Source organism: Paraburkholderia phenazinium (assembly GCF_900142845.1).
Taxonomy (GTDB): domain Bacteria; phylum Pseudomonadota; class Gammaproteobacteria; order Burkholderiales; family Burkholderiaceae; genus Paraburkholderia; species Paraburkholderia phenazinium_A.
Window position 1 is genome coordinate 570,939 of record NZ_FSRU01000002.1, and the last position, 112,263, is coordinate 683,201.

113 protein-coding genes, 1 tRNA gene and 1 other RNA gene (2 of these 115 running past the window's edge) are annotated in these 112,263 nt (G+C 63.7%); 73 read left to right on the forward strand and 42 right to left on the reverse strand.

Features of this window, described 5'->3' with window-relative positions; all coding sequences use genetic code 11:
* From thrC to moaE, 4 genes are all read left to right on the forward strand, one after another.
* A protein-coding gene (gene thrC / locus BUS12_RS19675) for a threonine synthase (RefSeq protein WP_074298481.1) crosses the window boundary here: on the forward strand, positions 1–282 show its end. The gene continues 1,170 nt to the left of window position 1, outside the view; the window shows 282 of its 1,452 coding nt (coding positions 1,171–1,452); its start codon lies beyond the left edge, outside the window; its stop codon occupies positions 280–282.
* A 126-nt stretch (positions 283–408) separates the two neighbouring features.
* The gene (locus tag BUS12_RS19680) at positions 409–1,674 is read left to right on the forward strand and encodes a molybdopterin molybdotransferase MoeA (RefSeq protein WP_074298483.1); all 1,266 of its coding nucleotides are present in this window, start codon (positions 409–411) and stop codon (positions 1,672–1,674) included.
* A gap of 27 nt (positions 1,675–1,701) precedes the next feature.
* The gene (moaD, locus tag BUS12_RS19685) at positions 1,702–1,959 is read left to right on the forward strand and encodes a molybdopterin converting factor subunit 1 (protein WP_074298485.1); all 258 of its coding nucleotides are present in this window, start codon (positions 1,702–1,704) and stop codon (positions 1,957–1,959) included.
* A gap of 10 nt (positions 1,960–1,969) precedes the next feature.
* A complete protein-coding gene (gene moaE / locus BUS12_RS19690) occupies positions 1,970–2,446 on the forward strand; it encodes a molybdopterin synthase catalytic subunit MoaE (RefSeq protein WP_074298487.1) in 477 nt (158 codons plus the stop codon).
* Positions 2,447–2,507: 61 nt separating this feature from the next.
* Here the strand turns inward: moaE and BUS12_RS19695 are convergent, their stop codons facing one another.
* A complete protein-coding gene (locus BUS12_RS19695; protein WP_074298488.1) occupies positions 2,508–3,053 on the reverse strand; it encodes a group III truncated hemoglobin in 546 nt (181 codons plus the stop codon).
* A gap of 243 nt (positions 3,054–3,296) precedes the next feature.
* Between BUS12_RS19695 and BUS12_RS19700 the strand changes: the two genes are divergently transcribed.
* The gene (locus BUS12_RS19700; protein WP_074301591.1) at positions 3,297–3,797 is read left to right on the forward strand and encodes an Rrf2 family transcriptional regulator; all 501 of its coding nucleotides are present in this window, start codon (positions 3,297–3,299) and stop codon (positions 3,795–3,797) included.
* A 118-nt stretch (positions 3,798–3,915) separates the two neighbouring features.
* Positions 3,916–6,513 carry an ATP-dependent chaperone ClpB gene (gene clpB / locus BUS12_RS19705; RefSeq protein ID WP_074298489.1) on the forward strand — a complete coding sequence of 866 codons (2,598 nt, stop codon included), beginning with the start codon at positions 3,916–3,918 and terminating at the stop codon, positions 6,511–6,513.
* Between the two features lie 160 nt (positions 6,514–6,673).
* Here the strand turns inward: clpB and BUS12_RS19710 are convergent, their stop codons facing one another.
* The 4 genes from BUS12_RS19710 to BUS12_RS19725 all read right to left on the reverse strand — a co-directional run bounded on the left by BUS12_RS19710 (position 6,674) and on the right by BUS12_RS19725 (position 16,504).
* Complete coding sequence (locus BUS12_RS19710) at positions 6,674–7,105, reverse strand: YidB family protein (protein WP_074298491.1); 432 nt, start codon at positions 7,103–7,105, stop codon at positions 6,674–6,676.
* A gap of 177 nt (positions 7,106–7,282) precedes the next feature.
* Entirely contained in the window at positions 7,283–7,906 is a 624-nt protein-coding gene (locus BUS12_RS19715) for a ComEA family DNA-binding protein (protein WP_074298494.1), read from the reverse strand.
* A 175-nt stretch (positions 7,907–8,081) separates the two neighbouring features.
* Entirely contained in the window at positions 8,082–10,331 is a 2,250-nt protein-coding gene (gene pbpC / locus BUS12_RS19720) for a penicillin-binding protein 1C (protein ID WP_253190256.1), read from the reverse strand.
* A 38-nt stretch (positions 10,332–10,369) separates the two neighbouring features.
* The gene (locus tag BUS12_RS19725) at positions 10,370–16,504 is read right to left on the reverse strand and encodes an Ig-like domain-containing alpha-2-macroglobulin family protein (protein WP_074298497.1); all 6,135 of its coding nucleotides are present in this window, start codon (positions 16,502–16,504) and stop codon (positions 10,370–10,372) included.
* A 155-nt stretch (positions 16,505–16,659) separates the two neighbouring features.
* On the opposite strand from BUS12_RS19725, the gene BUS12_RS19730 reads away from it, so the two are divergent.
* Entirely contained in the window at positions 16,660–17,118 is a 459-nt protein-coding gene (locus BUS12_RS19730) for a MerR family transcriptional regulator (protein WP_074298499.1), read from the forward strand.
* Positions 17,070–17,492 (forward strand): carboxymuconolactone decarboxylase family protein, encoded by a 423-nt coding sequence (locus BUS12_RS19735; protein ID WP_074298501.1) that lies wholly within the window; start codon positions 17,070–17,072, stop codon positions 17,490–17,492. The genes BUS12_RS19730 and BUS12_RS19735 overlap by 49 nt, the downstream gene beginning before the upstream one ends.
* Positions 17,493–17,641: 149 nt before the next feature.
* Here the strand turns inward: BUS12_RS19735 and BUS12_RS19740 are convergent, their stop codons facing one another.
* The 7 genes from BUS12_RS19740 to BUS12_RS39430 all read right to left on the reverse strand — a co-directional run bounded on the left by BUS12_RS19740 (position 17,642) and on the right by BUS12_RS39430 (position 25,613).
* Positions 17,642–19,021, reverse strand: a complete 1,380-nt coding sequence (locus tag BUS12_RS19740; protein ID WP_074298502.1) for an MATE family efflux transporter — start codon at positions 19,019–19,021, stop codon at positions 17,642–17,644.
* Positions 19,022–19,023: 2 nt separating this feature from the next.
* On the reverse strand, positions 19,024–20,796 hold the full coding sequence (locus BUS12_RS19745) for an ArnT family glycosyltransferase (RefSeq protein ID WP_074298503.1): 1,773 nt from the start codon (positions 20,794–20,796) through the stop codon (positions 19,024–19,026).
* A gap of 295 nt (positions 20,797–21,091) precedes the next feature.
* Positions 21,092–21,355, reverse strand: a complete 264-nt coding sequence (locus BUS12_RS19750) for a type B 50S ribosomal protein L31 (protein ID WP_074298505.1) — start codon at positions 21,353–21,355, stop codon at positions 21,092–21,094.
* A 245-nt stretch (positions 21,356–21,600) separates the two neighbouring features.
* Positions 21,601–22,428, reverse strand: a complete 828-nt coding sequence (locus tag BUS12_RS19755; RefSeq protein ID WP_074298507.1) for a M90 family metallopeptidase — start codon at positions 22,426–22,428, stop codon at positions 21,601–21,603.
* Positions 22,429–22,431: 3 nt separating this feature from the next.
* Positions 22,432–23,988 (reverse strand): MFS transporter, encoded by a 1,557-nt coding sequence (locus BUS12_RS19760; RefSeq protein WP_074298508.1) that lies wholly within the window; start codon positions 23,986–23,988, stop codon positions 22,432–22,434.
* A complete protein-coding gene (locus BUS12_RS19765) occupies positions 23,985–24,497 on the reverse strand; it encodes a MerR family transcriptional regulator (protein ID WP_074298509.1) in 513 nt (170 codons plus the stop codon). The genes BUS12_RS19760 and BUS12_RS19765 overlap by 4 nt, the downstream gene beginning before the upstream one ends.
* A gap of 873 nt (positions 24,498–25,370) precedes the next feature.
* Positions 25,371–25,613 (reverse strand): hypothetical protein, encoded by a 243-nt coding sequence (locus BUS12_RS39430; protein WP_253190168.1) that lies wholly within the window; start codon positions 25,611–25,613, stop codon positions 25,371–25,373.
* A gap of 25 nt (positions 25,614–25,638) precedes the next feature.
* Here BUS12_RS39430 and BUS12_RS39435 point away from each other — a divergent pair, with 25 nt between their 5' ends.
* Positions 25,639–25,875: a hypothetical protein gene (locus BUS12_RS39435; protein ID WP_074298515.1), complete on the forward strand. Its 237-nt coding sequence runs from the start codon at positions 25,639–25,641 to the stop codon at positions 25,873–25,875.
* Positions 25,876–25,975: 100 nt separating this feature from the next.
* On the opposite strand, the gene rho is transcribed toward BUS12_RS39435, so the two are convergent.
* Together rho and trxA are read right to left on the reverse strand one after the other, a co-directional pair.
* Positions 25,976–27,244, reverse strand: coding sequence for a transcription termination factor Rho (rho, locus tag BUS12_RS19785; RefSeq protein ID WP_074298516.1), 1,269 nt, complete (start codon positions 27,242–27,244; stop codon positions 25,976–25,978).
* A gap of 230 nt (positions 27,245–27,474) precedes the next feature.
* On the reverse strand, positions 27,475–27,801 hold the full coding sequence (trxA, locus tag BUS12_RS19790) for a thioredoxin TrxA (protein WP_006048864.1): 327 nt from the start codon (positions 27,799–27,801) through the stop codon (positions 27,475–27,477).
* A gap of 375 nt (positions 27,802–28,176) precedes the next feature.
* On the opposite strand from trxA, the gene ffs reads away from it, so the two are divergent.
* The 5 genes from ffs to BUS12_RS19815 all read left to right on the forward strand — a co-directional run bounded on the left by ffs (position 28,177) and on the right by BUS12_RS19815 (position 33,803).
* Positions 28,177–28,275, forward strand: an RNA gene (gene ffs, locus BUS12_RS19795) — signal recognition particle sRNA small type.
* 277 nt (positions 28,276–28,552) lie between these two features.
* Positions 28,553–31,333, forward strand: a complete 2,781-nt coding sequence (dnaX, locus tag BUS12_RS19800) for a DNA polymerase III subunit gamma/tau (RefSeq protein WP_074298517.1) — start codon at positions 28,553–28,555, stop codon at positions 31,331–31,333.
* A gap of 60 nt (positions 31,334–31,393) precedes the next feature.
* Complete coding sequence (locus BUS12_RS19805; protein ID WP_074298518.1) at positions 31,394–31,720, forward strand: YbaB/EbfC family nucleoid-associated protein; 327 nt, start codon at positions 31,394–31,396, stop codon at positions 31,718–31,720.
* A gap of 201 nt (positions 31,721–31,921) precedes the next feature.
* Positions 31,922–32,518 carry a recombination mediator RecR gene (gene recR, locus BUS12_RS19810; RefSeq protein WP_074298519.1) on the forward strand — a complete coding sequence of 199 codons (597 nt, stop codon included), beginning with the start codon at positions 31,922–31,924 and terminating at the stop codon, positions 32,516–32,518.
* Between the two features lie 61 nt (positions 32,519–32,579).
* Positions 32,580–33,803, forward strand: a complete 1,224-nt coding sequence (locus tag BUS12_RS19815) for a CaiB/BaiF CoA transferase family protein (RefSeq protein WP_074298520.1) — start codon at positions 32,580–32,582, stop codon at positions 33,801–33,803.
* A gap of 214 nt (positions 33,804–34,017) precedes the next feature.
* On the opposite strand, the gene BUS12_RS19820 is transcribed toward BUS12_RS19815, so the two are convergent.
* On the reverse strand, positions 34,018–34,992 hold the full coding sequence (locus tag BUS12_RS19820; RefSeq protein ID WP_074298522.1) for an NADPH:quinone oxidoreductase family protein: 975 nt from the start codon (positions 34,990–34,992) through the stop codon (positions 34,018–34,020).
* 148 nt (positions 34,993–35,140) lie between these two features.
* Between BUS12_RS19820 and surE the strand changes: the two genes are divergently transcribed.
* From surE to rlmD, 6 genes are all read left to right on the forward strand, one after another.
* Positions 35,141–35,899 carry a 5'/3'-nucleotidase SurE gene (gene surE / locus BUS12_RS19825; RefSeq protein ID WP_074298523.1) on the forward strand — a complete coding sequence of 253 codons (759 nt, stop codon included), beginning with the start codon at positions 35,141–35,143 and terminating at the stop codon, positions 35,897–35,899.
* Positions 35,896–36,975, forward strand: a complete 1,080-nt coding sequence (locus BUS12_RS19830; protein ID WP_074298524.1) for a protein-L-isoaspartate(D-aspartate) O-methyltransferase — start codon at positions 35,896–35,898, stop codon at positions 36,973–36,975. The genes surE and BUS12_RS19830 overlap by 4 nt, the downstream gene beginning before the upstream one ends.
* An 11-nt stretch (positions 36,976–36,986) precedes the next feature.
* Positions 36,987–37,919 (forward strand): peptidoglycan DD-metalloendopeptidase family protein, encoded by a 933-nt coding sequence (locus BUS12_RS19835; RefSeq protein ID WP_367117686.1) that lies wholly within the window; start codon positions 36,987–36,989, stop codon positions 37,917–37,919.
* An 11-nt stretch (positions 37,920–37,930) separates the two neighbouring features.
* Positions 37,931–39,025: an RNA polymerase sigma factor RpoS gene (gene rpoS, locus BUS12_RS19840; RefSeq protein ID WP_074298526.1), complete on the forward strand. Its 1,095-nt coding sequence runs from the start codon at positions 37,931–37,933 to the stop codon at positions 39,023–39,025.
* Between the two features lie 4 nt (positions 39,026–39,029).
* Complete coding sequence (locus tag BUS12_RS19845; protein WP_074298527.1) at positions 39,030–39,806, forward strand: 3'-5' exonuclease; 777 nt, start codon at positions 39,030–39,032, stop codon at positions 39,804–39,806.
* 307 nt (positions 39,807–40,113) lie between these two features.
* Positions 40,114–41,418: a 23S rRNA (uracil(1939)-C(5))-methyltransferase RlmD gene (rlmD, locus tag BUS12_RS19850; protein ID WP_253190257.1), complete on the forward strand. Its 1,305-nt coding sequence runs from the start codon at positions 40,114–40,116 to the stop codon at positions 41,416–41,418.
* Between the two features lie 131 nt (positions 41,419–41,549).
* On the opposite strand, the gene BUS12_RS19855 is transcribed toward rlmD, so the two are convergent.
* Complete coding sequence (locus tag BUS12_RS19855; protein WP_074298529.1) at positions 41,550–42,446, reverse strand: outer membrane protein assembly factor BamD; 897 nt, start codon at positions 42,444–42,446, stop codon at positions 41,550–41,552.
* 38 nt (positions 42,447–42,484) lie between these two features.
* On the opposite strand from BUS12_RS19855, the gene BUS12_RS19860 reads away from it, so the two are divergent.
* The 11 genes from BUS12_RS19860 to BUS12_RS19910 all read left to right on the forward strand — a co-directional run bounded on the left by BUS12_RS19860 (position 42,485) and on the right by BUS12_RS19910 (position 55,718).
* Positions 42,485–43,726 (forward strand): RluA family pseudouridine synthase, encoded by a 1,242-nt coding sequence (locus BUS12_RS19860; RefSeq protein ID WP_074298532.1) that lies wholly within the window; start codon positions 42,485–42,487, stop codon positions 43,724–43,726.
* Positions 43,723–44,589: a peptidoglycan editing factor PgeF gene (gene pgeF / locus BUS12_RS19865; protein WP_074298534.1), complete on the forward strand. Its 867-nt coding sequence runs from the start codon at positions 43,723–43,725 to the stop codon at positions 44,587–44,589. The genes BUS12_RS19860 and pgeF overlap by 4 nt, the downstream gene beginning before the upstream one ends.
* Positions 44,590–45,028: 439 nt before the next feature.
* On the forward strand, positions 45,029–46,879 hold the full coding sequence (phaC, locus tag BUS12_RS19870) for a class I poly(R)-hydroxyalkanoic acid synthase (RefSeq protein ID WP_083640524.1): 1,851 nt from the start codon (positions 45,029–45,031) through the stop codon (positions 46,877–46,879).
* Positions 46,880–47,044: 165 nt separating this feature from the next.
* A complete protein-coding gene (locus BUS12_RS19875) occupies positions 47,045–48,226 on the forward strand; it encodes an acetyl-CoA C-acetyltransferase (RefSeq protein ID WP_074298535.1) in 1,182 nt (393 codons plus the stop codon).
* A 183-nt stretch (positions 48,227–48,409) separates the two neighbouring features.
* Positions 48,410–49,150, forward strand: a complete 741-nt coding sequence (locus BUS12_RS19880; RefSeq protein WP_074298537.1) for a 3-ketoacyl-ACP reductase — start codon at positions 48,410–48,412, stop codon at positions 49,148–49,150.
* Between the two features lie 138 nt (positions 49,151–49,288).
* The gene (gene phaR / locus BUS12_RS19885; RefSeq protein WP_074264803.1) at positions 49,289–49,867 is read left to right on the forward strand and encodes a polyhydroxyalkanoate synthesis repressor PhaR; all 579 of its coding nucleotides are present in this window, start codon (positions 49,289–49,291) and stop codon (positions 49,865–49,867) included.
* Positions 49,868–50,135: 268 nt separating this feature from the next.
* A complete protein-coding gene (gene rimO / locus BUS12_RS19890; RefSeq protein ID WP_074298539.1) occupies positions 50,136–51,527 on the forward strand; it encodes a 30S ribosomal protein S12 methylthiotransferase RimO in 1,392 nt (463 codons plus the stop codon).
* A gap of 3 nt (positions 51,528–51,530) precedes the next feature.
* Positions 51,531–52,460 carry a sugar kinase gene (locus tag BUS12_RS19895; protein WP_074298543.1) on the forward strand — a complete coding sequence of 310 codons (930 nt, stop codon included), beginning with the start codon at positions 51,531–51,533 and terminating at the stop codon, positions 52,458–52,460.
* A 144-nt stretch (positions 52,461–52,604) separates the two neighbouring features.
* A complete protein-coding gene (gene bktB, locus BUS12_RS19900) occupies positions 52,605–53,789 on the forward strand; it encodes a beta-ketothiolase BktB (RefSeq protein WP_074298544.1) in 1,185 nt (394 codons plus the stop codon).
* Positions 53,790–53,834: 45 nt separating this feature from the next.
* Positions 53,835–54,458, forward strand: a complete 624-nt coding sequence (locus BUS12_RS19905) for a hypothetical protein (RefSeq protein ID WP_074298546.1) — start codon at positions 53,835–53,837, stop codon at positions 54,456–54,458.
* A 75-nt stretch (positions 54,459–54,533) separates the two neighbouring features.
* Complete coding sequence (locus tag BUS12_RS19910; RefSeq protein WP_074298549.1) at positions 54,534–55,718, forward strand: cystathionine beta-lyase; 1,185 nt, start codon at positions 54,534–54,536, stop codon at positions 55,716–55,718.
* 95 nt (positions 55,719–55,813) lie between these two features.
* On the opposite strand, the gene serB is transcribed toward BUS12_RS19910, so the two are convergent.
* Positions 55,814–56,653: a phosphoserine phosphatase SerB gene (serB, locus tag BUS12_RS19915; protein WP_074298551.1), complete on the reverse strand. Its 840-nt coding sequence runs from the start codon at positions 56,651–56,653 to the stop codon at positions 55,814–55,816.
* Positions 56,654–56,862: 209 nt separating this feature from the next.
* Between serB and BUS12_RS19920 the strand changes: the two genes are divergently transcribed.
* The 3 genes from BUS12_RS19920 (at position 56,863) to ligD (ending at position 62,123) form a co-directional block, all read left to right on the forward strand.
* Positions 56,863–58,098 carry a cytochrome P450 gene (locus BUS12_RS19920; RefSeq protein WP_074298553.1) on the forward strand — a complete coding sequence of 412 codons (1,236 nt, stop codon included), beginning with the start codon at positions 56,863–56,865 and terminating at the stop codon, positions 58,096–58,098.
* 152 nt (positions 58,099–58,250) lie between these two features.
* Positions 58,251–59,219 (forward strand): non-homologous end joining protein Ku, encoded by a 969-nt coding sequence (locus BUS12_RS19925; RefSeq protein ID WP_074298555.1) that lies wholly within the window; start codon positions 58,251–58,253, stop codon positions 59,217–59,219.
* Positions 59,220–59,240: 21 nt separating this feature from the next.
* A complete protein-coding gene (gene ligD / locus BUS12_RS19930; protein ID WP_074298557.1) occupies positions 59,241–62,123 on the forward strand; it encodes a DNA ligase D in 2,883 nt (960 codons plus the stop codon).
* A 104-nt stretch (positions 62,124–62,227) separates the two neighbouring features.
* On the opposite strand, the gene BUS12_RS19935 is transcribed toward ligD, so the two are convergent.
* The gene (locus tag BUS12_RS19935) at positions 62,228–63,190 is read right to left on the reverse strand and encodes a LysR family transcriptional regulator (protein ID WP_074298559.1); all 963 of its coding nucleotides are present in this window, start codon (positions 63,188–63,190) and stop codon (positions 62,228–62,230) included.
* Between the two features lie 166 nt (positions 63,191–63,356).
* Here BUS12_RS19935 and BUS12_RS19940 point away from each other — a divergent pair, with 166 nt between their 5' ends.
* The gene (locus tag BUS12_RS19940) at positions 63,357–64,373 is read left to right on the forward strand and encodes a zinc-binding alcohol dehydrogenase family protein (protein ID WP_074298561.1); all 1,017 of its coding nucleotides are present in this window, start codon (positions 63,357–63,359) and stop codon (positions 64,371–64,373) included.
* Between the two features lie 152 nt (positions 64,374–64,525).
* Positions 64,526–65,086 carry a DUF6013 family protein gene (locus BUS12_RS19945; protein WP_074298562.1) on the forward strand — a complete coding sequence of 187 codons (561 nt, stop codon included), beginning with the start codon at positions 64,526–64,528 and terminating at the stop codon, positions 65,084–65,086.
* Between the two features lie 36 nt (positions 65,087–65,122).
* Here BUS12_RS19945 and BUS12_RS19950 read toward each other — a convergent pair whose 3' ends face one another.
* Together BUS12_RS19950 and BUS12_RS19955 are read right to left on the reverse strand one after the other, a co-directional pair.
* A complete protein-coding gene (locus BUS12_RS19950; protein WP_074298564.1) occupies positions 65,123–65,929 on the reverse strand; it encodes an ABC transporter permease in 807 nt (268 codons plus the stop codon).
* Positions 65,926–66,654 carry an ABC transporter ATP-binding protein gene (locus BUS12_RS19955; protein WP_074298565.1) on the reverse strand — a complete coding sequence of 243 codons (729 nt, stop codon included), beginning with the start codon at positions 66,652–66,654 and terminating at the stop codon, positions 65,926–65,928. Before BUS12_RS19955 ends, BUS12_RS19950 begins: the two co-directional genes overlap by 4 nt.
* 121 nt (positions 66,655–66,775) lie before the next feature.
* Here BUS12_RS19955 and BUS12_RS19960 point away from each other — a divergent pair, with 121 nt between their 5' ends.
* Positions 66,776–69,307 carry an AsmA family protein gene (locus BUS12_RS19960; protein WP_074298568.1) on the forward strand — a complete coding sequence of 844 codons (2,532 nt, stop codon included), beginning with the start codon at positions 66,776–66,778 and terminating at the stop codon, positions 69,305–69,307.
* An 18-nt stretch (positions 69,308–69,325) separates the two neighbouring features.
* Here the strand turns inward: BUS12_RS19960 and BUS12_RS19965 are convergent, their stop codons facing one another.
* Positions 69,326–69,823: a hypothetical protein gene (locus BUS12_RS19965; RefSeq protein WP_074298569.1), complete on the reverse strand. Its 498-nt coding sequence runs from the start codon at positions 69,821–69,823 to the stop codon at positions 69,326–69,328.
* 390 nt (positions 69,824–70,213) lie between these two features.
* Here BUS12_RS19965 and BUS12_RS19970 point away from each other — a divergent pair, with 390 nt between their 5' ends.
* From BUS12_RS19970 to BUS12_RS19980, 3 genes are all read left to right on the forward strand, one after another.
* Positions 70,214–71,824, forward strand: a complete 1,611-nt coding sequence (locus BUS12_RS19970) for a sensor histidine kinase (protein ID WP_074298571.1) — start codon at positions 70,214–70,216, stop codon at positions 71,822–71,824.
* 120 nt (positions 71,825–71,944) lie between these two features.
* A complete protein-coding gene (locus BUS12_RS19975) occupies positions 71,945–72,424 on the forward strand; it encodes a response regulator (protein ID WP_074298573.1) in 480 nt (159 codons plus the stop codon).
* Positions 72,425–72,478: 54 nt separating this feature from the next.
* Positions 72,479–74,467 (forward strand): hybrid sensor histidine kinase/response regulator, encoded by a 1,989-nt coding sequence (locus tag BUS12_RS19980; protein WP_074298575.1) that lies wholly within the window; start codon positions 72,479–72,481, stop codon positions 74,465–74,467.
* 196 nt (positions 74,468–74,663) lie between these two features.
* Here the strand turns inward: BUS12_RS19980 and mscL are convergent, their stop codons facing one another.
* The 4 genes from mscL to mfd form a co-directional block, all read right to left on the reverse strand.
* Positions 74,664–75,110, reverse strand: coding sequence for a large conductance mechanosensitive channel protein MscL (gene mscL / locus BUS12_RS19985; RefSeq protein ID WP_074298576.1), 447 nt, complete (start codon positions 75,108–75,110; stop codon positions 74,664–74,666).
* Between the two features lie 90 nt (positions 75,111–75,200).
* Positions 75,201–76,223 (reverse strand): threonine/serine dehydratase family protein, encoded by a 1,023-nt coding sequence (locus tag BUS12_RS19990; RefSeq protein WP_074298578.1) that lies wholly within the window; start codon positions 76,221–76,223, stop codon positions 75,201–75,203.
* Positions 76,224–76,334: 111 nt separating this feature from the next.
* Positions 76,335–77,585, reverse strand: coding sequence for an acetylornithine deacetylase (argE, locus tag BUS12_RS19995; RefSeq protein WP_074298580.1), 1,251 nt, complete (start codon positions 77,583–77,585; stop codon positions 76,335–76,337).
* Between the two features lie 119 nt (positions 77,586–77,704).
* Positions 77,705–81,187, reverse strand: coding sequence for a transcription-repair coupling factor (gene mfd / locus BUS12_RS20000; RefSeq protein WP_074298582.1), 3,483 nt, complete (start codon positions 81,185–81,187; stop codon positions 77,705–77,707).
* Positions 81,188–81,308: 121 nt separating this feature from the next.
* On the opposite strand from mfd, the gene ispD reads away from it, so the two are divergent.
* On the forward strand, positions 81,309–82,019 hold the full coding sequence (ispD, locus tag BUS12_RS20005; RefSeq protein WP_074298584.1) for a 2-C-methyl-D-erythritol 4-phosphate cytidylyltransferase: 711 nt from the start codon (positions 81,309–81,311) through the stop codon (positions 82,017–82,019).
* Positions 82,020–82,052: 33 nt separating this feature from the next.
* A complete protein-coding gene (gene ispF, locus BUS12_RS20010) occupies positions 82,053–82,532 on the forward strand; it encodes a 2-C-methyl-D-erythritol 2,4-cyclodiphosphate synthase (RefSeq protein WP_074298586.1) in 480 nt (159 codons plus the stop codon).
* 723 nt (positions 82,533–83,255) lie between these two features.
* Here the strand turns inward: ispF and BUS12_RS20015 are convergent.
* The 4 genes from BUS12_RS20015 to ompR all read right to left on the reverse strand — a co-directional run bounded on the left by BUS12_RS20015 (position 83,256) and on the right by ompR (position 86,818).
* The gene (locus tag BUS12_RS20015; RefSeq protein WP_074298588.1) at positions 83,256–83,780 is read right to left on the reverse strand and encodes a carboxymuconolactone decarboxylase family protein; all 525 of its coding nucleotides are present in this window, start codon (positions 83,778–83,780) and stop codon (positions 83,256–83,258) included.
* Positions 83,781–83,855: 75 nt separating this feature from the next.
* Positions 83,856–84,404: a peroxiredoxin gene (locus BUS12_RS20020; protein ID WP_074298591.1), complete on the reverse strand. Its 549-nt coding sequence runs from the start codon at positions 84,402–84,404 to the stop codon at positions 83,856–83,858.
* Between the two features lie 285 nt (positions 84,405–84,689).
* Positions 84,690–86,039: an ATP-binding protein gene (locus tag BUS12_RS20025; RefSeq protein ID WP_074298593.1), complete on the reverse strand. Its 1,350-nt coding sequence runs from the start codon at positions 86,037–86,039 to the stop codon at positions 84,690–84,692.
* 44 nt (positions 86,040–86,083) lie between these two features.
* Positions 86,084–86,818, reverse strand: a complete 735-nt coding sequence (ompR, locus tag BUS12_RS20030; RefSeq protein WP_006048917.1) for an osmolarity response regulator transcription factor OmpR — start codon at positions 86,816–86,818, stop codon at positions 86,084–86,086.
* A gap of 229 nt (positions 86,819–87,047) precedes the next feature.
* Here ompR and BUS12_RS20035 point away from each other — a divergent pair, with 229 nt between their 5' ends.
* The 3 genes from BUS12_RS20035 (at position 87,048) to BUS12_RS20045 (ending at position 90,461) form a co-directional block, all read left to right on the forward strand.
* Positions 87,048–87,380, forward strand: a complete 333-nt coding sequence (locus BUS12_RS20035) for a hypothetical protein (protein WP_074298595.1) — start codon at positions 87,048–87,050, stop codon at positions 87,378–87,380.
* 271 nt (positions 87,381–87,651) lie between these two features.
* The gene (locus tag BUS12_RS20040) at positions 87,652–89,151 is read left to right on the forward strand and encodes a DUF1800 domain-containing protein (protein ID WP_437123885.1); all 1,500 of its coding nucleotides are present in this window, start codon (positions 87,652–87,654) and stop codon (positions 89,149–89,151) included.
* A gap of 77 nt (positions 89,152–89,228) precedes the next feature.
* A complete protein-coding gene (locus BUS12_RS20045; RefSeq protein ID WP_074298598.1) occupies positions 89,229–90,461 on the forward strand; it encodes a DUF1501 domain-containing protein in 1,233 nt (410 codons plus the stop codon).
* Positions 90,462–90,522: 61 nt separating this feature from the next.
* Here BUS12_RS20045 and BUS12_RS20050 read toward each other — a convergent pair whose 3' ends face one another.
* Positions 90,523–91,359, reverse strand: a complete 837-nt coding sequence (locus BUS12_RS20050; RefSeq protein ID WP_074298600.1) for a squalene/phytoene synthase family protein — start codon at positions 91,357–91,359, stop codon at positions 90,523–90,525.
* Positions 91,360–91,592: 233 nt separating this feature from the next.
* Here BUS12_RS20050 and BUS12_RS20055 point away from each other — a divergent pair.
* Positions 91,593–91,679, forward strand: a tRNA-Leu gene (locus tag BUS12_RS20055).
* A 288-nt stretch (positions 91,680–91,967) separates the two neighbouring features.
* Here the strand turns inward: BUS12_RS20055 and BUS12_RS20060 are convergent.
* The 12 genes from BUS12_RS20060 to BUS12_RS20120 form a co-directional block, all read right to left on the reverse strand.
* On the reverse strand, positions 91,968–93,164 hold the full coding sequence (locus tag BUS12_RS20060; RefSeq protein ID WP_074298602.1) for a site-specific integrase: 1,197 nt from the start codon (positions 93,162–93,164) through the stop codon (positions 91,968–91,970).
* Positions 93,165–93,332: 168 nt separating this feature from the next.
* Positions 93,333–93,590 carry a hypothetical protein gene (locus tag BUS12_RS20070; protein ID WP_074298606.1) on the reverse strand — a complete coding sequence of 86 codons (258 nt, stop codon included), beginning with the start codon at positions 93,588–93,590 and terminating at the stop codon, positions 93,333–93,335.
* Positions 93,587–93,823: a hypothetical protein gene (locus tag BUS12_RS20075; protein WP_074298609.1), complete on the reverse strand. Its 237-nt coding sequence runs from the start codon at positions 93,821–93,823 to the stop codon at positions 93,587–93,589. Before BUS12_RS20075 ends, BUS12_RS20070 begins: the two co-directional genes overlap by 4 nt.
* Positions 93,820–94,056, reverse strand: coding sequence for a hypothetical protein (locus BUS12_RS20080; RefSeq protein ID WP_074298611.1), 237 nt, complete (start codon positions 94,054–94,056; stop codon positions 93,820–93,822). Before BUS12_RS20080 ends, BUS12_RS20075 begins: the two co-directional genes overlap by 4 nt.
* The gene (locus tag BUS12_RS39440; protein WP_074298613.1) at positions 94,053–95,069 is read right to left on the reverse strand and encodes a hypothetical protein; all 1,017 of its coding nucleotides are present in this window, start codon (positions 95,067–95,069) and stop codon (positions 94,053–94,055) included. Before BUS12_RS39440 ends, BUS12_RS20080 begins: the two co-directional genes overlap by 4 nt.
* A gap of 566 nt (positions 95,070–95,635) precedes the next feature.
* Positions 95,636–95,878 (reverse strand): hypothetical protein, encoded by a 243-nt coding sequence (locus BUS12_RS20100; RefSeq protein WP_143788410.1) that lies wholly within the window; start codon positions 95,876–95,878, stop codon positions 95,636–95,638.
* A 140-nt stretch (positions 95,879–96,018) separates the two neighbouring features.
* Positions 96,019–96,186, reverse strand: coding sequence for a hypothetical protein (locus BUS12_RS38835; RefSeq protein WP_171991687.1), 168 nt, complete (start codon positions 96,184–96,186; stop codon positions 96,019–96,021).
* A 143-nt stretch (positions 96,187–96,329) separates the two neighbouring features.
* Complete coding sequence (locus BUS12_RS38840; RefSeq protein ID WP_171991688.1) at positions 96,330–96,479, reverse strand: hypothetical protein; 150 nt, start codon at positions 96,477–96,479, stop codon at positions 96,330–96,332.
* A 1-nt stretch (position 96,480) separates the two neighbouring features.
* Positions 96,481–97,203 (reverse strand): hypothetical protein, encoded by a 723-nt coding sequence (locus BUS12_RS38845; RefSeq protein ID WP_074298623.1) that lies wholly within the window; start codon positions 97,201–97,203, stop codon positions 96,481–96,483.
* Position 97,204: 1 nt separating this feature from the next.
* Positions 97,205–97,969 carry a hypothetical protein gene (locus BUS12_RS38850; protein WP_074298625.1) on the reverse strand — a complete coding sequence of 255 codons (765 nt, stop codon included), beginning with the start codon at positions 97,967–97,969 and terminating at the stop codon, positions 97,205–97,207.
* 27 nt (positions 97,970–97,996) lie between these two features.
* Positions 97,997–98,455 carry a hypothetical protein gene (locus BUS12_RS20115; RefSeq protein WP_074298629.1) on the reverse strand — a complete coding sequence of 153 codons (459 nt, stop codon included), beginning with the start codon at positions 98,453–98,455 and terminating at the stop codon, positions 97,997–97,999.
* Between the two features lie 287 nt (positions 98,456–98,742).
* On the reverse strand, positions 98,743–99,216 hold the full coding sequence (locus BUS12_RS20120) for a helix-turn-helix domain-containing protein (protein ID WP_074298632.1): 474 nt from the start codon (positions 99,214–99,216) through the stop codon (positions 98,743–98,745).
* A gap of 69 nt (positions 99,217–99,285) precedes the next feature.
* Between BUS12_RS20120 and BUS12_RS20125 the strand changes: the two genes are divergently transcribed.
* From BUS12_RS20125 to BUS12_RS20250, 27 genes are all read left to right on the forward strand, one after another.
* Positions 99,286–99,561, forward strand: a complete 276-nt coding sequence (locus tag BUS12_RS20125) for a helix-turn-helix domain-containing protein (protein WP_074298635.1) — start codon at positions 99,286–99,288, stop codon at positions 99,559–99,561.
* A 75-nt stretch (positions 99,562–99,636) separates the two neighbouring features.
* Positions 99,637–99,912 carry a DNA-binding protein gene (locus tag BUS12_RS20130; RefSeq protein WP_074298637.1) on the forward strand — a complete coding sequence of 92 codons (276 nt, stop codon included), beginning with the start codon at positions 99,637–99,639 and terminating at the stop codon, positions 99,910–99,912.
* On the forward strand, positions 99,905–100,135 hold the full coding sequence (locus tag BUS12_RS20135; RefSeq protein WP_253190169.1) for a hypothetical protein: 231 nt from the start codon (positions 99,905–99,907) through the stop codon (positions 100,133–100,135). The genes BUS12_RS20130 and BUS12_RS20135 overlap by 8 nt, the downstream gene beginning before the upstream one ends.
* Positions 100,132–100,362, forward strand: a complete 231-nt coding sequence (locus tag BUS12_RS20140; protein WP_074298642.1) for a DUF7303 family protein — start codon at positions 100,132–100,134, stop codon at positions 100,360–100,362. The genes BUS12_RS20135 and BUS12_RS20140 overlap by 4 nt, the downstream gene beginning before the upstream one ends.
* On the forward strand, positions 100,359–100,619 hold the full coding sequence (locus BUS12_RS20145) for a helix-turn-helix domain-containing protein (RefSeq protein ID WP_074298644.1): 261 nt from the start codon (positions 100,359–100,361) through the stop codon (positions 100,617–100,619). Before BUS12_RS20140 ends, BUS12_RS20145 begins: the two co-directional genes overlap by 4 nt.
* Positions 100,616–100,795 (forward strand): hypothetical protein, encoded by a 180-nt coding sequence (locus BUS12_RS20150; protein WP_074298646.1) that lies wholly within the window; start codon positions 100,616–100,618, stop codon positions 100,793–100,795. Before BUS12_RS20145 ends, BUS12_RS20150 begins: the two co-directional genes overlap by 4 nt.
* The gene (locus tag BUS12_RS20155) at positions 100,792–101,766 is read left to right on the forward strand and encodes a helix-turn-helix domain-containing protein (RefSeq protein WP_074298649.1); all 975 of its coding nucleotides are present in this window, start codon (positions 100,792–100,794) and stop codon (positions 101,764–101,766) included. Before BUS12_RS20150 ends, BUS12_RS20155 begins: the two co-directional genes overlap by 4 nt.
* Positions 101,763–102,200 carry a DUF1064 domain-containing protein gene (locus BUS12_RS20160; protein WP_143788411.1) on the forward strand — a complete coding sequence of 146 codons (438 nt, stop codon included), beginning with the start codon at positions 101,763–101,765 and terminating at the stop codon, positions 102,198–102,200. Before BUS12_RS20155 ends, BUS12_RS20160 begins: the two co-directional genes overlap by 4 nt.
* A gap of 1 nt (position 102,201) precedes the next feature.
* Positions 102,202–102,858 (forward strand): hypothetical protein, encoded by a 657-nt coding sequence (locus BUS12_RS20165; protein WP_074298651.1) that lies wholly within the window; start codon positions 102,202–102,204, stop codon positions 102,856–102,858.
* Positions 102,855–103,268, forward strand: a complete 414-nt coding sequence (locus BUS12_RS20170; protein WP_074298653.1) for a nuclease domain-containing protein — start codon at positions 102,855–102,857, stop codon at positions 103,266–103,268. The genes BUS12_RS20165 and BUS12_RS20170 overlap by 4 nt, the downstream gene beginning before the upstream one ends.
* Positions 103,259–103,570, forward strand: coding sequence for a hypothetical protein (locus tag BUS12_RS20175; protein ID WP_083640526.1), 312 nt, complete (start codon positions 103,259–103,261; stop codon positions 103,568–103,570). Before BUS12_RS20170 ends, BUS12_RS20175 begins: the two co-directional genes overlap by 10 nt.
* A gap of 2 nt (positions 103,571–103,572) precedes the next feature.
* Positions 103,573–103,947: a DUF2591 family protein gene (locus tag BUS12_RS20180; RefSeq protein WP_074298656.1), complete on the forward strand. Its 375-nt coding sequence runs from the start codon at positions 103,573–103,575 to the stop codon at positions 103,945–103,947.
* Positions 103,948–103,957: 10 nt separating this feature from the next.
* The gene (locus tag BUS12_RS20185) at positions 103,958–104,161 is read left to right on the forward strand and encodes a hypothetical protein (RefSeq protein WP_074298658.1); all 204 of its coding nucleotides are present in this window, start codon (positions 103,958–103,960) and stop codon (positions 104,159–104,161) included.
* A gap of 269 nt (positions 104,162–104,430) precedes the next feature.
* A complete protein-coding gene (locus tag BUS12_RS20190; RefSeq protein ID WP_074298660.1) occupies positions 104,431–104,661 on the forward strand; it encodes a hypothetical protein in 231 nt (76 codons plus the stop codon).
* Positions 104,662–104,844: 183 nt separating this feature from the next.
* Complete coding sequence (locus BUS12_RS20195) at positions 104,845–105,489, forward strand: hypothetical protein (RefSeq protein WP_074298662.1); 645 nt, start codon at positions 104,845–104,847, stop codon at positions 105,487–105,489.
* Positions 105,489–107,009: a phage terminase large subunit family protein gene (locus BUS12_RS20200; protein WP_074298664.1), complete on the forward strand. Its 1,521-nt coding sequence runs from the start codon at positions 105,489–105,491 to the stop codon at positions 107,007–107,009. The genes BUS12_RS20195 and BUS12_RS20200 overlap by 1 nt, the downstream gene beginning before the upstream one ends.
* 217 nt (positions 107,010–107,226) lie before the next feature.
* Positions 107,227–107,610, forward strand: a complete 384-nt coding sequence (locus BUS12_RS20205; RefSeq protein ID WP_074298666.1) for a hypothetical protein — start codon at positions 107,227–107,229, stop codon at positions 107,608–107,610.
* Positions 107,611–107,613: 3 nt separating this feature from the next.
* Positions 107,614–109,335, forward strand: a complete 1,722-nt coding sequence (locus BUS12_RS20210; protein ID WP_083640527.1) for a portal protein — start codon at positions 107,614–107,616, stop codon at positions 109,333–109,335.
* Between the two features lie 14 nt (positions 109,336–109,349).
* Positions 109,350–109,550 (forward strand): hypothetical protein, encoded by a 201-nt coding sequence (locus BUS12_RS20215; RefSeq protein WP_171991689.1) that lies wholly within the window; start codon positions 109,350–109,352, stop codon positions 109,548–109,550.
* Complete coding sequence (locus BUS12_RS20220) at positions 109,547–109,924, forward strand: hypothetical protein (protein WP_074298670.1); 378 nt, start codon at positions 109,547–109,549, stop codon at positions 109,922–109,924. Before BUS12_RS20215 ends, BUS12_RS20220 begins: the two co-directional genes overlap by 4 nt.
* Positions 109,924–110,091, forward strand: a complete 168-nt coding sequence (locus tag BUS12_RS38855; protein WP_171991690.1) for a hypothetical protein — start codon at positions 109,924–109,926, stop codon at positions 110,089–110,091. Before BUS12_RS20220 ends, BUS12_RS38855 begins: the two co-directional genes overlap by 1 nt.
* Positions 110,092–110,093: 2 nt before the next feature.
* A complete protein-coding gene (locus BUS12_RS20225) occupies positions 110,094–110,327 on the forward strand; it encodes a hypothetical protein (protein WP_074298672.1) in 234 nt (77 codons plus the stop codon).
* Complete coding sequence (locus BUS12_RS20230) at positions 110,324–110,797, forward strand: hypothetical protein (RefSeq protein WP_074298674.1); 474 nt, start codon at positions 110,324–110,326, stop codon at positions 110,795–110,797. The genes BUS12_RS20225 and BUS12_RS20230 overlap by 4 nt, the downstream gene beginning before the upstream one ends.
* A complete protein-coding gene (locus BUS12_RS20235; protein ID WP_074298676.1) occupies positions 110,794–111,030 on the forward strand; it encodes a hypothetical protein in 237 nt (78 codons plus the stop codon). Before BUS12_RS20230 ends, BUS12_RS20235 begins: the two co-directional genes overlap by 4 nt.
* Entirely contained in the window at positions 111,027–111,758 is a 732-nt protein-coding gene (locus BUS12_RS20240; RefSeq protein ID WP_083640528.1) for a glycosyltransferase family protein, read from the forward strand. The genes BUS12_RS20235 and BUS12_RS20240 overlap by 4 nt, the downstream gene beginning before the upstream one ends.
* On the forward strand, positions 111,742–112,059 hold the full coding sequence (locus BUS12_RS20245; protein WP_074298677.1) for a Bbp19 family protein: 318 nt from the start codon (positions 111,742–111,744) through the stop codon (positions 112,057–112,059). The genes BUS12_RS20240 and BUS12_RS20245 overlap by 17 nt, the downstream gene beginning before the upstream one ends.
* Positions 112,052–112,263, forward strand: partial view of a hypothetical protein gene (locus tag BUS12_RS20250; protein ID WP_074298679.1) — the 5' end (the start) only. 511 nt of this gene lie beyond the right edge of the window; 212 of the gene's 723 nt are visible here — the first part of the coding sequence; it begins with the start codon at positions 112,052–112,054; the stop codon falls past the right edge of the window. The genes BUS12_RS20245 and BUS12_RS20250 overlap by 8 nt, the downstream gene beginning before the upstream one ends.

A 112,263-nucleotide genomic window follows, 5' to 3' on the forward strand; every position in this document is an offset into this window, starting at 1 on the left:
GCGATCCGCGACGTGTTCGAACGCTACGACACGATGATCGACACCCACACGGCTGACGGCCTGAAGGTGGCGCGCGAGCATCTGCAAGCGGGTATCCCGATGATCGTGCTGGAAACCGCCCAGCCGATCAAGTTCGGCGAGACGATCCGCGAAGCGCTGCTGCGCGAGCCGGAGCGGCCGGCGGCGTTTTCCGGGCTCGAGTCGCTGCCGCAGCGCTTCGAGGTGCTGCCGGCGGACGTGCAGCGTGTGAAGGACTTCGTTGTCGCGCATGCGGGCGACTGAGGGGGATTCGGGTTATTGACGGGCCGGGTCGCCCCGGCGAAAGCCGCGGACCGCTACAATATTCCTTTCAGTTCAGCGCGTCCCCAACCGATGTCCACGCCTACATCTCCCGCGCCTCGCGCCCCGATGCTTTCGACGGCCGACGCCCTTGCAACGCTGCTCGGCGCCGCCGGCGCCGTGCTCGGCAAGGAAACGCTGCCCACGCTCGAGGCGCTGAACCGCGTGCTGGCCGTCGACGTCGTGTCGCCGCTCGACGTACCGCCCATGCACACCAGCGCCATGGACGGCTACGCGGTGCGGATCGCCGATCTCACCCAGGGCGAGCGCCGCCTGCCGGTCTCGCAGCGCATCCCGGCGGGCCATGCGCCGCAGCCGCTTGCGGCCGGCACGGCGGCGCGCATTTTCACCGGCGCGACAGTGCCGCCCGGCGCCGATGCCATCGTCATGCAGGAGCAGACCGAAGCCGCCGGCGACGCGGTCACGATCCTGCACATGCCGAAAGCGGGCGAGTGGATCACGGCGCAGGGCGCGGACATCCGCAGCGGCGCGGTGATCTTGCCGGCCGGCACACGCCTCACCCCGCAGGCGCTGGGGCTGGCTGCCTCGGTGGGTTGTGCGGAGCTGTCGGTGGTGCGGCGTGTCAAGGTGGCGGTGTTCTTTACCGGCGACGAGCTGACCATGCCGGGCGAGCCGCTCAAGCCCGGCGCCATCTACAACTCGAATCGCTTCACGCTGCGCGGGCTGCTGGAAAAGCTCGGCTGCGAGGTGAGCGACTACGGCATCGTCGCCGACCGGCTCGATGCGACCCGTGCGACCCTGCGCGAGGCGGCGCACGGCCACGACCTGATTCTGACCTGCGGTGGGGTCTCGGTGGGCGAGGAAGACCATGTGAAGCCGGCGGTGGAGGCGGAAGGGCGTCTGTCGATGTGGCAGATCGCCATGAAGCCGGGCAAGCCGCTGGCGTTCGGCGCGGTGCGGCGTGGTGCGGTGGGTGACGTGAGCGACGTGGGTGCTGGCGCAGCGGATACCTCGACCCCCAACACCCCCGCCGAAACCTTCTTCATCGGCCTGCCCGGCAACCCCGTATCCACCTTCGTCACCTTCCTGCTATTCGTCCGTCCATTCCTGCTGCGTCTCGCGGGCGTGCGGACCGTGACGCCGCGTGCGCTGTCGTTGCGCGCCGACTTCACCCAGTCCAAAGGCGACCGGCGCAACGAGTTCCTGCGCGCCCGGGTCAATCCGGCGGGCGGCCTGGATTTGTTCCCGAACCAGAGCTCGGCGGTGCTGACTTCGACGGTATGGGGCGACGGCCTGATCGACAACCCGCCCAATCATGTGATCAGCGCCGGCGAGACCGTGCGCTTCATTCCCTTTTCCGAATTGTTGAACTGACGCCGGCGGCGTCCGGTGGCGACCCAGATGAAGATTCAGCTGAAATATTTTGCGAGCGTGCGTGAAGCACTTGGTACCGCCGACGAAACGGTGGACGTGCCCGACAGCGTGGCCACGGTGGGCGACGTGCGGGTGTGGCTGCGGGTGCGCGGCGGCATCTGGGCGGAGACGCTGGCCGAGGGGCGCGCGCTGCGCATGGCCTGCAACCACGTGATGACCGATGCCGGCACGCGCATCACCGAAGGCTGCGAGGTCGCGTTCTTTCCGCCCGTGACGGGCGGGTGAGGGAGCGGGCATGACGGTTCGCGTCCAGACAGAAGACTTCGACCTCACCGCCGAGGTGGCCGCCTTGCGAGCGCAGAATCCCAAGGTCGGCGCGGTGGCCTGCTTTGTCGGCACCGTGCGCGATCTGAACGACGGCAGCATGGTCGAAACCATGGAGCTCGAGCACTATCCGGGCATGACGGAGAAATCGCTCGCGGCGATCGTCGAGGTTGCGCGCGGACGCTGGCCGGGCATCGAGGTGCTGGTCATCCACCGCGTGGGCAAGCTGTATCCGCTCGACCAGATTGTGCTGGTGGCCACCACCGCGGCGCATCGCGGCGACGCGTTTGCGTCGTGCGAGTTCGTGATGGACTACCTGAAAACCGAGGCGCCGTTCTGGAAAAAGGAAAAGACCGACCAGGGCGAGCGTTGGGTCGATGCACGTGTGACCGACGACGCCGCGCTCGCGCGCTGGGGGATCGGCTCGATTAATACGAAGTCCGAATAAAGCGCCGTGCTTCTTCGGCTAGACGTCGCAGGTATCGCGGCGTTTTAGCCGCGCCGAACCTTCATGGCTCGCTCGAGCGCCCAATGATCTTCGCCGGAAACGGCTCGCCGCGCGCGGCATCGTGCGCCTGCGGATCGCGTTCGCCGCGCTCGCGCCGCGCGGGTGCGATACGGTCGAGCAAATCTCGCTGTTCGGCGGGAATCGTGTAATCCCACCCAAAACGGCTCAATTGCAGACTTTGCGCAATGCGCAAAGCCGGCTCCATGAAGCGGACCGCCGCCGCAGGCTCATAGCGCGACTCCACCGTATCGAGAAAGAGGTAAAGCCAGTGGCTGAAGTGCCTCGGTTCGAGACCCGGCAGCGGCTGATGCGCCTGCTGCACATTGCCGCGATACTGCTTCGCGCCCAGCACGAGACTCGCCCAGAACAGGCACATCTTCGGCAGATGTTCGTCCCAGCGGCCGCCGAGCGTCTGCTCGAAGACAGGACCGAGGATGGCATCGGCTCGCACGCGCTCATAAAACGCATAAACGAGCTCGCGGATATTGGCTTCGGTCGGTTCTGCGTGTCGCGCCGCCGCAGCGGGGGTGGGAGAGAATGGATTCATGCTGTGATCAGGGGCAAATTCAAAGTCGCTAAGTACTGCGAGAAATAATGGCTCACAATCACGTTATTCAGAAAAACAACGCTGTGGTCAGACGATACCATTCAGAATGACGCATATTGACAGAAAGCCCCGAATAACATGCGCCGGCCCCGCATGTTATTGCGAAGAGGCCGGATGGACAACCCTCGCGCCGACACGGTCTTTCAGCGGATCGCCGCCGTCGCTCATTGTGACTTTGCGCTTATGAGACTGACTGACTACACGGATTATTCACTACGCGTCATGCTGTACCTCGCGGTTCGCGACGAGGGGCTGGCGACGATCCAGGATATCTCGGACGCCTACGGTATTTCGAAGAACCACTTGATGAAGGTCGTCCAGCGGCTCGGCGAACTGGGCTGGGTCGAGACGGTGCGCGGCCGCAACGGCGGGCTGCGGCTTTTCGAGCACTCGGGCTCGCTCACGGTCGGCGAAGTGGTGCGCGCCACCGAAAGCGACTTCGCGCTGGTCGGATGCTTTCCGGATGAACGGGGCGCCAACCGGCACTGCGTGATCCAGTCCCAATGCCGCCTGAAAAATGTGCTGGAAGCGGCGCGCCACGCGTTTCTGTCGGAGCTGGATCGCCACACCATCGGCGAGCTGGCCGAACCTCACGGGCCGCTCGCGGCGTTGCTCGGCATGCGGCAGGTGATCCCGATTGCATTGGAGACGTCCGGCGACGGCGGAGCGGCGCCCGTCGATTGACCGAATCAAACCGCTTGTTCGCGTCAATTGTTAAATACTTGCTCCCGCGTGCAAAAAAGCGCTTGAAACCCGCAAAAAACGCCTCATTTTGGTGGTATTCGAAATTGGAGGTCTCTTGATGAGAGTCGACAAACTCACCACTAAATTCCAGGAAGCGTTGGCCGATGCGCAGAGTCTCGCCGTCGGTCGTGACAATCAATACATTGAACCCGTTCACCTGCTCGCGGCGCTCGTCGCGCAACAGGACGGCTCCGCACGCTCGCTGCTGTCGCGCGCCGGCGTGCACGTGCAGGCGCTGCAAACCGCGCTGAACGACGCCATCACCCGTCTGCCGCAGGTCCAGGGCACGGACGGCAACGTCCAGATCGGCCGCGAACTGACCGGCCTGCTGAACCAGGCGGACAAGGAAGCGCAGAAGCTCAACGACACGTTTATCGCGAGCGAGATGTTCCTGCTCGCGGTCGCCGACGACAAGGGCGAAGCCGGGCGCCTCGCGCGCCAGCACGGCCTGTCGCGCAAGTCGCTCGAAGCGGCCATCGCCGCGGTGCGCGGCGGCTCGCAGGTGCATAGCCAGGACGCCGAAAGCCAGCGCGAAGCGCTGAAGAAATACACCGTCGATCTGACCGAGCGCGCGCGCGCGGGCAAGCTCGACCCGGTGATCGGCCGCGACGACGAGATCCGCCGGTCCATCCAGATCCTGCAGCGCCGCACCAAGAACAACCCGGTGTTGATCGGCGAGCCGGGCGTGGGCAAGACGGCCATCGTCGAAGGGCTCGCGCAGCGCATCGTCAACGGCGAAGTGCCGGAGACGCTCAAGGGCAAGCGCGTGCTGTCGCTCGATATGGCGGCGCTGCTGGCCGGCGCCAAGTACCGCGGCGAGTTCGAAGAGCGCCTGAAGGCCGTGCTGAGCGACATCGCCAAGGACGAAGGCCAGACCATCGTCTTTATCGACGAAATTCACACCATGGTCGGCGCGGGCAAGGCCGAAGGGGCGATGGACGCGGGCAACATGCTCAAGCCGGCGCTTTCGCGCGGCGAGCTGCACTGCGTCGGCGCAACCACGCTGGACGAATATCGCAAGTACATCGAAAAGGACGCTGCGCTCGAACGCCGCTTCCAGAAGGTGCTGGTGGACGAGCCGTCGGTCGAGGCGACCATCGCCATCCTGCGCGGCCTGCAGGAAAAATATGAGCTGCATCACGGCGTGGACATCACCGACCCGGCCATCGTCGCGGCGGCGGAACTGTCGCATCGCTACATCACGGACCGTTTCCTGCCGGACAAGGCCATCGACCTGATCGACGAAGCGGCTTCGAAGATCAAGATGGAAATCGATTCGAAGCCCGAAGAGATGGACCGGCTCGATCGCCGCCTGATCCAGTTGAAGATCGAGCGCGAAGCCGTCAAGAAGGAAAAGGACGAAGCGTCGCAGAAGCGCCTGCAATTGATCGAGGAAGAAATCGAACGGCTGAACCGCGAATATTCGGACCTCGAAGAAATCTGGACCGCGGAAAAAGCCGCGGTGCAGGGCAGCGCGCAACTGAAGGAAGAGATCGAGAAGACTCGCGCCGAAATCGTCCGGCTGCAACGCGAAGGCAAGCTGGAGAAGGTCGCGGAGCTGCAGTACGGCAAGCTGCCGGGACTCGAAGCGCAACTGAAGGAAGTGACGAAGGCCGAAGCGAAGGAGCAGAACAATCCGACCCGCCCGCGTCTGTTGCGCACGCAGGTGGGCGCAGAGGAAATCGCCGAAGTCGTGTCGCGTGCCACCGGCATTCCGGTCTCGCGCATGATGCAGGGCGAGCGTGAAAAGCTGCTGCAGATCGAAGACAAGCTGCACGACCGCGTGGTCGGCCAGGACGAAGCGATCGCCGCGGTGGCCGATGCGATCCGCCGCTCGCGCGCGGGGCTGTCGGACCCGAATCGTCCGTATGGCTCGTTCCTGTTCCTCGGCCCGACGGGCGTGGGCAAGACCGAACTGTGCAAGGCGCTGGCGTCGTTCCTGTTCGATTCGGAAGATCATCTGATCCGCATCGACATGAGCGAGTTCATGGAGAAGCACAGCGTCGCGCGGCTGATCGGCGCGCCGCCGGGCTACGTCGGCTATGAGGAAGGCGGTTACCTGACCGAGGCGGTGCGTCGCAAGCCGTACAGCGTGATCCTGCTCGACGAGATCGAGAAGGCCCACCCGGACGTGTTCAACGTGCTGCTGCAGGTGCTCGACGACGGCCGCATGACCGATGGCCAGGGGCGCACCGTGGACTTCAAGAACACGGTGATCGTCATGACCTCGAATCTCGGGTCGCAGGTGATCCAGGCGATGGTCGGCGAACCGCAGGACGCGATCAAGGATGCGGTGTGGGAAGAAGTGAAGCTGCATTTCCGCCCGGAATTCCTCAACCGGATCGACGATGTCGTCGTGTTCCATGCGCTCGATCGCTCGAACATCCAGTCGATTGCGAAGATCCAGCTGCAACGGCTGCATGAGCGGCTGGCGAAGCTCGACATGCAACTGGTCGTCTCGGACGACGCGCTGGAGTTGATCGGCAAGGTCGGCTATGACCCGCTGTTCGGTGCGCGGCCGTTGAAGCGCGCGATCCAGCAGGAGATCGAGAACCCGGTCGCGAAGCTGATCCTGGCCGGCAAGTTCGGTCCGAAGGATGTGATTCCCGTCGAAGTGGAAGACGGCAAGCTGGTGTTCGACCGCGTGGTGCATTAAGCGGTACGGTCTGCAAGGCCGCGGCGGTTGAGCCGCGAACTTGCCCGCCATGCAAAAGGGCAACGAATTTCGATTCGTTGCCCTTTTTATTTGCCTCGGCGTAGGGTGTGGGTCCCGCGGCGTGACTGAAACGGCCGCGCGCGGGACCCACGTTCAAACGTTACGCTTTGCCCTTGCCGAACAGCGACTCCAGACCACCGAGCGCACCGAGCACGCTCGTCGCGTTCAGTTGGCCTTCGGCGGGGACTTCACCGGTGGGCGTGGCGGCATTGACGACATGCGGCAGGATCTGCGACAGCAGTCCCGTGATCTGGTCAGGCTGTACACCGGCCTTGGCCGCGAGGTTGGTGACGGTGTCCGAGCCGAGCACGCTATGCAGCGCGTCCGCCGAGATAGGCTGATTCTCGCCGTTGCTGACCCACGAACTGATGATGTCGCCGGCCCCTTTGTCCTTGAACTGCTGGATCAGGCCGTTCAGGCCGCCCGGCTGGTTGTTGACGAATTCAAGCGCGGTGCTGATCAGGGCTTGCTGGCCGCCGCCGCCTTCAGGCGACTGGCCGAGCAGGGAACCGAAGGTGTCGAGTAGGCTCATGACGGTCTCTCTTGAATGCCGACGTTCCGTAGAGACGCCGGCGGGTGAAAACGCCGCGCGGTTGCGCGGCACCGGTTGGATGGAAAGCAGGGCGTGGCCGATACCGGATGCGCTCGGGTGAAACACGTTAGATGAATCACGTCAGGCGAACAGCTTACCCCGTTCGCCTGACGACAATCAGGCGCCCGAAGCGGCGGCAGCCGATGCCGCCTTGCTCTTCTTCGCCTTTTTCGATTTCGAGGCTTTGCCGCCCGAGGCTTCCGCGGGCGCGCTTGCCGCCGCTGCGGCCGGGGCGGAGGCAGCGGCTGCTTCGGATGCCGCCGCCTTGCTCTTCTTCTTCGACTTCGAAGCCTTGCCGCCCGATGCGGCCGCAGGCGCACTCGCGGCGGCGGTCGCCGGTGCGGGTGTCGCGGCCGGCGTCGTGGTGGCCGCCGTCGTATTCGTCGACGTGGCGACCTGGGTCTTCGTTGCCGGTGTGCTGGTGGCCGTCGTGCTCGACTTCGTGGCCGCCTTGGCGCCGGTCGGCGGGGTAGACGCGCCGTTGATCGTGAGACCGGCTGCTTCGAGGTTCGTCACCGACTTCGTGCCGATGCCTTTCACGCGTGCGGCGAGATCGTCCGCATCCTTGAACGGGCCGTTCTTGGTGCGTTCGTCGATAATCGCTTTCGCATGAACCGGGCCGATGCCCTTGACGGTTTCAAGCGTCGCCTGATCGGCGGAATTGACTTCCACCGCAGAGGCGAAGGTGGCTGACAGCGACAGGGCCAAGGCAACGCAAAGCATAAGCAGCTTCTTCAGCATGGCAAGCACTCCATTGAGGGCACAAAAAGTTAGCCGGGAACGGACGACGCATTCGGTCAGCACGCGCTGCGCTTAAGCATAGGATAAATCGCGCGGCCTTCTGATGAAAACCGCCGATTTATACCGATCGATTCGTGACAAGTAAATCATCGTGGATACTATTTAAAGCTTTTGCCTATTTCGTAGGCCTTTGTGAGGCGATCGGTGCTGCGATGGTGCCAGTGCCAGTGCCAGTGCCAGTGCCGGGCGTGCGGGCTACCGCGCCGCGCACTTCGAAGTGCACTGCATCGGCAACGCTGCCGTCGGCATCCACCAGTTCCAGCAGATGGTGCCCGGGCCACGGCAACCAGGGCACGCGCGACGCGTGGCCGAGCGTCTTGCCGTCTAGACGCCATGTGCTCAAGGTCGACGTTTCGCTCGCGCGTTCGAATGAAATCCGCTGTCGCGAGGCAGGGATGTCGGGGTCGAGCGCGAAGATCGTGCCGTCGGTGGGCGCGCCGATATGCACCGCGCCGCGCGTCGAAACCCGTTGCACGGCCGCGCCGGCATCCGCTGCGAGCGCGACGAGCGGGGTTTGCGTGCCGCGCAGGAACCAGTCGTCACGGGCGGGTTCGATGCCGTTTTCAAACGTGACGCGTGTTTGCATCACACCCGGTGGCGCGGCCGGCGGCGCGCTCGGCAAACGACGGTGCAGATAGCCGACTATCGCAGCCCACACCGGTGCCGCGCCGCTCACGCCGGACACGTCCCACATCGGCGTGCCGTCCGCATTGCCGACCCACACGCCCACCGTATAACGCGAGGTGAAGCCGACCGTCCAGTTATCGCGCATATCTTTGCTGGTGCCCGTTTTGACCGCGGAGAAGAAGGGTGTGGCGAGCGGGCTATCGAAGCCGAAGGTGCGGGTACGCGCGTTGTTGTCCGACAGCACGCTGGTGATGATGAAGCTGACGTCGGCGTTGAAGACGCGCTGCGCCGCCCGGGTTGCGGTGTCGCCGGGTGCCGCCTGGCGACGCGGCAGATCGGCCGTGGATCCGGCGACCCCGCCATTGGCCAGCGCGCGATAGGCGTTAGTCAGCGCAAGCAGGGTGACGTCCGCGCTGCCGAGCGCGAGGCTATAGCCGTAGTAATCGCCGCTTTGCGTGAGCGGCAGACCGAGCGCCGTGAGGGTCTTCGCAAAGCGGTGCGGCGTCACCATCACCAGCGTGCGCACCGCCGGCACGTTCAGCGACGAGCCGAGCGCAGTGCGGACGCTGACCCAGCCCTTGAAGTCCTTGTCGTAATTCTGCGGGATGTAGAGGCCGCCGCCGGCAGCGAGATCGAGCGGCGCGTCGTCGAGCAGGGACACCGTGGTGAGCCGCCGTTCGTCGATGGCCTGCGCATACAGGAACGGCTTGAGCGTCGAGCCGGCCTGGCGTAGCGCGAGTACCGCATCGACGTCGCGGGCGCCGGACAGCGCGCCCGACGAGCCGACCCACGCGCGCACCTCGCCGGTGGTGTTATCGAGCACTACCACGGCGCCATCCTGCACATTGCGCGGATGCGCGCGGGCATTCAGTTCAAGCAGCGTACGGGTGAGGGTGTCGCGTGCGAAACGTTGCAGCCTGGCGTCGAGCGTGGAGCGCACGCGCGTGCCGGCGACCGGATGCACTTCAGCCGCGATGCGCCGCGCGAAATGCGGCGCGAGGCCGTCGTCATCCGGCGTGAGGGAGAGGGTGGCCGGCGCAGGACGGGCGAATGCCAGTTGCACGAAACCGCCGAGGTTCGCGCATTGGCCGGCCGCTTGCATGTCGCGCAGAATCCGGCAGGCGCGTTCGCTGACTTTCGCGTAGGGCGCGTTCGGCGCGCGGATCAGCGCAGCGGCCACCGCCGCTTCGCGGTCGTTGAGTCCCGAAGGCGCCTTGCCGAACAGCGTCATCGAGATGGCCGACAAGCCGATCGTTTCGCCACGGAACGGCACGAGATTCAGATAGGCTTCGAGGATCTGGTCCTTGCGCCAGGAGCGCTCGAGCCACAATGCATTGACGGCCTGGCCGGCCTTCTGCGCGATCGAACGTTGTCCTGAACGTTGTGGGTCGTCGTCGAGCAGGCCGGTCAACTGCATGGTCACGGTCGACGCGCCGCGCGTGCGCGTATTCCACAGATTGGCCCAGGCGGCGCCCGCTGCGCCGCGCCAGTCGACTCCGCTGTGTTCGTAGAAGCGCTTGTCTTCGGAGACGACGATGGCCTGGCGCAACGCGGGCGAGACGTCGGCGAGCGCGACCCAGTCGCCGCGCCGCTCGCTGTGATCGATGCGCGTGCGCTGCAGCGGCTCGCCGTCGCGCGCGAGGAGCACCCAGTCCGAGCTGTGCCAGCGGGCGTGGACCTCGTCGAACGAGGGCAGCGCGAAGGCGCTGAGCGAGGTGCCGAGCAGGCTGATGCAGATCGTTGCGCGGGCGAGCCACGCCGGACAATCCGCACGTCTCACTTCGACACCGCCGGCACAGTACCTGCCGCGGGCACCACCACCAACGGCGCATTCGGCACCGCGCCAAAGGTCGACGGCGCGTAGAGCGCTTCGACACGCGTTGGCGGCAGACCGAACGTGCCGACGTTATTGAGCCGCACCGTGTACTCGACCGAGAATTTCCCCTTCGGCAAATAATCGTAGTAGGCCCGATAACCATCGAAACCGCGTTCGATAAATGCCGGCCACGCGCCACGGTCGGCATTGTCGCCGCTGTTTTCCCCTTGCGTGGCCGCCTCCGAGTCGCGTCCCAGACCCGAGCCGAGAATCGTCGCGCCGGCCGGCACGGGATCGTTGACGACGACCCAGGTCATGTCGGTCTGCGCGTCGATGTCCAGATGCACGCGCACCACATCGCCGCGCGTATAGACGCCTTTCACAGCCGGATCGAGCGCGGTGATCGTCTTGGTGATGCGGTAGCCCGCCGCGAACGGCGTTTTCAACGGCACGGCGGCGAGACTTTCGATGGTCGCCCACGGCTTGCCGGTGCCGTCTTGCGTGAGCGTCAACTGCGCCGCTGCGCCTTGATTCACCGGCGGCCATGGCAGGAGCTGGCTACGGGTGTCCTTCGCCGGCGTGGCGGGTGTCGCCGAACTCGCCGCAGGGGATGCGGCGGCCTGGCTCCACGAGATCGTCTTGTCGAACGTGCCGAGCTGCAGCCGGGTCTGCCCGGCGACCGGCGTGCTTTCGAACACCTGCGAGAAACGCGCGACCGCGAGCGAACCCCACACGTTAGCGGTCGTGGTCTGCCACGCGCCGTTGCGTTGCAGCGCGAGCAGGCCGGCGACGAGGCGTGGCATCTCGTCCTTCCACGCGGGGGCGTCGGCGAAGGTGAGGACGGTGCGAGCGGCGTTGTCTTCAGTGCTGGTCATCAACCACCACAGATCGTCGTCGGCCTCGGTCGAGAACGTGAGGCGCGTGCCCTGATACGTGAGCCGTGCCCGCAGGATCTGTTCGAGCTGCGCGCGCTTGTCGTCGCGCTGCGGGATATCCGCCACGCGCGACAGGATCGCGTAGTAGTCGAGCACGGCCGAAGTCGGCCACTGGTTCGGCGCGATCTCGATCGACTCGAGCATGCCCGGCTGCACCATCCCAAACCGCGACAGCGCCTCGAGCGCTTCGAGCTTGCGCAGATCGAGATCCTTGCGCGGCGCCCAGACATCGCGCTGGATCTTGCCTTGCACAAAGCTCACGAGGCCGGCTTCGAGTTTGCCGCGCACGTCGTCGGGCAGCGCGAAACGCGGATCGAGCTTCGCGGTTTCGTCGCTGGCGGCGAGCAGATACGCGCTCAGTGTCGGGCTGCCGTGACTGCCGCTGTCGTCGCTCGGCGGGAAGTAGTTGGCGAGGCCGTCGCGGTCGAGATAGACCGGCATCTTCGCCACCACCGCCTGCCATTGCGCGGGGTCGTGCAGACCGATCGCCCGCGAGGTTTGCTGTTCGAGGCAGTTGTACGGATAGCGTTCGAACCAGCGACGCACACCGGGCATGCCGTCGGAGAGCTTCGACTGCAACGACACCGCAATGCCGCCGCGCAGCACGCCGGCTTGCGTCGTACTCGCGTCCGGCGGCGCGGCCACCGGCAACGACAGCGTGCCGTCGACCTGTTCAAGCGTGGCCTGTTGCACGGTCACGGGCAGCGCGGCGGTGACGCGCTGGGCGATCTTCAGGGCGTCGCTGGCGTGCGGGCCGCCTTGTTCGGCGGCGGCCACGCTCCACGTGAGCGCGCCGGACGGCCCATCGGCGAGGCCGTCGGGCGTCGTTACGTTCCAGGCGACTTCGCGTGCCGAGTCGGCCGCGAGGTCCACCGTTTGCGCTGCAAGCGCGAGACCCGGCACGTTCGGCGTGACCACCACTTTCATCGCCCGGGCCGTCGTATTGCGCACCGTGAACTGGGCGCGGAAGACATCGCCTTCGCGCACGAGCGGCGGCAAGCCGGAGATCAGTTGCAGATCCTGCGTGCTGCGAATCGACGTGCTGCCGGTGCCGAAGGTGCCCGGACCGACCGCCGCAATCGCGACGATGCGAAAACTCGTCAACGCGTCGTTGAGCGGCACGTCGAGTGAGGCGTCGCCGTTGGCGTCGAGCGTGACGCGCGGATTCCAGAGCAGCAGCGTGTCGAACAGTTCGCGCGTCGCGCTGTGACCGCCGCCGCCTCCGGCCGGCACAGCCTTGCGGCCGAAGTGACGGCGCCCGACGATCTCCATTTGCGCGGTCGATGTTTCGACGCCATAAGCGCGCCGTTCCAGCATGGCGTCGAGCAGGTCCCAGCTTTCGTTCGGCATCAGTTCGAGCAGGGCCTCGTCGACGGCGGCCACGGCGATCTGCGTGCCGGCGGGCGCGGGCTTGCCGCCCGGCATCTGCACGTGCAGCTTGATGTGGGCCTTGCCGCGCACGGTGTAGGACTTCGCGTCCGGCGTGACCGTCACAGCGAGCTTGTGCGCCGCCGTGCCCACCTTGATTTCGGCCATGCCGTAGCGGAACGCCGGCTTCGACAGATCGACGAGCGGCGTGGGCGCTTCGTATTGACGTCCCTCGTACCAGAACGCGCGGGCCCACTCGAGCGGCGCCTTCCAGCCCCAGGTGAAGAACGAATACCACGGCACTTCGTGGACCCGGCCGCGCAGTGCCAGCACCGACACGTACACGTTCGGCCCCCACGCCTCGTTAACCTTCAGTTCGACGGTCGGATCCTTGCCGTCCAGCTGGACGACGTGCGTCTCGAGGATGCCTTCGCGTTCGACCGCGACCAGCGCCGTGGCGAAGCGGAACGGCATGCGCACCTGGAAGCGCGCGGTCTCGCCGGGCTCATACGCTGTCTTCTCGGGCAGCACGTCGATGCGGTCGGTGTTTTCGCCGCCGAACCACAATTCGTCTTCGCGCGTGACCCAGACCGAACTGCTCGCCGTCGACACGTTGCCGTCGCCGTCTTTGGCCGTGACCACGAGGTCGATGTTGCCCGCGTCGCGCAGCTTCGCGTCGCAGGCCAGGAGACCGTGGTCGTCGCTCTTGCCGCTGCACAGCGAGCCGAGGTCTTTGGTCTCGGTGTGGTTGTCGTAGGCATAGAAGCCGCCGACCATGCGCTTTCTCGAACTCGTCGTGATGCGCGCATAGCCGTGCACGTCGAGCGCCACGCCGGCGCGCGGCTTGCCTTGCAGGTCCACGGCAAGGGCCTTGACCGGCACCGTGTTGCCGACCGACACCCATTGCCCCGACTTGATGCCCGCGACTACCGCGGCAGGCCACAGCGTCGCGCCGCCGGAGAGCGTTTGCACCTCGCCGTTCGGATCGGCGAAGGTGGCTTCGAGCGCGAGGCGCTTGGGCGCGTCGACGTGCGGCAGGTTTTTCAGCGTCAAGGCGCCGGAGCCGTTGCGATCGAGCGTCACCGCCTGCTTGTCGGCGATCAGCTTGGCGCCGTCGTCGGCGGATTGCTGGGCGTCGCTGTCGCTGTCTTCGTCGTCCGAGGACGAGGTGTCGTCGCCGGTTTGCGGCGTATAGGGCGTGAAGCTGAAGTCCGGAAACGTGTCCGTGAAGCTGGGCGTCGTGCTCTTGAGCAAGGCGGACACCTGCACCGGCAGGTTCGAGGCCGCGCCGCCCGAGACGTAGTCGATCTGCAGCGCAAGCGGCGCTTCTTTAGCGGCCACCAGCGGATGGGTCTTCTCGTCGCGCACGGCAATCGTGCCTTTGAACACCGGCAAGCGGAATTCTTCTACACGGAAGCTACCCGACTCGTAGCTCATGGACGGCGAGCTGTTGCCGGAGGCGTTGTTGTCGCTATCGTCGGAGGCGTCACTGTCGTCGCCGTCGTTGCCATTGCTGCTACCACCGCTGCCGCTCGCCGCGCCGGAAGACGCCGTTGCGTTCGGATCGCCATCGTCTAGCGTGACGCTGTATTCGCCCAGTTTCGCCGCGACCGGAATCGTGAAGGTCGAATCGGCGCTATGGTCGGCGGCCCATTTGAGCGGCAGATGATAGGTCTGGCCACTGCCGAGATGACGAATCGTGACCCGGGTCGGATACTTTTGCGGATACGCGAAGCCGTGCAAGGTTTCGACGCGGATCAGATGCTTCATCGAGACCGTCTCGCCGGCGCGCAACAGCGTGCGGTCGAAGACGGTATGCGCGCGCACGGTTTGCTCGATGCTGGTGTCGGTGGGCACGTTGAAACGCCAGGCCTCGATGCCGCGGTTCCAGTCCGAGCGCACGAAGGCCATGTCGGAACCGGTCTTCGGATCGTCGACGCGGGCCGAGACGAAGAAGCCTTCGAAACTCCCTTCGCCGCATTCCTTCACAGGGGAGAGTGGCTTGTCGATGGTCAGCACGCCGTGCGCATCCGTTTTGCCCTCGGCGAGCGGGGCGCCGTTGCAGTCGCTCACCTGGATGGCGGCGTTCGGTACCGGCTGACCCTTGTCGAGCGAGGTCACCCACACCACGCTGTTTTCACGCCCTTGCTTGAAGTGCACACCGAGATTGGTGACGAGCACCGCAGTACGCACGTACATGGGTGCTTTCCTGCTGAGTAGCGACGCGCCGAGCGCGGGCGAGGCCAGTTCGATTACGTAGAAGCCCGGTTTCGTCACCGGCACGCCGACCACTTCGAATGGGCGCAGCGCCTTCGGATCTTCCTTCGGCAAGGCGAGGGTTTCGACGCCTCGCTGTCCCGCGAGCAGGGACAGCGAGCGGATGTCGATTTCAGGGTCTTTCTTGTTGTCGTCGCTGGATTCGTCCGGCGAACGCGGCACATACACCGGGTTCTTCGAGCGCTGCAGCAAGCCGGGCATCAGCGAGTCGATACCCGAGCGATTCATCGAATAGCCGTCGAACTGGTCGACGAGGCGCATCCACTTGCGGATGTCGGTGTCCGCATCGACGCGCAGTGTGGTGAACTGCGCGTTGCCCGCATTCAGGCCCGCCACATGCAGATCCGCTTCGACGTTGCGCAGCGTCACCGGCACGAGCGCGGGCATGTCCGGTTCCGCAAAACGTTCGATGATGCCGAACGTCCCCGACGAGAACTTGGCCAACGGCGGCATCGGCGCCGTGGTGGTCTTGAGCGGGAACAGGTCGGTGTTGGTGAGTGCGCGGCCGCTGACGTCCTTCAGGTTCGCGGGGATGTCGATGGTGAGCTCGGCGTGCTCGGGCAGCGGCGCCGCGAATTCCACCGTCGACGTTTCGGAATCCTTGTCATCGGGTTTGAAGGTAGGTGCGATCGTGCCGCCGGGGCCCTTGAGCGTGAGCTTTTCGGCGTCGGTCCGGCTGATCGGCGCGTTGAAGCGCACTTGCACCGGACGCAGCGGCGTACACGGCGCCTTGGCGTTTTCGCGCTCGCAGGAGAAGCTGGCGGCGAAGGGCTCGCGCACTGTGTAGTCGAAGCGGCGCTCGACGTCGTTGGCGAGACCGCTCGGGCCCGCCACGCCTACGCCGTAGACCAGTTGCATCTTGGTGGCGGCAGGCAACGTTTGCTGGCACTGGAGCGTCAGGATGCGAGCGGCATCTTTTTTCAGGCGGAAGTGCTTGAGCAGCGCCGCGCGTGCAGCGTCGTCGAGATTCTTGACGGGGATGCGATTGCCGAGGCCGCTCGATTCGCACCAGACATGCTCGTGCACCGAGGCGTCCGTAGCCGGTCCGTTCAACTGCAGGACGAACGCCTGGTCTTCCTCGATCTCGCCGCTGTCAGGATGAATCTCCTGGACGAATGGGCCACCCGTTTGAAACGCGTAGCGGTGCGGACCCGTGATGGCGTGGCCGGCAAACGATTTCAACCCGTCGTTGAGATCGACCGTGCAACTGAGGCCCGGCGGCAGGTCTGCGGTGAAGTCCCAGGCCCAGGTCTTGTCGTCGATCCAGTGCGCCTCGCCGCCGCTCGCGGCTGCGTCGTTGCAATGCACCTGGGCGGGCGCCGCGGCCGAGGCCGAGCCGAAGGCGATCATCGCTTCGTCGAACTTGACGACCACTTGCCGAACCTGCGCCACCTTGCCTTGCGGCGACACGCTGGTGATGCGTGCTGCATCGGCGCGCCACGACGAGGTAGCCAGCAGGGCGAGCGCTGCTATCGTTGCCCACATCCACGTCCATCTGAGGGTGCCGCTTCGCATCGACCGCGCTCCTGTTCGCTTACAGAATGCTGGCGATTCTACCGGACGATCATCAGTATCCCCAACCTTGTTAAACGTCGGAAAATCCCGATGGTCGATGACAATGCAAATCGCTTGACTTAGAGTGCACTCGAAGTCCTAACCTGAGTTCCGTCATGTCAAAAGCACTCACCATTGGCCAGGTCGCGGCAAGCACCGGCGTCTCTGCACACACGCTGCGCTACTACGAACAGGCCGGCCTGATTCGGGCGGTCGGTCGCACGGAGGCGGGGCATCGTCTCTATGCGCCAGGCGACCTCGACTGGCTGCAGTTCGTGATGCGTCTGAAGGCGACCGGCATGCCGATCGCCGGGATGCAGGCTTTCGCTGCGTTGCGGGCGCAAGGCGAGGCCACGATCGGCGCGCGGCGCGAGATGCTGGCGGCGCATCGCGACACGGTACTCGCGCATATCGCGGAGTTGCAGATCAACCTCGAAGCGATCGTCGACAAGATTGCCTACTACGAGGCGGCTGAGCGCACGGTGACACGACAGGTCGACCCCTCTCAATCAGACAAGGACTCACCATGGAACACGCACAAAACGACCGCTACACCCGGGGCTGGAACAAGCTGAAGGAGATCGACGGGGCCACCGGCGAGAAGGTGATCGCCGCGCTTGCGCCGATCGCCCCGGATTTCGGGCGGCTGCTGATCGAGTTCGGTTTCGGCGATATCTATAGCCGGCCGCAACTGGATCTGCGCTCGCGCGAGATTGCGACAATTGCTTCGCTGGCGACGCTAGGGTGCGCGCAGCCGCAACTGAAGGTGCATATCGAAGCGGCGTTGAATGTCGGCTGCACGCGCGACGAGATCGTCGAGGTGTTCATGCAGATGGCGCTTTACGCAGGCTTTCCGGCGGCCCTGAACGCGTTGTTTGCCGCCCGGGAGGTGTTCGAGCGGCGTGATGTGGAGGAGGCGTGCGGCGAGGCGGCGGGGGAGGCTGCCTAAGGGAGACCATGCGGCAGGAGGCGGCGGAGCAGGGGCGCGGCGAGGTTTGCAGAGCGGCTGCCTAAGACCTGAAAAGCAACTAACGGTCAAGCAGTCAAGGCGCCTCCAACAACGCCTTGACCCGCATCATCGCTTGCCGCCCACGCCGCCTACACGGCCTTATCCGCCTGCCCGTCAAAACCAGCCTGCAGATACCGCCGGCTGACCGATTGCAAGTAAAGCAATAACCCGGATCCGGCAATCGCGAGACTCGCCATATTGGCGACCCAGAACCCGCGTGCGCCGGTCAACCAGACGGGTATGGCGCCGCCGATATCGAAGCCGAGCAGATAGCCGCCGCCAAGCCCCACACCCCACAGCGCGATGGCATAGATCACCGTAGGCACGACCGCCACCTTGTAGGCGCGCAACACGAAGGCCGTCGTCACCTGCAGCGAATCGAACACGTGATAGAACACCACGATCAGAACCAGCGGCATCGCGGCCGCCGCGACCAGCGGGTTCGGCGTATAGCCTTCGATGATCAGCGGCCGCAGCGCGAGCGCAATGGCTCCATAGCAGCAGGCGATCGTCACGGCCATCAGGATGCCATGCCGCGACAGCGTGCGCGCCGCTTCGTGGCGATGCGCGCCGAGCGCCTGGGCCACCAGCGTGGAGGTGGCAATGCCGATCGACAGCGGCGTCATGTAGAGGACCGCGCCGACGTTGCCGGCAATCTGGTGTCCGGCGAGCGTCGTGGTGCCGAAGCGGGCGATGAACAGCGCCATGAAGGTGTACGAGGTAACCTCGATCAGATACGAGAGCCCCATCGGAATACCGAGGCGTAACTGGGCAACCTGACGGCGCCAGACCGGCCAGCAGAAGTGCGAGAAGATCGCGAACGGCCGGAACACGTCGAGGCGCGTCATCAACAGAATGCCGACGACGGCCAGCGTCCAGTTGATCGTCGTGCTGGCGAGCGCGCAGCCCGGGCCGCCGAGCGCCGGCATGCCAAAGCCGCCGAAGACAAACCAGCGATTGAGCGGAAACTTCATCAGCAGCGCGCCGACCTGCAGGATCATCACGAGCCGCGGCTGGCCGACCGCGTTAGTCAGCGAGCTGTAGATACGAAAGGTCAGGCCGGCCGGCAGGCCGAACGCCAGGATCTGCAGGTAAGCGACCGTGCGTTCGTGCAGCGCCGCCGGCACGCGGGCCACGCGCAGGATCGGCTCGGGGAAGTACAGGATCAGGAAGCCGATCGTCATCAGCGCCAGCGCGAGCCAGAACGACTGGCGGACTTCCTCGCCGATCTGGCTGTAGTGACGCCCGCCGTAGAGCTGGCCGGCAATCGGCTGCAGGGCGGTGAGAATGCCGGTCAGGCCGATATAGACCGAGATATAGATCGACGAGCCGAGGCCAAGCGCCGCGAGGTCGACGGCCGAATAACGCCCGACCATCGCCGTGTCGATCACGCCGAACGCGATGATCGCCAACTGGCCGATCAATACCGGCCAGGCAAGCGCGGCGATCTTCCGTACGTCAGCGAGCATGATCAGTCCGTGCTGGCCGGGGCGGCTTGCCTCGGACGCCAGGCGCGGTGTCTGGCGGGCGGCTTCGGACGGTCGATGCGCACGTACAGGCGGAAGCGCTCGTCGCGGTCGGCGACCCGGCGGCCTTCCCACACCATCTTCCAGACGAAGTCCGACATCGAACTCGGTTCGCCGTAGTCTTGCGTGTCCTGGCGCAGGATCACGTCGCAGTCTTGATCGAAAGCAAAATGCATGTGGCCGAAGTAGGCAAACGTCGCAATCTGCGCATTGCCGAGGCGCACCGGCGAAATGCAACTGTAGTCGTCCGGCAGATGGGTCGCGATCTGTTCGGCCACGTCCTTATAAGTCCGGCTGTAGTTGATGATGGGCAGCCACAGCGTCATCACCAGCACCCACATCAGCGTCGTGCCGGCGCTGGAGAGCACCACGCTGCGCCACAGCACTTTCGGATGGCGCGCGAGGCGCCAGCGGACCAGCACGAACCAGCATACCGTTACGGCGACCGCGCAGATGAACGACAGCATCTTGAACTGCGGCACGAAGCCCGGCGCATACCGGGCCATGTTGCGCGCGAGCGGCGCCGGAAAACCGGTGAGGCCTGCGATCCAGAACAGCCAGACGGTACTGCCGAGTATCGTAAAGCTGAGGAGGGCGAACCAGTCGATGGCGTTGATGGTGCCGCGATTGAGCGTGGGCAGCGCGAAGGTGGCGAGCACCGCGAGCGCCGGCAGCAGCAGCATGAAGAGCAGGTTGGTCTGATGGCTCTGCAGCACGACGAGGATCAGCAACGGCGTGATCACCGACAATGGAATCGCCACGTGCGGCGCGCGCCGCAAGCCGGACCAGCTGAACCACGACCAGATGGCCAGCGGCCAGGCGGGCCACGTGAAGAGCGGCAGGTTTTTCAGCGCATAGCGGGCCACCGAGCCGGGCGGTCCGGCAAACGTGTTGATGCTGGTGCTCACCCACTGATTGAGGTACCAGACGGCGTCGTCGGGGTAGGCGGAGAGCGCGGCGATCGGCCAGGACAGCGACACCACCAGCGCGACCGGCAAGCCGGCCAGCAGCAGCCAGCGCGTGCGCGCCGCGGGCACGATGATCGTCATGGCGAGCGTGCCGACCAGTAGCGCGGCCACCAGCACGGGGTTGCTCGCCAAGGCCACGAGGCCGAGCGCGAAGCCCCAGACGAGCGCGCCTTGCACCGGCTTGTCGATCATCCGCACAAGGCCGTACAGGAGCATCGCAACGCAGACGAACTGCGCGAGTTGCGGCGTGGTTTCGTGGCCGCGCTCGGCGAGGCCGAAGCAGGCGAGCAGAATCAGCAGTGCGCCGTCCGCGAGCGTGCGGCCGTAATCGCGCGGTTCCGGCTCGCCGCCGAAGGCGTATTTGAACGGTTGGACTTCAGGGCGCCGGCCGAGCAGATAGGCGGTGTACCAGACGAAGGCGCAGGCGCCGCAAAACAGCAGACCGGTGAAGACGCGCGAGGCATTGCTGGCGTCGACCCAGGGCGCCAGCGCACGGATCGAACTGGCGCCGAGCCAGTAGCCGAGCGGACCGTTGTCGGTCAGATATTTGCCGACCAGGTTCGGCAACAGCCAGTCGTGCGCGTTGCCCTTGGCCATGGTCCACATGACGCCGAAGCCGGCCGCATCTTCGTTCTTCCACGGGTCGCGGCCGAACAGGCCGAACGACGCGTAGACAATACTGATGGCCAGCAACAGCCAGCGCGGCAGGGCGCTCGTGGCGGAGGCAGTGAGGCGAACGACGGATCTCATGCGGATATGTTGATCTCGGATAAACGCTTCGACCGGCGCCGGGCAGGGTGCCCGGCAGCATGGCCGATTCGCAGCATCCGGCATTGTAGACGTGGCGCACTGCGCGCGTCACGGTCAGTAACAGGCGGCAACGTGGCGCACCGGCCCGTAACGGGGCGTTGAGCGGCGCGATACGGCGCAGGGAAAGCAGCGGCGCCAGGCGACAAAAAAGGGCAGCTTACGCTGCCCTCCTGTGCTGGTGCTTGAGCGCCCCGTCCGGCCTGCAGCCAGTGACGGGGCGGATACACCCTGGCTATTACTTCGCTGCCTTGCCGGTAGCGCGCGAGCCGAACTTCTTGTTGAACTTCTCGACGCGGCCTGCCGTGTCCATGATCTTTTGTTGACCGGTGTAGAACGGATGCGATTCCGACGACACTTCGATCTTGGCGAGCGGGTAGGTCTTGCCTTCGAATTCGCCGGTTTCGCGCGTCTGGATGGTCGAACGGGTCACAAACTTGAAGTCGATCGACATATCGACGAACAGAACTTCGCGGTAATTCGGGTGAATGCCTTCTTTCATGGTCTTTCCTTTAGTCTGGCGGTAGCCAACCCGCGTGCAGCCGCTTATGCGGAAGCATCTTGGCGCGAGCCACTTGCCTAAGGTCGAAAAACGGCGATTATGCCAGAAAATCAGACGGTTGACGAACTTTGCGGAGGTTTTTTCGCGGCCGGCGGGTTGACTGGTTGGTTGGCTGGCCGCCGGTTGCGGTTCCAGGCCGGGTCTCATGCCCGTGACCTCTATGCCGCCGGGTTCCATGCCGCTTCTTAGGCCTGCAGTGCGCCCACCCGCGCCGGATCCTGCCGGTAGTAGCGTGCCAGCAGCCGGTAGAGCTCCGGGTATTCGGCTTCGAACGCGTGCGGCTGGACGAACAGCGCCTCGCTGCAAACGGCAAAAAATTCCGACGGATGGTCCGCCGCGTAGGGATCGATCAGCGATTCCCGCTCGAAACGCGTCCAGCGGCGGTCCGGTACCGCATCCACCCTGGCGCAGAAGTGGTCGTAGGCGTGGTCGAATACCTGGCCCCAGGCGGTTGCATCGAGTGGCGCGTGCCAGCGGCGAAACAGCGGCGGGTGGCCATCGGCCTCGCCGCTCAGCATGTCGATCTTGTGCGCGAATTCGTGAATCACCACGTTATAGGCGTCCGTGCCGTCCGTCATCTGCGCGTCTTCCCACGACAGCACCACCGGACCGCCTTCCCAGGCCTCGCCGCTGGCGTCGTGCTCGACTTCATGGACCACGCCGTCTTCGTCCTCGACGGTTTTGCGGATCACGAATTCGCCCGGATAGACAATCACGCCGACCCAGCCGCGATAGAGATCCAACCCAAGGTTCAGCACCGGCAAGCAAGCCTGGGCGGCGATCGCCACGGTCATCGCATCGGTCAGCTCGAGTTCGTGCGCGGTGGAGAACTCCTTCTGCGCGATAAAGAGGCTGCTCAGTTCGCGCAGCCGCGCGAGGTCCGCCGCTTCGAGATGGTTGAGGAACGGCAGACCGGCAAGCGTTGCCTGCCAGAGCGCGTCGTCAATCGGATGGTTGCGCAGTGCCCGCTCGCGGCGGCGCGCATCGAACCAGTGGGTGAGTTTCGCTAGCATCGCTCAGTCGATCTGTTTTTGCCACGCGGCGAAAAGGCCGCCACACACTGCTACCCCAACGAGGTAGTAGAACCCATCGAGCGAAGTCAAAAAGCTCGCCTGTTGCGCGACCATCCGCGCGATCTGCGCCATGGCCAGGCCGTGCGCCTCGGTGAGCGAACGGCCGGTTGCGGCGAAGCCTCGCGTCAGCGTGGCAAGCGTGTTCTGGAACACCGGATTGAACGGATTCACGAACTCGGCAAGACGCGCCTGATGCAGCGCCTCGCGATGCTGCTCGATGATGATCATGGACGCGGTGGCGAACGAGATCGTCAATTGCCGCACGATGTTCTTCAACCGGTAGCCGTGCGTGAATTCCTCGATAGCGAAGATTCTAAACGTCAGATTGGCGACTGGCAGCACGATAAACAGTAACAGCAGACCGCGCAGCAGCAACGGCACGAGTAGCGCCTCCTCGCCGACGCCGGGTTCCATGCGCGTCATCCACGCCGCGGCGAACGCGGCGAGCGCAAAGCCCGGCACGATGATCCACTTCTTGCGCGGCAGCAGCTTCGAATAGCGCAGGTAGACGAACAACGCGCTGGCGGAGATAAGCGAGGTCACGCCGACGAGCCTGCCGGCGTTCTCCACCGGATAACCGAGACCGCTTTCGAGGAAACGCGAGATCAGATAACTGAAAGCGGTGGACTGGTAGTAGTAGAACATGTAGAGCACGAGGCCCACCTGGAACGTCTTCTCGCGCAGGGCGTGCAGCCGCACCAGCGGATTCGGGTGATGCCATTGCTGGTAGGCAAACCAGGCCAGTGCGCCGATGCCCAGCAGGGTCAGCAGGATCAGTCCGGGGGATCCCGTGAACAACTGGAAGCGCAGTTGCTGCATCACGATCTGCAACGCGCCTTGCGCAAACGCGAAAATCACGTAGGGCCAGAAGTGTGCGGAGCCGCGTTCTTCCGGCTGGCGATCGCCGGAATTCGGCAGGGCGAGCAAGGCCAATACGGCGAACAGGACACCCACCGGCGCGGTGCAGGCGAACAGCGCGCGCCAGTCGAAATGCGCTACGAGCTGACCGCCGACCAGCGGCGCCAGCGCGCTGCTGAGCACGATCAGAAGCAGAAACGCGCGCGTCGCGACTGGGCGCTGTTGCGTGGTGAAGCTGATCTGGATCAGGATGCGGCAGGTGCCCATCATCGGGCCGATGAAGTAACCCTGAAAGCCGCGCGCGAACGCCAGTTCGAACGAGGTTTCGCATAGCGCCGCCGCGAGTGCGCCCGCTGAATAAAGCAGCATGCAGCCGGCGACGTAGCGCCGGTAACCGAAGCGCTCCACCCACCACTGCTGTTGCAGGATGCCGAGTACGGCCGCGACGGCGTAGGCGCTCGACGACCACACCAGTTCGTCGGGCGACGCGTTGACCCCGCCGGCGATGTAGCTCGTGAAGAACGAGAAGATGGCGTTGTCGAAATAGTCGAGGCCGGTGACGACCGCCAGCACCCACGGGAAGAAGTCGCCGCGCAGTTTTTCGACGCTGAAGAGCGGCACGCGGGATGTGGCGGCGCTCATGCGGATTCGTCCCGCGCCCTGGACTTCTTCGACTTGCGTGCGGCTTGTGCTTCGCGGCGTTGCTTGAGGAGCGTATCGGCGTTTTCGCCGGCGAGACGGCGCACGACGTAGTCGAGGTCGTGACTGAGTTCGGCCTTCAGCGTTTGCGCTTCCTTCAGTTCGCGACGCATCGCTTCGATGCGCGCGTCGAGTGCGTCGACCTGTTGCGAGAGCCCGTCGCGGATCGCCTGCAGCGACTCGGTGGAAAAGCGGTTGCTGCCGGTTTCAGTGGACTCTAGCGGGCGCTTCAGCATCTCGGTGATGCCTTGCAGCGAAAAGCCGAGCGAACGCAGTCGCAGAATGCGGGCGAAACGCTCCAGGTCGTCTTCGTCGTAGAGCCGGTAGCGGCCTTCGCTGCGCGTGGGCGAGACGAGGCCGCGTTCCTCGTAGTACTTGAGCGTGCGCGGCGTGACGTTTAGACGATCGGCGGCGTCGCGTACGGTGAGCAGGGTGGGGCGGTCCTTTGACATGGGGCGTGAAGCAGTGAAAGGGAGTGGGTAGTATAGTGCAACGTGAACGTACACGTATAGGTTTGCGGGGATCAGATTGCGTGTGACGACGCGAGTCCCCGGGTTGCTGCAAGCGCGCTTGCCTCAACCTGGGCTGAAAGCTGGGATGCGCCGCCATGAAGCTAACGGCCGATCAGGATGCCATGGGATCAAACACGTTGTTGTCCTTGTAGAGCTCCGCCGAACCGGGATCGAGATCATTCGAAGGCCACAACGACCGGCCCAATCTCCTCCCCCTAGCCCAAGACGTTGCCGACGCGATCCGCGTTGTCGTTCGGGCTCACGTGGCTTTCAACACATCAGGGACATTTTGACAACGCCGCCAGCCAAGGAATAATCGAATTTGAGCAAATGAGCGATTTTATAATCGTTTTCTTGCAGATCTAATCGACCGAAAGCGCCCAACCCGAGTTATCACCGTTTTTCGCACGAGCGAAACGACCCGAACAGGATCCGGCGAGATGAACGACCTGCCTTCCGATCCCATCAGCGCGGCGTGGCTGGTGCGCCTTCGACATCATGCCCATGGGACGTCTGCCTGTACTGAGTCAGGTGGGGGGGGCGGCATGCCACGGAAACCAGCGATGGATTCCGACTGGAAACCTATCTCGAGGCTATGAGGCCAGTGCCCGAAGCGGCGGCACATCTGCAATTTCACCTGCGCCATGAAGAGCCGCATCTGGAATTCCTGGCCAGATTGTTCGCCCGGACCGGTCCTGACTTCGCCCATGCATGGGTGATGGCGGAGACAATCTGCCTGGAACACGGCATTTCTGCCCAACCGTGGTGAAGACTGAGGCTCTTAACGCGGCTGCAGATCTGGACGTGCGACGTTTATTTGGGGACCTGACCGCGGAGTTCGGCGAGGACTTGCTGATGCGTGCGGCCGCGTAGATGACGCTGCGGGAAAGCAAGGCGAGCTTCGCCATCGAGGATGAGGCCGAGCGGGCGACACGAATCCAGCGATTCGCGGATGTGATGGCCCGACGCACCGGGCAGGGCGAACCGTCGCTGACCAATACGTTCCTCGCTGAATTGCAGCGTGGGATTCTGGGCGACAGGATCACACTGGCGCATTTCGGCATCCGACAATCTCCGGCCTTTGTGGCGCTATCCCGACCTGGGCCCACATGTCGTTTTTCTTTCCGGCATCATCGGGCGCACGCTCAAGGAGCAGATGCGGGAGGAGTCGCGTTACCTCCGAAGTCACGCGCAAGCACGGCTCGCACTGAAAGAAATCGTCGAGATGCCCGATCAGCAGGCCGACAGGGTACTGCGCTCGATCGAGCAGAATCGCGGCGAACTTAGCAACGTTCTTGCCAAAGAGATGCCCGTGTGAGGGCAGGGTGCGGTCGTTGGATTCAGCGAGACAACCCGCGCAAAGGCGGGCAGTCTCTCGGCCGCCGCGAGAGCGGCGCCCTCAGTGCATACAACAGCGCTTAACTCCCCCCGCCACGCCGCATCATGTCGAAGAACTCCGAATTGCTCTTCGTCTGGCGGATCTTGTCGAGCAAAAATTCCATCGCCTCGACTTCGTCCATATCGTGAATGAACTTGCGCAGCACCCAGATCTTTTGCAGGATCTCAGGCTTGATCAGCAGCTCTTCGCGACGCGTACCGGACTTGTTAAGGTTGATCGACGGATAAACGCGCTTCTCAGCAAGACGACGCTCAAGGTGCACTTCCATATTGCCGGTGCCCTTGAACTCTTCGTAGATCACGTCGTCCATGCGGCTGCCGGTTTCGATCAGCGCCGTACCGATGATGGTGAGCGAGCCGCCTTCTTCGATGTTACGTGCGGCGCCGAAGAAGCGCTTCGGACGTTGCAGCGCGTTCGCGTCCACACCACCCGTCAGCACCTTGCCCGAAGCCGGCACCACCGTGTTGTAGGCGCGTGCGAGACGCGTGATCGAGTCCAGCAGAATCACCACGTCGTTCTTCATTTCGACGAGGCGCTTGGCTTTTTCGATCACCATTTCGGCGACCTGGACGTGACGCGCAGCCGGTTCGTCGAACGTGGACGCGATCACTTCGCCGGCCACCGAACGCTGCATTTCCGTCACTTCTTCCGGGCGCTCGTCAATCAGCAGCACGAACAGGATGACATCCGGATGGTTCTGCTTGATCGCGTGAGCGATGTGCTGAAGCATCACGGTCTTGCCGGACTTCGGCGAGGCGACCAGCAGGCCGCGCTGGCCCTTGCCGATCGGCGCGATCATGTCGATGATGCGGCCCGTGACGTTTTCTTCGCCACGCATTTCACGTTCGAGCAGCAGCACCTTGTTCGGGTGCAGCGGCGTCAAGTTCTCGAACATGATCTTGTGTTTCGAGGCTTCCGGCGGCTGGCCGTTGACCTTGTCCACCTTCACCAGCGCGAAATAACGCTCGCCGTCTTTCGGCGTACGCACTTCACCTTCGATCGTGTCGCCGGTGTGCAGATTGAAGCGGCGGATTTGCGACGGGCTGATATAAATATCGTCCGTGCTGGCCAGATACGAGGTTTCCGGCGAGCGCAGGAAGCCGAAGCCGTCAGGCAGCACCTCGAGCGTGCCGTCGCCGAAAATCGTTTCGCCAGTCTTGGCGCGCTTTTTAAGAATGGCGAACATCAATTCCTGCTTGCGCAGGCGGTTCGCACTTTCGATCTCGAGGCCATTGGCCATCTCGATCAATTCGGACACGTGCAGAGTCTTAAGCTCGGATAAATGCATACGGAGAACCCGCAGGAGAAGGTGCGACCTGAAATGAAATCTGGGAGGAGAGTGAGCGGAACCGCTCAGGGACTTAAGCGTCTTTTCGACGTTTTGCGGATTCTAGCATAGCACACGCCAATTTCAGCCAGCGTGGCGTCACAGCATCTAATTGTTGTCCGTGTTGTCGGCTGACAACACGGACAATGTGCGCGCACTGAGCGCGCAAGCGGCGCTTCGGCTACAGCGTATTACAGGTTGCCGTCGAGGAACGCGGTGAGTTGCGACTTCGACAGGGCGCCGACCTTCTGCGCCGCGACTGCGCCATTCTTGAAGAGGATCAGCGTGGGGATGCCGCGCACGCCGAACTTCACCGGCGTGGACTGATGTTCGTCCACGTTGATCTTGGCGATCTGCAGGCGGTCAGCGTAGTCCTTCGCAACCTCGTCGAGGATCGGTGCAATCATCTTGCACGGACCGCACCATTCTGCCCAGAAGTCGAGCAGCACGGGCTTGTCGGATTTCACGACGTCCTGTTCGAACGATGCGTCGCTGATATGTTTGATTTGTTCGCTCATATATGAATACCTCTCTCGGATCGAGGCCCGCCTGAATTGCTCGCCACGATACACCAAACTAAGAAAACTTCCGTTCGCGTTGCCGCAAAGGGAGCCGCACTGGAACATTCGCGGGCGATCCTCTCGAAGCGCTCCGGAATGCGCAGAATGCTCGGCTTTACGGGACATTCGTACGTCAGTTTAGCCTAAATTGCTATGCGTTGCCGGTGGTGATAGTACTCATACAGGCAGTAGGGACAAGGGCTGCCGGTAGGGTGCCAGCGTCGGTGACACACCGTATCTGGTGGTTGCGGGCGTGAACGCAAGTGGGCGTTCATCAAACTTTGTTCGCATTAGGAGTCGCGCGGCCTGTCGACCGATGGTAGAATCTTTCGTGACGGGCCTCCTCGCATGGAGGGGCGGTCAACCTGGTCAGGTCGGGAACGAAGCAGCCACAGCCGTTTTCCACCAGTGCCGAGGGTCAGGCTCGTCACCTTCCTTTTTTCATCGTTTGTTCGTTGCTCGCCGCCTGGTTGGTTCAAAGCCGGCACAACGGTTCCCCCCAGTGTTTCCCAGTCGCATTGAGTCGACTCTGCGCGGTTTTTTCGCGTATCAGTTGCTGGCCGCTCGGCTGTCCGACTTCCGGTTCGCCGCTCTCGCATCGTCCTATTTTTTTCTATCGATTCGCTTGCCATTTTCAATGAGGCGGCGACGTGTATCCGTATGCGGTCGAATCGCCTTGGCGCGCTATCGTTACTGATACAATTTCCCGATGACCTATCAAGTTCTCGCACGCAAATGGCGACCGAAGGATTTCGCTTCGCTCGTCGGACAGGAGCACGTGGTGCGCGCGCTCACGCATGCGCTCGACGGCGGGCGCCTGCACCATGCCTATCTGTTCACCGGAACCCGCGGCGTCGGCAAGACGACGCTCTCGCGCATCTTCGCCAAGGCGCTGAATTGCGAAACCGGCGTGACCTCAACACCGTGCGGCGTGTGCCGTGCGTGCCGGGAGATCGACGAGGGGCGCTTTGTCGATTACGTGGAGATGGATGCGGCAAGTAATCGCGGCGTCGACGAAATGGCCGCACTGCTGGAACGGGCGGTGTATGCGCCGGTCGATGCGCGCTTCAAGGTCTATATGATCGACGAAGTGCACATGCTGACGAACCACGCCTTCAACGCCATGTTGAAGACGCTGGAAGAACCGCCGCCGCACGTCAAGTTCATTCTGGCCACCACTGATCCACAGAAGATTCCGGTCACGGTGCTGTCACGCTGCCTGCAGTTCAATCTGAAGCAGATGCCGGCCGGCCATATCGTGTCGCATCTGGAGCACATCCTCGGTGAGGAACACGTGCCGTACGAGGCCCAGGCGCTGCGCTTGCTGGCGCGCTCGGCGGACGGCTCGATGCGCGATGCGCTGTCGCTCACGGATCAGGCGATCGCCTATTCGGCCAACCAGGTCACGGAAGAAGCGGTACGCGGCATGCTGGGTGCGCTCGACCAGAGTTACCTGATTCGCCTGCTCGATGCGCTCGCCGATGGCGATGGCCCGGCAGTGCTGGCGGTCGCTGACGAGATGTCCTTGCGCAGCCTGTCGTTTTCGACGGCGCTGCAGGATCTGGCCAGCTTGCTGCACCGGATTGCCTGGGCGCAGTTCGCGCCGTCGTCAGTGCTCGACGAGTGGCCCGAAGCGACGGATTTGCGGCGCTTTGCGGAGGCGCTGAGCGCCGAGCAGGTGCAACTGTTCTATCAGATTGCAACGATTGGCCGGAGCGAGCTCGGCCTCGCGCCGGATGAGTACGCCGGCTTTACGATGACGCTGCTGCGCATGCTGGCGTTCGAGCCGGCGCCCACCGGTGGCGGCGGAACAACGACGGCGGGGCGTCCGGCTGGAGCCTCGGGCGCCGGCGGGGTGAAGCGTAGCGGCACGCCGGCTGTAGCGGCATCGCAAGCTCAGGCGGCGCCTGTGCGGGCGGCTGTGGTGACGCCGTCGGCGGCCTCGATGAATGCTGCGCCGAGTGGCGACGATATCGGTGAGCCCGGTCCGCGCGCTCAATTCGAAACGCCTCGCGTGGAGATGGATTCGGCGGCGCGGTCGACGGTTGCACGGGACGCTGAGCGGGTCGTTGGCCAGGCGGTCGTTCAAGATGCGGCTTCGGTCGCCACGCGTTCGCATGCGGACAGCGCGCCGGCGCAAGTGGCGGTGATTGCCGCTGCGGCATCGGCGGAAGAGGGTGGCGAGCCTGCTGTTGCCGATCGCAACGCCACTCCGGCTCCTACCGCGGAGATCGCAGCGAGCCCCGTTGTTAATCCAGATGCGAGTGCCGATGTGACTCCGGTGGCGACCACGGAGACGGGTACCACCAGTCCGGCGACGGACTCGGCAGAACCGGCTTCGGTCGCGACAACGCCAGCGACAACTACGCCGGCAACGACAGCCGCCGAACCGGCTCCGGTGGCAACGCCAGTCACTGCCGCCGCAGAGGTTCCTGCTGCATCGGCAGTAACAGCCACGGCAGCGGTTCCAACGGCACCGGCAGTAACGGCCGCCGCACCGGTTTCCGCGGCTGCGACGAGCACAGCGGCCTCGACACCCAAATCCGCCGTTCAAGCCACACCCGCACCCGCACCCACCTCGACCTCGCAAGACGACGCTCAAGCCGACGACGCCGCGCCGCGTCGCGCAGGTGGCGCCAGCGCCGCGCTCGATGTGTTGCGCAGCGCCGGCCTGAAAGTGTCATCCGATCGCGGCCGCGCCGCAGCCGCCGCAGCCAGGCCCGCCCCTACAGTCCCGCAGAAACCTGCCGCCCCCCGCGTGAACGTCCCGGTGCCCACACCCGGCGCGCCGCGTCGCGCGCAGGAAGCTGCGCCTGCCCGCGCTACGGCACCGTCGGCGCCAGCAGCGCGCAACGGCGGTCAAGGCAGCCAGGGCGGCTCATCCGTGCCGCCGTGGGACGACATGCCGCCTGACGATTTCGTGCCGCTCTCGGCCGAAGACGACTACTTCGGCCCACCTGACGACGGCTACATGCCGGTCTTCGACGCCGGCCCCGACGACGTACGCATGCCCGCCGCCGCATCCGCCCCGGCACCGGTCGACACGCGCCCCTTGCCGCCCGCCGTACCGCTCGACGCCCTCGGCTTCAACGGCGATTGGCCGGCGCTGGCCGTCGGCCTGTCGCTTAAAGGCATTTCCTACCAGCTCGCCTTCAACAGCGAACTGATGGCGCTCGAAGGCGCCACGCTCAAGCTCAATGTGCCGGTGCCGCAGTACGCTGAAGCCTCGCAGGTCGCCAAGCTCAAGATCGCGCTGGCCGAACGGCTCGGCAAGGAAGTCGAGGTGCTCGTCGAAGTGGGCCCGGCCCGCCGCACTGCGGCCGCGTTCGACGCCGCCGCCCGCGCGCAGCGTCAGAAGGAAGCCGAGCGCGAGATCGGTTCGGACCCGTTCGTGCAATCGCTGATCCGCGAATTCGGCGCCAGCATCGTGCCGGGTTCCATCAAGCCGATCGCCCCGGACGCCGCCGGCAGCCCCTCGTCGACGCATTGATTTACGGCGCATCATAGCGCCATACCCCCAAATTTCACGCTATCAAGAAGGAGCACGTCCATGATGAAAGGCCAACTCGCCGGGCTGATGAAGCAGGCCCAGCAGATGCAGGAAAACATGAAGAAGATGCAGGACCAGCTCGCGCAGATCGAAGTCGAGGGGCAGTCGGGTGCGGGTCTCGTCAAGGTGACGATGACCTGCAAGAACGACGTGCGCCGCGTGTCGATCGACCCGAGCCTGCTCGCCGACGACAAGGACATGCTGGAAGACCTCGTCGCCGCTGCATTCAACGACGCCGTGCGCAAGGCCGAAGCCACCGCCCAGGAAAAGATGGGCGGCATGACCTCGGGCCTGCCGCTGCCGCCGGGCTTCAAGCTGCCGTTCTGATCGTTCGCATCGTTTAGACCCCCGGCTGGCCGAGGCGCTGCGGGCAGGCCACGGACCCTGTCCGCCAATGCTTCCCCGCAAGGCCGCAACGCTACACGGCAGAGCGGTGCAACGCGCTCGAGCGTCGCACCGCTCTGCCGGCTGCCATATGACGGCTTCCAGACCGCAACGCCCTACCCACATCGACATCGCCGATTCCGCATGAAACAACCTTCCGCCTTGTCGGCGCTCGTCGAAGCGCTGCGCGCGCTGCCCGGTGTCGGGCCGAAGTCCGCGCAACGTATGGCGTATCACCTGATGCAGCACGATCGCGAGGGCGCGGAAAAACTCGGCCGTTCGTTGCTGTTTGCCACCGAGCATCTGCAGCACTGCGAGAAGTGCAACACCTTCACCGAAGCGCAGATCTGCGAGGTGTGCAGCGACGCGGAACGCGATCCGGCGCTGCTGTGCGTCGTCGAGACACCGGCCGACCAGATCATGCTCGAGCAGACGATGACCTATCGCGGCCTGTACTTCGTGTTGATGGGCCGCCTGAGTCCGCTCGACGGCATCGGCCCGAAGGAGATCCATTTCGACCGGCTCGTCAAGCGAGCTACGGATGGCATCGTCAAGGAGGTCGTGCTGGCGACCAATTTCACCAACGAAGGCGAAGCCACCGCGCATTACCTCGGGCAGACGCTCAAGGCCCGCGGTCTGGCCGTCACGCGGCTTGCGCGCGGCGTACCGGTGGGCGGCGAGCTGGAGTATGTCGACGCCGGCACGATCGCCCGCGCGATGCTCGACCGGCGCTCGCTGTAGCGCGGTGCTTTACTTTTACCCGGGTAGCCCGGGTAGCACACGTAGCTGAGGACACGAGACCATGAGCGCAACCCCCGACGCGACGCGTCCCACCGGCCCGCTGGCAGGCGTGAAAGTGCTCGAACTCGGCACGCTGATCGCCGGCCCGTTCGCCGCGCGCTTTCTCGGCGAGTTCGGTGCGGAAGTGATCAAGATCGAAGACCCCAAGGGCGGCGATCCGCTGCGCAAATGGCGCAAGCTGTATCCGGAAGCCGGCGGCACTTCGCTGTGGTGGGCCGTCCAGGCGCGCAACAAGAAATCCGTGACGATCAACCTGAAGGCCGAGGAGGGCAAGGAGATCGTGCGGCGTCTGGCGAAAGAAGCGGACATTGTGGTCGAAAATTTCCGCCCGGGGCTGCTTGAGAAGCTTGGGCTCGGTTATGACGTGCTGTCCGCCGAGAATCCCGGTCTCGTGATGGTGCGCCTGTCCGGCTACGGCCAGACCGGACCGTATCGCGACCGGCCCGGGTTTGGCGCGATTGCCGAGTCGATGGGCGGGCTGCGGCATATCACGGGGTATCCGGATTTGCCGCCGCCGCGCATCGGCATTTCCATCGGCGACTCGATCGCCGCGCTGCACGGCGTGATCGGCGCGTTGATGGCGCTGCATCACAAGCAGGTGAATGGCGGCAAAGGGCAGGTGGTCGACGTCGCCCTCTACGAGGCGGTCTTCAACATGATGGAGAGCGTGGTGCCCGAATATGGCGTCTACGGCATGGTGCGCGAGCGCACCGGTGCGTCGCTGCCGGGCATCGTGCCGTCGAACACCTATCCGTGCCGCGACGGCAGCATCGTGATAGGCGGCAATAGCGATCCCATCTTCAAGCGCCTGATGTTCGCCATCGAACGCGCGGACCTCGCTAACGATCCTGCGCTGGCGCATAACGACGGCCGCGTGCCGCGCACTCAGGAAATCGACGGCGCGATCGCCGCGTGGCTCGCTACGCGGACCATCGACGAGGCGCTCGAGGTGCTGAACGCCGCGGATGTGCCGGTGGGTCGCATCTACAGCGTCGCGGATATGTTCACCGATCCGCAATTCATGGCGCGTCAGATGATCCAGCGCTTCAAATGGCAGGACGGCAAGGAAATCACCTTGCCTTCGGTCACGCCCAAGCTCTCGGAGACGCCTGGTGAAACGCGCTGGCTCGGTCCGGAGTTGGGCGAGCACACCGACGAAGTGTTGAGCGCGCTCGGCTACGACGCGCAGCAGATTGCCGCGTTGCATGCGCAACAGGTGGTGTGAGTGTTGAGTGCGCCTGGCCGCGTGCTCAAGCGGTGCGAGTAGCACGCAGTGGGTCGCGTGCCGTGGGCGACTCTTTCGGCGTGGGCCTGTCGAGTAGCGGACTGCTTGCCCGCCTGGACGGCCGCCTCAGGCCTCGCCGGCAGACCAATCCAAAGCGGCATGCCGTCAGGCGACGACACGCCGTTTTCCGCTCTGGCCACGCGCGCCGGCGCGCCTACGGCGTAATCACCACTTTCCCCACCACCCGCCGCTCGGCCATCTCCCGTAGCGCCCGCCCGGTTTCCTCGAGCGGATAGCGCGCCGACACATACGGCCGCAGCTTACCTTCGCCGATCCACCCCACCATCTGCTTGAATGCCGCCGCGTTGTGCTGCGGCTCGCGCTTCGCAAAGTCGCCCCAGAACACGCCGACAAGGCTGGCGCCTTTGAGCAGCGCGAGGTTGAGCGGCAATCTGGGAATCTCGCCGTTCGCAAAGCCCACTACCAGATAACGGCCGCGCCAGCCGATACTGCGGAACGCCGGTTCCGCATAAACGCCGCCGACCGGATCGTAGATCACGTCCGGCCCTTTGCCGTCGGTGAGCGCCTTGATGCGCTCGCGCAGGTCTTCGGTGCTGTAGTTGATCGTCGCATCCGCGCCGTGCTTCACGCAGATGGCGAGCTTCTCGTCCGAGGACGCCGCCGCGATCACCCGCGCGCCCAGCGCCTTGCCGATCTCCACCGCGGCGAGGCCGACGCCGCCCGCCGCACCCAGCACGAGCATCGTTTCACCCGCCTTCAAAGCCGCGCGATCGACCACCGCGTGGTGCGATGTGCCATAGGCGAGCGTGAAGGCCGCCGCCACGGCAAAGTCGATGCCGTCGGCAAGCGGCACGCAGGCGGCCGCAGGCGCCACGGCCTGCTCCGCAAAGCCGCCCTGGCCGGTGAACGCCACCACGCGCGCGCCCGGCTGAAACTGCGACACGCCGGCGCCGACCGCGCGCACAATGCCGGCCACTTCCGAGCCCGGCGTAAAGGGCAGCGGCGGCTTGAACTGGTATTTGTTCTCGATGATCAGCACGTCGGGGAAATTGACGCTGGCCGCCTTGACGTCGATCACCACCTCGCCGGCTTGCGGCGTGAGGTCGGGCAACGCTTCGACCACCAGGCTCTCCGGCGGGCCATATTGATTGCAGCGAATCGCGCGCATCGTGTCTCCATGTCGATCGGGTTCACTTCGGTATTCTGAAGTGTAAAGCAAGCCGAACGACCGTGCGTTTTTGTCGTGCCGCAGTCGCTGCATCCGCGATGCCTGGCGTGTCGTTCGCGCGTCTTCTTTCCTCGGTTACAATCGCCGCATGCGAATCCTACTCAGCAACGACGATGGTTATCTGGCGCCAGGCCTTGCTGCGCTTTACGAAGCGCTGAAGGCGTTCGCCGACGTCACTGTGATGGCGCCCGAGCAGAACTGCAGCGGCGCGTCGAACTCGTTGACGCTGTCGCGGCCGTTATCGGTGCTGCGCTCGGCGACGGGTTTCTATTACGTGAACGGCACGCCAACCGACTCCGTGCACATTGCCCTGACCGGCATGCTCGACCACACGCCCGATCTGGTGGTGTCCGGCATCAACAACGGCCAGAACATGGGCGAGGACACGCTGTATTCCGGCACGGTCGCCGCGGCGACTGAAGGCATCATGTTCGGCGTGCCCGCCATCGCGTTTTCGCTGGTCGACAAGGATTGGGTCCATCTCGACGCCGCCACGCGCGTGGCAGCGGAAATCGTCGCCCATTACCTCGAGCATCCGCTGGCCGGCAACCCGTTGCTGAACGTCAATATTCCCAACCTGCCGTACGAGCAGCTCGGCGACTGGCGCATCACCCGTCTGGGCAAGCGGCATCCGTCGCAGCCGGTGATCCGCCAGACCAACCCGCGCGGCGAACCGATCTACTGGATCGGCCCGTCGGGTAGCGCGCGCGATGCGAGCGAGGGCACCGACTTCCACGCCGTCGCCAACGGCCAGGTGTCGATCACGCCGCTGCAGCTCGATCTGACCCACACGGACATGTTGCCCGCGGCGCGCGACTGGCTGCGCGCCGGGAGCGGCGCTTCATGACCAACGAGCGCGCAAAGCGCTTTCCGCTTGGCCTCGAGGATCTGGTGCGCGAGCCACGGCGGCCCGAAGGGCGCCCCGGCGAAGTGCGCGCGGCGAACCTCGCCGCGGCGACCGAGGCCCGTGCGGCCGGCGCGCGCGCGAAGACCTCGGCACGCGGCGAGATCGCCGGCGGCCGTACCGCTAGCCAGCCGGCCAAAGCGGCGGCTTTGGTTAAACCCGCGGTTAAACCCGCAGTTAAACCGGCGCTCAAGCCCGCAGTCAAAACGGCGGCCAAACCTTCGGCATCCGTCGTCACGAAACAAAGCGCAAGCGCGACGGTGGCGAAGCCGCTGGCCAACCGGCCTGCGCCCAAGCCCGTCGCGCCGCGCCCGAGCGCCAAGCCTGCCGAACGCAGCGCCGCACCGAATGTCGCGTTGAACGGTGCACTTGCACTGACTTCGGAACGGGTTCGCGAGCGCATGGTCGAACGCCTGCGGGCAAACGGCATTACCGATCAGCGCGTGGTGCATGCGATGTCGGTGGTGCCGCGCCACATGTTCGTGGACCCGGGGCTTGCCCCCCAGGCTTACGAGGACGCGGCGCTGCCGATCGGCCATCACCAGACCATCTCCAAGCCTTCGGTGGTCGCGCGGATGATCGAGCTGGCCGCCGCCGGCCGGACCCTCACGAACGTGCTCGAAATCGGCACGGGCTGCGGTTACCAGGCGGCGGTGCTGAGCCAGGTTGCACGCGATGTTTATTCGATTGAACGCATCAAACCGCTCTACGAGCGCGCCAAGACCAACTTGCGTCCGCTACGCATTCCGAACATCCGGCTGCACTACGGTGATGGCCGCATCGGTTTGCCGGCGGTCGCGCCGTTCGACGCGATCGTGATTGCCGCGGCAGGCCTCGACGTCCCGCAGGCTTTGCTTGAGCAACTTGCGATCGGCGGTCGCCTCGTTGCGCCGGTCGGCACGCAGGATGGCCAGACGCAGCAGGTGCTCACGCTCGTCGAACGGACCGGGCCCGCGCAATGGCGCGAGTCGCGGCTTGATCGCGTTTTCTTTGTACCCTTAAAATCCGGAGTGATTTGACACCGATGAGTATGTTGCGCGCGATGCAAAAAAACAGCCTGAATGTCCATCTGACCGTAGCCCAGCGTAGCGTGTGCGTGGTCGCGCTCTCCCTGTTGGCGGCCTGTGCGACGCGGCTCGATAACGCGCCGGTAGTCGATAAATCCGGCGACCTCGGTACCCAGTCCGCGCAGCAGGCGCCGGCGGCACCCGTGCCGCTGGGTCCGCCGCCTCCGGGTTATTACCGGGTCAAACCGGGCGATACGCTCTACCGCATCGCTCTGGAAAACGGTCAGAATTATCGCGACATCGCGACGTGGAACAACCTGACCAACCCGAACCAGATCGAAGTCGATCAACTGCTGCGGGTGGCGCCGCCAGGCGCGAACGTCGCGGCGCTTACGCCTGGCGTGGCCACCTCGCCGGTGATCGGTGGCGGCGTGCAGACGGCGCCGCTGGGCGGTTCGTCAGCGCCGCCTCCGTCGCCGGGCGGAACGGCAGGCGTGGCGTCGGTGCCGCCGGTCTACGGTGCGGGTTCAAGCGCCACCACGATCCCGCCGCAAACCGGAGCGAGCGACACAGGCGCGGCTGCTGCGAGCAACGTCGCGTTCGCCTGGCCGGTGCGCGGCCCGATCCTCGGCACGTTTGACGACGCCACCAACAAGGGCGTCAATATCGGCGGGGCTGCCGGCGACCCGGTGAAAGCGGCTGCCGATGGCCGCGTCGTTTATGCGGGAAATGGGCTGCGCGGTTACGGCAATCTCATTATCATCAAGCATGATGCAACTTATCTTACGGCGTATGCACATAACCGCGCTTTGATGGTAAAAGAGGGAGACGCGGTGACCAAAGGGCAGAAGATCGCCGAAATGGGCAATAGCGATTCGGACCGTGTGATGTTGCATTTCGAAGTTCGCCGGCAGGGTAAGCCTGTCGACCCACTGAAGTATTTGCCGCCGCAATAAGCGATACGACCATGCCGAAATCGAAGCGCCGCACGCCGCAAGCCGAGTCTGAGAAGATCAGTCGCGCCACGCAAGTTACGGTGGAGGACGGCGGTGCTTCGGAGGTCGAAGACGATAGCGTTGACGATCTGGACAACGCACGCGATCTCGACGAGCGCCAAAGCGGTACGGAGGAAGCCGGCGAAACGCGCGAAAGCGCGAGCGACGCCGCGCCCGACGCCGACGATTTCCGCGCGCTGCTGCAAGCCGAACTCACGGCTGACACGATCCAGCATTACCTCAACCGGATCAGCGTGAAGCCGCTGTTGACGGTGGAGGAGGAGCAGCGCTATTCGCGGCTGGCCAAGGCCGGCGAGTTCGAAGCGCGCCAGGTGATGATCGAGCGCAATCTGCGGCTCGTCGTCAGTATCGCGAAAGGCTATCTGAACCGCGGCGTGCCGCTGCTCGATCTGATCGAAGAGGGCAACCTCGGCCTGATGCACGCCATCGAGAAGTTCGATCCCACGCGCGGCTTCCGTTTTTCCACGTATGCCACCTGGTGGATCCGTCAGAGCATCGAGCGCGCCATCATGAATCAGGCGCGTACCGTGCGTCTGCCGGTGCACGTGATTCGCGAGCTCAACCAGGTGCTGCGCGCCAAGCGCCATCTGGAGAAGAACTCCATGAATTCCGGCGACGCGGCCGACCGCCGCGACGCCAGCATCGACGACATCGCGTACCTGACCGGCAAGACCACCGACGAAGTCACCGACATCCTCGCGCTGAACGAGCACACGGCGTCGCTCGACGCGCCGCTCGATCTCGATCCGGCGAGCAGCCTGCTCGATCTGCTGTCCGACGACCAGAGCCAGTCGCCGGATGCCGAGGTGCAGCACCGCGAGCTGGAAACGTTGACGCGCGCGTGGCTCGCCCGCCTGTCCGACAAGCATCGTCACGTGATCGAGCGCCGCTTCGGGCTCAATCATATCGAGCCGGCCACGCTCGAAGAGCTGGCCGACGAAATGGGCCTCACGCGCGAGCGTGTGCGCCAGATCCAGCAGGAAGCGCTGGTTCGCCTGAAGCGCTTCTTTGCCTCCAACGGTGTACGCAAGGACGCCGTTTTATAAGCCGATGACACCGATTCTTGTTTTCGACATCGAGACGATTCCCGATGTCGCCGGCATTCGCCGCCTCGAAGATTTGCCCGCCACGCTCAGCGACGCCGAAGTCGCCGAGCATGCCTTCGCCGCGCGCCGCGAAAAAACCGGCAGCGATTTCCTGCCGCACCACCTGCAACGGATTGCGGCGATCTCCTGCGTGTTCCGCGACAACAACGGCTTTCGCGTGCGCTCGCTCGGCACGCTGGAGGATGGCGAAGCGGCGCTGGTGCAGTCGTTCTACCGGGTGATCGAGAAGTACACGCCGCAACTGGTGTCGTGGAACGGCGGCGGCTTCGATCTGCCGGTGCTGAACTACCGGGCGCTGGTCAACGGGATTCCGGCGAGCCGCTTCTGGGATCTGGGCGAGGACGACCGCGAGTTCAAGTGGAACAACTACATCAGCCGCTACCACGCGCGCCATACGGATCTGATGGACGTGCTGGCGATGTACCAGGCACGCGCCAACGCGCCGCTTGACGCGCTCGCCAAGCTATGCGGCTTCCCCGGCAAGCTCGGCATGGACGGCGGCCAGGTGTGGCACGCGTTTCAGGACGGGCAGATCGAAGAGATCCGCAATTACTGCGAGACCGACGTCGTCAACACTTACCTGCTGTACTGCCGCTTCCAGTTGATGCGCGGCGGTTTCTCGCCGGAAGAATACGCAGACGAAATCGCGCTGGTGAAAAGCGCGCTGGCGCTCGAGCCTTCGCCGCATTGGGCGGAGTATCTGGCAGCGTTCGATAAGTAGGTGGCTCCGGGGCGCGCGTCGTCGAGCGTGCGCGCGGGGGCGAGGTTGTCCGCCGCGTCGCGCCCCCGCCGGACGACGCTCCAGTTGATCCGCCGCATCGTCAAATCTCCGTCGCCGCTTGTGGTTCGTCTACAATCTCGCCTTCCCCCAACAGTCTGTCAGGAAGCCGCAGGTGTCTCAGATTGCCCCCCATCGTGCCTCGAACCGCTCGTCCAGACGCAAGAAAAAAGCGTCCGCCGAAGCGGCTACGTCAGCCGCGCCCGCCGCGTCCGTTATAGCCCCGATTCTGGAAGTCGAATCGCTCGACATGGAAGCGCGCGGCGTAGGCCGTACCGTCAACGAAGACGGCACGCCGGGCAAGGTGATTTTCGTCGAAGGCGCCTTGCCGGGTGAGCGTGTCACCTATTTGAGCTACCGTCGCAAGCCGAGTTTCGAACAGGCGGAAGTGGTCGACGTGCTGCGCGAAAGCGTGATCCGCACCAAGCCGCAGTGTCAGTTCTTCGGCACCTGCGGCGGTTGCTCGATGCAACACCTCGACGTGCGCGCGCAGATTGCCGTCAAGCAGCGTGTGCTCGAAGACAATCTTTCTCATCTGGCGAAGCTGCGGCCCGAAACCGTGTACCGGCCGATTCACGGTCCGTCATGGGGATACCGTTACCGGGCGCGCCTCACCGTGCGCCACGTGGCCAAGAAGGGCGGCGTGCTGGTGGGCTTCCACGAACGCAAGAGCAGCTTTATCGCCGATATGACCTCGTGCGAAGTGCTGCCGCCGCACGTCTCGGCGATGCTGGTGCCGCTGCGCCGGCTGGTCGAAGGCCTGTCGATTCGCGAGCGCATGCCGCAGATCGAACTCGCGGTCGGCTCGACGGTGACGGCGCTGGTGCTGCGCATTCTGGAGCCGATCAACGCGGCCGACGAGCAACTGCTGCGCGAATTCGCCGATGCCCACAACGTGCAGTTCTGGCTGCAGCCGCAGGGGCCGGATTCGGTGGCGCCGTTCTACCCGCTCGATGCCCGGCTCGACTACACGCTGCCGGAGTACAACATCCGCATGCCGTTCAAGCCGACCGACTTCACCCAGGTGAATCACCAGATCAACCGGGTGCTGGTGGGCCGCGCGCTGCGTCTGCTGGCGCCGTCGCGCGGCGATCGCGTGCTGGATCTGTTCTGCGGCATTGGCAATTTCACGCTGCCGCTTGCGCGGATATCGAAGGAAGTGGTGGGCATCGAGGGCAGCGAGGTGCTGACCACGCGGGCGCTCGCCAATGCCGCGGAGAACGGCGTGGCGGAGCACACCTCGTTCGCCTGCCGGAACCTGTTTGAGGTGACCGCCGACGACATGCGCGCGCTCGGCCACTTCGACAAGTTCCTCATCGACCCGCCGCGCGAAGGCGCGCTGGCTGTTTCGAAAGCGCTGGCCGAGATCGCCCAGAGCGGCGACGGTCCGCTGCCGAAGCGGATTGTCTACGTGTCCTGCAATCCGTCGACCCTCGCCCGCGATGCCGGTCTGCTCGTTCACGAAGCCGGCTACCGGCTCAAGGGCGCGGGCGTGGTCAACATGTTCCCGCATACGTCGCATGTGGAGTCGATCGCGCTGTTCGAGCGCGACTGACCGCGACTACGCTCAAGCACAGCGCACAAACAAAAACGCCACGACCTTAAAGTCGTGGCGTTTTTGCTTGCTCGGACGTCGATCAGGCGTTGAGCTGGATCAGCTCCAGTAACGCTCGTCCCGTGTGTGGCTTAGAACTGCCACCACGACTTCTGCTGACCGGGCCGTGCATGACCGGTGATGTAGGGGCTGTCCGGGAAGGTGCCGGCCAGCACGCGCTTCGTATCGTCGGCCAGTTGCGGTTGGTCGAGCTTCTGGTACGAGAGCATCATGATGTGCAGCGCGTCCTCAATTGCCGGCGCATTCCGGTAATCCCGGATGGCGAGCTGCGCACGGTTGATGGCGGCAACGTAAGCACCACGACGGTAGTAGTAGTCCGCTGCGTGAACTTCGTGAGACGCGAGGGCGTTCACGATATAGCGCATGCGTTGTGCGGCATCCGGTGCGTACTTGCTGTTCGGATACTTGTCGACCACCACCTTGAACGCGTCATACGACGCGCGCAGCGACTTCGGATCGCGCTCGCTCATGTCCTGGCCGGAGAAGCGGCCGAACAGACCGAGGTCGTCGTTGAAGTTGATCATGCCCTTCAGGTAGTACGCGTAGGCAATGTCGGGGTGACCCGGGTGCAGCTGGATGAAGCGGTCGATCGCCTCGTTGGCGGCGTCGTTCTCGCTGTCTTTCCAGTTGCAGTAGGCTACGTTGATCTGCGCCTGCTGGGCAAAATGGCCGAACGGATCGCGACCCTCAAGCATTTCGAAATATTTCGCGCACTTGCCCCAGTCGCCGCCGGACAGCGCGTCTTGCGCCTCCGTATATAATTTGTTGTTTGGCCATGTAGCCGTTTCATCGGTCTTTTCCGGCAGGCCATGGCAGGCTGCCACGACGGCGATAGCCGCGACGCAGGCGAAGTAACGTGCCACTCTGCTAGCCGTGCTTCGGAGTGTGGCCCGGGCTGCTGTCCGCAGTGCTGTCTTTCGGGCCACCGTCTTTTGGGCCGATTCGATAATGATGTTCAAGGCTCGCATTTTCCAGTCTAGCTTTACGTCCAGGTGACCCAGACTCAATGACCCGTTCAAATAATCCGGTTCCTTCTACAGGTGCCCGGAATAGCAACAAAGATTATAGCCCAAGCGCTGACCCCACCGACGCGTTGGGTAGGGATTCGTTAGACGACGATCTCGACAGCGACGCGCTTTTGCCCCCGCAGAGCGCGGGAGAAGTGCCTACTGTGAGCAGCAAGGCCGTGGACAACACGCCGCGCGTGGTCATCGTCCCCGACGAACTGGCCGGCGAGCGCCTCGACAAGGTACTGGCCAGAGTCTTTCCGGAGTTTTCGCGTAACCGGCTGCAAAGCTGGATCGAAGCGGAGCGCGTGCGCGTGGACGGCGTGCCCGCGAAGATCCGCCAGCCAGTGCCGCTTGGCGCGAGCATCGAGCTCGTTCCCGATCTGCTGCCGGAGCAGCTTGCCTTCACGCCCGAACCCGTGCCGCTCGACGTTGTCTACGAAGACGAGACACTCGTGGTGATCAACAAGCCCGCCGGCATGGTGGTGCATCCGGCGGCCGGCAACTGGAGCGGCACCGTACTCAACGGGCTCCTGTATCGCTATGGCGAAGCGGCGTCGGGCTTGCCGCGCGCCGGTATCGTACACCGGCTCGACAAGGAGACCTCGGGGTTGATGGTGGTGGCGCGCACGCTCGAGGCGCAGACCGATCTCGTGCGGCAATTGCAGGCGCGCACAGTTAAGCGCCGCTATCTCGCGCTGGTGTGGGGCAACATGCCGGACGAGGGCACGATCGACGCGCCGATCGGCCGCGATCCGCGCGAACGCACCCGCATGGCGGTGGTCACGAGCGCCTCGGGCAAACCCGCGCGGACTCACTTCCGCCGTGTCGACTCGGCCATCTGGCAACGGCAGCCCGTATCGGCGATCCACTGCGATCTGGAAACCGGACGCACCCACCAGATTCGCGTGCATTGCGCGCACATCGGTCATCCGCTGCTGGGCGATCCGGTCTATGGACGCGCACGCGGCAAGCGCTCGGTCACGCCGCTGCCCGACGGTTTCGCGCGCCAGGCGCTGCATGCATGGCGCCTGGGCCTGATTCACCCGCAGACCGGCCGCGAGATGCAATGGCGCGCCGAGGTGCCTGAAGACATGGCGGCGCTGTCGGCGGCGCTCGGGCTCGGCCGCGACGACGCGGGCGAGTTCGACGAGGCGTATTACGAAGATGAGGAAGGGGAAGGTTACGAAGCGTCTTTCGATGACGAGCTGGACGACGATGATGAGGACGACCACGCATGACGCAGCCCGACGCTACGCAGTCCGCCGCTACGCCGCCTGAGTTGACGCTCGCCGATGTGCTGCAACCCGCCTGGCGTGTCGCGCCGCGCGTGCGTTCGCTGGTGACCACGCGCAACGGCGGCGTGAGCCTGCCGCCGTTCGGCCGCTGGCACGACGGCGTCGAGACGCCGGGCGGCCTGAACCTCGGCCGGCTGGCGGGCGACGATCCGGCTTGCGTCGAGCAGAATCGCGCGCGTCTGATGAGCTTGACGGGTGGCGCCGAAGCGGCGTGGCTCCAGCAGGTTCACGGTGCGGATGTGGTGGATGCGCACGAGGTGCTGGCGCGGGCCCGCAAGGGCGAGCCACTCATGCGCGCCGACGCCAGCGTCACCAACCAGCCCGGCACGATTTGCGTCGTGATGATTGCCGATTGCATGCCTGTGTTGCTGTGCGACGCCGATGGCTGCGCGGTGGGTGCCGCGCATGCAGGGTGGCGCGGCCTGGCCGCGGGCGTCGTCGAGAAGACCGCGCAGCGCGTCGCCGATCTCGCGGGCACGCAGCCCGGCGCACTGCACGCGTATCTCGGACCGTCCATCGGACCTGCCACGTTCGAGGTGGGGGCAGACGTGCGCGACGCATTCATGAATGGCGCCGAGGATTCGCAACGTGAGGCGACGGCTCGTGCGTTCGTGCCGCGTCCCGAGGCGGCGGGCAAATATCTCGCCGATCTGCCCGCGCTGGCGCGTTTGCGTTTGCAACGTCTTGGCGTGACGCAGATTACCGGTGGCGACACATGCACGGTGACTCAGCGTGAACGTTTCTATTCTTACCGGCGCGATCGCGTCACAGGCCGCATGGCCGCCTTGATCTGGCTTGCCGACTGAGCGCGCACGCCTGCTTATGCCGCTGGCGGCCATAACAGGCGGGGATCGTCAGGGTTTGTTCGGGGGCGCCGCGGGCATTTTTGTTGCGCCGCCAAAGGCGAACGCGCCGGCTGCCGGGCTTGCCATAGCGCGGCTCGAAAAGCGCCGTTATTTCCCGTGTTAAATGCAAAAAAGGCCCTGCGAATATGGGCCTTTTACATTTCTTGTCCATTCGTTCTAGCGGGCCACATTAAGGCGATGAAATACATGGGGAAAACGATAATTAAAAAAATATCGCACTGCGGCAAAATCGGGAACAAGCATTGACATGCCTTGCGATGGGGAGCAAGAATGTTCCCCACACACGGGACAGGGCGTGACGAGGTCGCGAGCAATCGCCCACGTGCGTCGGAAACCTGCCTCTCAACCGTCCGTCAGGACTCACCGGTCAAAAGCAGGTATGGCAGCATCACAACATTCCTCGACTTCCTCAAGCACGGACTCCACGACGGAGCAGCAGACCAGTGCAGGTCCCGCCGGAGCGCAGCAGTTATTCGATGCCTGGATCAACGCATGGCGTTCGCTCGGCGTGCCTGCCGCGGGTGCCGGCGCGGCGTTCCAGATGCCGCAGATGCCCTCCATGCCGGCCATGCCCGACTTCAGCAACGCTGCGGCCGCGATGGCGCCGTTCGCCGGCCTGAAGGTACCCACCGCGGCGATCCCTTCTGAGCGTTTGCAGAAGCTGCAAGCCGACTACTCGCGCGAAGCGATGCAGTTGCTCCAGCAATCGGCTGAGTCGACGCCGAAGATCCCCGAACTGAAGGACCGTCGTTTCAGCGCGGAGGCATGGAGCGCCACGCCGGCGTATGCGTTTACCGCCGCATGGTATCTGCTGAACGCGCGCTATCTGCAGGAGCTGGTCGAGGCGCTCGATACCGAACCGAAGGTGCGCGAACGCATCCGCTTCGCGGTCCAGCAGTGGACGGCGGCGGCCGCGCCGAGCAACTTCCTCGCGCTCAATCCCGAAGCGCAGAAGACCTTGCTGGAGAGTCGCGGCGAGAGCCTGCGCCAGGGCGTCGCCAATCTGTTGGGCGACCTGCAGCGCGGCAAGATTTCGCAGACCGACGAATCGCGTTTTGTGGTCGGCAAGAATCTCGCAAACACCGAAGGCTCAGTGGTGTTCGAGAACGACCTGATCCAGTTGATCCAGTACAAGCCGCGCACGGCGAGCGTGCGCGAGCGGCCCTTGCTGATCGTGCCGCCTTGCATCAACAAGTTCTATATCCTCGATCTGCAACCGGAGAATTCGCTCGTCGCTCATGGGCTCGAGTCGGGGCATCAGGTGTTCCTGATTTCGTGGCGCAATGCGGATGCCTCGATTGCGCATAAGACGTGGGACGACTACACCGACGAAGGCGTGCTCACCGCGATCGAAACCGTGCGCAAGATCAGCGGGCGCGAGCAGATCAACACGCTCGGCTTCTGCGTCGGCGGCACGATGCTCGCCACGGCGCTGGCCGTTGCGGCGGCGCGCGGCGAACATCCCGCAGCTTCGATGACGCTGCTCACCGCCATGCTCGATTTTTCGGACACAGGTGTGCTCGACGTGTTCGTCGACGAAGCGCATGTGCAGATGCGCGAGCAGACCATCGGCGGCAAGAACGGCGCGAAGCCGGGACTGATGCGCGGCATCGAGTTCGCCAACGCGTTCTCGTTCCTGCGTCCGAACGATCTCGTGTGGAACTATGTCGTCGACAACTATCTAAAGGGCCGCACGCCGATGCCGTTCGACCTGCTGTACTGGAACAGCGATTCGACGAGCCTGCCCGGACCGATGTACGTGTGGTACCTGCGCAATACGTATCTGGAGAATCGTCTGCGCGAGCCGAATGCGCTGACCGTGTGCGGCGAGAAGGTGGACCTGTCGCTGATCGATGTGCCCACCTTCATCTACGGTTCACGCGAGGACCATATCGTGCCGTGGCGCACGGCCTATGCCTCGGTGCCGCTGCTGAGCGGGCCGCTGGAATTCGTGCTTGGCGCGTCGGGGCATATCGCGGGCGTGATCAATCCGCCTGCCAAGAACAAGCGCAATTACTGGGTGCTGCAGACAGAGGGCAAGCACTTGCCGGAGAGTCCGGACGACTGGTTCGAACAGGCAACGGAAGTGCCGGGAAGCTGGTGGCCCGAATGGACCCGCTGGCTCGATCAATACGGCGGCAAGAAGGTCAAGGCGCGTGCCACTGCGGGCTCGGCCGACTATCCGGCGATCGAGGCGGCGCCTGGGCGCTATGTGATGCAACGCGAGTAACGATGGCGGGTAGCGCAGACAAGGCGCGGATGAAGGTGCGGATGCGACCAGAACGATTGACGCCGGCTGTGTGAGCCGACGGCGTTGGCGGCACTGAGCAGGTGATTGGATTTTTAACTTGACGGGCGGCGGAGCGACTGGCCGCGATGCCCGGAGGAAATTGAAATGACTGATGTAGTGATCGTATCGGCCGCGCGTACGGCAGTCGGCAAATTCGGTGGGTCGCTGGCGAAAATCGCTGCACCCGATCTCGGCGCACTCGTGGTTCGCGCTGCACTCGAACGCGCGGGTGTGAAGCCCGAGCAGGTCAGCGAAGTGATCCTGGGCCAGGTCCTGACGGCAGGGTCCGGCCAGAATCCGGCGCGCCAGGCGCTGATCAAGGCGGGCCTGCCGCTGGCGGTGCCCGGCATGACCATCAACAAGGTGTGCGGCTCGGGCCTGAAGGCCGTGATGCTGGCGGCCAACGCCATCATCGCCGGCGACGCGGATATCGTGGTGGCGGGCGGCCAGGAAAACATGAGCGCGGCGCCGCACGTGCTGCCGGGCTCGCGCGACGGCTTCCGCATGGGCGACGCCAAGCTGATCGACAGCATGATCGTCGACGGCCTGTGGGACGTCTACAACCAGTACCACATGGGCGTGACGGCCGAGAACGTCGCGAAGGAATACGGCATCACGCGCGAACAGCAGGACGCGTTCGCGGCCCTTTCGCAGAATAAGGCGGAAGCCGCACAGAAGGCGGGCCGTTTCGATGATGAGATCGTGCCGGTCGAGATTCCGCAACGCAAGGGCGAGCCGCTGCGCTTCGCCACGGATGAATTCGTGCGCCACGGCGTGACGGCCGAATCGCTCGCCGGTCTGAAGCCGGCCTTCTCGAAAGAAGGCACGGTGACGGCCGCCAATGCGTCGGGCCTGAACGACGGTGCGGCTGCGGTGCTCGTGATGTCGGCCAAGAAGGCCGAAGCGCTGGGTCTCAAGCCGCTCGCGCGCATCAAGGCATACGCCAGCGCCGGTGTCGATCCGAAGGTGATGGGCATGGGCCCGGTGCCGGCTTCGCGCCGCTGTCTCGAACGCGCGGGCTGGAGCCCGGCCGATCTCGACCTGATGGAAATCAACGAGGCGTTCGCTGCGCAGGCGCTCGCCGTGCACCAGCAAATGGGCTGGGACACGTCGAAGGTCAACGTGAACGGCGGCGCGATTGCGATCGGCCACCCGATCGGCGCGTCCGGTTGCCGGATCCTCGTCACGCTGCTGCACGAAATGCAAAAGCGCGACGCGAAGAAGGGCTTGGCCTCGCTGTGTATCGGCGGCGGCATGGGCGTGGCGCTGGCTGTCGAACGCGCCTGAGTCCGAACGAATGAGTTGAGTGTTGCCGCGCGCCGCGGCGTCAGCGGTCCGGGTCGAAGCGGTGCGTGGTGTGCGGTGTAGTGGCCTCGCCAGCCGGTCGCCCGGCGGCAGCGGAGATGCAGTACAGGCGAGGGAAGGGGCTGCCGGTCGGCGCCTCGAAAAAACGATAATGGAGTGTGGTTTATGGCACAGCGAATTGCGTATGTAACGGGCGGGATGGGCGGCATCGGCACGAGCATTTGCCAACGTCTTCACAAGGAAGGCTTCAAGGTCGTCGCCGGCTGTGGCCCGAACTCCCCACGCCGCGTCAAGTGGCTCGAAGAGCAGAAGGTCCTCGGTTACGACTTCATCGCCTCGGAAGGCAATGTGGGCGACTGGGAATCGACCAAGGCGGCTTTCGACAAGGTGAAAGCCGAGGTCGGCGAGGTCGACGTTCTGGTCAACAATGCGGGCATTACGCGCGACGTCGTGTTCCGCAAGATGACCCACGAAGACTGGACGGCGGTGATCGACACCAACCTGACGAGCCTGTTCAACGTCACCAAGCAGGTGATCGACGGGATGGTCGAGCGTGGCTTCGGGCGAGTGATCAACATCTCGTCGGTGAACGGGCAGAAGGGCCAGTTCGGGCAGACGAACTACTCGACGGCGAAGGCCGGCATTCACGGCTTCACAATGTCGCTGGCTCAGGAAGTCGCCACCAAGGGCGTCACGGTGAACACCGTTTCGCCTGGCTACATTGGTACGGATATGGTCAAGTCGATCCGCCCCGATGTGCTGGAAAAGATCGTTGCGACGATTCCGGTGCGCCGTCTCGGCCAGCCGGATGAAATCGGTTCGATCGTAGCGTGGCTCGCGTCGGACGAATCGGGCTTTTCGACGGGCGCGGATTTTTCGCTGAATGGCGGTCTGCACATGGGCTGATCCGTGCAGCGTCCGGTCGCAAGACAGGGCGCTACAGGGTTCAGGTGTTTCCGGCGGCGTCTCGTACCTGCAATCGGGCCCGGTTGCGCGTGCGGCAGGACGCCGTTTCTGCGCTTCAATGGCGCTCAAAGGCGTTAAATGACCACTACTACAAAGAAAACTGCCGAACGACTCATCAAGAAATATCCGAACCGTCGGCTCTATGACACCGAGACAAGCACGTACATCACGCTGACGGACGTCAAGCAGCTCGTGCTGGACCAGGAGGATTTCAAGGTCATCGATGCGAAGAGCAACGAGGACCTGACGCGCGCCATTCTGCTGCAGATCATCCTGGAAGAAGAGAGCGGCGGTCTGCCGATGTTTTCGTCGTCGATGCTCTCGCAGATCATCCGTTTCTACGGACACGCGATGCAGGGCATGATGGGCACCTATCTCGAGAAGAACATCCAGGCGTTTATCGACATTCAGGCCAAGCTCGCCGACCAGTCGAAGAACCTGTATGAAGGCAAGGCGATGAACCCTGAGGTCTGGTCGCAGTTCATGAACATGCAGGCGCCGATGATGCAGGGCATGATGACCAGCTACATCGAGCAGTCGAAGAACATGTTCGTGCAGATGCAGGAGCAGATGCAGAACCAGGCGAAGTCGATGTTCAGCACCTTCCCGTTCACGCCTGCCAATCCGCAGACGGATCCGGAGCCGGAGAAGAAGTAAGGCGGCATGAGTGTGCGCCGTCCGGCTCAGTGTCGGACTGGCGAAACTGCTGCAAAGAGGGCGCAGCGGGCTGACCGTGGGCAGTCCGATGGGCGGGAGCAATGGATGCTCCGGTGACCGGCCGCACCTGCGCTAGCTTAGCGTAGTGAGTCTGGTCGTTTCACGCGCGCGACTTCCGGCGGACGGCCTTCGCTTTACGCGGAGGCCCAGACCGTGCCACGGGGTACAATGTGAGGTTACGTTTACCGCCATCCGCCGGACCGACCCTATGCCGCAAGCTACTTCCCCCATTTCGCCGAACACAGCCGCCCCCAAGGTCGGCTTTGTCAGCCTCGGCTGCCCCAAAGCGCTCGTCGACTCCGAGCAGATCATCACGCAACTGCGCGCCGAGGGCTACGAGATCTCCGGGACCTATGACGGCGCGGACCTCGTGGTCGTCAACACCTGCGGCTTCATCGACGAGGCCGTGCAGGAAAGCCTTGACGCGATCGGCGAGGCGCTCACTGAAAACGGCAAGGTCATCGTCACCGGCTGCCTCGGCGCGAAGAAGAGCGCGAGCGGCTCGGGCCTGATCGAAGAAGTCCATCCCAAGGTGCTGGCGGTGACCGGTCCGCATGCGCTGGGCGAAGTCATGCAGCACGTGCACATGCATCTGCCGAAGCCGCACGATCCGTTCGTCGACCTGGTGCCCGCTGCGGGCGTGAAGCTCACGCCGCGTCACTATGCCTATCTGAAGATTTCCGAGGGCTGCAACCACCGCTGCACGTTCTGCATCATCCCGTCCATGCGCGGCGACCTCGTGTCGCGTCCGGTCGCGGACGTGATGCTCGAAGCGGAAAACCTGTTCAAGTCCGGTGTAAAGGAACTGCTCGTGATTTCGCAGGACACGAGCGCGTACGGCGTGGACGTGAAGTACCGCACCGGTTTCTGGAACGGCAAGCCGATCAAGACGCGCATGACGGACCTCGTCGCCGCGCTCGGCGAACTGGCCGCGCAATACGGCGCGTGGGTGCGCCTCCATTACGTCTATCCGTACCCGAGCGTCGACGAAGTCATCCCGATGATGGCCGAAGGTCCGTTCAAGGGCCACGTGCTGCCGTATCTCGACGTACCGTTCCAGCACGCGCATCCCGAAGTGCTGAAGCGCATGAAGCGTCCGGCCAATGCCGAGAAGGTGCTCGAGCGCGTGCGCGCCTGGCGCGAGATCTGCCCGGACCTGACTATCCGCAGCACGTTCATCGCCGGCTTCCCCGGCGAGACCGAAGAGCAGTTCCAGACGCTGCTGGATTTCATTCGCGAGGCGGAACTCGATCGCGTCGGCTGCTTCGCTTACTCGCCGGTTGAAGGCGCCACCGCCAACGAACTCGACGGCGCCTTGCCCGACGAAGTGCGCGAAGAGCGCCGCGCGCGCTTCATGGAAGTGGCCGAGGAAGTGTCGGCCAAGCGTATCGCGCGCAAGGTCGGCAAGACCTTGAAGGTGCTGGTCGACGAGATCAATGACGACGGCGGCATCGGCCGCACAGCCGCAGACGCGCCGGAGATCGACGGCGTCGTGTACATCTCGCCCACCACCAAGGCGTCGAAGCGCTACAAGGTGGGCGATTTCGTGTCGGTGAAAATCACCGGCGCGGACGGCCACGATCTGTGGGGCGAGGTGTAAGCCATGTCCACGGCGGCGAGCCCGGCAATCCTCGCGCTTGGTGAGGCGATGGTCGAATTCAACCAGTCGTCGAAGGACCCGTCCAGCTACCTGCAGGGCTTCGGCGGCGACACGTCGAACTTCTGCGTCGCGGCGGCCCGTCAGGGCGCGACTGCGGGGTTTGTGTCGGCGGTCGGCGACGATCATTTCGGGCGTCTGCTGCTCGATCTGTGGCAACGCGAAACGGTGGATACGTCGACGGTGAAGGTCGACAGCCACGCGCCGACCGGCGTCTATTTCGTTTCGCACGGCGTCGACGGTCACCAGTTCGATTATCTGCGCGCTGGGTCGGCCGCTAGCCGCTATGCGCCGTACGATCTGCCGCTCGAGGCGATTGCGGCCGCGCAGGTACTGCATCTGTCCGGCGTCAGCCTCGCGATCAGCCTCAGCGCCTGCGACGCGGCCCTGGCTGCGATTGGCCACGCGCGCGCCAACGGCGTGCGGGTGAGTTTCGACACCAATCTGCGCCTCAAGCTATGGCCGCTCGCGCGGGCGCGTGCGGTGATGGTCGAAGCGATTCGCCATACCGACATCTGCCTGCCGAGCTGGGACGACGTGACCGTCTTGACGGGGCTCACAGGCCGCGACGAGATCGTCGATTACCTGCTGGCGCTGGGGCCGCGCGTCGTCGCGCTCAAGCTCGGCAAGCAGGGTGCTTATGTGGCCACGCCCGACGAGCGCCGCGAGGTGCCGGGGCACGTCATGGACGCGGTCGACGCGACCGGCGCCGGCGACTGCTTCGGTGGTGCGTTCGTCGCCCGTATCGTGGCGGGCGACGATCCGTTCGCGGCGGCGCGTTACGCGAATATGGCGGCGGCATTGTCCACGCAAGGTTTCGGGGCGGTCGCGCCGATTCCCGGGCGCAACGCGGTCGAGAAGGCGTTGGCGGCCTGAGCGGGCGAGGTTGTCGTGAGCGGCCCTGCGCCCACCCGACGGACCACACGCCTCGGCACCGGCGCACAAGGCGGCCCGCGAACCGCCGCACGGAGTGGCCGTCCAGATCGCGATCAGAGAGTCAGACAGTAAGAGGAGCGAGCGATGCAACGAGAAGTGGTGGTGGTAAGCGGCGTGCGTACGGCAATCGGCGACTTCGGCGGCAGCCTCAAAGACTTCTCGCCGACCGATCTCGGCGCCCGCGTGGTGCGCGAGGTGCTGTCGCGGGCCAAGGTGACGGGCGACGAAGTCGGCCATGTGGTGTTCGGCAATGTGGTCCACACCGAACCGAAGGACATGTATCTGGCCCGCGTGGCCGCGTTGAACGGCGGCGTCGCGCAGCATGCGCCCGCGCTCACGGTGAACCGCCTGTGCGGTTCCGGCCTGCAGGCGATCGTCTCCGCTGCACAGAGCGTGCTGCTCGGCGACGCGGACATCGCCATTGGCGGCGGCGCGGAAAACATGAGCCGCGCGCCGTACATGATGCCGGCTGCGCGCTTCGGTCAGCGCATGGGCGATGCGCGTCTCGTCGACATGATGCTCGGTGCGCTGCAGGACCCGTTTCAGGGCATTCACATGGGCGTAACGGCCGAGAATGTCGCACAGAAATACGGCATCTCCCGTGAGGCGCAGGATGCGCTCGCGCTTGAATCGCATCGACGCGCGGCCCATGCGATCGCCAGCGGTTACTTCAAGGAACAGATCCTGCCGGTCACGATCTCATCGAAGAAAGGTGACGTCGTGTTCGAGCAGGATGAACACGTGCGTCTGAACCCGTCGGCGGAAGACTTCTCGAAGTTGAAGCCGGTGTTCGCCAAGGAAAACGGTTCGGTGACGGCCGGTAACGCGTCCGGTATCAATGATGCGGCTGCCGCCGTCGTGCTGATGGAACGCAGCGTGGCCGAGCAGCGCGGCGTGAAGCCGCTGGCGCGGCTGGTGGCCTACGCACATGCGGGCGTCGATCCGGCCTATATGGGCATCGGCCCGGTGCCGGCCACCCGCAAGGTGCTCGAACGGGCCGGCCTGACGGTGGCCGATCTCGACGTCATCGAAGCCAACGAAGCGTTTGCCGCGCAGGCGTGTGCGGTCAGCAAGGAACTTGGGCTCGATCCCGCGAAGGTCAACCCGAACGGCTCCGGCATTTCGCTCGGCCACCCGATCGGTGCGACCGGCGCATTGATTACCGTGAAGGCGCTGTACGAGCTGCAGCGCATCGGCGGGCGTTACGCGCTCGTGACGATGTGCATTGGCGGCGGCCAGGGCATCGCGGCGATCTTCGAACGGATCTGACGCCGGGCGCGCTGCGCCTCGTCTCATGCAACAGGAAGGAAACGGATGCTGGAATCGAAAGCAATCAGGAGCGTCGCGCGTTGGCGCGGCTGGATCCCCGGTGCCGCAGCGGTGCTGCTGCTGGCCGGTGCAGGCAGCTTGTCGCCCCGCGCAGCGTGGGCGCAGAGCGATGCGGTCAAGGAACTGGCGGCGCCGCCCCCCATCCAGTTGCCGCTCAAGCCGAGCCCGGAGTTCGCGAAGTTTCCGCGCTACGCTGGCACGCTCGGCACGCGTCAGATCGTATTGCGGCTCGGCGCGAAGACCGACGACCCGTCCGGCGTGCACGGCGAATATCAGTACACCGATACGGGCGAAGTGATCCTGATTGCGGGCGACCGCGACGGCGATACGCTCGAAGTCGAGGAGTCGAACGATGGCACCCACATCACGGGAAACTGGGTCGGCAAGTTTGCCGCTGACGGTTCGTTGGCAGGGGACCGGATGAACGTCGACGATTCGGATCCGCAGCCGTTCGACTTGCGTCCGCTCGCGGCCGGACAACCGGTGCCTGCGCCGGGTGCGCCGGCTCAGCCGCCGGCGGCCGGAACCGCGCCGTCGGCTCCCGCAGCGCCTGCAGCGAGCGGCGCGCATACGGTAAACGGAGTGAACAACCTCTCGATCGGCGAGTAAGCGCGCCGCTCGCGCGCTCTGCCGATCCGCCTGGCGTTCTCTCATCGTTCCATTTTGGCTCTACGCGAATTGACCATGACTCAATCCAAACCCAGGCGCGGCCTGCAAACCCGTATCGTGCGCGCTGAAGATCAGGTGACCCCGGGCTTCGAATCGTTCGCGGTGCCGGTCGCGCGCGCCTCGACGGTCGTCTTTCCGGATCTGGCGACGATGCGCTCGCTCGACTGGCGCAACGACGGTCAATGGCGTTACGGCTTGCACGCCACGCCCACCTCGCTCGTGCTGGCGCAGCGGCTGGCGGCCATCGAAGGCGGCAATCATGCGCTGCTGCAACCCTCGGGACTGTCGGCGATTTCCAATGTTTATTTCGGTCTCGTCAAAGCCGGCGACGATGTCCTGATCCCCGATAACGTCTATTCGCCGAACCGCGAGCACGGCGACTGGCTCGCTCGAGACTTCGGCATTACGGTGCGCTACTACGATCCGATGATCGGCGCCGGGATTGCCGATCTGATCCAGCCCAATACGCGGCTGATCTGGCTCGAGGCGCCGGGCTCGGTGACGATGGAAGTGCCGGACGTGGACGCGATCACCGCGGCGGCGCGAGCCCGCAATGTGATCACGGCCATCGACAATACCTGGTCCGCGGGGCTCGCGTTCCGTCCGTTCGAACATGGCGTCGATATTTCGGTGCAGGCGCTGACCAAATATCAATCGGGCGGTGGCGATGTGCTGATGGGCGCGACGATTACCGTCGAGCGCGAGCTGCATGTCAAACTGAAAGCGGCGCGCATGCGCATGGGGATCGGCGTCTCGTCGGACGACTGCTCGTTGATCCTGCGCAGCCTGCCGAGCATGCAGGTGCGCTTCGAGCAGCATGACCGCAGCGCGCTCGCGCTGGCGAAGTGGCTGAAGACGCGGCCGGAGATCGCTGCGGTGCTACATCCCGCGTTGCCCGATTGTCCCGGGCACGAGTTCTACGAACGTGACTTCACGGGGGCGGGCGGCTTGTTTTCGGTGGTGTTCGATGGACGTTATACGCCGGCGCAAATCGATACGTTCTGCGAGTCGCTCGAGCTGTTTTCGATCGGCTGGAGCTGGGGCGGCGCACATAGTCTCGTGATGCCGTACGACATCGCCTCGATGCGTACCGCAGCGCAGTGGCCGCATCGGGGTACGCTGGTGCGCTTCTACATCGGGCTGGAAGAAGAGGCCGATCTGCGCGCGGATATGGAGCGGAGTCTGGGTACGCTGGTGTAATTGCAGCTTGCGTCGTTGAAAAAAGCCCATCGAAACCTGGTTTCGATGGGCTTTTTTTGCGTCTGCAGCGGGCGGGTGGGGACGCGGCAGTGGTCTCAAAACAACCGCAACACCCCATCGAGCCCAACATGATTGAACGCGACACTCGCCGCTTCGCGCACTACCGGCTTGGCGCGAAACGCCACGGATAACCCTGCCTCGGCCATCATCTTCAGATCGTTGGAGCCGTCGCCCATCGCGATGGCCCGGCTGGGCTCGATGCCAAGCGTCGCACAGGTCTCGCGCAGCGTGCGCGCCTTGACTTCCGCATTGACGATCTCGCCCGTGACCTGGCCGGTCAACTTGCCGTCGACGATTTCGAGCGTATTGGCTCGCGTGAAATCGAGGCCGAGGCGGGCTTTCAGCTTCTCGGTGAAGAAGGTGAAACCGCCGGATACGAGCAAGGTCTTCAAACCGGCTGCTTTCACGCCGTTCAGCATCTGTTCTGCACCGGGCGACAGGCGCAGCCGATCCTCGTACACACGTTCCAGCGCGCCCGCGTCGAGTCCCTTGAGCAGCGCCACCCGGCGAACCAGGCTTTCGTTGAAATCCTTGATTTCGCCGCGCATCGACGCTTCGGTGATCGCCGCGACTTCGGCCTTCAGGCCGCAGAAATCCGCGATTTCGTCGATACATTCAATCGTGATCAGCGTCGAGTCCATGTCCATGGCAACCAGGCCGAAGTCGCGCAACTGCCGGTTGGGTTCCACAAACGCGTAATCCAGGGCGTGCGTGCCGCAGTAGACGTCCAGATCGGCGCGCTGGGACGGGCTAGCGTCGGCAATGCGGATCGCGTGGGCGTCGATGGCGGTGGCGCGCGAGCCGCGCGCGAGCGCGACGAGCGTCTTATGGTGGTCGGCGGACAGGGGCGCGGGGCTTTGGATGACGAGGTTCATGTCGACGAGGAAAGAGCGCGCGGCGCGCGCGGAAAATCCCGTTATTGTAACGGGTAAGCACAATGCATCCGCCGGGCGGCCCGGTCATACTTTCGGAACCGGCAAGCAGCGCCTATAACCCGTTTGAACCTGCGAAAGCCACGCATGATCAACGGATGCGCTCCCCATAGCGCCCATCACGCTGCCCATACAAAATCACGGAGACCGCCATGACCCTGCCTGCCACCGCCGACGCCCCCCATATCCTTGCGCGCGATTTCGATCTCCAGCATCTGACACCGGCGTTCTACGCCGATCCCTATCCGGTCTACCGCGCGCTGCGCACGCACGAACCGGTGAAGCGCATGCCCGACGGCTCGCTCTTCCTCACGCGCTACAAGGACGTGCAGGCGGTCTACCGCGATCCCAGGATGTTCAGTTCGGACAAGACCGTCGAATTCAAGCCGAAGTACGGCGCCTCGCCGCTCTACGCGCATCACACGACGAGCCTCGTTTTCAACGACCCGCCGCTGCATACGCGGGTGCGCAAGCTGATTGCGGGCGCACTCACGGCGCGGGCGATTGCGGCGATGGAGCCGGGCCTCATCCGGCTGGTGGATGGATTGCTCGACGCCGCCGCCGATCAGGGGCGCCTCGATCTGATCGGCGAATTCGCCGCCGCGATTCCGCTCGAGATCATCGGCAATCTGCTCGTCGTGCCCCACGAGGAGCGCGCGCCGCTGCGTGACTGGTCGCTGGCGATTCTCGGCGCGCTCGAACCGGCCTTAAACGCCGCGCAGCTCGAACGCGGCAACCGTGCGGTGAGCGAGTTCGTCGCCTATCTGCAGGATCTGGTGGCGCGCCGCCGTCGTTCGCCGGGCGATCCGCAGCACGATGTCCTGACCCGTCTGATCGAAGGCGAAGTGGACGGCGAACGTCTCTCGGAGGTGGAACTGCTGCAGAACTGCATCTTCATCCTGAATGCCGGCCATGAGACGACCACCAATCTGATCGGCAACGGACTCGTCACGCTCAGCGAATGGCCCGACGCGCGTGCCGCCTTGCAGCAGGAGCCGGGACTGATCGACAGTGCGGTCGAAGAGTGCCTGCGCTTCGAGAGCTCGAACCAGCTCGGCAACCGGATGGCCACCGTCGACACTGAGATTGGCGGACACGCCGTGGCGCGCGGCACACCGGTCACGCTGTGCATCGGCGCGGCCAACCGCGACCCGGAGCAGTTTGCCGATCCTGAGCGCTTCGAGATTCGTCGCGAGCCGAATCGTCATCTGGCCTTTGGCTTCGGCATTCATCAGTGCGCGGGGCTCTCGCTCGCACGGCTCGAAGCGCGCATTGCGATCGGGCGTTTCGTGCAGCGCTTTCCTTCGTACCGCTTAAGCGGCGCGCCGACGCGCGGCGGCCGGGCGCGCTTTCGCGGGTTCGCCGCGGCGCCGTGCGAGGTGGGCTAGGCGGACTCCCCGCGGGCCGTAGCTTTTGCCGACACGGCGCAAGAGTTACAGGGCGCTCGGTTCACAACCCGCGCACGGCGCGGTCGCCGGGGCCGCGGCCGCCGTGGCACGCTTGATGCGTCGTCGAAGGTCCCGGCCTTTGGGAGCGCACGATGTCACACATGATCTGGAAAGGCGCGATCAGCTTCGGCCTCGTGCACGTCCCGGTGCAACTGTATCCGGCGACGCAGTCGGAGAAAGTCGGCTTCAATCTGCTCGACAAGCGTTCGATCGACCCGATCGGCTACCGGCAGATCAACAAGCGGACCGGCAAGGAAGTCTCGCGCGACAATATCGTGCGCGGCTTCGAATATGAGAAGGACAAGTACGTCGTGCTGTCCGACGACGAGATCCGCTCGGCGAACCCGGAATCGACGCAAACCGTCGATATTCTCGCCTTCGTCGAAGCGCCCGAGATCTCGTTTCTGTATCTCGACACCCCGTATTTTCTCGCACCGGACCGCAAGGGCGAGAAGGTCTACGCGCTGCTGCGCGAGGCGTTGAAGGCGTCGGGCAAGATCGGTATCGCCAACGTCGTGCTGCACAACAAGCAGCATCTGGCGGCGCTCATTCCGGTCGGGCCGGTACTTGCGCTCAACACGCTGCGCTGGGCCGACGAAGTGCGCGACTACAACGAATTGAAGCTGCCGTCCGAAGAGCCGAAGAAGGCGGGCGTGACCGCGCGCGAACTCGATATGGCGAAAAAGCTGATCGACGACATGAGCGATGGCTGGGACCCGTCCACCTATCACGACACGTTCCGCGACGACATCATGGCGCTCGTCGACCGCAAGGTTCGCGCGGGCAAGACCGAAGAGATCGTCGAGGTCGAGACGCCGCGCGAGTCGCGTCGGTCCGCGGAGATTCTGGATCTGTCGGATCTGCTCAAGCGCAGTCTCGGGCGCGGCAAGGGCAAAGCCGGCAGCCGGTCGCGTGCGGCGCCGGACCATGACGACGCAGAGGCGCCCGCGACGACGCGACCGCGCAAGACCAGCACGACGCGCCGCGCCAGCGGGGTCGCGGCTCGTACCGCCGCTTCGCCTAGTAAGGACGCCTCGCATCGCAAGCGCAGCGCCGCTTGAGGATGCTTTTAAAGTACGACCATGACCGACCGGCTCGATCCCTATCACCGCAAGCGCCGCTTCGACGAGACGCCCGAACCGTCCGGCAAGCCAGCCCGCAAGGCTGCGGCCGGCAAGATGCCATCGCGCAAGCCGGCGCACGCGCTCGCCTACGTGATCCAGGAACACGACGCGCGTCGCCTGCACTACGACTTCCGGCTCGAACTCGACGGCACGCTGAAGTCGTGGGCGGTGCCCAAGGGGCCGAGCCTGGATCCGTCGGTAAAGCGGCTCGCCGTCCATGTCGAAGATCACCCGCTCGAATACGGCTCGTTCGAAGGCGAGATTCCGCCCGGGAACTACGGCGCGGGTTCGGTCATCGTGTGGGATCGCGGCACGTGGGAGCCGGACGGTGGGGCTGCGCACGCGCGCGAGGCGTATCGGGCGGGCAAGCTCAAGTTCTCGCTGGAGGGCGACAAGCTTCACGGTGGCTGGATGCTGGTGCGCAGCCACATGCGCGGCAGCGGCGACAAGGAGCAGTGGCTGCTGATCAAGGAGCGTGATGAGGCGGCGCGTAGCGAGGCCGACTTCGACGTGCTCGCCGAGCGGCCCGGCAGTGTGCTCGACGGGGCGGCCGCGCGCCGCGCAGGTAACGCGGGCAAGGGGGCCGCGCGGAAAACCGCGGCTAAACGCGTCGCCGAGAAACCGGCCGCGACAAAGCTGGCCGCAAGTAAGCCAGCGGCGCGCTCCAGCAAGACTGCAGCGTCGAAGACAGCACCGAAGACAACAAGCCGCACACGCAGCGCCAACCCGAAGAAGACCGACATCGTCACGAACCGCAGCGCGGAGTCGCTCCGTACTTTGGCTGCATCGCCGGCGATCGAGGGCGCAAAGAAGGCCGCCTTACCCGCCACGTTCAAACCGCAACTGGCGACGCTGGTCGAGTCCGCTCCGCCGGGCGACGAATGGTCGTACGAGATCAAGTTCGATGGCTACCGGGTGCTCGTGCGTATCGATCGTCGCGTCGCGAAGAACCCGGTTCAGATCTATACACGCGCCGGCAACGACTGGTCCGCGAAATTCAGCAAGCAGGTCGGCGCGCTCGCGCAACTCGAGCTCGATAGCGGATGGCTCGACGGCGAAGCGGTGGTGCTCGATCACAACGACGTGCCGAACTTTCAGGCGCTGCAAAACGCGTTCGACGCCAACCGGCCGCAGGACATCGTGATCTACCTGTTCGACTTGCCGTTTCTAAATGGCTACGACCTGCGCGGCGTGCCACTGGTGCAGCGCCGCGCCATTCTGCACGCACTGCTCGAAGGGGCGGACAACCGCGTGTTGCGCTTTTCGGAAGACTTCGACTTTAGCGCCGACGATCTGCTGAAAAGCGCCTGCGATATGGCGCTCGAAGGCATCATCGGCAAGCGGCGCGACAGCCGCTACGCCTCGGGGCGCAGCGCGGCGTGGATCAAGCTGAAGTGCCGCCGCCGGCAGGAATTCGTGATCGGCGGCTACACCGAGCCGGCGGGCAGCCGCGCCGCTTTTGGCGCGCTGCTGCTCGGCGTGTACGACGCCGAAGGCACGCTGCAGTATGCCGGCCGGGTCGGCACCGGTTTCGATGCAGCGTTGCTGCGCGCGGTGAAAAAGGAGCTCGACGCGCGTGAACAGTCGCGCATGCCGTTCGCCGAGACGCCGCGCGAACGTAGCCGCACGCCGGTTCACTGGGTCAAGCCAGAACTCGTTTGCGAATGCAACTTCGCGGAGTGGACCGACGAGCGCATCGTGCGCCAGGCGTCGTTCGTCAGTCTGCGACACGACAAACCGGCGCGGCAGATCGTCAGGGAAACGCCGCGCGAAGGAGGCGATGTGCAACACCATCCGAGTGGACGTTCAACGGAAGCGCCCGCGAAAATCCGCGCGGCGAAAGGTCCGGCAACTAAGGCGTCTGCCTCGCGTGCCCCGGCTGTGGACGAGCCAGCAGCGGCGCACGCCACCCGCGCACGCGCGACGAAAAAGGACGCTTTCACCGAGACGGTGGTCGGTGTGCGGATTTCCCATCCGGATCGCGTGATCGACAAGCAAACCGGCACGCGCAAGATCGATCTTGTGAAGTACTACGAATCGATCGAAGCATGGTTGCTGCCGCATTTGCACGACCGGCCGGTTTCGCTGGTGCGGGCGCCGGACGGCATCGGCGGCGAGCTGTTTTTTCAGAAGCACAGCCAGAAGCTGTCGATTCCAAATGTCACCCAGCATCCCGGGCTCGATGCCGGTCATCCGCCGCTGATCACGATCGATACCGTCAAGGCGTTGATCGGCGCCGCGCAAATGGGCACGATCGAACTGCATACCTGGAACGCGCTCGTCTCGAACATCGAGAAGCCCGACCGCATGGTGTTCGATCTGGACCCCGACCCGGCGCTCGGCTGGGACAAGATGATCGAAGCCGCCCAACTCACCCGTACGCTGCTCGAAGAACTCGGCCTCGCGTCGTTCTGCAAGACGAGCGGCGGCAAGGGATTGCATGTGGTCGTGCCGTTAGCCAAACACGCAGGCTGGGACGAGGTGAAGACGTTTTCGCAGGCTGTCGCGCAGCATATGGCGGCCACGCTGCCCAAGCACTTCGCCGCGAAGATGGGGCCGCAGAATCGCAAGCGCAAGATCTTTGTCGATTACCTGCGCAACAACCGTGGCTCGAGCACGGTGGTCGCTTTCTCCGCACGGGCGCGGCCGGGGCTGGGCGTGTCGGTGCCGCTCGGATGGGACGAGCTTGACGGTACGACGGGCGGGGATCAATGGACCGTCGCCAATCTGCATGAACGGCTTGAGTCGCTGCACGAGGACCCTTGGTCCGCTTACGCAAAAACGCGCCAGCGCATCACGGCGGCCATGAAAAAGCGGCTGGATGGCGCGAAGGCCGATTGAGCAGACCATTGGATCTCGCCCGCATGTCCGAAGGCAAGCGGCGTCGAGACCGCACGCAAACCACACGCAAGCGGCATCGCAAGCATTAAGCGCGTGAAGCCGGTTCATCCAGGCGCCACGTCCCAATACGGCGGATCGCCGAAGTGTGCGGCGAGAAAGTCGATGAACGCCAGGGTCTTCGGCGGCACGAACGCCCGGCTCGGATAGACCGCCCAGATCGCCACCGTTTCGGCGAGCGGATAACTGTCGAGAATGGTCACGAGTTCGCCGCTGCGCAGATAAGGCGCGACGTCCCAGGTCGATTTGAGCGCAATCCCGAAGCCGGCCAGCAGCGCATCGCGAATCACTTCGCCGTTATCGGTGGCGAGGCGTCCGCCCACGCGCACGTCGAGGCGCCCCGCGGGCGTCTCGAACGCCCACGTGTGCTGGTCCGAGAGGATCACGCATTCGTGTTGCGCGAGATCCGCCGGGTGATGCGGCACGCCTCGCCCGGCCAGATAGGCGGGCGAGCAGCAGATCACGCGCGGGTTCGCGGCCAGCCGTTTCGCCACCAGGGTGGAATCCTTCAGCGCGCCGAGCCGGATCGCCAGATCCACCCCGGCATCGACCAGGTCGACGAGGTGATCGGAGAGGCGCAAATCGACGCTCACGCCCGGATAGCGGCGCAGAAATTCGGGAATGACCGGCGACACGTGCTGGCGTCCGAACGACGACGTCATCGCCACCCGCAAGCGGCCGTGCGGCTCGGTTTGCGCCCGGCCGACCGAGGCGCGCGCCGCGGCGGCGGCATCGAGCAGCGTCTGCGCCCGCGTCATGAAAATCTCGCCGTCCTGCGTGAGACTGATGCGGCGCGTGGTCCGATGCAGCAGGCGCGCGCCCAGCAGCCGTTCGAGCTGGGCGAGCCGGGCGCTTGCCACCGCGGCCGACAGACCGAATTCGCGGCCGGCCGCCGACACGTTCGCCAGCAGAGCGGCCCGCACGAACAGCGCGACGTCGAGCAGGTCGAGCCGTTCGCGTTCCTGAAACATCGGCGACGGGGAGGGCGTAGATGACGCAGTGGAAGCCATTCTTCTGATTTTCAAGAAAATGTTTAAGTCATTATGCCTGTTCCGGGCGGGTAAGGATCGTCCTAAGATAAGTGCACGTCCGAGCCGTACAGGGCTTTTGCAGCCCCGTAGTGCCGGAATGCATGCCCGTTATCCCGCATCCTTTACGAACGAATCAGGAGTTGCCATGAAAGCTGTCGGTCTTCACCGTTACTTGCCCATCGACCATCCCGAAGCACTGCTCGATGTCGAGATTCCGCAACCGGAAGCCACCGGTCGCGACCTGCTGGTCAAGGTCGAGGCGATCTCCGTGAATCCGGTCGACTTCAAGGTGCGCTCGCCGAAAGACACCGTCGAGAAGGCGCCGCGCGTGCTCGGCTGGGATGCGGCCGGGACGGTCGCAGCGGTGGGGCCGGAGGTCACCTTGTTCAAGGTCGGCGATCCGGTGTTTTACGCCGGCAGCATCACGCGGCCGGGCGCGAATAGCGAATATCACCTGGTGGACGAACGGATCGTCGGCCGCAAGCCGGCCTCGCTCGACTTCAGCCACGCCGCCGCGTTGCCGCTGACCGCGATCACCGCGTGGGAAGCGCTGTTCGATCGCCTCGGCGTGTCGCCGCAGGGGGCCGATAAGGGCCGCTCGGTGCTGATCATCGGCGGCGCGGGCGGGGTCGGTTCGATCGGGATTCAACTGGCGAAACAGCTTGCCGGCCTGACCGTGATTGCGACGGCTTCGCGTCCGGCGTCGGCGAAATGGGCGACCGAACTCGGCGCGGACCACATCGTCGATCACTTCGGCGACATGCCGGCGCAACTGAAGCAGATCGGCTTCGAGCAGGTGGACTACGTGCTGATGTTCAACGACACGGACAAGCATTTCCCGGCAGCGGCCACCGTCGTCAAACCGCAGGGCGGCATCTGCACGATCGTCGAAAATGCCAGGCCGGTTCCGGTCGAACTGCTGAAGGCCAAGAGCGCGGCGTTCCACTGGGAATTCATGTTCACGCGTTCGATGTTCGGCACGCCTGACATGATCGAGCAGCACAAGCTGCTGACCGAAGTGGGGCGCCTGATCGACGCGGGCACCTTGCGCACGACGGTCGGCGAAGACCTGGGCAAGATCAACGCACAGAACGTGCGGCGCGCGCATCAGTTGCTGGAAGAAGGGCGGGCAATCGGCAAGCTGGTGCTGACCGGTTTCTAGGCGGCTTTTTGCCTGACCGCAAGCGGGTTAACACCCGATCCGCGCGAAGCGCGCTCGGGTCCGCTTGGCGGTAGACTGACAGGGCTCCCAGGCAAAAATAGCCGCGCATCTCGCCCCGAGAGGGTGCAGCGGCACAACGAGGAGGTGACACCATGAGCCCGTGCTTCAGCCGCTCCGCCGTTTCGCTTGTTACTTCGCTGGTTGCTTCGCTTGCCTGCACACTCGTCCCGCCGGCGTACGCCGCCACCCCCATCACGGTGACCTCGCAAGCCGCGCCGGACGGGCCGATCCGCTATACCGTCAAGGTCACTTCGAAGCAGTTCGGCAATGCGCAGGAAACGCGCACGATCCGCTCCGGCGAGTCCGACGACTTCACCTGGAAGACCGTGCCGCCCGGCGGCCCGGTCGCGGCCGTGGATCAGTGCCCGGCCGATGCATCGCTGCCGGTCGATACCAACGGCGCGATGCTGCGGCAAACGCAGATCCGCTTTGCGCCGGTGGTCGCCGGCGACGGTACCGCCACGGTCCAGCTCAGCTTCCAGGCGCAGACCCCGCACGGCACCAGGGCAGTGACGAACAAGGGCAAGACGCTCCAGTGTCCGAACGGCCTGACGGTCAGTCAGATCGTGCGCTTTACGATGCCCACGAACGGCAGCACGAAGACGCTGACCTTGAACGACGGCACCCAACTGGCGGTGTCGGCGAAGCGCTGAGCGGCCGGCGCGCCGCGCCGCGCCATGCGTGGCTGACTAGCGCCCGGCCGCGGCACGCTCCACGAGTCTCGACGCCAGAAACCGGTGGTCGGCGGAAAACAGCCGGCGGTACGTCAGCAGTACGGCGCCCACCGTGCCGAGCGCCGACGAAGCCGCGATCAGGAACATGATCACGATCTGATAGCGCACCGCCTGCAGCGGCGACTGACCGGCCAGCACCTGACCCGTCATCATGCCGGGCAGGCTGACCACGCCCACCACCGCCATCTGGTTGAGCGTCGGGATCATGCCGGCCCGCACGGCCTGGCGCGCCGGTCCCTGGGCGGCTTCCCAGCGGGTGGCGCCGAGCGCGAGCGTCATGTCGACCCGGTCGCGCCGCGCGGTCAGCTCTTCGGTCATCCGCTCGATGCCGAGCGACACGCCGGTAAGCGTATTGCCGAGGATCATGCCGAGAATCGGAATCGCATATTGCGGCTCGTACCACGGACGGATGCGGATCACGACGAACAGGCCCACCGCCGCGACCAGCCACGAACTGACCCAGATCGACACAATGCTGTCCTGGCGCTGACCGGCGTAGGTGCGCGCGCCGCGTTGCGCGCCCGCGAAACCGGCGATCAAGGTCATCACCACCATCAACGGCAGCACGACAAACCAGCGGTCGAAGCGGAACACCCAGCCGAGCACATAACCGATGGCCAGCAACTGGACGACGGTACGCACGGCCGCCCAGGCCAGCTTGCGTTCGAGATCGAGCTTCAGCGCCAACGAGACCGCCCCGTTCACGACGATCAGCAAGGCGGCGATACCGACATCCCACAGGCTGAGGTTTTGCAGGGTCATGGCGTGTGCTCCGGGTGATCGCCGTCGCGCGTGGAAGAGAGGACCGCCGCGGCTTCGTCGAGCACGCCGGCGCGCATCGTCAGATGACGCTCGCTCATGCGTTTTGCCTGGGCCGGATCGTGCGACACCCACACCGACGCGTGCGCTTGTCCGTCGGCTTTGAACCAGGCTTCTACGAGGCCCTCGATCGCGTGGGACGACTCGGGGTCGAGCGAGGCCGTCGGTTCGTCGAGCAGCAACACTTCCGGGGCGAGTTGCAACACGCGGATCAGCGCGGCGATCTGCGCCTCGCCGCCCGACAGTTCGCTCGCCCGCTTGTCGAGAAAGTCTTCGCCGCGGCCGGCCTGGACCGCCAGCGATGCCGCCCGTGCGCGATCGAAGCGTATGTCGCGATAAACCTTCAGCGAGAACGGATAGCGCAGGTTGTCTTCGACCGTGCCGTCCAGAATCGCGGGACGCTGCCGGATGTAGGCGACGTTGCGCCGGTAGCGCGGGATCGTCGCGCGTTCGACCGGTTGGCCGTGCCAGGCCATCTGCCCGCCGGCGAGCGGGTCGAGCAGCGCAAGGGCGCGCAGGAACACGCTCTTGCCGGAGCCCGACGGCCCGGTGACGGCGACCCGGTCGCCCGCATACAGGGCAAAGCGGGTGGGTTGCAGCAGCATCTGCCCGCTTTGCGGGTCCTGCCGGGCGATGTCGAGGGCCTCTACGAGGGGAGTGTCCGTCATGGCTGGAATGGGGTTATAGGTACAATGCACGCCCCGCGCACGGTGGTGCGACTGCCGCGCGCGGTGAACCGGGCATGCTATCTGCTGTCCGATACGCAAACACGAAGAACCGGAGTGTCTCATGGCAGCGTCGCGCATCGGTGGACGGATCGGCAAGATCATCGCCTGGATTGTGGCGGTCATCATCGTCCTGATCGCCGCACTGACGATTTTTATTCTGACCTTCGACTGGAACCGCGCGCGTCCCTACGTCGATCAGAAAGTGAGCGAGGCGATCGGCCGGCAGTTCGTGATCCAGGGCAATCTGGAAGTGGGCTGGCGCCATCCGGTGGGCGAGACCGGCTGGCGCGCCTGGGTGCCCTGGCCGCGCTTCTCGGCGGCCAACATCACGATCGCGAATCCCGACTGGACCCAACAGCCGCACTTCGCGACGCTCGATGAGATCGACTTCGAGGTGGCGGTGCTGCCGCTGCTCGCGCATGACATTGTGATTCCGGCCATCAATCTGGTGAATCCTTCGGTCGACCTCGAGCGGGTGCTCGACGGGCGCAATAACTGGACCTTCAAGCTGCCGTCGTCCGCGGGACCTTCGGAGTGGACGCTGCAATTGCACGACATCGCCTTCGACAAAGGCACGATCGCCTATTCGGACCAGCAGAAGAAGACCGACATGCAGGTCGTGATCGATACGCTCGGCCAGGCCATTCCGATCGGCGATGTGATGAAGCAGCAGGAAGCCTCGTCGCGCAGCGCGTCGGCGCAGGTGGTCGGCAAGCAGGGCGCGAGCCGGCTGACGGCCCAGGCGAATGCGATCGCGGCATCGGAGGCCACGGCGGCGTCGGCGGCTGCATCGGGGGCGTCGGGGGCAGCGGGAGCTTCCGGAGCGGCGGGCGCTTCGGGGATAGCGGGCGCGTCCGAGACGTCGAGCGTAGCGGGTGCATCGAGTGCATCCGCCGCCGAAGCCGCCGCATCCGGCAGCGCCGCATCGCACGCTTCCTCAGCCGGCAACCCCGCGAGCAACACAACGATGACGTCCGCGGCCTCCGCGCCGATCAACCCGGCCAGCAGTGTGGGCGCCGGTGCGCGTCCGCCGGTGCCGCCGTACGCGATCGGCTGGACCGTGAAGGGTTCGTACAACCGCACGGCCGTCTCGGGCAGCGGCAAGCTGGGCGGCGTGCTCGCGCTGCAGGACGTCAACCGGCCATTCCCGGTCCAGGCGGACATCAAGATCGGCGACTACCTGCATGTGGCCGTGGTCGGCACGCTCACCGATCCCGCCCACCTCGCCGCCATCGATATGCGGCTGTGGGTGCAGGGCACCAGCATGGCGCGTCTGTACGGGCTGACGGGCGTGACCTTGCCCGATACGCCGCCGTATGCCACCGAAGGCCGGCTGGTGGGCCAGTTCAAGCGGGTCGGCAGCGTCTATAAGTATGAAAATTTTACAGGCCGGGTGGGCGGCAGCGACCTGAACGGTTCGCTGACCTATACCGCGAGCGAACCGCGGCCGATGCTGCAAGGCGATCTGGTATCGAACCTGCTGCAGTTCTCCGATCTCGCCCCGATCATCGGCGCCGATTCCAACGCCAGCAAGGCCAGGCGCGGCGACGCGACGGCGCAGCCGGCCAACAAGGCGCTGCCGGTCGAGCAGTTCCGCACCGACCGCTGGAAAGCGATCGACGCCGACGTCAAATTCACCGCCCGGCGCATCGTCAAGAACCCGGACCTGCCGATCACCGACCTCTACACCCACGTGGTACTGGCTGACGGCGTGCTGTCGCTGGTGCCGCTGTCGTTCGGCGTGGCGGGCGGCACGCTTGCCTCGGACATTCATCTGGACGGCAGCACGACGCCCTTGAAGGGCCGTTTCGCGACCTCGGCACGCCACCTCAAGCTCAAGCAACTGTTCCCGAACTTCAAGACGATGCAAAGCGCACTCGGGGAAGTGAACGGCGATGCGTCGATTTCCGCAACCGGCAATTCGCCGGCGGCGCTGGCGGCTACGTCGAACGGCGAGGTGAAGGCGCTTGTCACCGACGGCACCGTGAGCCGTCTGCTGATGGAAGCGGCCGGCCTGAACGTGGCGAACGTGGTCTACGAAAAGCTGTTCGGCACAGCCGATGTGAAGATCAATTGCGCGGCCGCGGACTTCGTCGTGACCGACGGCGTGCTCGACCCACGGATCTTCGCACTCGATACCGACGACGCCGTGATCGACATCGACGGTAACGTCAATATGCGCGATGAGTCCATGGACCTCGGCGTGCATCCGCATACGAAGGGCTTCCGCGTGTTTTCCTTGCGCTCGCCGCTGTACGTGAAGGGGACGTTCAAGGATCCGCATGTGGGGGTGAACGCAACGGCGCTGGCGTTGCGCGGCGGCGCGATGGTCGGCCTCGGGCTGATCAATCCGCTCGCCGCGCTGATTCCGCTGATCGCGCCGAGCAATAACAAGCCGCTACCCTGCGCGCAACTGCTGGCGACCGTGCGCGCGAAGCCGAGCGCGCCGCCGCCGGGACAGAAGGAAAAGACCCGTGCGCCGCTGTCGCTGGATGGCGCGGCTTCAGCGCCGGCCGCAGCGAACGGCGCGGGCAAGCCTGCCGGGCCGGCGGTGGTGGCGCCGGCGAATGCCGCTAGCTACAAGGGCAGTTAGAACCGTGGGTAAGGGAGATCAGCGCAGCGAACGCGGCGCTGCATCGCCGGCGGCGTCCTGACGCCGCACGCCGCGGCGTGCGCCGCCTACCGTACGGGTCGCGCCGAACTCCGGCAGAATCCGGCCGCGGGCGCGGCTCGCGAACACCAGAAACCCGAAGCCGTCCGCTTCATACCAGTAGCCGCCGTTTTCCAGACCGTCGAGCGGCTGTTCCAGGGCATTGGCAATGGATTCAATACAGCGCCGGCGCAACTCCGCGGGCGCCGGATAAGGCGGCTGCGCACCCCGCACGCTGCACAGGAGCACGTCGAGGCCGGGCAGTACGTGAGCGTAGAGTACGGGCTCGTCTTGCGCGCGGGCTCGCGCGATTTTGGTGTCGAGCTGGCCGAACGGTTTGAAATGCCGTAGTACGGCAAGGAACGACTCATCGCCGTCCACCTTCGCGCGCCTACGCTTTTTCGGGAAGGACATAAAAATTCGCCTGAAAAAGAATTGCAAGAAACGCAGCGTCCTCATGCGACCACTCCCGGCTTCGCGCCGCCGCACGTCGATCTTTTATAGCATACGAAAATGCCAGATTCACGGTGATTCGACGATCAATCCGCCTCACACCCATCCGCACGAATCGTGCCGAATCGCCCTGCCGCGCGCATTCGCATCCCAGCACATGTCTCCACACTTCTGTTTCCATAATAGTCGCACGGGCCGCGTAGGTGACTCTCCCGCCAATAAAAAAAGACATTTTTATGTTGGCCAGCGCCTGAAGGGCGGCCGATTGAAATATCTTGGGTTCACGTCGATAATGGCCCGGTTCCGCTGCGGCGGTTCGGCGGCCTGCGCCGCGTGGGGGCGGCGCGCAGCCCACCGCTTCGACCGTGCAGCGACCGGACAGACTACCAGGCGAACATGAAACTTTTCACCAAGGGTCTGCTGCTGATTGCGATGCCAAGCGTCGTCGAACTGGCATTGCTCGGCCTCGTCTTCGATACCCAGCAGCAAGCGGCACAAGCCGCGCTGTGGGTGGCCAATAGCAAGCACATCCTGTATCAGTCGTCTTCGCTGATCGACCCGCTGCTACGTCAGGCCGCGCGGATTCGCACGGGCATGGTGGTGGGCGACCCCGCGTTCATCGACCGGCGGGCGGCATGGGTCGACCTTGCCGACCGTCTCGATCGTCTCGAACAACTGGTCGTGGACACGCCCCAACAGGCCGCGCGCGTCCGGCAGATGCGCGCCATGGTCGACGCCTATCGCACCCAGGCGGACACCATCTCGCAGGGCCTGCACGAAGGCCGCAACATGACCGCGTATGCGGCCCTCGAGGGCGGCGCGGTGCCACGCCAGGTCGCGCTGTTTCGCGACCAGCTCGACGCTTTCGTCGTCGAGGAGTCGCGGCTCGATGCCGAGCGCAATGCGTCGCTCGCGCAGACGCGGGCTCGCCAGCAATACGCACTGATCGCCGCCGTGCTCGGCTCCATGCTGATCTGGGGCATCACCGCGCTGGCGTTTGCGCGCAGCATCGGCCGCCGTCTCGAGGTGCTGACCGGTAATGCGGAACGGCTCGGCCACGGCCGGCCGTTGAGTGCGCCGCTCTCGGGCAACGACGAGATCGCCGCGCTCGATGCGGTCCTGCACCAGACCGGCGCACGTCTGCGCGCCGCCGACCAGGATCAGGCGGTGCTGAAGGCGCGGCTCGAAGCGCGCGCCAAGGAACTGGCCGGGGTCAACGAGGAGTTGCGCCAGGAAACGCAGGACAACGAGATGTTCATCTACAGCGTTTCGCATGACTTGCGTTCGCCGCTTGTCAACCTGCAAGGCTTTTCCAAGGAGCTGCAGGTATCCTGCGATGAGTTGCGCACCACCATCGACGCGGCCCAGTTGCCGGCGGACGAGCAACACCGTCTGACCAGCGTGCTCGACGGCGACGTGCGCGAGTCGTTGCAGTTCTTGCGCACGGCCGTGACGCGCGCCGCGGCGATCATCGAGGCGCTGCTGCGCATCTCGCGGGCCGGCCGGCTCGAGTATCAATGGCAGCGCGTGAGTATTGGGCGCGTGGTGGCGCGCGTCGTGGACGGTCTGGCCGGCGCGATCGAAGCGCGCGGCGCGCTGGTCACGGTGCGCGAGTTGCCGCCTGCGTGGGGGGACCCGAGCGCGATCGAGCAGATCTTCAGCAACCTGATCGGCAATGCGCTCAACTTTCTCGATCCGGACCGCGTGGGCCGCATCGAGGTCGGCGCCTGCGAGCCGGAACCGGTGGACGAGCGCCAGCCGCCGGTGCTTCGCACGCGTACGTACTATGTACGCGACAACGGACTCGGCATTCCGGCGGCCTATATGTCGAAGGTATTCCGCGCCTTCCAGCGCCTGCACGGCGAGGTGGCGAAAGGCGACGGCATTGGGCTCGCACTGGTGCGGCGCATGGTCGAGCGGCACGGCGGGCGGGTCTGGGTGGAGTCGGCGGAGGGGGCCGGCTCGACGTTTTTTGTCGTGCTGCCCGAACAGCCGGCGCGATTGTGAACCGGGCGTGAGCCGGGCCGCCTGGACCGTCGAACCGGCATAGCGGCGCAGCGTTTATCTGAATGGCATGAAACACAAACAAAGGGTCACGCACCTGCGCTTTGTGGGCACGGAGGCAATATGAAGAATGGGGAAACGGTCAGCATCATTCTGATCGAGGACGACGACGGTCATGCGACACTCGTCGAACGCAATCTACGGCGGGCCGGCATCTCGAACGGGTTCCTGCGCTTTGCCGACGGTCAGCAGGCGCTCGACTATTTTTTCGGCGACCCGCCGAGCGGGGACGCGGCCGGCAAATATCCGCCGCGCCAGGATTTGACGAACTTCGTCGTGCTACTCGATCTGAAGATGCCGCGCGTGGATGGCTTCGAGGTGCTGCGCCGTCTGAAAGAAGCGCCGCAGACGGCGGCTGTGCCGGTGATCGTCCTCACGACCACCGACGACCCGCGCGAAATCGAACGCTGCTATGAACTCGGTTGCAACGTCTACATTACGAAGCCCGTCGAATATGACGCGTTTATCGAGGCGGTGCGCCGCCTCGGTTTCTTCCTGCAGGTGGTGAAGCTGCCGCAGGGCCAGCGTTTGGCCGCATCGTAAGAACCGCGCCGCCGGAAGTCTGCCAGAGTGGACCTAGCCAAAGAAAGAACCAGCATGACCGAAGACGTATCCACGCCACCCGCGGCTTATGTGCTTCTCGTCGACGACGACGAGGGCATCCTGCGTCTTGCGCGCAAGTCGCTGCAGCGGGCCGGTTGCCGGGTGGCGCTCTGTTCCGACGTCGAGAGCGCTCGCGAGCGTATCGCCGGCGGCGCGCCGGACCTGCTCGTGCTCGACTACCAGTTGAACGGCCCGGAGACCGGGCTCGATTTCTTCCGCCGTCTGCGCGCCGAAGGCGTGCGGATTCCGGCCATCCTCGTCACGGGTTTTACCGACGAATCGCGCGTCATCGAGGCGCTGCGCTCCGGCGTGTCGGATGTGGTGCCGAAGTCCGGCGATTACCTCGACTATCTGCCGGAGGCCGTCGAGCGCGTGCTCTCCCAGGTGCGCCTGCAAAAGGCCTCCGACGAGGCTGTGTTGTTGCGCGACCGCGAGTTGCATTACCGGACCTTGTCCGAGGCGCTGCCGCACCTTGTGCTGACCTGCGGGGCCAATGGCGATTGCGACTTTCTCTCGAAGCAATGGCTGGAGTACACCGGTCTCGACGAAGGCCACTCGTTTGGTCTCGCGTGGCTCGAGGCCGTGCATGAGGACGATCGCGAGGAAATCCGCCAGACCTGGCTGAAGGCGGTCAGGAGCGACGCCGGCGACTATCGGCATGAATTGCGGATTCGTCGTCATGACGGCGAATACCGCTGGTTCGACGCGCGGATCGTCGCCATGCGCGACTCCGACGGCGTCGTCAGAAAATGGTTCGGCAGTTGCACGGACATCCATCCGCAGCGCGAGGCGATCGAAGAGCGCGAGCGGCTGCTTGCCTCGGAGCAGGCCGCACGGCACGCCGCGGAAGAGGCGAATCGCGCCAAAGACCGCTTTCTGGCGATGCTCTCGCACGAACTGCGCACGCCGCTTACGCCAGTGCTGGCCGGGGCGAGGGTGCTCGAACTGATACCCGAGTTGCCGGACCAGGCGCGCTCGTGCGTGCTGATGATTCGCCGCAACGTGGAACTCGAGGCACGCCTGATCGACGATCTGCTCGATCTCACCCGGGTCGCGAACGGCAAGCTGCGTCTGTCGCTCGAAACGGTGGACGTGCATGAGGTGATCGACAGCGTGCTAGATCTGTTCCGCAGCGAGATTCAGGTCAAGCAGCAGGACGTCCACATCGACAAGCTGGCGCAGCACCACTATGTGCTGGCCGATCGCGCACGGCTGCAGCAGATGCTGTGGAACCTGATTCGCAACGCCGCCAAGTTCACGCCGGACGGCGGCCATATCTACGTGCGCACGCGCGACGAGCGGATGCAGGTGCAGATTTCGATCGAGGACACGGGCATCGGCATCGAGCCTGAGCAGATCGGCAAGCTCTTCAATGCCTTCGAGCAGGGCAACCAGAACATGACCCGGCAGTTCGGCGGCCTGGGGCTCGGTCTGGCCATCACCAAGGCATTGACCGACGTGCACGGCGGCACGGTGACCGCACAGAGCCCAGGCGCGCACTGTGGGGCAACCTTCACGATCACCTTGCCGACGGCGGCGAAGCCGGTGCAAGAAGCGGTCGTGCCGGCGCCGGCGGCGGCCCATCCGGCCGGCCTGCTGACGATCCTGCTGATCGAGGATCACGTGGATACCGCCGAGGTGATGGCGCAACTGATCCGCGGCCTGGGCCACGAGGTGACGGTGGTGGGGCTTGTCGCCGACGCGCTGGCGGCCACCCAGTCGGCCAGCTTCGATCTGATCGTGAGCGACGTCGGCCTGCCGGACGGCACGGGGCTCGACTTCATCAAGGCCTTCCGCGAGCATTCGGATGTACCGGCCGTGGCCTTGACGGGCTTCGGCACCGATGAGGACGTACGCCGCTGCCTCGGCGCAGGATTCAGCTCGCATCTGACCAAGCCGGTCAATTTCGGCCAGCTCGAACAGCTGATTGAAAGTGCGGCGAACCTGAAGGCCGAAAAGACCGCGGGCACCGATTCCACGTAGTGCGAAACGTTGGCTAACGGAGGTCGCGCCCGGTCATGAGCCGAGCCTCCGGTTGCCGGCCACCGGCGGCGGTCATGGTCACGGTCATGGCCGACGGCAACAAAAAGGCCTGCTGCGAAATCGCTCGCAGCAGGCCTTTTTGTTTGAACCGGTTTGAGTCTGTTTGATGCAACGCCCCGTGAGGCGCAGCGATCCCTCAGCGTGGTGCGTTCTTCAACGAATCGCGGATCTCGCGCAGCAGCAGCACGTCTTCCGGCGTCGGGGCAGGTGCCGGCTCTTCCGCGGCGGCGGGCTTGCGCAGGTTGTTGATGAACTTCACCATCAGGAAAATGATGAACGCGAGGATGATGAAGTTGATCAGCACCGTGATGAACGAGCCATAGCCAAACACGGCCACACCCGCGGTTTGCAGGTCTTTGTACGACTCGGGACTACCCTTGAAGGTAGCCGGAATGTCGCCCAGGCGGACGAATTTGTTGGAGAAGTCGAGACCGCCGGTGGCGAGACCGACGACCGGCATGATCAGGTCTTTGACAATCGAATTAACAATCGTGGAGAACGCGCCGCCGATAATCACACCGACCGCAAGATCCATCACGTTGCCTTTGAGGGCAAACTCCTTGAACTCCTTGACCATGCTCATTGGGATTCCTCCTTGAAGTCGATGGCGCCATGATAGCCAACGTCAGGAGGATAGGGTAGTGCTTTAGCCTTGAAACGATCACTTGAGCAACTATGACTCGAGTGCGCGGGCCCGTTCGAGATGGGCCGCAAAACTGACCGGATCGATGTTGGTGCCGCATAGCAGCACCCCGACGCGCTTGCCCTGCAGGGTCTCGCGCAAGGGGCCGAGCAGGGCCGCGGTGGCGGCCGCGCAGGCCGGCTCCACAGCGAGCTTCAGTTGCATGAAGAGCGTCAGCATGGCCGAGCGCAACTGGTTGTCCGTGACCGTGACGAGCCGGTCGATGTGCCGCCGGCACAATTCATAGCTGTACTGTTCGGTATGCGGCGCCATCAGCGAATCCGCAATGCTGTACATGTGCCCCATCCTGATCGTATGGTTGGCGGCGAAGCTCTTGCCCATCGCGTCCGCGCCGTCCGGCTCGACCCCATACACGTGGATGCGCGGATTGGCGAGGCGCAGCGCGGTGGAGACGCCGGCGGCGAGACCGCCACCGCCGATCGGCACGATCACGGCGTCCAGATCCGGCGTTTGCGTGGCCCACTCGTAGCCGAGCGTAGAGGTGCCCAGCACGGTGCGGTAGCCGTTGAATGGATGCACGAAGTAACGGCCTTCTTCGGCCTCGATGCGCCGTACGATCTCGAACGCTTCGGTGGCGTTCTCGGCCAGCACCATTTCCGCGCCGTACTGGCGGCATAAAGCGATGCGCGCCGGATTCGCCGAGCGGAACACGACGACTTTCGCGCCGATACCGAGCCGCATGGCGGCATAAGCGACCGCGACCGCATGATTGCCGCCCGACACGCAGGTGACGCCCGCGCTGCGTTGCGCTTCGTCGAGCGCGAGCAGGTTGGTGAACGCGCCGCGCGTCTTGAAGCTGCCGCCCGCCTGCAGCAGTTCGAACTTGAAGTTCACCACCGTGCCTTCCAGCGACGGGAAGTCCAGCTTGTCGAACACCGGCGTGCGTGCAACCCACGGCGTCAACGCAAAATGCTGCGAGGCGATGTCGTCGAGCGTGGGAATCGGCTCGCCGTCGATCGTGTGGTCGGTATGCTGCGGCGTGGCGGTGGACATGGCGTGTGGAGAAAGCCTTTGTGATGTTTTGAGTCGGGCAGCCTGGTTCAGTTCAGTACGATTTTGTCCATTCAGCTTTACCGGATTCGATTCAATCCTAGGCGTGCAGACTCAACGTGTGTGTGCGTCAACCGACATGCTGTGAATGAACTTGCCGAGGAAACGCTCGCAGGCGGCGAGCTGTTCGAGTGCGACGAATTCGTTGGCCTTGTGCGCCTGCTGGATATCGCCAGGGCCGCACACGATGCTTGGAATGCCGGCCAGCGAAAAGAGCCCCGCTTCGGTGCCATAGGCGACCTTGAGTTTGTCCTGATCCGCGGTCAAGGCGCGCACGAGCTGGGTGATGGCCGCCTGCTCCGACGAATCGAGCCCAGGCGCCGCGGCAATCTTCGAGAACTCGATGGCAGCCGATGCGTGTTCGCGCAACATCTTCGGCAGCAGCGTTTCTCGGGCGTACTGATCGATGCGCGCAAAAATCGGCTCCGGGTCGAGCGTCGGCAGATTGCGGAATTCGAACTGGAAGCGGCATTCGGCCGGCACCGTATTGATTGCGTTGCCGCCTTCGATGGTGCTGGTCTGCGCCGTCGTGAACGGCACGTCGTAGAGCTCGTCGAACGGGCCTTGCTCGCGGAACTGGTCCGCCATGTCGCGGATGTAGCAGATCAGGCGTGCGGCGTACTCGATGGCGTTCAATCCCTTCGGCGTCAGCGAAGAATGCGCGGCCTGGCCGCGCACGCAGCAGCGGTACGCATTGATGCCCTTGTGCGCGATGATGGGCCGCATGCTGGTCGGCTCGCCCACAATGCAGCCATCCGGCTTGACGCCGCGTTTCATCAGGTCTGCGATCAGAAGCGGCGCGCCCACGCAGCCGACTTCCTCGTCGAACGACAGCGCGAGGTGAATCGGTTTGGCCAGCTTCGTACGCTGCATTTCCGGCACGAGCGTCAGCGCTGCGCCGATGAAGCCCTTCATGTCGCAGGTGCCGCGGCCATAGAGTTTGTCGCCGCGAATTTCGGGCTTGAACGGATCGCTGTCCCAGCTTTGGCCGTCGACCGGCACGACATCGGTATGACCCGACAGCACGATGCCGCCGTTGGTCTCGCCGTCGTGCGCCGGAATGGTGGCGAACAGATTCGCCCATTTACCGCTGGCGTCGTGTGTGAGCGTGCCTTCAATGCCAAGGGCACGCAGTTCGTCGCGCACGGTTTCGATCAGGCCGAGATTCGGATTGCGGCTCACCGTATCCATCGAGACGAGGCGGGTGACCCAGGGAAGCGAAGCGGGGGAGGAACCGTGCGCAGAAGATGAGGCAGACGATGCGGGCGTTTGTGCGGAACGTGCTGATTCAGCGACGTGAGACATGACAAGACTCCGGCTTTTAAGTCTTTCGATCATACCGAAAAAACGCTGGGCCGGCCAAACCACCAATATGCTGCGGTGCGTATCTTGCGCACCGCAGCATGGTCACGCGTTGTCGCCGCTCAGCGTGCCGCGGCGGTAGTAGCGGTTCCCCGCGTGGGCGAGCCGAGTGCGCGCAGCGTCTCCTTCACCGTTGCCACCCGCACCGCCAGATCCGGCGTGCGCGTTTCGATGCGCAGTTTGTCTTGCCCGGCGAGCTTGATGTGCTTGTGTTTCTGCACCATCTCGATGATCCGCATCGCGTCGATGGGCGGGTTGGGGATGAACTGCAGACCGATGACCGTTTCGCCGGCATCGATCTTCGAAATGCCGAGCGGTTTCGCGGCGAGCCGCAGACGATGCGTTTCGACCAGTGCGTGCGCTTGCGGCGGCAACTTGCCGAAGCGGTCGATCAGTTCCTCCTGGATGCTGTCGATCGAGTCGTTATGTTCGCAGTTTGCGAGGCGCTTGTAGAGCGATAGACGCTCCTGCACGTCGCCGCAGTAATCGGCCGGCAAAATCGCCGGGGCGTGCAGGTTGATCTCGGTGGTGGCCGCGAGCGGCGCCGTGAGATCGGGTTCCTTGCCTTCCTTGAGCGCCTTCACGGCGTCGTTCAGCATGTCGGTATAAAGCTGGAAGCCGATCTCCTGGATCTCGCCCGATTGCTTGTCGCCGAGCACTTCGCCGGTGCCGCGAATTTCGAGGTCGTGCATGGCCAGATAGAAGCCCGAACCGAGTTCTTCCATCTGCTGGATTGCTTCGAGACGGCGCTGTGCCTGCTTGGTCAAGCCTTGCGGGTCGTGCACCAGCAGATACGAGTACGCCTGGTGATGCGAGCGGCCCACGCGGCCACGCAACTGGTGCAACTGCGCGAGGCCGAACTTGTCGGAGCGGTGAATCAGGATCGTGTTGGCGCTCGGCACGTCGATGCCGGTTTCGATGATGGTGGTACAGAGCAGCACGTTGGCGCGCTGCGCCACGAAATCGCGCATCACCCGTTCGAGTTCGCGCTCGTGCATCTGACCGTGGGCGACCGCAATACGCGCTTCGGGGACGAGCGCTTCGAGCATCTGCCGGCGATTCTCGATCGTCTCGACTTCGTTGTGCAGGAAGTAGACCTGGCCGCCGCGCTTCAGCTCGCGCAGCATGGCTTCGCGAATCACGCCGTCTTCTTCGCGGCGCACGAAGGTCTTGATCGCGAGCCGCTTTTGCGGCGCGGTGGCGATGACCGAGAAGTCGCGCAGGCCTTCGAGCGCCATGCCGAGCGTGCGCGGGATCGGCGTGGCGGTGAGCGTCAGCACGTCGACTTCCGCGCGCAACGCCTTCAACGCTTCCTTCTGGCGCACGCCGAAACGGTGCTCCTCGTCGATGATGACGAGGCCGAGACGCTTGAACTGCACGTCCGACGACAGCAGCTTGTGCGTGCCGATCACGATATCGATGCTGCCGTCGTTGATCTGATGGATCGAGGCGTTGACTTCCTTGGTCGACTTGAAGCGCGACAGTTCGGCGATGCGCACCGGCCAGTCGGAGAAGCGGTCCGTGAAGGTTTGCGTGTGCTGTTCGGCGAGCAGCGTGGTGGGCGAGAGCAGTGCGACCTGCTTGCCGCCCATCACGGCGATAAAGGCCGCGCGCAACGCGACTTCGGTCTTGCCGAAACCGACGTCGCCGCAGACGAGCCGATCCATCGGCTTGCCGCTTGTCATATCGCCGATCACGGCGGCAATCGCCGCGGCCTGGTCGGGGGTCTCTTCGAAGCCGAAGCTTTCCGCGAATTTCACGTAGTCGCGCGGATCGAGCTTGAACGCGTGACCTTCACGGGCTGCACGTCGCGCATACAGATTGAGCAGTTCGGCGGCGGTGTCGCGAATCTGCTGGGCGGCCTTGCGTTTGGCTTTTTCCCACTGGCCCGAACCGAGCGAGTGCAGCGGTGCGCTTTCGGGGTCGGCGCCGCTATAGCGCGAGATCACGTGCAACTGCGCGACCGGCACGTACAGCTTGCTCTCGCCCGCATATTCGAGGTGCAGGAATTCGGTTTCGCCTTCGCCGAGATCCATTGTCACCAGACCCATGTAGCGGCCGATGCCATGTTGCGAATGCACGACCGGGTCGCCCACCTTGAGCTCGGACAGGTCGCGCACCATCGAATCGACGTTGCTGGCCTGTTCCTGGCGCCGCCTTCCGGAGCGGCGCGCGAGCGGGCCGTACAGTTCGGTTTCGGTGACGATGGCGATGCCTTCGGCCGGCACCGCAAAGCCGCTGGAGAGCGGCGCGACGCCGAGCGCGAAACGTTCGTCGCCGGTCAGCCAGTCGTTGAAGCTGTCGCTCGAAGTGGGCCGCAGATGATTGTCGGCCAGCAGTTGCAGAAGCGTTTCACGCCGGCCCGCGGATTCGGCGGCGAACAGCACGCGGTTCGGCGTGCTCTCCAGATAACCGCGCAGCGCTTCGACGGGATCTTCCGCGTGACGATCGATGGCGAGGTTTGGCAGCGGCGTGGACCAGCCGCCGCCGGCATTGCCCGGCAGCACGAGACGCGCGAACGGCTTGGCGAGCGTGAAGAAGTCTGCGTCCGAGAGGAACAGGCGCTGAGGTTCGAGAATCGGCCGGTCGCGGTCGTGCGAGAGGAAGTTGTGGCGCTGCTTCGTATCGTTCGTGAAGCGCTTGATGGCCGCATCGAGATCGCCGACGAAGGCGAGTTGGGCGCGCTCAGGCAGATAGTGGAACAGCGTCGCGGTTTCCTCGAAGAAGAGCGGCAGATAGTATTCGATGCCCGCCGACGGCACGCCGTTGCCGATGTCCTTATAGATCGACGCGCGGCTCGGGTCGCCTTCGAACACCTCGCGCCAGCGGCTGCGAAAGGCGGTGCGGGCGGCTTCGTCGAACGGGAATTCGCGGCCGGGCAACAGGCGCACGTCCTTCACCGGATAGAGGCTGCGTTGCGTGTCGGGGTCGAAGGCGCGGATCGAGTCGACCTGATCGTCGAACAGGTCGATCCGGTAGGGCAGCGGCGAGCCCATCGGAAACAGGTCGAGCAGCGAGCCGCGTACGCAATATTCGCCCGGACGCACGACCTGGCTCACGTGTTCGTAGCCGGCCAGCGTCAACTGGGCTTTCAGCTTGGCTTCGTCGAGACGCTCGCCTTGCGAGAACGAGAACGTGTAGCCCGCCATGAAGGAGGCGGGCGGCATGCGATAGAGCGCGGTGGTGGCCGGCACCAGCAGGATGTCGCAGCGGCCCTCGCCGAGGTCGTGCAGGGTGGCGAGACGCTCGGAGACGAGGTCCTGGTGAGGCGAGAAGGTATCGTAAGGCAGCGTTTCCCAGTCGGGCAGCAGGCGCACCCGGGCGTCGGGCGCGAAGAAGCCGATTTCCTGCGCGAGGCGCTGGGCGTCCACGGCGCTCGAGCAGACGACGGCGAGGAGCGGCACCTGATCGCGGTAGGCGAGGTGGTAGCGGGCGATGAGCAGCGCATCGGACGAGCCGTGCGTGCCGTCGAAGGCGAAACGCTGGCCGGCCTTGACGAGCGCGACGGGCGAAGAGGACTGCGATGATGCGGCGATGTCTGGCATAGAAGGGAAAAGGCGGCCGGTGGGTCACACGTGAGCGGCAAGTTTACGCGTGTCATGGCGTGGATGCGAAGGACCTATTATAAAATCCGTCCTTTACTTTGACTTCGCGGCGTCCGCACCAGTGACTTCACGTCTTTTTGCTCTGATTCCGTGCGCAGGCACCGGCAGCCGATCCGGCGCCGCGATGCCCAAACAATATCGCACTGTAGCCGGTCGCGACCTGCTGCACTATTCGCTGGCCGCGTTCGACGCGTGCAGCGAGTTCGCGCAGACGCTGGTGGTGATTGCCCCAGACGACCAGCATTTCGACGCCCGCCGCTTTGCCGGCCTGCGTTTCGCGGTGCGCCGCTGCGGCGGGGCGTCGCGCCAGGCGTCGGTGCTGAACGGCCTGCACGCGCTGGTCGAATTCGGTGCCCGCGACGACGACTGGGTGCTGGTCCACGACGCCGCGCGGCCGGGCATTACGCCTGGCTTGATCCGCACGTTGACCGGCGCGCTGAAGGACGACGCGGTGGGCGGCATCATGGCGCTGCCGGTGGCGGACACCTTGAAGCGGATTGCGCCGGACAGCGGCGCGCGGATCGAGCGGACCGAGCCGCGCGACGGCTTGTGGCAGGCGCAGACACCGCAGATGTTCCGGATTGGCATGTTGCGCGAGGCGATTTTGCAGGCGCAGCGGGACGGTCACGACCTGACGGACGAGGCGAGCGCGATTGAGTGGCTGGGCTACGCGCCGCGACTGGTGCAGGGCAGCTTACGCAATTTCAAGGTTACGTATCCGGAAGATTTCGACCTGGCCGAGGCGATCCTGAGCCGGCCGGCGGCTTCCTGAAGAGTTTCATTGTTGATAACCGGACTTCACGCTATGGATTTCAGAATTGGACAAGGGTATGACGTGCACGCGCTCGTCGAGGGGCGGCCGCTCATTATTGGCGGGGTGACGGTGCCATACGAGAAGGGCTTGCTAGGGCATTCCGATGCGGATGTGTTGTTGCATGCGATTACCGATGCCCTTTTTGGCGCTGCCGCGCTGGGGGATATTGGGCGGCATTTTTCGGATACTGATGCGAAGTTTGCCGGGGCGGATTCGCGGGTTTTATTGCGTGAGTGCGCGGCGCGCGTTGCGCAGGCTGGGTTTGCTATTGGGAATGTGGATAGTACGGTGATTGCGCAAGCGCCGAAGCTTTCGCCTCATATCGATGCTATGCGGGTTAATATTGCTGAGGATTTGAAGCTGCCGCTTGATAAGGTTAATGTTAAGGCTAAGACTAATGAGAAACTTGGGTATCTCGGTCGGGCTGAAGGGATTGAGGCGCAGGCTGCTGTTTTGTTAATCAGGAAGTGACTGGCTTTTTTTTGCCTGCGCGGCGCTTTGGTTGTTCTCTTGGGGTGTTGGCCTTTCCTTGCATTCTTAGTGGTCTATTAGCTTCGCCCCTGTGCGGGGCGGCACTTACTTTCTTTGCCGCCGCAAAGAAAGTAAGCAAAGAAAGCGGGCTCACACCGCCAGCGTTTAGTGAGCCATCTAGGTCCACCACCGGAAACGGCCCAAGACAAGTTGCTCTCTCGCACCTCATACGGCGGTGACAAAGCAGTCATCCGTTCCAGCGTCGCGCTACGCGCCCCGCCGCAGGGCACGACGCCTTCGGCAAACTCTGTAGGTATTCTAACCATCTTGGCTCAAGACCTTTGCTGCACAAGCGGGGTTCCCAGGCAGACCCAACCGCGACGCACGGAGTGCGGAGTGGGATGGATGAGCGCTGTGTCACGAGCGGGGGAAATGCGAGAGCGGGTCTTGTCTTGGGCCGTTTCCCGTGATTTATTGAGACGGCTCACTATGGGCTAGCGGTTGCAGCCCGCTTTCTTTGCTTACTTTCTTTGCGGCGGCAAAGAAAGTAAGTGCCGCCCCGCACAGGGGCGAAGCTAATAGACCACTAAGAATGCAAGGAAAGGCCAACACCCCAAGAGAACAACCAAAGCGCCGCACAGGCAAAAAACCCAAATAAAAACCAAAAAAGACGCCACGCAAAAGAAAAACCGCGCAGCGTCCCAACTGAAAGTGAAAAACCGCTTACTTCCCTTCAGCGACAATAACCTGAGCAGCAGCATTAACAACAGCCGCAATGCGCCCAACATCCCGCAACTGAGTAGAACTCATCCCCTCAGCAACAAGCGTCTCAAAGTGCGACTTAACGCAAAAATGGCACTTGCCAATAATAGAAGCCGCGAGAGCATACATCTCAAACCGCCGCTTATCCACGCCACCATGCGAAGCATAAGCATTCATCCGCAATCCCGCCGGCTGCGACTTCAGATCCGCACTGTCAGTCATCTCCACATACGGATACCAGACATTGTTCATCCCCATCAAGGCAGCAGCCGTCAGCGCGCCATTGACTTCCTCAGCCGATAACACCCCCGCATTGCGAATCGCATCGACCAGCACCGCGCTCTTCGCCGCAAACGCCGCCGCCAGCGCAACACCCACCGCATCCGTGCCTTCCAGCGATGAACGCGCAATCGTGCCGTCCAGATTCAAACGAATGTCTTTAGCATAATCAGGAACAAGTGCTTTAATCGCAGACAAGAATTCCATTGATATCTCCTATCAGGTTGCCGATAAAAAAGCCCGCTGGCTCTTTCAAGCTTAGCGGGCTTCCGACTGCAATGCTTACAGCGTTGCGCCGCCAACTGCACGGTTGCACGGGCACAGTTCGTCCGTTTGCAGACCGTCCAGAATACGCAGCACTTCTTCCGGGTTACGGCCGACGTTCAGGTTGTTCACCGAAACGTGCTGGATCGTGTTGTCCGGGTCGACGACGAACGTTGCGCGCAGCGCCACGCCTGCTTCCTTGTCGCGCACGCCCAGCTGGTCGATCAGCTCGCCCTTGACGTCGCCGAACGCATAGTGGTTCAGCTTGCTCAGGTCCTTGTGCTCACGGCGCCATGCCAGTTTCACGAATTCGTTGTCCACGCTGCCGCCCAGCAGGACCGCGTCGCGCTCTGCGAAGTCGTTCGCCAGCTTGCCGAATTCGACGATTTCCGTCGGGCACACAAAGGTGAAGTCCTTCGGGTAGAAGTAAATGATCTTCCACTTGCCCGGGAACGACTGTTCGGTGATTTCTTCGAACGCCGACACGCCGTTTTCTTCGTGATTGTTGAAGCCCGGCTTGGCTGCGGTGACGGTGAAAGCTTCGAGTTTGTCGCCAACGGTTTTCATGCGGAATACTCCTGTGAAAGGTTGCCAATGAGTTGGAAATACAGCCTGTTCAAGCTACCTGCTCGCTGTAACGAATACGTTACACACACATAATTATAACTCTATTGATGCATCGCAGCAATAGCTTTTAACTAACAAGTCGGATAGTTTTTCTTCACTGCGCCGATAGCCGGTTCAAATGTCACCCTTTCCGAACCTTTCACGGCAAGACCGTTGCGCGGCGGGAAAATGCGATCATGCGCTGCAGCATGCGTCATTGGGGACGCGGAAGCCGCAGCCGGTGTTTCAGGCGCCTTTGGCGAGCGGAAACTCGATCGTGACTTCGAGTCCCGGGCCGGGGGTCCGGTTGCGCAGGCGCAGACCGCCCCGATAGCGGCCCACCAGGCGTTGCACGATCGCCATGCCGAGGCCCGTGCCATTGGCCTGGGTACGGGCCGAATCGACCCGGTAGAACGGCCGGGTCACGAGGGCCAACTGGTCTTCCGGAATTCCCGGTCCTTCGTCGACCACGGACAGTTCGACCCGCGAATGCGACACGCGCGTCTCGAGGATCACGTGCGGAATGCCATCGCCTTCGCTCAGCCCATACTTGCGCGCGTTCTCGAGCAGGTTGCCGATCACGCGCCGCATATCGGTTTCGTCGGCCTCGATGACCGCCGACGGCGCCAGACGCGTGATCAGGCGCATGCCGTCTTCGGACGACATGCGCGCCGCCAGTTCCTGGGCGATCACGGAGAGGTCGACCGGTTCCGGGACGCGTTGCACCGGGCGCGCGTAATCGAGGAAGCGGCCGATGATCATGTCCATCTGCTCGATGTCGTCGACCATCGCGTCCTTGGTGGTCTGATCCGACGGACTCATTTCGGTTTCGAGCCGCAGACGGGCAAGCGGGGTGCGCAGGTCGTGCGAGATGCCCGCCAGCATGAGCGCCCGGTCGGCCTCGAGCTGTTCGAGGTCCTGCACCATCTGGTTGAAGCTGCGGTTGGTTTCGGCGGCGACGCCCATGCCGCGCTCGGGCAGCGGCTCGGGCGATTGTCCCGAGCCCACCTTGCGGGCCGCCATGGCGAGCCGCGCAAACGGCCGGTTCACCAGACTCGTGATGAAGGCCGCGCCGAACAGCGACAGCGCCAGCGCGAACACCCCCCAGCCGGCCCATTGCAGGCCCGTGGCGTTGTCGAGCTGATCGCGGTCGAGCGCCACCCAATAGTCGTCATCGTCGATCTTGAAGCTGATCCACACGCCGGGGATGTCGTTGACCGATTGCGCAATCACCGTGTCGTCGCCGAGGCGCCCGCGGATGTCGTGTTCGATCAACCGGTTGAGCGACTCGTCCGGCTGCAGCTTGTACTTGTCGGTGGTTTCGCGCGGGTACACGCGCACCCCTTCATTGCTCTCCAGATCCTGCAGCAACGCGCGCCGCAGGTCGGGATCGGAATAGAGGAGTGCGGTTCGCGTGAGCTTGACGATGGCGACGAGCTGCAAGGCCACGCGCTGCGCGCGCGGCTCGCGTTCGATCACCCGGAAGCTTTGGAACCAGGCGGCGAGACTGACTGCGATCAACAGTGCGATCAACAGAAAGGTCCGCCAGAAAAGGCCGCCGAACGCGAGCGTCAGGAGGCGCCGGTCGATCCGCATGGGCCCTTCTTATCTGAAAACAGAAACGGAAAGCGCGAACAAGCTCAGGCTGCGCCGTCGGGAATGAACACGTAGCCAAGACCCCAGACGGTCTGGATGAAGCGCGGGCTGCCCGGATCGGGTTCGATCAGCTTGCGCAGACGCGAGATCTGCACGTCGAGGCTGCGGTCGAACACTTCGTATTCGCGGCCGCGCGCCAGTTCCATCAGCTTCTCGCGCGACAGCGGCTGACGCGGATGACGGGCAAACACCTTCAGCACGGAGAACTCGCCGGTGGTCAGCGGGATTTCCTGGCCGGCCTTGGTCAACGTGCGGGTAGCGAGGTTGAGCGCGAATTCGCCGAACTCGAAGACCTCGGTGGTCTCGGACGGCGCACCCGGCAACTCGGACGGCGACTGGCGGCGCAGCACCGCGTGAATCCGTGCCACCAGCTCGCGCGGGTTGAACGGCTTGGGCAGATAGTCGTCGGCGCCCATCTCGAGGCCGACGATACGGTCCACATCCTCACCCTTGGCCGTGAGCATGATGATCGGCGTGCGGTCGTTGCTGCCGCGCAGACGCCGGCAGATCGACAGCCCGTCTTCACCCGGCAGCATCAGGTCGAGCACCAGCAGGTCGAAACGTTCACGCACCCAGAGCTTGTTCATTGACGGCGCGTTTTCGGCGACGTAGACGTTGAAGCCCTGTTCGCCAAGATAGCGGCGTAGCAGATCGCGCAGACGCGGATCGTCATCGACGACGAGGATTTTCGAAGGGTTTTTGGTTTCCATGGTCGGCATCTTAGCGCGATTACAAAGTGGTGCGAGTTTGCATCAATTCGCGGGTTACAGTCAGTTACAAAATTTACCCGCACTGTGGCACGACGTAAAGCGGTGGCAGGTAGACTGCTTTACTGAATGCGGCTGTTCGGTGGATACTTCACTCGACTAAAATTCTCGCTCCCGGCTTCTTTCCGGGGTTTGTACACGCATTTAGGGTAGCCGGTTGCCGCACCACGAAGGGAACAAGATGAAGGGAGGGGTTTGGCCGAATCTGCGCCTAAGCGTGATTGCGCTGGCAGTGGCCGGCACCCTCGCGGGCACGTTAGGCCCTACGCTCGCCCATGCCCAGTCTTCCGACGAACGGGCATCGAGCGCACACGCGCCTCATTTCCGGGGCTCCAAACTCTCTCGCCAGTCGCGCACTCCCACCGTCGATCACCCTGCTTCAGACGCCATGATGCGTACTGCAGTTCCCCCCGATCTCGATCAACGTCGCCGCGACGGTCACATGACGCCGGAAGAACGGCGTCTGCTGCGCCAGCATATCGAAGACGCCGTGCGCGAGTTGTACAAGCGCTAGGTCGCCCATCCAACGCCTGGCGCCTGTCTGCAGGTGTCGCGATGGAGGTGAAAAATTTCGTTGCACTTCCCCCGTCAACTTTCCCACCTGATTTGCCGTTGAGTCGGCAGAGGGGACAAGCGTATGGACGGCTGATGCTTTCGCGCCGCCGCCATCGCCACCCGACCAGGGACGACAGACAATGAAAACGCTGTTCAGGTTGACGCGCGGCATGTCGGCGCCGTTGCTTGCTGTTGCGGCCGTTGCCACGCTTGTGGGCACGCCGCCGGCCGTGGCCCAGGACGGGACGCCCCATAGCCCGCACGCGAAACACCATGCACCCGTGGCAACCGCGGACGACTCGGCCGAGGCCTTGCTCGACGGCGACGACGCGCGCTTCTTCCTGACCCGGGTGGGCTTCGCGCCGGATAACGCCGAGGTCGCGCAATATGTCGGGCTCACGCGCGAGCAGGCGGTCGACCGGGTGCTGGACGCCGCGCACACTGAAGCCTCGACACCGATGCCCGCCTGGGTGCTGGAGCCGATCCCGACGCGCGACGAGCGCAAGGTCTGGACCCAGGACCAGCGCCAGGCCGAGCAGCGCGAGCGCGGCCAGCGTTACGAAGAGTTACGCGCATGGTGGGTACGCGAGATGTTGACCACGCCGTCGCCGCTCACCGAGCGCATGACGCTCTTCTGGAGCAACCACTTTACGTCCGGGCAGGACAAGGTCGGCTATCCGCAGTTGATGGCGCAACAGAACATGTTGTTCCGCCGCGATGCGCTGGGCAATTTCGGCGAACTGCTGCACGACGTCGCGAAAGACCCGGCCATGCTGCAGTATCTCGATGGCGCCGGCAGCCGCAAGGGCAAGCCTAACGAGAACTTCGCCCGCGAAGTGATGGAGCTGTTCACGCTAGGCGAAGGGCACTACTCGCAGCAGGACGTCTCGGAGGCCGCGCGGGCCTATACCGGATGGACCCTCGACCCGGATACCCAGGGCTACGTGTGGCGCGCCAACCTGCATGACGACGGCATCAAGACGGTGTTCGGGCAGAGCGGACCGTTCGACGGCGATCAGGTCCTCGACATGCTGTTGGCCCGTCCGGAGACGGCCACCTTCGTTACGACCAAGCTGTGGCGCGAGTTCGTTTCCGATACGCCGGACCCGGCGCAGATCGCGCCCATCGCAGCGCGTTTTCGCGCGAGTCGCTATGACGTCAAAGTCGCGTTGCGCGGACTGTTCCTGAGCGACGCGTTCTGGGACGAGCGCAACCGCGGCATGCTGGTGAAGTCGCCGGCCGAGTTCGTGGTGGGCGCGTTGCGCGAGTTCGATATCGGCTACGACAACACGGCGCCGTTCGCCGGCGAGATTCGCACCCTGGGCGAGAACCTGTTCTATCCGCCCAACGTCAAGGGTTGGCCAGGCGGCACGACGTGGATCAACAGCTCGACGCTGCTCGCGCGCAAGCAGTTCGTCGAGCAGCTGTTTCGCGCCACCGAGACCGCCGCTCCGCATCACGCGCAAACCGGCATGAGCCAGGATCCGAAGGGGGCGGCGATGGTGCAGCGTGCCATGGCGAAAGTGGGTCAGGGCGGAGTACGCTTCGATATCGACACATGGCTCGCCCAGTTCAACACCGCGCCGACCGCCAAAGCGGGGCTGTCGGCGGAACTGCAGTTGCAGCACGCGGTGCTGCCGCTTGCGCCGGTCGACGCGATCGAAACCGATTCGACCGCCAGCGCCTACCTGGAAGCGCTGCTGATGGACCCGGCTTACCAGCTCAAATAAGTTGCCATGCGTGGTGAACTGAATCGGCGCGAGCCGGGCGGCGTCCCTGGCGCCGCCATAACCGAACGAGGTGCAGCATGAAGCGGCGCGACTTTCTTTCGATGACCACCGCGGCAAGCGCCGCCCTCTGGCTGCCGCGGGCGTTCGGCGCGCAGGCACAGGTTCCGGGGCAGGCCGACGGCACGGCGCTCGCGCGAGGCGGCTATGGCAATCTGCTGATTCTCGTGGAGTTGAAGGGCGGCAACGACGGCCTCAATACGGTGATTCCGTACGCCGATCCTACTTACTATCAGTTGCGCAAGAATATCGGCATCAAGCGCGAACAGATGATCCAGCTCGACGAGCGCACCGCCTTGCATCCGGCGTTGCAGCCGTTGATGCCGCTGTGGCAAAGCCAGCAACTGGCGATCGTCCAGGGCGTCAGCTATGCGCAGCCGAACCTGTCGCACTTCCGTTCGATCGAGATTTGGGACACCGCCTCGCGCTCGGATCAATATCTGCGCGAAGGGTGGCTGACGCGCGCGTTCGCCCAGCACGCGGTGCCGCCGAGCTTTGTCGCGGATGGCGTGGTGATCGGCAGTGCGGAGATGGGGCCGCTTGCCAACGGCGCGCGGGCGATCGCGCTGGTGAATCCGGCGCAGTTCATCAAAGCCTCGCGGCTGGCGACGCCGGTGTCGTTGCACGAACGCAATCCCGAGCTGGCGCATATTCTCGACGTCGAGAACGACATCGTGAAGGCCGCCGACCGTCTGCGTCCGCGCGAAGGACAATTCCCGCTGAAGACCAACTTCCCGGCGGGCGCGTTCGGAACCTCGATCAAGACTGCGATGCAGGTGCTCGCCGCCGGCGACACGCTGCAAGGCCGGCCGCTGAACGGGCAGGGCGTGGCCGTGATCCGGCTGACGCTGAACGGCTTCGATACCCACCAGAATCAGCCCGGCCAGCAGGCCGCGCTGCTCAAGCAGCTTGCGGAGGGATTCGCGTCGATGAAGTCGGCGCTGGTCGAGCTGGGGCGCTGGGACAATACGCTGGTGATGACGTATGCGGAGTTCGGCCGCCGGCCGCGCGAGAACCAGAGCAACGGCACCGATCACGGTACCGTCGCGCCGCATTTCGTCATGGGTGGACGGGTGCGCGGCGGCCTGTACGGCGCGCCCCCGGTTTTGACGCAACTGGACGGAAGCGGCAACTTGCCGGTGGGTGTCGATTTCCGCCAGCTCTATGCGACCATCCTCGGACCGTGGTGGGGACTCGACGCTACGGCTGTCCTGCAACAGCGCTTCGAGCCGGTGCCGCTGTTGCGCGCGTGAGCGGTGCGTCGCGGGCTGGTTGGATGTTGCGCACGCAACCGGCCTGGTTAAGTGGAGCGGCCTAACGCTGACGCGCGGCGCGCCACGCGATCCATAGCTTGCGGATAGGCGTCAGCGCAATACGCTGATGCAGCACGTGATAGCCGTCTCGTTCAATCTCATCGAGCTGCGCCAGCGCAAGCGCGGCTTGCGCGCGCAAGGTGCGCTGCGTGCGCCGCTCGCCGGCCGGCAACGCGGCGAGCGCGGCTTGAATCGCAGCGCGTGCGCGGCCGGTCTGAAAGCGCATCAGTTCGGTGAAGGCTTCGCTGTATTTGCGGTTGATCAGGTCGGCCGCCGTGACGTTGAAGCGCTGCATCTCGTCGATCGGAATATAGATGCGCCCGTGGCGCGCGTCGTTGCCGAGTTCGGCGACGAGCTGGGCCAGCATCAACGCGTGGCCGAGCGGCGCGGCCCAGGCTTCGGCCTCGGCGGGATGCTGTGCGCTCGCGCGTGCGACCAGCGCGGCAAACGTGCCGCCGACGCTTTGCAGATAGCGGCGCAGGTTCGGGTAGTCGAGATAGCGGGCCTGGTCGAGGTCCATTTCGAAGCCCGCCAGCAGCGTTTGCAAGGCCGGATACGCCGCTTCCACGCCGCCGCCCAGATGCGCCGCGAGCGCCTTCGACACCGGATGCGAAGGGGTACCCGCGGCCAGCGCGGCGATTTCGTTCTGCCACCAGGCGAGCTTGGTGCGGCCAATGGCCGGATCGCTGGTTTCCTTCACCGTCTCCTCGAATTCGCGGCGCAGCGCGAACAGGGCGGTCAGGAGCGGCTGGCGTCCCGCGGGCGCCTGACGGAGCGCGTAGTAGCTGCTCGAACCGGGGGGCGCCGCCTTCTGCTGGCAATATTCGTCGAAATTCACTTGAATGGAGTGGTGGGGAGGCTGAAGCAGGGGCGGCACGGCGCGCGTGCCGTGCGTACGTTAGCCAAAAATTGTAGCATCGACCCACGTCCGGCAAATGCAGACAAGCGCAAATCTATCGGTTAGAATCTCGCGCTTACGCTTTCGGACACGTGCCGGACCGGCTTGACCGGCGGGGCGCAGACGGGGGCTAGCCAGACATCGGACGCGGCGTGCCAACGCTTCGACCGGCTGCGAGGATGGCGAAATTGGTAGACGCACCAGGTTTAGGTCCTGACGCCAGCAATGGTGTAGGGGTTCGAGTCCCCTTCCTCGCACCACAGAATAAGGCTTTGCGGGCCGTTGGCTGTCGAAAAATACTATGGAATACGACAGCTTTCAGTCCAGTTTGACAGGGAATTTGACAGCATTAGAACCATCTGACATTCCGGTTGGCATCCCAGTGCAGCCTAGCTTTCCGCACCGGCGATCGAAGCGGCTCACCGAAGATCACAGACGGATAGCTGCCGGGAGGCGGTGCTTCGCGAAAATTTATCGTGTTTCCGGTCACGGTGAAATCTTGCCCGGAAAACAGAAGATGGCCTGAGACTATTGCGTAGGCCGTCGTGCTACTTTCCATTTCCCACTCCCATATTAGGGTTGGATCTCGCGAACATCTCGACGGCCTTGCTACCCGCCGAGGTATCGGCCGATGGCATCCAGCGGCCATAGACGCGCGCGATCATTGTCCAGTCTGCATGACCCATCTGCTTGGCTACCCACATAGGATGCTCGCCGGCGGAGAGCATCATGGACGCGTAGGTGTGGCGGGTCTGGTAGGGGCGCCGGTATCGCACGCCGGCATGCTTCAGCGCTGTCTGCCAGACCTTCCAGATCTGCGGCGATCCGGTGTATCGCTGGCGCGTCGTCGGATTGGCGAATACTGGCCCGTCGAGTTCGGCCATGAACGTGAAGGCCTTCTGCTCGAGCAGCGCCGCTCGGGCGGGCGCGAGCATTTTGACGTCCCGGCGGCCCGCGCTCGTCTTGGGCATCTCGGCAATACCTCTCGCCTCGCGCGTCATGGCACGCCGCACGCGGATGAACCCGCCGATAAAGTCGATGTCGGACCAGTTGAGCGCCGTTGCTTCCGATGTGCGCAGTCCGGTCCACAGGAAGAACTGGATTAGTGTGCGCTCGCCCGGGCGCATCTTGGTCAGGATCGCCGCCTGCTCGTCTGGCGTGAACGGGTCGACCTCGTCATCGGGCTCACCCTCGACGGGCCGCTCAGCGCGCGAATACGTGTAGCCGGCGAGGGGGTTGGCGTCAATGATCTCATCGCCCAGCGCATCCGAGAGCGCGGATCGCATGCAGCTCTGGATATTGGACAGGCGCTTGTTCGTGACGTCGGGAACCGCGGCAAGCCAGTCGCGGATCGCGGCGCGCTTAAGCTCCGACAGCGGCAACTTGCCGAACTTGGGCGTCACAAAATTGATGGCGATCAGCCGATACCCCTGATAGGTCGAAGCCTTCACCTCAGTTTTCTTGCGCGTCAGCCAGGTATCGAAATACTTTTCGACTGTGAGAACATCGCCCAGCATCTCGGCAAAGCGCGCGACCCGGGCCGAATCAGGGAACGTCTTGGCATAATCGAACTCGCCTTTCTCGATCGCATGCATGATCGCTGCGCGGAACTGGATCAGCTTTCGAGTATTGGCAGGACAGGGCTTCGCTTTGACGCGCTCCCTGCAGCGTTCGCCCTTATAGGCGAAGGAGATTTCATAGCTGGAGTCCGAGATTTCCCGGACTCCCGTCCCGATACGGCCCATTTCTGGAACTCCTCCATGTCGATCAGAATGTGGCCGTCCGGAGCCTTTACGATCACGCCGCCCTCGGTCCATGCGCCGGTCTGGCGCTTCCCCTCGACGGCACGGCGAGTGTAGCCCGTCAGCTCACAGAATTTGTTGATGGTCACGAAGCCTATCATGATCGTCCTTTCAAACCTTACGCATGGCTATCTGCTCGAGGGCTGCATCGATTGCAATTTGTCGGTCGATTCCCGCCTCTGACCAGCCGCTTGTTTTATTCCAATCTCGCAACCAGCGATACCGTTCCGCATCTACCCGTAACCGCTGGTTTTCTAGCGTGAGGGTTTCGAGGGCGTCAGCCGCTTCGGTCAGGACGTGACCATTGGCGGCAAGCGGCGCTGCGGCATGAAGCCTCTCCACCAGAGCCTTGATGTCATCTGCTGTCATTGTTTTGCTCCTGGTGCGCCGTGCATGCGGCCCTCTTCACGAGCGATAAACTCCCGCATCGCGGAAACCATGTCTTCGCGATTTGAGTTGCTGATGTAATTGACGCGGCCACCATCAACCTTACCGTGCTCGTACATCAGGAGCGCGAAGCCAAGTCCGCCAAGAACTTCTTCAATGCCAGCGGCAAGAGCGTTCATCATGTCGCGATACCGCGCTTCGATTCGTTCGCTCATAGCTTGTCTCCGCTTGCGGTGCGGGCGGCTTCGAATGCTTCACGCTTGACGCTGACAATGAAAACCACGTTTTCCCATTCGCCGATCGCGATATCGCGCAACGACACACAGTCGGTTCCGAAAGAGACCTCGACGAAACCGCGACGTTGCTTGGCGCCAATGATCGAATCGGACAGGACTTGCACTCCGACGTTATCTACGCCGACTCGCTGAATGAGTTCGTCGAGCTTCATGGATTGACCTCGGGCGCAGGAGGCAGTGGCATCCAGTGCGTCGGCGTAATGGGCCAGCAGTTGGGAACGTCGTCGGCTTCAGCAGACGTTTCGTACCATCCGGCCTCGGCGTCGTCCGGTTCTTCCCAGTTTTCCGCGATGTGCGCCTCGGATATCCACTGGCCGCGCACAGTCCGCCATTTTCCGAGAACATTGGGGTAGCCCAGCAACAGCGTGCGCCCAGTCTTGGGTGCCGTCTCTATCGGTTGCCATGTCTCCAGCACTTCCGCCCTTGATGGTTGCGCTGCTGCGGGATGGGTGTCGAACAGTTTGCGGAGCGCCCATTCGGCTTTGGCTGGCGCGTCCATGGTGTAACCCGGTTGGTCGTCGGGCAACGCCTCCAGCTTGTCCATCGCTTCGCACATTGGATCGAACCAGGGTGCATCAATTACATGCGCGCGCCAGTCGTCGCCCTCGCGCTCTTCGCTGTTGTCCAGCGCCTGAAATACAGCACTCGTCAACGCCAATAGGTCTTCGATAACTCCGCGTTCGACAGGCGTCACCGCCTCCTCGGCTGACGCTACTGGAGCGGGAGGGAAAATGCTGTGCGCCGATTTGTACATCGCAGCGTAGCGCTCTCGCATTTCGTCGTGCGAGATAACCTTGCTGTCTTCGCGACCGTCAGAATTGATGAAATCAAACCGAATCGTCTGCACCGGCTCTCCTACCGCTATCGCTGCGGCCTTGTTGGATGCGAGAGCGGCTTGCACCCATTCCATGTAAGCGCGTCCGGTTATGTGGCAATTACCGTCGTTCAATTGTTCTGCGCTGTAGCCCGTGATCTTCTCGTGGCTATACCATGCATTTCCAAACTGGATGCCTTGCGCGGAGACTTTGACGCCCCCATAACCAGAATGGTCAGGTTGGGCGGTTGCGTGTCTCACGATCTCAACAACCATTTCCACGCAGTCGACCGGAAGACCGATGCCATGCGCGTCGCAAATAGAAACGACGCCGTCGTAGTCAATGCTCACATTAATCTCCAGAATGATGCAGGGCTATGTGGCCGGCCAGCCAATCGCGAACAGCAGAGCAATAGCAGCAAGAACGTAGTTGCTGGCGCGGATCACAGATACTCTTCTTCGTCCGGGAGCGGCCCGCTAAACCGGATGTCGATCGCGGCCACACGCTCCCGCTCGTCCGGCTCAACGTCGTCGACCGTGACAAGGCCGGTATGGGTTCGCACTGCGATCTCGTCGTCCGGACCGAACCGCCGGAGGGCATGTATAAGTTCGCCGACTGTCATGGCCGGGTCACTCCACTTGGCATTTGAGGGCATCGGCCACTTCGCTTAGCCGCTCGACGGAGACGCGCGAGAGATCCGCGGCCGAGGTAGCCGAGTCGAGTGCATCCTTCCACGCCCGAACCGTCTGTACCCCCCCCCGTGACGACATGGGCCGGTATCTTTCGGGCGAGTACGTCGATCTGCTTGCGCACCCCGGCCTTCTTCGCTTCGCGCTGCTGGCGCTTCGCTTCCGTGCGCGCCTGCTGCTTGGCGGCGCGCTCTTCGTCGGACATCTTGGTGCGTGGCATAGGAACCTCAATCGTTGTCGTTTGCGGCCCGTCGCTTTCCGTCACGGTGCTGGCGCCGCTCGGCCGGTTGCCCCGCCTCGCGTTCCGCTCGTGCCCGCGCACCCATCTCCAGACAGCGGCGGATCAACGGGTTCGTGATCGCATCGACTGCGGAGCCGCTGACGCGTTGCTCGCGAAACTCGCGGGCGATCATCTCGGCAGTGACGGGTATCGGCTGGCGCATGGTTAGCTGGCGGGCAAACTCACTCAAAAAGGCCGCTCCTACTCCTAGAACCGCTGCCGCCGGCAGGGCCAGCGCAAAGAGATAAAGGGCGTCCACATCGAATCCAAAAAAATGCCGCTCGTACTGGCCGGCACGAAACGCTCCGAGGGCGAAGCGCGGGGGAGAGACTAGTCCTGGCGGCGCGGGTAAGGCGCCTCGAATTCATGTTCGCCGGAGAACTGCTGATCATCCTGCTTCGCCGCGACGCACAACCCAGCGATGATCACTCCAGCCGAAACCCCGGCCAGAAAGGCACAGAAGACTACTAACGTCGAGTAAAGAAAAAGGAGTTCCATGGGTGAGCCTCTACGGGATCAGGTGCAATGAACGGTGCTGCACTGCAGGTTGCGGGAATCGATCTGGTTGAGCGCTCCAACGACCAGGCAATATGCGCTTAGAACCAGAAGTGCCTTTGCCCAGAGCTTGATGAGTTCGCGCATCAGGCACACCCCACGCCGATAGCCAAGGCAACGTACAGCGCCGCCCCGATCGTCGCGGCGGCCCCTGCGCATGCGCAGATCTTCGCGAGCGTGCCCAAACCTTCGTGCACGGCCTCGAGCAGATCATTGTCGGCATGTGAGCGTCGCATTTCACTTGTCTCCGGCGTGCACGGTGACCGGCGCAGCACGAAGGAGGGCGAGCAGCTTATCCTTCTGAGCATCCCACGCAGCAGCCCGCGCAGCATCCCCCGCAGCATCCCACGCAGCATCCCACGCAGCAGCCCACGCAGCAGCCCGCGCAGCATCCCACGCAGCAGCCCACGCAGCAGCCCACGCAGCAGCCCCCGCAGCAGCCCGCGCAGCAGCCCGCGCAGCAGCCCACGCAGCAGCCCGCGCAGCAGCCCCCGCAGCAGCCCCCGCAGCAGCCCATTCGGACTTTTCCGGCGGATCGCCGGAGATCACTCGCAAATGCAGCTTCGCGACAGCGTCGATCGCCTCGCGCTCAGAGTCCTTGCCGGCGAACTGGATAACACCATGCAAAGGATCGACGAGTAGCCATACCAGAAACTGGTTGACGACCAGAGACAGGTCGGCGCCGACAGGAATAGCGTCGAGGAATTCGCGCGGGAACAGCTTCGCCTTGGCGTTCGGCAGTCCCTCAAAGATGCCATCCTGCAGATAGGCGAGATCCTCCGGGATGCCCAGCTCGGTCTCATAGAGAGCGTGCTGAGATCCATGGATCGTGCATCCTACGGCGCAGCCCTTGCCGTTTTCCCAGTAGTAGCCCTGCGCGATCTCGTCGGCGGCCTCGTGCGCCGCGACGCGCGAGAGATACATCTGCTTGATTTCCTGATTGCCATGGAACGCGATCATGTCAGGCCTCCGTCGCATCGATCATGCGGCTGAACAGATCGTGCGCGGATGCCTGCAGCTCCTTGACGGTCGGCTCGAGAGCAGCCCGCGCAGCAGCCCCCGCAGCAGCCCCCGCAGCAGCCCCCGCAGCATCCCACGCAGCATCCCACGCAGCATCCCACGCAGCATCCCACGCAGCATCCCACGCAGCATCCCACGCAGCAGCCCGCGCAGCAGCCCGCGCAGCAGCCCGCGCAGCAGCCCCCGCAGCAGCCCACGCAGCAGCCCACGCAGCAGCCCCCGCAGCAGCCCCCGCAGCAGCCCCCGCAGCAGCCCGCGCAGCAGCGGCGTCCTTTCGTGCTGCTGCCAGGTGCGGCTGCGCCGCGATCAGATCGACTGTGCACGCGACCGGTGGCAGAGACTTGAGCGTCTCAGCGTGATGCGCAAGCCCAGGGCTAAGCGCGAGCCACGCCGCGGCGTGCACGCGGACCAGCCAGTCCATCGCCATCCAGCCGCGCTTCTGCGAAAGCTCCGGGCCCTTCGCAGTCCCGACCAGGCGCGCGACGTATTGCTTGAGCTGCGCCCGCTCATCGTCCGAGCGCATGCCGTCATTCCACGACACGCCAAACGCGCGCAGCGCAGGGTCGACGCAGGCGGGCCGGTCGCCGAAGGCTTCACCGGCAAACATCGCCACCACCTCGAGCAGACAGTGGCCTTCTTCAGGAGAGTTGTGGCCGCCACGGTTGAGATTGATGGCGTCCAACTCTTCGATCGTGATTCGTTTCATGTTTGGCATCCAATGGGGTTGATCTGACTATCGGCCGTCATACGGCACGAACTTCGGTTTCGCGAACTGCTGCATCTCGGCTTGCGGCCACGGTTGGTAGCCCTCGACCAGAGAGACGCGCCCCGGCGCTGCAGCGGCGCCCGAGGTTGCGGCGGCCGCATGGGCCGTCGACCCCAGCGACGCGCCGTGGCGACCAGCCTGACCCCGCGCAACTGATGCGTGCGTCGTGACAGATGCCGCGAAAAGCATTGCGACAACGGCGCACTTCCCGGCGCGGGTGAAGTATTCGATCTCATCGCGATTTCGTGTCGCGGCCGTATGTTTGATTTGCATGTCGCTCCCCTGTTGAGTAGCCGCGAGTTCATCATCAACGCCTTCGCTGATGATGTCTGCAGCAACTTCCTTGAGGAGATGCTCGGTGAGTGCGCCTGCGCCGCCGCTTGCCAACCGCTGCAGCTCGAACAGGTCTTTCGCCAAAACGCTCATCTCGCTCTCCTCAGTAGCCCGTCGTATCGGCTGGTGAGTTAAGGTTAGGCGCACCTAACAACAATGTCAAGAGAAAGATAGTCATACCTAATTTCGCATGCGAAAAAAATCCCGCTCTCTCAGGCGGGATGTCGCTCTAGTGGCGTGGGCGTTTTATAGCCTGGACGATCAGGAGCACGTACTTCGCGATCTCGGTGATTGTCTCTTCAGCGTCCGGCTGGGGCAGCGCCGGATCAGCCTGCGGCTGGACTTTCGAGTTTCGATAGGTGGCCAGATCGACCACTGCGTTATGGCTTGTGCTTCCTGTTTGCACGCTCTTTCCCCTCGGTGGATTCGATGTGGGACGTCAGATCCGCCTCAGCGCTGGCCATTTCCGCATCCCTGATGGAATTCTGCGCCTGCGTAAGTGAGCCTGCAACCTGCAACGCGGCGCCGATGTGGCCGAATAGCTTGCGAGCTTGGCCGCCAAGCCCGTCCACGCGTTCGACCCACGAAATGAGCCGGACCGCTTCGTCGCTTAGAGGGGACTTCTCCTCGATGATCGGAGCTTTGCCGTTAGGCGGACCCAATACGAGCCAGAACGGATCGACCTTCAAAACCGTGCAGATTTTGAGCATGTTTTCGGCTTCGAGCGTCTTTATGCGTCCTGATTCCCAGTCGGAAACGGTGGGCGCGGACACGCCGCAGAGCCGTGCGAGCTCGCGCTGGTTGATTCTCCTCGCCGTGCGAGCCTCTGTAATCCGGGAGTTCCAAGTGTTCATTAGGTAAGGCTAACAAAAAAAGTGTTGTGTATGCCTTGCAATTGCTGTTAGGCATAGCTAAGATTAGGCATGGACAAGAAACGCAACCCCTTCGCAATCGCCGTGATCACCCGGCTTGGTGGTCCCACGAAGACTGCGGCGTACTTCGGCATCAGGTTGCCGTCCGTGTCGGCGTGGGCACACAAGGGCATCCCCAAGGCGCGGCTTCGGCATCTCGAAGAGACGCATCCGCAACTGCTTGCGGATGCCCGGGCGCAGTTGAAGAAACAGGCGCCCGTCTCCCTGATCGCCGCGAGCGACGATGTCCAGCCGCCAGTGGGATCGCTGGATGACCCGGAGGGTTGATTCGTTTCCGTGTCGATACTTTATTTGTGCCCCGCAGCAAAGGCACTCAATTCGCATTGCTAAGGGTTGACCCTCATGACCAGACCAAATATCGAACAGGCGCTACGCGACGTCCTGACGGGCTCGACGCGCAAGGATGCCGCGGATCGCATTGGATGGGACCCGTCGGAGGTGAGTCGCTTTCTGAGCGGTCAGCGCGGCGTGCTGATCACTGAGATCGACAAGGCGATCGACGTGGCGGGTTACGCGCTCGTCAGCCGGCCGTACCTCGATGCGATTGCAACTCTCTGTAAGGTCGGCGCTGCGTGCGAATGTGCACGGCAGGGCGCCGGTGAGTGCGGTCTTGGCTGAACAGATGGCGATCGGGCTGTTCGGTGTGGCCGCGATCTGGCTATCCCAGGATCCGCGAAGCAGTCGACGTCGCTGGTCGCCCGTACTGGGGCTGGCAGCTCAACCGTTCTGGTTTTACACCACGTGGCGCGCCCATCAGTACGGGATCTTCGCGCTGTCGTTCTTCTACACCTTCTCCTGGGCGCGCGGCTTCGTGGCGCACTGGGTACGGCGACCTGTATGAGCGAATTCGCGATCGAGAAAGGGATCCCTGTTCCGCCGAGGGCGTCCGGGGTCACCTGGCATCCTTTCGGGCAGATGGAGGTTGGCGACAGCGTTTTTATTCCCGTCAAGCCTGGTCGAGACGTGCCGCGCATTCGCCACGCAGCGGCGAGCTACGGCCGCGACCACGGCCGTAAATTTACGACTCGCGAACAATCGGGTGGCGTTCGCGTCTGGAGAGTCGCATGAGTCTCCTCCACGAGTGCCTTATCTGGCCCATCGAAATGCCTGGTCTGAAGAAGATCGTAATGCTGTCGATCGCACGCAACGCAAAGTTATCCACAGGAGAGGGAAGCATCTCGATCCAGAGGCTTTGCGTTGAATGCGGGATTAGCGACACGGCTATCCGTAAGTTCGTGCACGACCTGGAGGTCGAAGGATTTTTCGTGCGCTACCCGGGAAAACGCGGTGTGTCGTATCGGCTAACGCTGGCGGGGCGGCCGTGAATATCCGCATCTCCCGATACTTTTATGCGCGCACCTGGCGTTGGGGCTTCTGGTTTCGTCTCAGCGGACGCGGCCTGTCGCTTGAGGTGGACCGCCCGATGTTGTTCTCGGAGCGTCACGGTCATCGGAAAGTGCGCCGCATCGGGCGCTTCTCTGTCGAGGTGCTGAGCAAGTGAGCATCCATCTCATGAATCAAGCGTGGCGCACATCACTCGCGACCGGACCCAAGTTCGTACTCGTCGCGATATGCGATACCGCAAACGACGAGGGCGTGTGCTGGCCTTCTGTGGCTACGATATCAGCGCGCACGTCGATGGGCGAGCGGACGGTCCAGCGGCATCTGGAAGACCTGGAGAAGGCTGGCCTTGTCACGCGGACGTTCCGGCGTGGCCGCAGCACGAACTACCTCGTCCACGAGGGAAAGTTTCCGTACAAGACCCCCGCCAAATTGGCACCCCCGCAAGATATTCACCCCCGCCAAATTGGCACCCCCGCCAAATTGGCAACCACCCCCGTCAACGACGACGTCGCACCCCCGCCAAATTCGACAGAAACCCCCGCCAAATTGGCACCCAGAACCACCAGTAACCTTAAAAAGAACCATCAGGGAACCGGTGCGCCTCCGAAAGATGTGCCTGCGGTCATGGTCGAGCCGAAAGCATCCGCGCGGGGCGCGCGTCTGCCGAAGGACTGGATTCTTTCGAGATCCCTCGGTCTTTGGGCCGCCACCGAGCAGCCAACGTGGACGCCCGAGCATATCCGGAAGGTCGCCGCGGCGTTCAAGGATCACTGGATTGCCCAGCCCGGCGTGAAAGGGCGCAAGACGGATTGGGATGCCACCTGGCGCAACTGGGTGAGGAAGGAAGGGCCGATGGCCGGTGCCTCGAGCAGATATGTGGAATCGCCAGTTGGGGATTGGTGGGTGAGCGATGCCGGGATCACGGCGAAGGGCGAAGAGCTTCAGGTGCCGCGGCAGAAGGATGAGGCGACTCCGTATTACCTCGTCCGCGTGGCCAAGGCGGCCGGCAGGGGCCCTTGGATTGATCACGTTCTCAAGGCCGCACAGCGCGTCAGCGCAGAGTGGCAGCAGAAGGTCGTCGCCCATCTCGGCGAAGCGCTTATGCCCACGGACTGGTACGCATCATGAAAAACCTTCGACTCACGGAAGAGGAGCTGACACGCATGCGCGAGCGGAACCTCTTGCTCGCGCGGCCGGGCGATGTGCCGCGCTGTGATCCGGCAACGCCGCTGCAGCGCATGCAGGCGCTCGGACGACTGCCGAAAGGCATCATGAACAAAACAGAAGAGGCCTACGCCGCGCATCTTGACGCGCAGCGCGGCCTCGGTCTGGTGCTCTGGTTCCGCTTCGAAGGCCTGAAGCTCAGGCTGGCGGATAGCACGTTCTACGACACCGACTTCGTGGTGCTGGCGGCCAACGGCCAACTAGAGATTCACGAGGTCAAGGGTTTCATGACGGACGACGCAAACGTGAAGCTGAAGGTCGCGGCTTCGCAATACCCGTTCGTGTTTCGGCTCGTTCGCAAGGCGAAGGGTGGCGGCTGGGATATCAGGGAGGTATGACATGGGTGCGAAATGGACGCGAGAGGACAGGCAGGCTCTCAGGGACATCGCGCGTGATGGCCTCGTGCTGGCTCAGGAGGTACATAGGTTCCCTGGCCGCACTTACGTCGCGCTGAAGACGCAGGCGAGCAAGATGGGGATCGTTATTTCTGAGCGCCGCGGGTGGAGCGGCGAAGAGCGCGCGGTGTTGAAAGAGATATGGGAGAGCCCGGTCGCGATCAAGATCGGCCTGAAGCGTTTGCCGGGACGTACCTATGCTGCGGTTCGGGCGGAAGCCGTAAGGATGGGAATTGCGGGTCTACGTGGCCGAACGGGTCGGAGCGGCTATGGGTGGGTGGCGCCTGCGATCGACAGGGCACTGAAGGCAGATTCTCCCCTGACGGTTGCGAGGCTTGTGCAGTTGATTGGCGCATCAGACCGGCAGATAGCAAAAGTGCTTTCGGACCGAAGGGGCGTTGACTATCACGTTGGCGATTGGGAGAGGATGGGTGGCGCTGGCGGTTACGCGCCTATGTGGGCATCCGGGGCGGGAGAGGACGCGCTGAAGCCACGTGCCAAGCCGGCCGCCAAATCAAATCGCGAGCAGCGGCATCGTCGGTTGCTTTTGACGGGTCGGCATGATCCTTTTGCGGGTCTCATCCGGCAGGTGACGGCATGAAGAGGACAGGTTTTGTCCGAAGACCGGGCAAGGAATATGCGGCGCTGTCGCGCACGTCGACGCTCAAGCGTTCGGGTCCGATGAAGACTCGCCGCAAGCGGCCGACGGCTGCCGAAGGATCGAATCTTATTGATGCATGCCGTGGCGAGCAGTGTTATTTGCGCGTTGCCGGCGTCTGCTGCGGCGACGCGGCCACTGTTGTGCCGTGCCACTCAAACCAGGCGAAGCATGGCAAGGGGATGGGTCTGAAGGCCGCGCACGAGTTCACGGTACCGGGGTGCTGGCGCTGTCATTCGTGGCTCGATCAAGGGCCGGCTTCACGTGAAACAAAGGCCGCGGTGTTCGATGCGGCGCTGGCGGCGTGGCAGCCGGCCCGGGCCGAGAAGATGGGAGTTCCGGCATGCAACTGACGGTCCAGATTCCCGTTCTGGTGGCTGAGATCTACGGCAAGTACAAAAACCGGATCACCTACACAACCAGACTGCAGCCGATCCTGACATCTGTGAGCGCGATCCGCCGCGTCGAGGGTGACGACGTTGCGATTGAGGTAGATGCGTTTATCCCGGAGCAGTACCGCAACCAGATCGACGGATCGCACACGAAGTGGATCTCGCCGGAGATGCGTCGCTGTGTCTGCTACATCGACGACAACCGCAAGACGCTCCGGGACTTCATCGAGAGCGGCGAGCAGGAACGGCAGATCAGGGACTGATCATGGAAATCGACAAGCTGGTGGGCGCCGAACTGGACTTCTGGACTGCGAAGGCCGAGGGGCTCGATGCTGAACTGAAGTCGCTCTATGGCCAGAGCTACTGCAAGATCGCGGTCCACGATAGCCACGGCTATGTGGTCTACGAGCCCACCCAGAATTCGAAGCTGGCTGCGGAGATTGCCTTCCGGCAGTGCTACACGCTGTATCCGCATCCGTCGCTGGACGACAGGGGCGCAACGCGCAAGCTGTGGCTCGCCGAGGCTCAGTGGAACAAGACCTTTCACGGCACGTACGTCGACGAATCACCGCTGGTCGCGATATGCCGGCTGCGCGTCGCCGAAGCAATCGCCGGGAAGCAGTTGGTAAAGAATTTTTGAGGAGTACTTAATGAGCAAGAACGAATGGACGCCATGCACGAATCCGCCGCCGCGCGCGTGCGCCGTGAGGATTCGCCGGATGAACTCGGACGGCACCGTCAGGGATGAGAAGCAGGGCATCTGGCGGCCCATGAAGGGGCGCTACGAGCACAAGAAGGGCTGGCAGATCGCCGTGATCGACACCCAGGATCTATGGGCGCCCGTCAAGGGATGAGCGTCGTGCGCTGGCTTAAACGCTTGCGCAAGGCAAAGGACTACCCCGAGCGAGCCCGTATTCACGACAGGTTCGCCCGGTGGTGCGCGAAGCATGGAAAGAAACTGACGAGGCCACCGAAATGAGTACTGAATCCCCGAAGACAGAGCAAAAGAAAAGCGGCGGTGCTCGGCGCCTGACGACGCTTGAGGTAGACGCTGTCTGGGATGAAATTCAGGCGCTGCGTGCGAATGGGTTAGGATGGAATCCTCCGAAAAGCGGGATTAACAATGAAAGCTTTCATTCTCCTGTCGTTCCTTATGTCGTCGACCGCGTTCGCGGGTGAGTTCGACTACAACCAGCAGCAGCAAGCCAGTTGGCAGCAGCCTCAACAAAGCCAGCAGTACGACTCGCCGAACCAGCGCATGGAGCAGCAGGCGCAACAGCAACAGAACTACGCGCCTGCGCCGATGTACAACCAGAATCAAGAATATCAGCCGCAGTCGCAATGGGGCCAGTAAAGCGCCGGGTTCCGGACTGGCTTTACTTTCCCGTTGTCCTGCTCCTGATTCCGGTACTGGTCCTCAAAAGCCTCCTCGCGGGCATCGGTATCATTCGTCGCAAGAAATAAGGCATAGCTAATGCGTTGAATTGCTCATGCCTTAGTGCTATGGTCTGCGCATCCCTTTCTGTGATGCGTTCCCGTGTCAAAATCCCCCGAAAAGAAGCCCGACGTTGACTGGGAGCGAGTCGAATCTGACTATCGCGCCGGGATACTCTCGTTACGCGAAATCGCGGCTGCGAATCCGGGCGTCAATCACATGGCAATCGCCCGCCGTGCAAAGCGCGAGGGGTGGACGCAAGACCTCTCCGCGAAGATCCACGCAAAGGCTGACGAGCTTGTTACAAGGCAGGCTGTTACAGAAAGCGTTACAGCGGAGCGTGCTGTAACAGATCGCGTGATCGTCGAGGAAAATGCACAGGCAATTGCCAATGTGCGCCTCACCCATCGCAAAGACATTTCGAAGTTCCGTGCCATCGCGCTGAAGCTCCTCGAGGAGCTGGAAGCGCAAACAATCGATAAGGGTCTGTTCGAGGATCTCGGTTTCCTGCTCCGTCAGGAGGACGATAAGGGCCGCGACAGGCGCAACGACATTTACAACGCCGTGATTTCGAGCGCTGGCCGTATCGACGGCGTGAAGAAGCTTGCTGAAGTTCTGAAAATCCTTATCGGGCTCGAACGCGAGGCTTACGGCATTGCCGAGCACACGGGCAAAGAGGATGCAGTCGACAACCTGGCTTTGGCACTTGAGGCTGCGCGCAAGCGGCGCGCGGCGGTGGAGGTCTGATGGGTGCGGCTGCCAACGTTCAGGTCGAGCTGGTTGAAGAAGCCGCGCGCTATTGCAGCGACCCTTTGGGTTTCGTCATATTTGCGTTCCCCTGGGGCTCAGGCGAACTTCAAGCCCATCTGGGCCCTGACGACTGGCAGCGCGACATCCTGACCGAGATCGGCGCGAAGCTGCGCGCCGGCGACATCAACGTCACTCAGGCGATCCAGATTGCAGTCGCGAGTGGCCACGGCATCGGCAAGTCTGCTCTTGTGTCGTGGGTGATCCTGTGGGCGATGTGCACGTTTGAGGACACGCGCGGCGTCGTAACAGCCAACACGGACGCGCAGCTTCGAACAAAGACATGGGCAGAGCTGGCCAAGTGGTATCGGCGCTGCATTTTCGCTTCATGGTTTGAATTCACGGCGACTGCTCTCTATGCCCGCGACGAAGCTCACTCAAAGACATGGCGAATCGACATGGTTCCGTGGAGCGAACGAAACACTGAGGCGTTCGCGGGTCTCCACAACCAGGGCAAACGGGTCGTCCTCATATTCGACGAAGCTTCCGCCATCCCTAAGATCATCTGGGAAACAGCGGAAGGTGCGCTGACCGACAAGGACACGCAGATCATCTGGGCTGTGTTCGGCAACCCAACGCGGAACACGGGCCGTTTCCGCGAATGCTTCGGCAGCTTGAAGCATCGCTGGATCACGAGGCAGATCGACAGCCGCACGGCGCGGATGACGAACAAGGAACAGCTAGCCCAGTGGGTGGTCGACTATGGAGAAGATTCTGACTTCGTTCGTGTTCGTGTACGGGGCGTGTTCCCTCGTGCGGGATCTACTCAGTTTATCGGCTCAGATATCGTTGAGGCGGCCGCATCACGCGAGGCTCATGCTGGCGTCTATGATGCCCTTGTGCTGGGCGTCGATCCTGCTCGCTTTGGTGACGATGAGTCCGTGATCTATATCAGGAAGGGCCGCGATGGATCAACCCACAAGCCAATCAAGTTCCGCGGACTCGACAACATGCAGCTCGCGGCCCGGGTCGCGGAGCAGTACGAGTTTTACCGGGCCGATGCGATATTTGTCGACGGAGGCGGAACTGGCTCAGGAGTTGTTGACCGTCTACGCCAGTTGCGGATCCCGGTTATCGAAGTTCAATTCGGAGCGTCGCCCGATCGCTCGCAGCCTGGGCAAGAAGCCGTAGCGTACGCAAACAAGGCCGCCGAGATGTGGGGCGTGATGAAAGAATGGCTTAAAACTGGTGGGTCGATTCCGCACGACGACACGGATCTCCATTCTCAACTGACAGATCGCGAGTACGGCTTCGTCCTGCGTGACGGGCGAGACGCAATCCAGCTCGAGTCGAAAAAGGATATGAAGAAGCGCGGCCTTTCGTCCCCAGACATCGCCGACGCGCTTGCATTGACGTTTGCCTATCCTGTGCAGCCCAATGCGAACGCTGGTCGTGCGGCGGCTTTCAACAAGCCGATGGTGCAGCACGATTACGATCCTTTTCACGTCGATCAGACTTAGGAGTCCGAAATGGGCCTTGGTGGGTCACCTTCTGTTCCGGCGGTAACTGTTCCGCCTCCGATTCCGGCGGTTCAGTCGCCGCAGGGCGCGCAGGCCGCAACGACTGCGGCGACGCGCGCAACGAATGCGATCGGGCCGCAAGCCATGATCGACACCGGCCCTAACGGGCTCACTTCGCCGGCGAGTACCGGCACAAAAACCCTGTTGGGGAGTTGACATGACCGCACTCACGAATGCGCTTCAGGCGGTACTCGATGCGCAGCACAACACGCTGGCTTTGGCAGATCCGTCGGCTGCCCAGGCTTTGGCCATGACCGCTTGGATGCAGGAAGTCACGTCGCAGATCGACATGCTCCAGGCCGGCCAGGCGGCTTCCGGTTCCGGCGCCGCGGTGGCGCAGGGCGCAATCCCCGATGTTTCGCTGCTGGTTGAGGCTGCCGTTCAGGCGCAACTGCCGGTTATCGAACAACAGATCGCGTCTGCGTTCGGCAAGATCCTGACCGCCCAGGCGCCCGCCCCGGCTCCCGCTCCGATCGTTTCGACCCAGGAAGCGCCGCCATCGACCGAGCCGCCGACGATCACTCCCTCGAATCCGGCCTAAGCCATGGCCGAAGCCGATCTCAAGCCAGGGCAGAAAGCCTACGGGGACAAGTCAACCCCGGAGACGATGAAGCTGCGCGAGCATGCGGATACGCTGCTCGTCGCCATGAAGACAGACAGATATTCATGGTGGACTCACTGGCGTGAGATTTCGGACTATCTGATTCCGCGTCGTTACAAGTGGCTGATCACCCCGAACCAGGGCAACCGCGGCTCGCCGATCAATCAGCGCATCGTGGATAACACTGGCACGATCGCACTGCGCGTGCTCGCTGCCGGCATGATGTCGGGCATCACGAGCCCCGGCCGCCCGTGGTTCAAGCTGTCGACGAACAACGACACGCTCAACGACAACTCGAACGTCAAGCTGTGGCTTGCCGAGTGCGAGCGTCGCATGGAGACCGTGTTCGCGGAGTCAAACTTCTACACGTCGCTCGCCACGGTCTACGGCGATCTCGGTGCCTTTGGCACTGGTGTGCTGATCATCTATCAGGATTATGACGATGTGATCCGGTGCTACAACACGTGCGCTGGTGAGTACTTTCTACAAAACGATGATCGGCAGGACGTCGGCATCTTTGCGCGCGAGTTCGTTCTCACGTGCAAGCAGGTTGCTGAGCGCTTTGGCAAAGAGAATTGCAGCCCTACGGTTCAGCAGGCTGTCGATCAGGGCGGCGCCGCGCTGACGCGCGAGATCATCATCGGCCATCTGATCGAGCCCAATGATGATCTGGTCCCCAAGGCGCCGGGCATGGGCAGCATGCCGTGGCGCGAGATGTACTGGGAACGCGGCACAGCGAACAACACGCTACTCAGGCTGAAGGGGTTCTGGGAAAAGCCTTTCATCGCGCCGCGATGGGACATCATCGGCAACGACGCCTACGGCCGTTCGCCGGGCATGGATGCGCTGGGTGATCTGAAGCAGTTGCAGGTCGAGCAGAAGCGCAAGGCGCAGGCGATCGACAAGCACGTGAATCCGCCGATGCTGGCCGATGCGAGCCTGAAGAATGAGCCGGCCAGCATGATCCCTGGCGGTGTGACCTACGTGAATGGCGCTGCGCAGGGCATCGGATTCAAGCCGATCTATGAGATCACCCCTGATCTCACGGGCCTCGTGCAGGACATCGAGACCGTCCAGGCGCGCATCAAGGCGACCTTCTTCAACGATCTCTTCATGATGATCAGCCAGCTCGACACGGTTCGCACGGCGACCGAGATCGACGCTCGCAAGGAAGAGAAGCTGATCCAGCTCGGGCCCGTTCTGGAGCGATTCGAGAATGAAGCCCTTGACCCGGCAATCAATTGCACGTTCGACATCATGCTTCGTGGCGGGCTCTTCCCGCCGATCCCGCGCGAACTGTCTGGTCAGAAAATCAAGGTTGAGTACATCAGCATGCTGGCCGAGGCTCAGAAGGCCGCAAGCACGGCTAGCGTTGAACGCCTTGCCCAGTTCGTTGGAAACCTGGCTGGGGCTGTTCCGGGGGCGCTGGACAACGTCGACTGGGACGAAATGATTGACGAGTACGCCGACATGCTAGGCGTCTCGCCCAAGATCATCATGGCGACCGCCAAAGTTCAGGCGATCCGCGCGAAGCGTGCGCAGGAAACCCAACAGCAAGCCGCAATGCAAAACAGTCTTGCCGCAGTGCAGGGCGCGCAAGGGCTCAGCCAGACGGATGTCGGCGGTGGCCAGAATGCCCTGCAGAAGATCATGGGAGGTGCTTGATGGATGACGAGAAGATGAATGCCGCGCTGGGTGAAACCCACGCCAGGCTGATGGATGTAATCGACGCCGCGGGTGTGGACGTGCTGTGGTGCGAAGATGCGCGCGGCCTCACGATCATCGCCAAAAACGTGCAGGGTGACCCGGATCGCGTCAACATGATCAAGCCGCTGAAGGCGGCCATGGGCGAGAACGTTTACGGCGCGACAGTGCAATGAGCGAAAAAGTCATCGATCCGATGTCGCTGCTCGCGCAGGTCCGCAAAGACGTCGATCCTCGCGACCGGCGCCTGTTCGAAATGCGCCTCACCGAAGAGTTCGAAGCCGAAAAGAATGAGGCGCGCTGGGCTGATGCGGTAGAGCGCAGCCAGGCACGCCCGGCAGTTCCTCAGGCCCAACTGGTATTCGATGCAGCCAACAACATGGCCGGTGTGGCGATCGAAGGTGCAAGGTTCGTGTGCCCGCTGCCGAAAGGCTACGGCGGTCCCGGTTGCGAGCTTGCGGTGATCGATCGTGACCGGTTGATCGTGCTGCAGCCGGGCAAGCCGGAACTGTTGATTGATCCTGAAACTGGCAAGACCCGGAGGCTTTGATGGCCGTTACTCTCCCGCCCGAAATCACGCAGCAGCCCAGCGGCCAGCCCGCTCCGGCTGAGATGAAGCCCAAGCCGAAGGACGTGTCGCAGGGCGTAAAGAAGAAGACGCCAGCGCAGCAGATGTACCCGAACCTCACATCGCAGGATGCGGAAAAGGGGAGTTGATCATGGCGAAAAAGTGGATCGGCAAGGCCACTGCAAATGCGCATGGCCAGTTCCGCGAGAAAGCTGAGAAGGCTGGCAAGTCGACTGCTGAGTTCGCCAAAGAGCACGAGCACGACAGCGGCAAGACTGGCGAGCAGGCTCGGCTTGCCGAAACCCTGATGGGCATGCATGACGACGACGGCGACAAGAAGTCACCCGGCAAGAAGCTGTATCCCAACCAGGGGAAGAAGAAATGAGCAACTTGGACAATCCTCAGCTCGGCTCGGTCGCCAATGTTTTCGGCCAGTCGGGCCGACCGACATCAGTCACGGGAACGACGGCTGAAACGGTGCTGGCGTCGATCGTGATTCCGGCCGGAAAGTTGTTGCCGCATGGCCGCCTGAGCATCTGGGCGACTTCGACCTCGACGAATAACGCCAACGTCAAGACTGTCAAGGTCAAGGTCAATGGCACGGTGCTTGGTGCTGCCGCTGCTATCGCGAGCACCGCGACGCAGACCTATCACGCCGACATGGTGAATGGCGGCAACACCCAGCAGAACTACGGCCAGATCGTGACGAATGCTGGAACCTCGACCAGCCAGGCCGGTGCTGCGATGGCGCTCGACACCACGCAACCTCTCACCGTCCAGATCACTGGACAGCTCGCAACGAGCACAGACAACATCACCCTCAACGCTTACTCAGTGGAGATCATGAACGTATGAGCACCTCGAATGAAGCCCTACCACACAACGTCGGGCATCTGATTGAACGTAGCGGTGATGCACTGCCGGCCTACCTTTCCGTGAAAGTCGGTCGCGACTATGGTTCGCCGTATGGCGGATGGGTCACGGAAAAGGATCGCGCGACGGTGTACGACACCGCGGAAGAGGCGCAGCGCATCATCGACGGTCCGCTCACGCACGTTGCTCCTTTCTGCCGCGTGGTGCCGAAATGAGCACGAAACTCGATAGCGGCAAGCTGCCGCACCGCGACGCCAGGCCGATTCGTGTCGCCATCTGCGTTCCGTCCGGCGACATGGTACACGCCGACTTTTCGATGGCGCTGGCCGCCATGGCGTACCAATGTGGTCCGGTCACGATCCAGGGCAAGAAACACGAGCCGATCGAACTGGCGCTGATCAACGTCAAGGACAGCCTCGTCATGATGGCGCGCAACGCGCTGGTCGACGAAGCGCAAAAGCTCGGCGTTGATTACGTGCTCTTCCTCGACAGCGATATGGTCTTCCACCCGTGGACGATCCGGCAACTGATCGAGCGCGATGTCGATATCGTCGGCGGCACGTACGTCAAGCGTCGACCGCCTCACACGCTGCTCGGCAAGGCGCTGGATGGCCGGATGCTCGAGGAGGCCATCGCGGGGCAGCAAGTCGGCGGCGACCGCCTGTACGAAGCGTCGGGTATTCCCGGCGGCTGCATGCTGATCAAGATGGGTGTGTTCGAAAAGCTGCAGAAGCCTTACTTCCAGACGCCGGCGCAGATCACCGACGGTGTCGCGTGGGTAGAGGGCGAAGACTACTTCTTTTGCCGCACCGCGCGGGAGGCCGGGTTCAAGGTCTGGATCGACTGGCCCGTCTCGTTCACGCTGTCGCACATTGGCCAGGAAGTCTTCAAGATCCCGTCAGTTGAAATCAAACCGGAGGCCGGCAATGCGATCGTCCACTGATACCGAAGAAACGCGCTACGACGCTGGCGATGCGACCTCCGTCAAGGAAAAGGCCAAGCAGGTAAAGATACGCGAAGAGCGCCGCTTGAACGGCTTGCGGCAGACCATGAGCACCGCCGACGGACGTCTGTGGATGTGGGAGCTTTTGTCGACCTGTCGTCCGTTTCATGTGCCGTTCTCGGGCAATGCGTCGAAAGACGCCTTCGAAAACGGGATGCACAACATCGGCCTGATGCTGTTCGCGCAACTGCGGGCCTCGTGCAAAAAAGAATACGACTTGATGGAGCAGGAAAATGCATAACCTAATTCGTCGCTGGATTCTCCTCGAAGGCGAAGGCGCAACCGACGCTCCGGCTGGTAGCGCGACCGCTGCGCCGCCGTCCCCCACCGCGACGCCTGCGCCGTCACCCGCTCCTGATCCGGGGTTGACGCCTCCCGAGAGCCTGCTCAACGACAAGCCGGAAAGTACTGAGAAGCCGGAAGAGGGCAAGAAACCGGAGGAACC

Bases quoted from the DNA above. Each gene is read 5' to 3' on its own strand.
- BUS12_RS19680 (WP_074298483.1), top strand. From the start codon at position 409: ATGCTTTCGACGGCCGACGCCCTTGCAACGCTGCTCGGCGCCGCCGGC.
- moaD (WP_074298485.1), top strand. From the start codon at position 1,702: ATGAAGATTCAGCTGAAATATTTTGCGAGCGTGCGTGAAGCACTTGGT.
- moaE (WP_074298487.1), top strand. From the start codon at position 1,970: ATGACGGTTCGCGTCCAGACAGAAGACTTCGACCTCACCGCCGAGGTG.
- BUS12_RS19695 (WP_074298488.1), bottom strand. From the start codon at position 3,053: ATGAATCCATTCTCTCCCACCCCCGCTGCGGCGGCGCGACACGCAGAA.
- BUS12_RS19700 (WP_074301591.1), top strand. From the start codon at position 3,297: ATGAGACTGACTGACTACACGGATTATTCACTACGCGTCATGCTGTAC.
- clpB (WP_074298489.1), top strand. From the start codon at position 3,916: ATGAGAGTCGACAAACTCACCACTAAATTCCAGGAAGCGTTGGCCGAT.
- BUS12_RS19710 (WP_074298491.1), bottom strand. From the start codon at position 7,105: ATGAGCCTACTCGACACCTTCGGTTCCCTGCTCGGCCAGTCGCCTGAA.
- BUS12_RS19715 (WP_074298494.1), bottom strand. From the start codon at position 7,906: ATGCTGAAGAAGCTGCTTATGCTTTGCGTTGCCTTGGCCCTGTCGCTG.
- BUS12_RS19725 (WP_074298497.1), bottom strand. From the start codon at position 16,504: ATGCGAAGCGGCACCCTCAGATGGACGTGGATGTGGGCAACGATAGCA.
- BUS12_RS19730 (WP_074298499.1), top strand. From the start codon at position 16,660: ATGTCAAAAGCACTCACCATTGGCCAGGTCGCGGCAAGCACCGGCGTC.
- BUS12_RS19735 (WP_074298501.1), top strand. From the start codon at position 17,070: ATGGAACACGCACAAAACGACCGCTACACCCGGGGCTGGAACAAGCTG.
- BUS12_RS19740 (WP_074298502.1), bottom strand. From the start codon at position 19,021: ATGCTCGCTGACGTACGGAAGATCGCCGCGCTTGCCTGGCCGGTATTG.
- BUS12_RS19745 (WP_074298503.1), bottom strand. From the start codon at position 20,796: ATGAGATCCGTCGTTCGCCTCACTGCCTCCGCCACGAGCGCCCTGCCG.
- BUS12_RS19750 (WP_074298505.1), bottom strand. From the start codon at position 21,355: ATGAAAGAAGGCATTCACCCGAATTACCGCGAAGTTCTGTTCGTCGAT.
- BUS12_RS19755 (WP_074298507.1), bottom strand. From the start codon at position 22,428: ATGCTAGCGAAACTCACCCACTGGTTCGATGCGCGCCGCCGCGAGCGG.
- BUS12_RS19760 (WP_074298508.1), bottom strand. From the start codon at position 23,988: ATGAGCGCCGCCACATCCCGCGTGCCGCTCTTCAGCGTCGAAAAACTG.
- BUS12_RS19765 (WP_074298509.1), bottom strand. From the start codon at position 24,497: ATGTCAAAGGACCGCCCCACCCTGCTCACCGTACGCGACGCCGCCGAT.
- BUS12_RS39430 (WP_253190168.1), bottom strand. From the start codon at position 25,613: ATGCGCCAGTGTGATCCTGTCGCCCAGAATCCCACGCTGCAATTCAGC.
- rho (WP_074298516.1), bottom strand. From the start codon at position 27,244: ATGCATTTATCCGAGCTTAAGACTCTGCACGTGTCCGAATTGATCGAG.
- trxA (WP_006048864.1), bottom strand. From the start codon at position 27,801: ATGAGCGAACAAATCAAACATATCAGCGACGCATCGTTCGAACAGGAC.
- dnaX (WP_074298517.1), top strand. From the start codon at position 28,553: ATGACCTATCAAGTTCTCGCACGCAAATGGCGACCGAAGGATTTCGCT.
- BUS12_RS19805 (WP_074298518.1), top strand. From the start codon at position 31,394: ATGATGAAAGGCCAACTCGCCGGGCTGATGAAGCAGGCCCAGCAGATG.
- recR (WP_074298519.1), top strand. From the start codon at position 31,922: ATGAAACAACCTTCCGCCTTGTCGGCGCTCGTCGAAGCGCTGCGCGCG.
- BUS12_RS19815 (WP_074298520.1), top strand. From the start codon at position 32,580: ATGAGCGCAACCCCCGACGCGACGCGTCCCACCGGCCCGCTGGCAGGC.
- BUS12_RS19820 (WP_074298522.1), bottom strand. From the start codon at position 34,992: ATGCGCGCGATTCGCTGCAATCAATATGGCCCGCCGGAGAGCCTGGTG.
- surE (WP_074298523.1), top strand. From the start codon at position 35,141: ATGCGAATCCTACTCAGCAACGACGATGGTTATCTGGCGCCAGGCCTT.
- BUS12_RS19830 (WP_074298524.1), top strand. From the start codon at position 35,896: ATGACCAACGAGCGCGCAAAGCGCTTTCCGCTTGGCCTCGAGGATCTG.
- BUS12_RS19835 (WP_367117686.1), top strand. From the start codon at position 36,987: ATGTTGCGCGCGATGCAAAAAAACAGCCTGAATGTCCATCTGACCGTA.
- rpoS (WP_074298526.1), top strand. From the start codon at position 37,931: ATGCCGAAATCGAAGCGCCGCACGCCGCAAGCCGAGTCTGAGAAGATC.
- BUS12_RS19845 (WP_074298527.1), top strand. From the start codon at position 39,030: ATGACACCGATTCTTGTTTTCGACATCGAGACGATTCCCGATGTCGCC.
- rlmD (WP_253190257.1), top strand. From the start codon at position 40,114: ATGGAAGCGCGCGGCGTAGGCCGTACCGTCAACGAAGACGGCACGCCG.
- BUS12_RS19855 (WP_074298529.1), bottom strand. From the start codon at position 42,446: ATGCGAGCCTTGAACATCATTATCGAATCGGCCCAAAAGACGGTGGCC.
- BUS12_RS19860 (WP_074298532.1), top strand. From the start codon at position 42,485: ATGACCCGTTCAAATAATCCGGTTCCTTCTACAGGTGCCCGGAATAGC.
- pgeF (WP_074298534.1), top strand. From the start codon at position 43,723: ATGACGCAGCCCGACGCTACGCAGTCCGCCGCTACGCCGCCTGAGTTG.
- phaC (WP_083640524.1), top strand. From the start codon at position 45,029: ATGGCAGCATCACAACATTCCTCGACTTCCTCAAGCACGGACTCCACG.
- BUS12_RS19875 (WP_074298535.1), top strand. From the start codon at position 47,045: ATGACTGATGTAGTGATCGTATCGGCCGCGCGTACGGCAGTCGGCAAA.
- BUS12_RS19880 (WP_074298537.1), top strand. From the start codon at position 48,410: ATGGCACAGCGAATTGCGTATGTAACGGGCGGGATGGGCGGCATCGGC.
- phaR (WP_074264803.1), top strand. From the start codon at position 49,289: ATGACCACTACTACAAAGAAAACTGCCGAACGACTCATCAAGAAATAT.
- rimO (WP_074298539.1), top strand. From the start codon at position 50,136: ATGCCGCAAGCTACTTCCCCCATTTCGCCGAACACAGCCGCCCCCAAG.
- BUS12_RS19895 (WP_074298543.1), top strand. From the start codon at position 51,531: ATGTCCACGGCGGCGAGCCCGGCAATCCTCGCGCTTGGTGAGGCGATG.
- bktB (WP_074298544.1), top strand. From the start codon at position 52,605: ATGCAACGAGAAGTGGTGGTGGTAAGCGGCGTGCGTACGGCAATCGGC.
- BUS12_RS19905 (WP_074298546.1), top strand. From the start codon at position 53,835: ATGCTGGAATCGAAAGCAATCAGGAGCGTCGCGCGTTGGCGCGGCTGG.
- BUS12_RS19910 (WP_074298549.1), top strand. From the start codon at position 54,534: ATGACTCAATCCAAACCCAGGCGCGGCCTGCAAACCCGTATCGTGCGC.
- serB (WP_074298551.1), bottom strand. From the start codon at position 56,653: ATGAACCTCGTCATCCAAAGCCCCGCGCCCCTGTCCGCCGACCACCAT.
- BUS12_RS19920 (WP_074298553.1), top strand. From the start codon at position 56,863: ATGACCCTGCCTGCCACCGCCGACGCCCCCCATATCCTTGCGCGCGAT.
- BUS12_RS19925 (WP_074298555.1), top strand. From the start codon at position 58,251: ATGTCACACATGATCTGGAAAGGCGCGATCAGCTTCGGCCTCGTGCAC.
- ligD (WP_074298557.1), top strand. From the start codon at position 59,241: ATGACCGACCGGCTCGATCCCTATCACCGCAAGCGCCGCTTCGACGAG.
- BUS12_RS19935 (WP_074298559.1), bottom strand. From the start codon at position 63,190: ATGGCTTCCACTGCGTCATCTACGCCCTCCCCGTCGCCGATGTTTCAG.
- BUS12_RS19940 (WP_074298561.1), top strand. From the start codon at position 63,357: ATGAAAGCTGTCGGTCTTCACCGTTACTTGCCCATCGACCATCCCGAA.
- BUS12_RS19945 (WP_074298562.1), top strand. From the start codon at position 64,526: ATGAGCCCGTGCTTCAGCCGCTCCGCCGTTTCGCTTGTTACTTCGCTG.
- BUS12_RS19950 (WP_074298564.1), bottom strand. From the start codon at position 65,929: ATGACCCTGCAAAACCTCAGCCTGTGGGATGTCGGTATCGCCGCCTTG.
- BUS12_RS19955 (WP_074298565.1), bottom strand. From the start codon at position 66,654: ATGACGGACACTCCCCTCGTAGAGGCCCTCGACATCGCCCGGCAGGAC.
- BUS12_RS19960 (WP_074298568.1), top strand. From the start codon at position 66,776: ATGGCAGCGTCGCGCATCGGTGGACGGATCGGCAAGATCATCGCCTGG.
- BUS12_RS19965 (WP_074298569.1), bottom strand. From the start codon at position 69,823: ATGAGGACGCTGCGTTTCTTGCAATTCTTTTTCAGGCGAATTTTTATG.
- BUS12_RS19970 (WP_074298571.1), top strand. From the start codon at position 70,214: ATGAAACTTTTCACCAAGGGTCTGCTGCTGATTGCGATGCCAAGCGTC.
- BUS12_RS19975 (WP_074298573.1), top strand. From the start codon at position 71,945: ATGAAGAATGGGGAAACGGTCAGCATCATTCTGATCGAGGACGACGAC.
- BUS12_RS19980 (WP_074298575.1), top strand. From the start codon at position 72,479: ATGACCGAAGACGTATCCACGCCACCCGCGGCTTATGTGCTTCTCGTC.
- mscL (WP_074298576.1), bottom strand. From the start codon at position 75,110: ATGAGCATGGTCAAGGAGTTCAAGGAGTTTGCCCTCAAAGGCAACGTG.
- BUS12_RS19990 (WP_074298578.1), bottom strand. From the start codon at position 76,223: ATGTCCACCGCCACGCCGCAGCATACCGACCACACGATCGACGGCGAG.
- argE (WP_074298580.1), bottom strand. From the start codon at position 77,585: ATGTCTCACGTCGCTGAATCAGCACGTTCCGCACAAACGCCCGCATCG.
- mfd (WP_074298582.1), bottom strand. From the start codon at position 81,187: ATGCCAGACATCGCCGCATCATCGCAGTCCTCTTCGCCCGTCGCGCTC.
- ispF (WP_074298586.1), top strand. From the start codon at position 82,053: ATGGATTTCAGAATTGGACAAGGGTATGACGTGCACGCGCTCGTCGAG.
- BUS12_RS20015 (WP_074298588.1), bottom strand. From the start codon at position 83,780: ATGGAATTCTTGTCTGCGATTAAAGCACTTGTTCCTGATTATGCTAAA.
- BUS12_RS20020 (WP_074298591.1), bottom strand. From the start codon at position 84,404: ATGAAAACCGTTGGCGACAAACTCGAAGCTTTCACCGTCACCGCAGCC.
- BUS12_RS20025 (WP_074298593.1), bottom strand. From the start codon at position 86,039: ATGCGGATCGACCGGCGCCTCCTGACGCTCGCGTTCGGCGGCCTTTTC.
- ompR (WP_006048917.1), bottom strand. From the start codon at position 86,818: ATGCCGACCATGGAAACCAAAAACCCTTCGAAAATCCTCGTCGTCGAT.
- BUS12_RS20035 (WP_074298595.1), top strand. From the start codon at position 87,048: ATGAAGGGAGGGGTTTGGCCGAATCTGCGCCTAAGCGTGATTGCGCTG.
- BUS12_RS20045 (WP_074298598.1), top strand. From the start codon at position 89,229: ATGAAGCGGCGCGACTTTCTTTCGATGACCACCGCGGCAAGCGCCGCC.
- BUS12_RS20060 (WP_074298602.1), bottom strand. From the start codon at position 93,164: ATGGGCCGTATCGGGACGGGAGTCCGGGAAATCTCGGACTCCAGCTAT.
- BUS12_RS20070 (WP_074298606.1), bottom strand. From the start codon at position 93,590: ATGACAGCAGATGACATCAAGGCTCTGGTGGAGAGGCTTCATGCCGCA.
- BUS12_RS20075 (WP_074298609.1), bottom strand. From the start codon at position 93,823: ATGAGCGAACGAATCGAAGCGCGGTATCGCGACATGATGAACGCTCTT.
- BUS12_RS20080 (WP_074298611.1), bottom strand. From the start codon at position 94,056: ATGAAGCTCGACGAACTCATTCAGCGAGTCGGCGTAGATAACGTCGGA.
- BUS12_RS38835 (WP_171991687.1), bottom strand. From the start codon at position 96,186: ATGGAACTCCTTTTTCTTTACTCGACGTTAGTAGTCTTCTGTGCCTTT.
- BUS12_RS38840 (WP_171991688.1), bottom strand. From the start codon at position 96,479: ATGCGACGCTCACATGCCGACAATGATCTGCTCGAGGCCGTGCACGAA.
- BUS12_RS38845 (WP_074298623.1), bottom strand. From the start codon at position 97,203: ATGATCGCGTTCCATGGCAATCAGGAAATCAAGCAGATGTATCTCTCG.
- BUS12_RS38850 (WP_074298625.1), bottom strand. From the start codon at position 97,969: ATGAAACGAATCACGATCGAAGAGTTGGACGCCATCAATCTCAACCGT.
- BUS12_RS20115 (WP_074298629.1), bottom strand. From the start codon at position 98,455: ATGAGCGTTTTGGCGAAAGACCTGTTCGAGCTGCAGCGGTTGGCAAGC.
- BUS12_RS20120 (WP_074298632.1), bottom strand. From the start codon at position 99,216: ATGAACACTTGGAACTCCCGGATTACAGAGGCTCGCACGGCGAGGAGA.
- BUS12_RS20125 (WP_074298635.1), top strand. From the start codon at position 99,286: ATGGACAAGAAACGCAACCCCTTCGCAATCGCCGTGATCACCCGGCTT.
- BUS12_RS20130 (WP_074298637.1), top strand. From the start codon at position 99,637: ATGACCAGACCAAATATCGAACAGGCGCTACGCGACGTCCTGACGGGC.
- BUS12_RS20140 (WP_074298642.1), top strand. From the start codon at position 100,132: ATGAGCGAATTCGCGATCGAGAAAGGGATCCCTGTTCCGCCGAGGGCG.
- BUS12_RS20145 (WP_074298644.1), top strand. From the start codon at position 100,359: ATGAGTCTCCTCCACGAGTGCCTTATCTGGCCCATCGAAATGCCTGGT.
- BUS12_RS20160 (WP_143788411.1), top strand. From the start codon at position 101,763: ATGAAAAACCTTCGACTCACGGAAGAGGAGCTGACACGCATGCGCGAG.
- BUS12_RS20165 (WP_074298651.1), top strand. From the start codon at position 102,202: ATGGGTGCGAAATGGACGCGAGAGGACAGGCAGGCTCTCAGGGACATC.
- BUS12_RS20170 (WP_074298653.1), top strand. From the start codon at position 102,855: ATGAAGAGGACAGGTTTTGTCCGAAGACCGGGCAAGGAATATGCGGCG.
- BUS12_RS20175 (WP_083640526.1), top strand. From the start codon at position 103,259: ATGCAACTGACGGTCCAGATTCCCGTTCTGGTGGCTGAGATCTACGGC.
- BUS12_RS20180 (WP_074298656.1), top strand. From the start codon at position 103,573: ATGGAAATCGACAAGCTGGTGGGCGCCGAACTGGACTTCTGGACTGCG.
- BUS12_RS20185 (WP_074298658.1), top strand. From the start codon at position 103,958: ATGAGCAAGAACGAATGGACGCCATGCACGAATCCGCCGCCGCGCGCG.
- BUS12_RS20190 (WP_074298660.1), top strand. From the start codon at position 104,431: ATGAAAGCTTTCATTCTCCTGTCGTTCCTTATGTCGTCGACCGCGTTC.
- BUS12_RS20200 (WP_074298664.1), top strand. From the start codon at position 105,489: ATGGGTGCGGCTGCCAACGTTCAGGTCGAGCTGGTTGAAGAAGCCGCG.
- BUS12_RS20205 (WP_074298666.1), top strand. From the start codon at position 107,227: ATGACCGCACTCACGAATGCGCTTCAGGCGGTACTCGATGCGCAGCAC.
- BUS12_RS20210 (WP_083640527.1), top strand. From the start codon at position 107,614: ATGGCCGAAGCCGATCTCAAGCCAGGGCAGAAAGCCTACGGGGACAAG.
- BUS12_RS20215 (WP_171991689.1), top strand. From the start codon at position 109,350: ATGAATGCCGCGCTGGGTGAAACCCACGCCAGGCTGATGGATGTAATC.
- BUS12_RS20220 (WP_074298670.1), top strand. From the start codon at position 109,547: ATGAGCGAAAAAGTCATCGATCCGATGTCGCTGCTCGCGCAGGTCCGC.
- BUS12_RS38855 (WP_171991690.1), top strand. From the start codon at position 109,924: ATGGCCGTTACTCTCCCGCCCGAAATCACGCAGCAGCCCAGCGGCCAG.
- BUS12_RS20225 (WP_074298672.1), top strand. From the start codon at position 110,094: ATGGCGAAAAAGTGGATCGGCAAGGCCACTGCAAATGCGCATGGCCAG.
- BUS12_RS20230 (WP_074298674.1), top strand. From the start codon at position 110,324: ATGAGCAACTTGGACAATCCTCAGCTCGGCTCGGTCGCCAATGTTTTC.
- BUS12_RS20235 (WP_074298676.1), top strand. From the start codon at position 110,794: ATGAGCACCTCGAATGAAGCCCTACCACACAACGTCGGGCATCTGATT.
- BUS12_RS20240 (WP_083640528.1), top strand. From the start codon at position 111,027: ATGAGCACGAAACTCGATAGCGGCAAGCTGCCGCACCGCGACGCCAGG.
- BUS12_RS20245 (WP_074298677.1), top strand. From the start codon at position 111,742: ATGCGATCGTCCACTGATACCGAAGAAACGCGCTACGACGCTGGCGAT.